The sequence below is a fragment of the Dactylosporangium sp. NPDC049525 genome (genome assembly GCF_040676755.1).
Taxonomy (GTDB): domain Bacteria; phylum Actinomycetota; class Actinomycetes; order Mycobacteriales; family Micromonosporaceae; genus Dactylosporangium.
This window is the reverse complement of record NZ_JBFAPO010000037.1, coordinates 1-115343: the sequence shown is the minus strand read 5'-3', so window position 1 is coordinate 115343 and position 115343 is coordinate 1. Positions and strand designations below refer to the sequence as shown.

Here is a 115343-nt window from a genome sequence, read left to right as displayed (position 1 = left end):
GCCGGCTGACACGTTGCCGGGGTTGTTCGCGGCGCAGGTGGCGCGGACACCGGATGCGCCGGCGGTGGTGGTCGAGGGTGCGACGCTCTCCTATGCGGAGCTGGACGGCCGGGCGAGCCGGCTGGCCCGGCACCTGGCGAACCTCGGCGTCGGAGCCGAGTCGGTAGTGGGCGTGAGCCTGCCGCGGAGCGCGGACCTGGTAGTGGCGTTGTTGGCAGTGGTGAAGGCCGGCGGCGCGTACCTGCCGATCGATCCGGACCTGCCGGCCGACCGGGTGGCGTTCATGCTGGCGGACGCAGGTGCGGCCTGTGTCGTGTCCGACGGGACGTTGGCCGGGTTGGGTGTGCCGGTCGTGGCCGTCGACGCTCCCGGGTCGTCGGATTCGGATCCGGGTGTGCTGGTGGTGCCAGCGCAGGCGGCGTATGTGATCTACACGTCCGGGTCGACGGGTGTCCCGAAGGGCGTGGTGGTGTCCCACGCCGGGATTGTGAACCGTCTGGTGTGGATGCAGGCCCGGTTCGGGTTGCAGCCAGGAGACCGGGTGTTGCACAAGACGCCGTTCGGTTTCGACGTTTCGGTGTGGGAGTTGTTCTGGCCGTTGATCCAGGGCGCGGTGATGGTCATTGCCCGTCCGGGCGGCCACCGCGACCCGAGCTACGTCGCCGAGCTGATCCGCGATGAACACGTCGACACCGTGCATTTCGTGCCGTCGATGTTGGAGGCGTTCCTGGCCGCCCCGCAGGCAGCCGAATGCGGTGTGCTCCGACGGGTGGTGTGCTCGGGTGAAGCGTTGGGTGCGGCTGCCCGGGACCGGTTCTTCGAGGTCCTGCCGGGTGTTGGCCTGTTCAACCTGTACGGCCCGACGGAGGCGTCGGTCGACGTGACGGAGTTCGAGGCGCGGGCCGATGGGTCACCGGTGGTGCCGATCGGTCGGCCGGTGTTCAACACCCGCGTCTACGTCCTGGACGACCAGTTGGCGCCCGTCCCGGCTGGGGTCGCGGGCGAGTTGTACCTCGCCGGGGTCCAACTGGCCCGGGGCTACGTCAGCCGTCCAGGCCTGACGGGGGAGCGGTTCGTCGCGGACCCGTTCGACAGTGGGGCGCGGTTGTACCGGACCGGTGACATGGTGCGCTGGTCGGCGGACGGGGACCTGGTGTATCTGGGTCGGGCGGATGAGCAGGTGAAGATCCGCGGGTTCCGGATCGAGCCCGGCGAGGTCGAAGCGGTCATCGCCACCCACCCGCGGGTCGCGCACGCTGCGGTGATCGCCCGTGAGGACGTTGCTGGGGACAAGCGCCTTGTGGCGTATGTGGTTCCGGCGGATGGTGACGGCGACGGGCTGGCCGCCGAGTTGCGTGGGTTCGCCGGCGACCGGTTGCCGGAGTACATGGTGCCGGCGGCTGTGGTGGTGCTGGCCGCGTTGCCGTTGACGGTGAACGGGAAGTTGGACCGCAAGGCCCTGCCTGCGCCGGACTTCGCGTCGGCGGCCGGGACCGGGCGCGGGCCGGCGAACGTCCGCGAGGAACTGCTCTGCCAGGCCTTCGCCGAAGTCCTCGGAGTCGACACTGTCGGCGTCGATGACGACTTCTTCGCACTCGGCGGTCACTCGCTGCTGGTGGTACGGCTGGTCGAATGGCTGCGGGTGCGGGGCGTGTCGGTGTCGGTGCGCACATTGTTCGACGCTCCGACGCCGGCAGGGCTGGCGGCGGCCGCGGGCGCGGTAGCGGTGGAGGTCCCGCCGAACCTGATTCCCGCCGACGCACAGGTCATCACCCCGGACATGCTCCCCCTGGTGGAGCTGACGGAGGCCGAGATCCAGGCTGTCGTCGGCACCGTCGCGGGTGGCGCGGCCAACGTCGCGGACATCTACCCCCTCGCGCCGCTGCAGGAGGGCATGCTGTTCCACCACCTGCTGGCCCGTGGTGGCGACGACGTGTACGCGGTGTCGCGTGCGTTCGAACTGCCCGACCGCGCCGGACTCGACGACTTCGTCGCCGCGCTGCAGCAGGTGATCGACCGGCACGACGTGTTCCGCACCTCGGTGGTGTGGTCGGGGTTGCGGGAGCCGGTGCAGGTGGTGTGGCGGTCGGCGGCCCTGCCGGTCACTGAGATCCACCTCGCCGCCGACGCCCAGGACCCGGCGGCCGCGCTGATGTCGGTGGTGGGCCTGTCGATGGACCTGGGCCGCGCCCCGCTGGTCGACGTGCACGTGGCCGAGCTCCGGGACGGCCAATGGCTTGCCCTGGTGCGGATCCACCACCTGGCCGAGGACCACACCGCGGTCAAGGTCGTGTACCACGAGGTGCGGACGATCCTGGCCGGGCGAGCCGCCGAGCTCGCCGCGCCGTCGCCGTTCCGCAACTTCGTCGCCCAGGCCCGGGCCAGCCTGGTCAACGGCGACCACGAGGCACACTTCCGGGATCTGCTCGCGGACGTCGACGAACCGACCGCGGCATTCGGTGTGATGGATGTGCGCGGCGACGGCGCAGGCGTGGCCAGCGCAACCGGGCGCGTCGGCACCGACCTGGGCGGGCGGTTGCGCGAGGTGTCCCGGAAGCTGGGGGCGAGCCCGGCGACGGTGATGCATGTGGCGTGGTCACGGGTCCTCGCCGTGGTCGCGGCCCGCGAAGATGTGGTGTTCGGGACGCTGCTGTTCGGGCGGATGAGCGCCGGCGTCGGTGCGGACCGGGTCGGTCTGTTCGTCAACACGCTCCCGGTTCGGATGCGGACCGGCGACCTCGACGTCGTGGCCGCGGTCATCGCGATGCGCGGGCAGCTGGCCGGGCTGTTGGAGCACGAACACGCCCCCCTCGCCGTTGCCCAGCGGGCGAGCGGCCTGCCGGCGAACTCGGCGCTGTTCAACTCGTTGTTCAACTTCCGGCACACCGCGCTCGAACAGCCACAGGACGACGATGACGCCGACGAGGTCGGCGACGACACCGCGGCCAGGGTGGGACAGGTGTACCTGCGGGAGCGGACGAACTATCCGCTGTCGGTGTCGGTCGACGACGACGGCGACGGGTTCGACCTGATCGTGGACGTGGTGGCACCGCTCGACCCGAGCGCGGTGGTCGGCATGATGTCCACCGCGGTCTCGGGCCTGGTGGCGGCATTGGAGGCGGGTCTCGAGGGCTGGCCGCGGGCGTCGCTGTCGAGCGTGCCGGTGCTGGATGCGGCCGACCTCGACCGCGTGCTGGTGGAGTGGAACGACACGGCGGTTGAGGTGCCTGCCGAGACGCTGCCGGAGTTGTTCGCGGCGCAGGCGGCGCGGACTCCCGACGCGGCGGCGGTGGTCGGTGACGGGATCGAGGTGTCGTTCGCGGAGTTGGAGGCTCGGGCGAACCAGCTGGCCCGGTACCTGACGAACCTCGGGGTAGGCGCCGAGTCGGTGGTGGGTGTGAGCCTGCCCCGAGGCGTTGACCTGATCGTGGCGCTGCTGGCGGTGGTGAAGGCGGGCGGTGCCTATCTGCCGATCGACCCCGGGCTTCCGGTGGAGCGGGTCGGGTTCATGCTCGCGGATGCGCGGGTGGGGATGCTGCTCGGCATCGAGGACATCCTTGACGAGTTGCCTGCGGGTCGGGTGCGCTCCGTAGCGTTGGACGATCCGCGGGTAGCCGCCGCGGTGGCGGCCCAGCAGGGTGAGCCGCTGGGTGTGGTGGTGTTGCCGCAGCAGCCGGCGTATGTGATCTACACGTCGGGTTCGACGGGGACGCCGAAGGGTGTCGTGGTTACGCATGCCGGGCTGGGCAGTCTGGTGGCGGCACAGGCGGAGCGGTTCAACCTGAGCGGCGACAGTCGGGTGTTGCAGTTCGCGTCGGTCGGCTTCGATGCGGCGACCGCTGAGATGTTCGTGTCGTTGTGCTCGGGTGCCTGCCTGGTCGTGGCCGCGGCGGATGAACTGCTGCCGGGTGCTGGCCTGACGAGGGTGCTGACTCAGTTCGGGGTGACGCATGCGACGTTGCCACCGGCGGTGTTGGCAGTTCTCGCCCAGGAGGACCTGGCATCGGTCACCACGCTCGTGTCTGCGGGTGAGGCGTTGAGCGCGGAACTGGTCGACAGGTGGGCGCCGGGTCGCAGGTTCGTCAACGCGTACGGGCCGACGGAGACGACGGTGTGTGCGTCGATGTCACGCGAGCTGGCGGTCGGTGAGGCGCCGACGATCGGTGCTCCGATCATCAACACGCGGGTGTATGTGCTGGATGAGCGGCTGGTGCCGGTCCCGCAAGGTGTCGCCGGCGAGTTGTACGTGGCTGGTGCTGGTTTGGCGCGTGGGTATGCGGGCCGGACCGGTTTGACGGCGGGTCGGTTCGTTGCGGATCCGTTTGGTGCGGGTGGCCGGTTGTACCGGACCGGGGATGTGGCGCGGTGGGCCGCCGGCGGCGATCTGGTGTATCTGGGCCGCGCTGATGAGCAGGTCAAGGTTCGCGGGTTCCGGATCGAACCGGGCGAGATCGAGGCCGTGCTCGCCGCGCACCCGCAGGTTGGGCAGGCCGTTGTCATAGCCCGCGAGGATGTCCCGGGCGACAAGCGCCTCGTTGCCTACGTTGTCGCGGAGGATGACGAAGACGATCCGGATGTGTCGGGGTTGTCGGGTGTGTTGCGGCAGTTCGTCGGGTCGCGGTTGCCGGAGTACATGGTCCCGGCGGCGGTCGTGGTGCTTGACGTGTTGCCGTTGACGGCCAACGGCAAGCTGGACCGTCGGGCGCTGCCGACACCGGAGCTCGCCGCGGCCGCGGGCACGGGACGCGCCCCGGCCAACGCCCGCGAAGAAGCACTCTGCCAAGCCTTCGCCGAAGTCCTCGGGATCGACCACGTCGGTGTCGACGACGACTTCTTCGCGTTGGGCGGGCACTCGCTGCTGGCGGTACGCCTCGTCAGCCGAATCCGGGCAGCCCTGAGCGTCGAGGTCGATGTGCGGTCCCTGTTCGAGGCTCCGACGGTGGCCGAGCTTGCAATCCGCATGGGAAATCAGAAGTCGAACAGGCCGGCGTTCCGGTCGATGCGCAACAAAGAGGAGTCCTGATGCTTCCGTTGTCCTTCGCGCAGCGCCGCCTGTGGTTCATCGGGCAGTTGGAAGGCCGCAGCCCGCTCTACAACATCCCTATGGTGCTCGGGCTGTCCGGTGAAGTCGACGCGGCGGCCTTGGGCGCGGCGATGCGGGACGTGATCGGCCGGCACGAGGTACTGCGCACGGTGTTCCCGACGGCGGACGGCGAGCCGTACCAACGGATCCTCGAGATCGACGAGCTTGAGTGGGAGCTCGAGGTCGTGGACGTGACCGACGATGCGCTGAGCTCCGCGGTGGAGACGGCCATGGGTTGTGTCTTCGACCTCGAGACAGAGGTGCCGATCCGGGCGTGGCTGTTCAGGTCCGGCCCGGACAGGCAGGTCCTGGTGGTACTGCTGCACCACATCGCCAGCGACGGCTGGTCGCTGGTCCCGCTGGCCAGGGACCTGTCAACGGCCTACGCCGCGCGCCGCGAAGGCCGGGCGCCCGGGTGGACGCCGCTGCCGGGCCAGTACGCGGACTATGCGCTGTGGCAGCGTGAACTGCTCGGCGACCGCAACGACCCGCAGAGCCTGATGTCCCAGCAGGTCAACTACTGGCGGCAGGCGCTGGCCGGTGCGCCGGAGGAAGTGACGCTGCCCGTTGATCGGCCACGGCCGGCCGCATCCGGCTACCAGGGGCATGCCGTCTCGTTCCAGGTTGCCGCCGAGACGCACGCGCGGTTGGCGGAGCTGGCTCGGGCGAACGGCGCGACGCTGTTCATGGTGTTCCAGGCCGCGTTCGGTGTGGTGTTGTCGAAGCTCGGTGCGGGCACGGACATCCCGATCGGGACCGTGGTCGCCGGGCGCACCGATGAAGGGTTGGACGACCTCGTCGGGTTCTTCGTCAACACCCTCGTCATGCGGACCGACCTGTCGGGTGACCCGACGTTCGTCGAACTGCTGCGGCGGGTGCGGGAGACAGGACTGTCCGCGCTCGGAAACCAGGACGTGCCGTTCGAGCTTCTGGTCGAGGAGTTGTCGCCGGCCCGTTCGCTGTCGCGGCATCCGCTGTTCCAGGTGATGCTGATGGTGGAGAACAACGCCGGAGCGGTGTTGGATCTGCCCGGGGCACACATCGCCGGATCGACGGAACCGGCGGAGGACGCGGCGCCGCCGTTGGTGACGGCGAAGTTCGACCTGGACCTCACCATGGGCGAGGCGTTCGACGCGAACGGCACCCCCGCGGGGTTGCAGGGTCTGCTGATCGGGTCTGTGGACCTGTTCGATGCGGAGACCGTCACGGTGATCGCGGCCCGCGTGGTGCGGGCGCTGGAGGCAGTGCTGGCAGACCCGTCGGCGCCGGTGTCCAAGGTGGACGTCCTCGCTTCCGATGAGCGGCGTCGTCTGTTGGTTGAGTGGAACGACACGGTGGTGGAGGGTGTTGCTGGGACGTTGCCGGGGTTGTTCGCGGCGCAGGTGGCGCGGGATCCGGGTGCGGTTGCGGTGGTGTTCGAGGGTGTGTCGGTGACGTTCGGGGAGGTGGATGCGCGTTCGGGTCGGGTGGCGGCGTATCTGCGGGGCTTGGGTGTTGGTCCGGAGTCGGTGGTGGGGGTGCGGTTGCCGCGGGGTGTTGATCTGGTGGTTGCGGTGTTGGGTGTGGTACGGGCGGGTGCGGCGTTCCTGCCGGTTGATTTGGATCTGCCGGCGGAGCGGGTGGCGTTCATGCTTGCGGATGCGGGTGTGACGTGTGTGTTGTCCGATGTGGATGTTCCGGATGTTGTGGGTGAGCCGGTGGAGGTGTTGCCGGACGGTGCGGCGTATGTGATTTACACGTCAGGGTCGACGGGCACGCCGAAGGGTGTTGTGGTGTCGCACGCGGCGGTGGTGAACACGCTGCGGTGGCTGGCAGACGAATACGGCCTGGACCGGTCGGACCGGATCTTGTTCAAGACACCGGTCGGGTTCGACGTGTCAGTGTGGGAACTCTTCCTCCCCCTGGCCTTCGGCGCCACGATGGTGATCGCGCGTCCCGGTGGCCACCGCGAACCGGAGTACCTCGCGGACCTGATCAGGGAGCAGCGGGTGACGGCGGCGGAGTTCGTGCCGTCACTCTTGCAGGCTCTCCTCGCGGAACCGTTGACGGCGGAGTCCCGATCGCTGCGGCAGGTCCTCAGCGGCGGCGAGGAACTGTCCGCCGCGGTGCGCGACCGGTTCTTCGACGTGTTGCCCAACGCCCGGCTGCACAACACCTACGGCCCCACCGAGGCGGCCATCACGGTCACGTCGGGTGAGTGCGTCGCCGGAGACACCGCGACGCTGGTGCCGATCGGCAGGCCGATGGCGAACGTCCGGGCGTACGTCCTCGACGACCGCCTCACGCTGGTGCCCGCCGGCGTGGCGGGTGAGCTGTACCTGGCCGGCACCCAGCTGGCACGTGGCTACGTCGGGCGGTCCGCGTTGACGGCTGAACGGTTCGTCGCCGACCCGTTCGACTCCGGCACTCGGTTGTATCGCACCGGTGACCTGGTCCGCTGGACCTCTGGCGGCGACCTGGTCTTCCAGGGCCGCGCCGACGAACAGGTCAAGCTCCGCGGGTTCCGCATCGAGCTGGGTGAGATCGAGGCCGTTCTGCTGGAGCATCCACAGGTCTCCCAGGTGGCTGTCATGTTGCGGGACGAGCGTCTCGTCGCGTACACCGTCGGCACCGCTGACGGCGTGGCCCTGCTGAACTTCGCGGCGTCGCGGCTGCCGGAGTACATGCTGCCCGGGGCGTTCATCACACTCGACGCGCTACCACTGACCGTGAACGGCAAGCTGGACCGCAAAGCCCTGCCGGCCCCGGACTTCGCCGCAACCGCAGGAACGGGCCGAAGCCCGGCCAGCGTCCAGGAGGAGTTGTTGTGTCTGGCGTTCGCTGAGGTACTGGGACTCGACACGGTCGGAGTCGACGACGACTTCTTCGCGTTGGGCGGGCACTCGCTGCTGGCGGTGCGCCTCGTGAGCCGCATCCGGGCCGTGTTCAAGGCGGAGCTGCCACTGCGGGCGATGTTCGAGGCCACGACCCCGGCGCGGCTGGCCGGCCGGCTGCCGGGCGCGGGAGCGGCGCGGTCGGCGCTGGTGCCGTGGGCGCGGCCGGAGCGACTGCCGCTGTCGTATGCGCAGCAGCGCCTGTGGTTCCTCTGGCAACTCGAGGGTGCGAGCGCGACCCACAACATCCCGGAGATGTTGGATCTGTCCGGCGACATCGACACGACAGCGCTGAATGCGGCACTGCGGGACGTGATCGGCCGGCACGAGGTGCTGCGGACGGTGTTCCCGGCCGTCGACGGTCAGCCGTTCCAGCAGGTGATCCCGCTGGACGACCTGGACTGGGAGCTGCAGCTGGTCGACGTGGCATCGGCGGACCTCGGTGCGGCGGTGGCGGCAGCGACGCAACACACATTCGACCTGGCGGTGGAGGTACCGATCCGGGCGTGGCTGTTCAGCGACGGCTCGGACGAGCGGGTGCTCGTCGTGGTGGTGCATCACATCGCGGGCGATGGCTGGTCGACGGGTCCGCTGGCGGCTGACGTGTCGACCGCGTACACAGCGCGGGTGGAGGGTCGGGCTCCGGTGTGGGAGCCGCTGCCGGTGCAGTACGCCGACTACACCCTGTGGCAGCGGGAACTGCTCGGCGACGAGTCCGACCCGGACAGTGTGATCTCGCGGCAGGTGTCGTACTGGCGGCACGCGTTGGCTGGTGCACCCGAAGAGCTGGTGCTGCCGACCGATCACCCGCGCCCGGCGGTGGCGAGCCGCCGTGGGCACGTGGTGCCGGTGGACGTGCCGGCGGCGCTGCATGCGCGGTTGCTGGAGGTCGCGCGGGCGCAGGGCGTGACGGCGTTCATGGTGCTGCAGGCCGGCCTCGGAGTCTTGTTGTCGAAGCTCGGCGCCGGCACGGACATCCCGATCGGTGCGGCGATCGCCGGCCGTACCGACCAGGCGTTGGATGATCTTGTCGGGTATTTCGTCAACACGCTGGTGATCCGTACCGACCTGTCGGGTGACCCTTCCTTCACGGAGCTGCTGTCTCGGGTGCGTGAGGTGTCGCTGGCCGGGTTCGAGCACCAGGATGTGCCGTTCGAACGCCTCGTCGAGGAGCTGTCGCCGGTCCGGTCGTTGGCGCGGCATCCGCTGTTCCAGGTGATGTTGACGGTGCAGAACAACGCGGACGCGGTGGTGGATCTGCCGGGTGTCCGGGCGGGCGGGTCGGCGGCCGCGGCGGCTGCCGAGATGGCGGTGGCGAAGTTCGACCTGGACTGGATCGTCGGTGAGACGTTCGACGCCGACGGTGCGGCGGCAGGGATGCGGTGTCTGGTGACCGGATCCGTGGACCTGTTCGACGCCGGGACGGTTGCCTCGATCGGCCGGTGGTGGCTGCGGGTGTTGGAGGTGGTCCTAGCCGATCCGTCGGTCGCGGTGTCCGGGGTTGACGTGTTGGACGCCGTTGAGCGGGAGCGGGTGTTGTTCGGGTGGAACGACTTGGGGGTTCGGGTTCCGGAGGTCTCCCTGGGGGAGTTGTTCGCGGGGCAGGTGGCTCGGACGCCGGATGCGGTGGCGGTGGTGGGTGGTGGTGTGTCGCTGTCGTATGCGGAGCTGGATGCGCGGTCGAACCGCCTCACCCGGTATCTGATCAGCGCCGGGGTTGGGTCCGAGTCGGTGGTAGGGGTGTGTCTGCCGCGGGGCGTGGACATGGTGGTGGCGTTGTTGGCGGTGGTGAAGGCGGGTGGTGCGTATCTGCCGGTCGATCCTGAACTCCCGGTTGAGCGGATCAGGTTCATGCTCGCTGATGCGCGTGCGGGGGTGTTGCTGGGCTTTGAGGATGTGTTGGACGAGTTGCCGGCGGGTCGGGTCAGGTCGGTGGCGTTGGATGATCGGCGGGTCGCGGGTTCGGTGTCGCGTCTGTCTGATGGGCCGGTCGCTGTGTCGGTGGATGGTGGGCAGGCGGCGTATGTGATGTATACGTCGGGGTCGACGGGGGTGGCGAAGGGTGTGGTGGTGCCGCATCGGGCGGTGGTGCGTTTGGTGTGGCAGGCGAGTTTCTTCGAGGTCCGCGCTGGAGATGTGATCGGTCATCTGGCGTCGGCGTCGTTTGATGCGGCGACGTTCGAGATCTGGGGTGCCCTGTTGAACGGGGCCGTGTTGGCGGTGGCGCGGCCGGGTGTGATGTCGACGGCCGAGTTGGGTGCCTTCCTGGCCGAGTATCGGGTGGACACGTTGTGGTTGACCGCTGGTTTGTTTGATCAGGTGGTGGGTGCGGATGTGGCGGTGTTGGCGCCGGTGCGGCAGTTGTTGGCTGGTGGTGATGTGTTGTCGGTGGCGTCGTGTCGGACGGTGTTGGAGCGGGTGCCGGGTCTGCGGCTGCTGAACGGGTATGGGCCGACGGAGAACACGACGTTCACGGCGGTGCACGCCGTCCAGCAGGAGGATGTGGTTGACCGTGTGAGTGTGCCGATCGGCGCGCCGATTTCCGGCACGCAGGTGTATGTGCTGGATGGTCGGCTCAGTCCTGTGCCGGTGGGTGTGGCCGGGGAACTCTATGTCGCTGGTGCGGGTCTGGCGCGCGGGTATGTGGGTCGCGGTGGCCTGACTGGTGAGCGGTTCGTCGCCGATCCATTTGACCCGGCTGGTGGTGGCCGGATGTATCGGACCGGGGATGTGGTGTCGTGGTCTGGTTCGGGTGAGTTGATGTTTGTCGGCCGGGCTGATGAGCAGGTGAAGATTCGTGGGTTCCGGGTCGAGCCTGGCGAGATCGAGGCGGTGCTGACCGGGCATCCCCAGGTGGCGCAGGTCGCGGTGGTCGCCCGGGAGGACACGGCGGGGGACAAGCGGCTGGTCGCGTATGTGGTGCCGGCCGCCGGTGACGGTGACGGCCTGCCCGCGGTGTTGCGCGCGTTCGCCAGTGATCGGTTGCCGGAGTACATGGTGCCGTCCGCCGTGGTGGTGTTGGCCGCGTTGCCGTTGACCGTGAACGGCAAGCTGGACCGCAGAGCGCTGCCCGCGCCGGATTTCGCGGCTGGCGCTGGGGTCGGTCGTGGCCCGGTGAGTGTGTATGAAGAGCTGTTGTGTCTGGCGTTCGCTGAGGTCCTCGGTGTGGATCACATCGGCGTCGATGACGACTTCTTCGCGTTGGGTGGGCATTCGCTGCTGGCGGTGCGGTTGATGAGCCGGTTGCGGGCGGTGTTCGGGGTTGAGCTGTCGTTGCGGGCGTTGTTCGAAGCGGCGACACCGGCTGGTTTGGCCAGCCGCCTGCCGGGTGCGGGGGTGGCGCGGTCGGCGCTGGTGCCGTGGGCGCGACCGGAGCGGGTGCCGTTGTCGTTCGCACAGCAACGGCTGTGGTTCATCGGCCAGCTGGAGGGCCCGAGCGCGCTCTACAACATTCCGATGGTCCTGGGCCTGTCGGGTGTCGTGGACGTGCAGGCCCTCGAGGCGGCGTTGCGGGACGTGATCGGCCGGCACGAGGTGCTGCGGACGGTGTTCCCGACTGTTGACGGTGAGCCGTTCCAGCAGGTGATTCCGCTGGAGGCGCTGGACTGGCGGCTGCAGGTGGTGGAGGTTGCTGCGGCGGAGCTCGGCGAGGCGGTGGACTCGGCGGCGCAGTATGCGTTCGACTTGGCCACCGAGGTGCCGATCCGGGCGTGGTTGTTTGGTGATGGTTCGGATCAGCGGGTGTTGGTGGTGGTGGTACATCACATTGCCAGTGACGGCTGGTCGATGGGGCCGCTTGCCGGTGATGTGTCGACGGCATATGCGGCGCGGTTGGCTGGTCGGGCGCCGGCGTGGGCGCCGCTACCGGTGCAGTACGCCGATTACGCGCTGTGGCAGCGGGAACTGCTCGGCGACGAGTCCGACCCGGACAGTGTGATCTCACGGCAGGTCAGCTACTGGCGGCGGGCCCTGGCCGGGGCCCCGGAGGAGCTGACGTTGCCGGTGGACCGGCCGCGGCCGGCGGTCGCCAGTCACCGTGGGCACACCGTGCCGGTGGACGTGCCGGCCGGGTTGCATGCGCGGTTGCTGGAGGTTGCCCGGGCCGAGGGCGTGACCGTGTTCATGCTGCTGCAGGCCGGACTCGGTGTGCTGCTGTCAAAGCTCGGCGCCGGCACGGACATCCCGATCGGCGCGGCAATCGCCGGCCGCACGGACCAGGCGCTCGATGATCTTGTCGGATTCTTCGTCAACACGCTCGTGATCCGCACCGACCTGTCCGGCGACCCGTCCTTCACCGAGCTGCTGGCTCGGGTGCGGGAGACGAGCCTGGCTGGGTTCGAGCACCAGGACGTGCCGTTCGAGCTGCTGGTCGAGGAGCTCGCCCCGGCTCGGTCATTGGCCCGGAACCCGCTGGTCCAGGTGATGCTGACCCTGCAGAACACCGCAGACGCGATCCTGGAACTGCCCGGGGTACAAGCCGGCGGGCCCGCGGAGGCGACAGAAGCGACGTCGGCGGAAGAGACATCGTCGGCGAAGTTCGACCTCAACGTTGTGGTGTCGGAGACGTTCGACGCCGATGGTGTCGCGGCAGGGCTGCGGGGTGTGCTGACCGGGTCGATGGACTTGTTCGATGCGGCGACGGTTGCTGATATCGCTCGGCGTTGGGTTCGGGTGTTGGAGGCGGCTCTGGCGGATCCGTCGGCGCCGGTGTCCACGGTCGATGTGCTCGACGCCGTTGAGCGGGAGCGGGTGTTGTTCGGGTGGAACGACACGGGGGTCCAGGTTCCGGAGGTGTCCCTGGCGGAGCTGTTCGCGGGGCAGGTGGCTCGGACGCCGGGTGCGGTGGCGGTGCGTGGTGACGGGGTCGAGCTGTCGTATGCGGAGCTGGATGCGGGGTCGAACCGCCTCGCCCGGTATTTGATCAGCGTCGGGGTTGGTGCTGAGTCAGTCGTGGGGGTGTGCCTGCCGCGGGGCGTGGACATGGTGGTGGCGTTGTTGGCGGTGGTGAAGGCGGGTGGTGCGTATCTGCCGATCGATCCTGAACTCCCGGTCGAGCGGATCAGGTTCATGCTCGCCGATGCGCGTGCGGGGGTGTTGCTGGGCTTTGAGGATGTGTTGGACGAGTTGCCGGCGGGTCGGGTCAGGTCGGTGGCGTTGGATGATCGGCGGGTTGCCGGTTCGGTGTCGCGTCTGTCTGATGGGCCGGTCGCTGTGTCGGTGGATGGTGGGCAGGCGGCGTATGTGATGTATACGTCGGGGTCGACGGGGGTGGCGAAGGGTGTGGTGGTGCCGCATCGGGCGGTGGTGCGTCTGGTGTGGCAGGCGAGTTTCTTCGAGGTCGGTGTCGAGGACGTCATCGGTCATCTGGCGTCGGCGTCGTTCGATGCGGCGACGTTCGAGATCTGGGGCGCCCTGCTGAACGGCGCCGTGTTGGCGGTGGCCCGACCGGGTGCGATGTCGACGGCCGAGTTGGGTGCGTTCTTGGCCGAGTATCGGGTGGACACGTTGTGGCTGACGGCGGGCTGGTTCCACCAGGTGGTCGGTGACGACGTCGAGGTGTTCGCGCCGGTGCGGCAGTTGCTGTCTGGTGGTGACGTGTTGTCGGTGACCGCCTGCCGCACAGTGCTGGAGCGGGTGCCGGGCCTGCGACTGCTCAACGGGTACGGTCCGACGGAAAACACGACGTTCACGACGGTGCACGCGGTGCGGCCGCAGGATGTGGCCGGCGGTGGGAGTGTGCCGATCGGCGCGCCGATCTCTGGCACGCAGGTGTATGTGCTGGACAATCGGTTGGCGCCGGTGCCGGTCGGGGTGGCCGGGGAACTGTATGTCGCCGGTGCGGGTCTGGCGCGCGGGTACGTGGGTCGCGGTGGCCTGACTGGTGAGCGGTTCGTCGCCGACCCATTCGACCCGACTGGTGGCGCGCGGATGTATCGGACCGGGGATGTGGTGTCCTGGTCCGGTTCGGGTGACCTGACGTTCGTCGGCCGCGCCGACGAGCAGGTGAAGATCCGCGGGTTCCGGGTCGAGCCTGGTGAGATCGAGGTGGTGCTGACCGCGCACCCCCACGTGGCGCAGGCCGCGGTGATCGCCCGGGAGGACGCCACAGCGGAGAAGCGGCTGGTCGCCTACGTGGTGCTGGCGGATGGCGACAGCGACGGGTTGCCGGCGATCCTGCGTGGGTTCGTTGGTGACCGGCTGCCGGAATACATGGTGCCCGCCGCGGTGGTGGTGCTGGACGCGTTGCCGCTGACCGTGAACGGGAAGCTGGACCGCAGGGCCCTGCCCGCCCCGGACTTCGCGTCGACCGCCGGGACCGGTCGAGGCCCGGCCAACCCGCGCGAGGAGTTGTTGTGTCAGGCCTTCGCTGAAGTGCTGGACCTCGACCACGTCGGGGTCGATGACGACTTCTTCGCGTTGGGTGGGCATTCGCTGCTGGCGGTGCGGTTGATGAGCCGGTTGCGGGCGGTGTTCGGGGTTGAGCTGTCGTTGCGGGCGTTGTTCGAAGCGGCAACACCGGCTGGGCTGGCCGGCCGCCTGCCAGGTGCGGGGGTGGCGCGGTCCGCGCTGGTGCCGTGGGCGCGACCCGAGCGGGTGCCACTTTCCTATGCACAGCAACGGCTGTGGTTCATCGGGCAGCTCGAAGGCCACAGCTCGCTGTACAACATCCCAGAGGTGCTGGGCCTGTCCGGCGAGGTCGACACGACTGCGCTCGAGGCGGCGTTGCGGGACGTGATCGGCCGGCACGAGGTGCTGCGGACGGTGTTCCCGACTGTTGACGGTGAGCCGTTCCAGCAGGTGATTCGGCTGGATGACCTGGACTGGCGGCTGCAGGTGGTGGAGGTCGCGGCGGCGGAGCTCGGCGAGGCCGTCGAGTCAGCGGCGCAGTACGCGTTCGATCTGGCCACCGAGGTGCCGATCCGGGCGTGGTTGTTCGGTGATGGTTCGGATCAGCGGGTGTTGGTGGTAGTGGTGCATCACATTGCCAGTGACGGCTGGTCGATGGGGCCGCTTGCCGGTGATGTGTCGACGGCATATGCGGCGCGGCTGGCTGGTCGGGCGCCGGCGTGGGCGCCGCTACCGGTGCAGTACGCCGATTACGCGCTGTGGCAGCGTGATCTGCTTGGCGACGAGTCCGACCCGGACAGTGTGATCGCACGGCAGGTGTCGTATTGGCGGCGGGCCCTGGCGGGTGCGCCGGAGGAGCTGGCGTTGCCAGCGGACCGGCCGCGGCCCGCGGCGGCAAGCCACCGTGGGCACACCGTGCCGTTGCAGGTCGGCGCTGACCTGCACGCTCGCCTGTCGGAGGTTGCCCGTGCCGAGGGTGTGACCGTGTTCATGCTGCTGCAGGCCGGACTTGGTGTGCTGCTGTCGAAGCTCGGCGCCGGTACCGACATCCCGATCGGCGCGGCGATCGCCGGCCGTACGGACCAGGCACTTGATGATCTTGTCGGGTTCTTCGTCAACACGCTGGTGATTCGCACCGACCTGTCCGGTGACCCGTCGTTCGTCGAGCTGTTGGCTCGGGTGCGGGAGACGAGCCTGGCTGGGTTCGAGCATCAGGATGTGCCGTTCGAGCGGCTTGTTGAGGAGTTGTCGCCGGTTCGGTCGTTGGCGCGGCATCCGTTGTTCCAGGTGATGTTGGCGGTGCAGAACAACGCCGACGCGGTCCTGGACCTGCCGGGTGTGGAAGCCGGCGGACCTACCGTCCTAGCGGAGGGGACGTCCTCGTCGGCGAAGTTTGACCTGGAAATCACGGTATCGGAGGTATTCGGCACCGACGGCGCCGCGGCTGGCCTGCGCGGCACGCTGACCGGCGCGACTGACCTGTTCGACGCCGGCACCGTCGCCGACATCGCCCGCCGCTGGGTCCGGGTCCTGGAGGCCGTGCTGGAGAACCCCTCAACCCCGATCTTCAGCGTGGACGTTCTCACCGTGGGTGAGCGGCGTCGGATGTTGGTGGAGTGGAACGACACAGCGGTTGCGGTCCCGGCGGGGACGGTTCCGGAGTTGTTGGCGGCGCAGGTGGTGCGGTCGCCGGACGCGCCTGCGGTGCGTGGTGACGGGGTCGAGTTGTCGTATGCGGAGTTGGATGCTCGGGCGGGTCGGTTGGCTCGGTTGTTGGTTGATCGTGGGGTGGGTCCGGAGTCGGTGGTCGCGGTGTGTTTGGACCGTGGTGCGGATCTGGTGGTGGCGTTGCTGGCGGTGTGGAAGGCCGGTGGTGCGTATCTGCCGGTGGATCCGGAGCTGCCGGTGGAGCGGGTTGCGTTCATGTTCGGTGATGCCGGAGCGCAGTGTGTCCTGACGTCCTCGGCCCGCGCCGCGGGTGTGCCGGGGACGTTGCCGACGGTGGTGGTCGACGATCCTGGGGTTGCGGCGTACGACGGTGATGCGGTGGTGCCGGCGACGCTGCTGCCGGCGCACCCGGCGTATGTGATCTACACGTCGGGTTCGACCGGCACGCCGAAGGGTGTCGTGGTCACGCATGCCGGGCTGGGCAGTCTGGTGGCGGCGCAGGCGGAGCGGTTCAGCCTGAGCGGCGACAGTCGGGTGTTGCAGTTCGCGTCGGTGGGGTTTGATGCGGCGACCGCTGAGATGTTCGTGTCGTTGTGTTCGGGTGCGTGCCTGGTCGTGGCCGCGGCGGATGAGCTGCTGCCGGGTGCTGGCCTGACGGGAGTGCTGACCCGGTTCGGGGTGACGCATGCGACGTTGCCGCCCGCGGTGCTGGCAGTCCTCGCCCGGGAAGACCTGGCGTCGGTCACCACCCTGGTGTCCGCTGGTGAGGCGTTGAGCGCAGAACTGGTTGACAGATGGGCGCCGGGACGCCGGTTGGTGAACGCGTACGGGCCGACGGAGACGACGGTGTGTGCGTCGATGTCGCAGCCTTTGACGGTCGGTGACGTGCCGACGATCGGTGGCCCGATCGTCAACACCAGGGTGTACGTGCTCGATGACCGGCTCGTGCCGGTCCCGCAGGGCGTCGCCGGTGAGTTGTATGTCGCCGGTGCCGGGTTGGCGCGTGGGTATGCGGGCCGGACCGGTTTGACGGCGGGTCGGTTCGTCGCGAACCCGTTCGGTGTGGGTGGTCGGTTGTATCGGACCGGAGATGTGGCGCGGTGGACCGCCGGCGGGGACCTGGTGTATCTGGGTCGCGCGGATGAGCAGGTGAAGGTTCGCGGGTTCCGGATCGAACCCGGCGAGATCGAGGCGGCGTTGACCGCCCACCCGCAGGTGATGCAGGCGACGGTCATCGTGCGCGAGGACACGGTCGGGGACAAGCAACTGGTCGCCTACGTAGTGGCAGGGCAGGAAGCCGTGGCGGACCTGCCGGCGGTGCTGCGCCGGTCGGTGGCGGAGCGGCTCCCGGCGTACATGGTCCCGGCGGCGGTTGTGGTCCTGTCCGCGTTGCCGTTGACGGTGAACGGGAAGCTGGACCGCAAGGCGTTGCCGGCGCCGGACTTCGCCGCGACCGGAAGCGTCGGTCGGGGTCCGGCGAATGCGCGGGAGGAGGTGTTGTGTCAGGCGTTCGCCGAGGTGCTCGGTGTTGCCGACGTCGGTGTCGACGACGACTTCTTCGCGTTGGGTGGGCATTCGCTGCTGGCGGTGCGGCTGGTGGAGTGGTTGCGGGTGCGGGGTGTGTCGGTGTCGGTGCGGGCGCTGTTCCTGTCTCCGACCCCGGCCGGGCTGGCAGCGTCAGCCGGTGGTGTGAGCGTGGAGGTCCCGGCGAACCTGATCCCGGCCGGTGCACAGGTGATCACGCCGGACATGCTGCCGCTGGTCGAGTTGACCGAGGCTGAGGTCCAGGCCGTGGTCGGCACGGTCGAGGGCGGCGCCGCGAATGTCGCCGACATCTACCCCCTCGCGCCGCTGCAGGAAGGCATCCTGTTCCACCACCTGCTCGCTGACGGCGGTCAGGACGTGTACGTCACCCCCACGGTGATCGAATTCGACGACCGCGGCCGCCTCGACCGGCTCGTCGCGGCGCTGCGGCACGTCATCGACCGGCACGACGTGCTGCGAACCTCGGTGGTGTGGGCCGGGTTGCGGGAGCCGGTGCAGGTGGTGTGGCAGTCGGCGACCCTGCTGGTGACCGAGGTCAGCCTGCCGGCCGGAACCACAGACCCGGTGGCGGCGCTGATGTCGGCGGTCGGGTCGTCGATGGACCTGGGCCGCGCACCGCTGCTGGACCTGCACGTCGCGGAGATCGCCGACGGCCGGCTGCTGGGGCTGCTGCGAATGCATCACCTGACGCAGGACCACACGACGCTGGACGTGGTGATGGCCGAGATGGAGGCGGTGCTGTCGGGTCGCGTCGACACGCTGCCGGAGCCGCTGCCGTTCCGGGACTTCGTGGCGCAGGCCCGCGCCGGGCTCCTCAGCGGGGAGCACGAGGAGTACTTCCGGGAGTTGCTGGCCGGGGTGGATGAGCCGACGGCGGCGTTCGGGGTCAGCGATGTTCGCGGCGACGGGTCCGGCCTGGTACAGGCAGGGCAGGCCCTGGACCCCGCCCTGGCGGCGCGGTTGCGTGACACGGCCCGGCGGCTCGGGGTGAGCCCGGCGACGGTGATGCATGTGGCGTGGTCGCGGGTACTTGCGGTCGTCTCCGGTCGTGAGGATGTCGTGTTCGGCACCGTACTGTTCGGCCGGATGAACGCCGGCGCAGGCGCGGACCGGGTGCCGGGGCTGTTCATCAACACACTGCCGGTGCGGATGCGCTCCGGCGAACTGGATGTGCTGGCAGCGGTCGACGCGATGCGCGGGCAACTGGCCCGCCTGCTGGAGCACGAGCATGCGTCGCTGGCGTTGGCGCAGCAGGTCAGCGCGGTGCCCGGTGACCTGCCGCTGTTCACCACGCTGTTCAACTACCGGCACGACAGCGCCGGCCAGCAAGACAGTGGCGATGGCCCGGACGGGTTCGAGGGTGTCCGCACCGTGTACTCCCGGGAGGGCACCAACTACCCGGTGACGGTGTCGGTCGATGACAACGGGACCGGCTTCGGGCTGACCGTGGACGCGGTCGGGCCGATCGACCCGCAGGCAGTCGCAGGGATGCTGCACACCGTGGTCGCGGGTCTCGTCCCGGCGTTGGAAGCCGGTCTCGACGGTGGCACCCGGACGCTGCTGTCCGAGGTCGGCGTGTTGGGTGCGGCCGAGCTGGATCGCGTGCTGCGTGCGTGGAACGACACCGCGGCCGAGGTGCCGGCCGACACGCTGCCTGGATTGTTCGCGGCGCAGGTGGCGCGCACTCCGAACGCACCGGCCCTCGTGTTCGAGGGCGCGACGCTGTCCTACGCCGAGTTGGACGGTCGCGCGAATCGTCTGGCTCGGTTGTTGATGATCCAGGGTCCGGATTCGGTGGTGGGGGTGTGTCTGCCGCGCGGTGTGGACATGGTGGTGGCGTTGCTGGCCGTGGTGAAGGCCGGCGCTGCGTACCTGCCGATCGATCCGGACCTGCCGGCCGACCGGATCGCATTTATGCTGGCGGATGCGGGCGCGGCGTGTGTCGTGTCCGACGGGACGTTGGCCGGGTTGGGTGTGCCGGTCGTGCACATCGACGACCAGGGCGGTTCGGACGCGAACCCGGGTGTGCGGGTGGTGCCGGAGCAGGCGGCGTATGTGATTTACACGTCTGGATCGACCGGCGTCCCGAAGGGCGTAGTGGTGTCCCACGCTGGCATCGTGAACCGTCTGGTGTGGATGCAAGCTCGGTTCGGGCTGCAGCCGGGAGACAGGGTCCTGCACAAGACGCCATTTGGTTTTGACGTGTCGGTGTGGGAGTTGTTCTGGCCGTTGATCCAGGGCGCGGTCATGGTCGTCGCCCGTCCGGGCGGCCACCGCGACCCGGGCTACGTGGCGGAGCTGATCCGCGACCAGCACGTCGACACCGTGCACTTCGTGCCGTCGATGCTGGAGGCGTTCCTGGCGACCCCGCAGGCGGCCGAGTGTGGCGTGCTCAGGCGGGTGGTGTGTTCTGGTGAGGCGTTGGGTGCGGCGGTCCGGGACCGGTTCTTCGAGGTCCTGCCGGACGTCGGGTTGTTCAACCTCTACGGCCCGACCGAAGCATCGGTCGACGTGACCGAGTGCGCGGTCCCAACTGAGGGGCCCGTCCCGATCGGTCGTCCGGTGTTCAACACCCGTGTCTACGTCCTGGACGACCGGTTGGCGCCCGTCCCGGCTGGGGTCGCCGGCGAGTTGTATCTTGCCGGGGTCCAACTGGCCCGCGGCTATGTCAGCCGTCCCGGCCTGACGGGGGAGCGGTTCGTCGCGGACCCATTCGACGCTGGTGGCCGGTTGTACCGCACCGGTGACGTGGTCCGCTGGTCGGCGGATGGGGACCTGGTGTATCTGGGTCGCGCGGATGAGCAGGTGAAGATCCGCGGGTTCCGGATCGAGCCAGGCGAGATCGAGGCGGTCATCGCCACCCACCCGCAGGTCGCGCAAGCCGCTGTCATTACTCGTGAGGACACTGCCGGGGACAAGCGCCTCGTCGCGTATGTGGTTCCGGCCGATGGTGACGGCGACGACCTGCCGCTGGTGCTGCGTAGGTTCGCGGCCGATCGGCTGCCGGAGTACATGGTGCCGTCCGGAATCGTGGTGCTGGCCGCGCTGCCACTGACCGTGAACGGGAAGCTGGACCGCAAGGCCCTGCCCGCGCCGGACTTCGCGGCCACCGCCGGGACCGGACGCGGCCCGGCGAACGTGCACGAAGAACTGTTGTGTCTGGCGTTCGCGGAGGTACTGGGTCTCGACGCCATCGGAGTCGACGACGACTTCTTCACACTCGGCGGGCACTCGCTGCTGGCCGTGCGCCTGGTGAGCCGGCTCCGGGCCGTCTTCCGGGTGGAGCTGCCGCTGCGGGTGCTGTTTGAGGCCGCGACCCCGGCCAAGCTCGCCAGCCGGCTGTCCGGAGCGGAGCGGGCCCGGTCGGCGCTGGTGCCGTGGGCGCGGCCGGAGCGGCTGCCGCTGTCGTACGGGCAGCAACGGTTGTGGTTCATCGGCCAGCTGGAAGGCCCGACCGCCACGTACAACGAGCCGGTGACGCTGCGACTGTCCGGCGACATCGACGCTGCGGCGCTCGAGGCGGCGTTGCGGGACGTGATCGGCCGGCACGAGGCGCTGCGCACCGTGATCCGGACAACCGCGGACGGCCGGCCGTACCAGCACATCATCGCCGTCGAGGACCTCGATTGGCGGCCGCAGCGGCTCGAGGTGACCCCGTCGGACCTTCCTGCCGCGGTGACGGCGGCGGCCGGGTACACCTTCGACCTGGCGGTGGAGGTGCCCATCCGGGTGTCGCTGATCAGCGATGGGTCGGGTGATCAGGTGCTGGTGATGGTGGTGCATCACATCGCCAGCGACGGCTGGTCGATGGTGCCGCTGGCCGCCGACGTGTCAACCGCCTACACCGCGCGGCTGGCCGGTCGGGACCCGGTGTGGGAGCCGCTGCCGGTCCAGTACGCCGACTATGCGCTGTGGCAGCGGGAACTGCTCGGCGACGAGGACGACCCGGACAGCCTGATCTCACGGCAGGTGTCGTATTGGCGGCAGGCCCTCGCCGGGGCGCCGGAAGAGCTGGCGTTGCCGGCGGACCGGCAGCGGCCGGCGGTCGCCAGCCACCGCGGATACACGGTGCCGGTGCGGATCGGCGCCGAGCTGCACGCGCGGTTGCTGCGGGTGGCCCGGGCCCAGGGCGTGACCGTGTTCATGCTGCTGCAGGCCGGGCTGGGGGTGCTGTTGTCGAAACTCGGCGCCGGCACCGACATCCCGATCGGTACGCCGGTCGCGGGACGCGGTGATGAGGCCCTGGACGATCTGGTCGGGTTCTTCGTCAACACCCTCGTCATGCGGACCGATCTGTCGGGTGATCCGACGTTCACGGAGTTGTTGGGTCGGGTGCGGGAGACGAGCCTCGCCGGCTTCGAGCACCAGGACGTGCCGTTCGAACGCCTCGTTGAGGAGCTGTCCCCGACGCGGTCGTTGGCCCGGCATGCGCTGTTCCAGGTGATGCTGACGGTGCAGAACGTCGCCGACGCGGTGCTGAACCTGCCTGGGGTGTACGCCGGCGGACAGGAGACCGCGGCAGACACGGAGGCGGAGACGCCCGCGGTGGAGGAGACGTCGGCGGCGAGGTTCGACCTGAACACCATCGTCGGGGAGACCTTCGACGCCGACGGTGCCCCCGCCGGGATGCAGGGGGTGCTGACCGGGGCGGCCGACCTGTTCGACGCCGCCACGGTGGCATCGATCGCCGAGCGCTGGGTGCGGGTGCTGGAATCGGCGCTGGCCGACCCGGACCTGCCGATCTCCAGGGTGGACGCGCTGGACGCGGGCGAGCGCCGCCGGCTGCTGGTCGAGTGGAACGACACAGCCGACCCGATCGGCGCAGCGACCCTGCCGGAGTTGTTCGCGGCGCAGGTCGCGCGGGACCCGGACGCGGCAGCGGTGGTGTGCGACGGGGTTGCGGTGTCGTACGCGGAGTTGGATGTCCGGTCGGATCGGGTCGCGTGGCACCTGGTCGGGTTGGGTGTCGGCCCGGAGCGACTGGTGGGGGTGTGCCTGGAACGTGGCGTCGAGTTGATGGTGGCGTTGCTCGGCGTGCTGAAGGCAGGCGGCGCGTACCTGCCGATCGACCCGGAGTATCCGGTGGAGCGGATCGCGTTCATGCTGGCCGATGCCGGGCCGATCGTCGTGCTGGCGTCTTCGGCGACCGCGGATGTTGTGACGCGGGCCGGGGCGCCGGTGACGGTGTTGGATGAGACGCAGTTGCCGCCGGTCGCGGCCGGTGACGTGGTGCCGGCGTCGCTGGTCGCGGCGCACCCGGCGTATGTGATCTACACGTCCGGGTCGACGGGGACGCCGAAGGGTGTGCTCGTCTCGCACGCCGGGTTCGCGAGCTTCGCGGCCGGTCACGCCCGCCTGCTGGGAGTGGGCGCAGGAGATCGGGTGGGGCAGTTCGCGTCGGCGAGCTTCGACACGTTCGGCTGGGAATGGTCCATGGCGCTGCTGCAGGGGGCGGCGCTGGTGGTCATTCCGTCCGCGCAGCGGTTCGGGGCGGCGTTGACGGGGCTGCTGGCGGCCGAGGCGGTGTCGTTTGTGACGCTGCCGCCGGCGGTGCTGGCGTTGCTGGACCCGGCGTCGATCGGGCCGGACGTGACGGTCGTGGTGGCCGGGGAGGCGTGCACGCCGGAGCTGATGGCGCGGTGGGCGCGGGGGCACCGGATGTACAACTCGTACGGTCCGACCGAGACGACAGTGGACGCGACACTGTGGCAGTGCGATCCGAGTGCCGAGCAGGTGGCGATCGGCCGGCCGGTGGTCAACACCCGCGTGTACGTGCTGGATGCGTGGTTGTCGCCGGTGCCGGTGGGCGTGGCCGGTGAGTTGTATGTGGCCGGTGCCGGTCTGGCGCGCGGGTACGTGGCGCGGGCCGGGCTGACGGCCGGGCGGTTCGTGGCGGATCCGTTCGACGCTGCCGGCGGGCGGCTGTATCGCACGGGGGACGTGGTGCGCTGGACCGCTGCGGGTGAGCTGGTGTTCGTGGGACGGTCCGACGATCAGGTGAAGATCCGCGGGTTCCGGATCGAGCCCGGTGAGGTCGAGGCGACACTGACCGCGCACGAGCGGGTGCTGCAGGCCACGGTGATCGCCCGGGAAGACGAGCCCGGCGACAAGCGACTGGTCGCCTATGTGGTTCCGGCCGGTGACGGTGTCGGGTTGCCGGCGGCGCTGCGGGAGTTCGCCGCGTTGCGGCTGCCGGAGTACCTGGTGCCCTCCGCCGTGGTCGTCCTCGATGCCCTGCCGCTGACCGCCAACGGGAAACTCGACCGCAAAGCCCTGCCCGCGCCGGACTTCAACCCCGCGGCGGGCGTCGGGCGCGGCCCGGCGAACGTGCGCGAGGAACTGCTGTGCCAGGCGTTCGCCGAGGTCCTCGGACTGGAATCCGTTGGGGTCGATGACGACTTCTTCGCCCTGGGCGGGCACTCGCTGCTGGCCGTGCAACTGGTCGAATGGCTCCGGGTGCGGGGTGTGCCCGTGTCGGCGCGAGCGTTGTTCGAGGCGCCGACACCGGCCGGGCTGGCCGCGGTGGCGGGTCCCGCCACGATCGAGGTTCCCGCGAACCGGATCCCCGCGGGCGCACAGACGATCACACCGGACATGCTGCCGCTGGTGGAGCTGACCGAAGCCGAGATCGAAGCGGTGGTCAGGCGGGTCGACGGCGGCGCGGGCAACGTCGCCGACATCTACCCTCTCGCGCCGTTGCAGGAAGGGATCCTGTTCCACCACCTGCTCGCCGACGGCGGCAAAGGCGCCTACGTCACCTCATACGTGCTGCAGTTCGACGACCGCGCCCGGCTGGACCGGTTCGCTGGAGCGTTCCAACAGGTCATCAACCGGCATGACGTGTACCGGACGTCGGTGGCGTGGGAGGAGCTCCGCGAGCCGGTGCAGGTGGTGTGGCGGTCGGCGACCCTGCCGGTGACCGAGGTGACCCTGCCGGACGATGCCGAGGACCTGGTAGCGGAGCTGCTGTCGGCTGTCGGTTCGTCGATGGACCTGGGCCGCGCGCCGCTGCTCGACATGCACGTGGCCGAGGTCGCCGACGGCCGGTGGCTGGCGTTGCTGCGGATGCACCACCTGGTCCAGGACCACACAGCGGTGGAGGTGGTACTGGGAGAGATCGAGGCGGTGCTCCTGGGCCGAGCCGACACGCTGCCCGAGCCTTTGCCGTTCCGGGATTTCGTGGCGCAGGCCCGAGCCGGCCTGGCCGGTGGCGGGCATGAGGCGTTCTTCCGGGAGCTGCTGGCGGGGGTGGACGAGCCGACGGCGGCATTCGGAATCAACGACGTTCGTGGTGACGGGTCGGCGGTGGTACGGGCCGGCGTCGGGCTGGACGCTCGCCTGGGTCGGCGGCTGCGGGAGGTGGGCCGCCGGTTGGGCGTGAGCCCGGCGACGGTGATGCATGTGGCGTGGTCGCGGGTCCTCGCGGTGGTGTCCGGTCGTGAGGATGTTGTGTTCGGGACGGTGCTGTTCGGCCGGATGAACGCCGGTGCCGGCGCTGACCGGGTGCCGGGCTTGTTCATGAACACGCTGCCGGTGCGGGTGCCGACCGGCGGTCTGGATGTGTTGGCCGCGGTCGACGCGATGCGGGGTCAGCTCGCTCGTCTGTTGGAGCATGAGCATGCGCCGTTGGCGTTGGCGCAGCGGGTTAGTGCGGTGCCGGGCGACCTGCCGCTGTTCACGACCCTGTTCAACTACCGGCACAACAGCGGCGGTGAAGCTGAGGGCGGCGATGCCGCCAGCGGGTTCGAGGGCGTCCGAGCGATGTACTCCCGGGAGAGCACCAACTACCCGGTGACGGTGTCGATCGAAGACGACGGGACCAGTTTCGGGCTGACCGTCGACGCGGTCGCGCCGATCGACCCGCGGGCGGTCGCGGAGATGCTGCACACCGTGGTCACCGGTCTCGTCCCGGCATTGGAAGCCGGTCTCGACGGCGGCGCGCGGACGCCGCTGTCCGAGCTCGGTGTGCTGGGTGCGGCCGAGCTCGATCGGGTGCTGCGTGCGTGGAACGACACCGCGGTCGAGGTGCCGGCCGAGACGTTGCCGGGGTTGTTTGCGGCGCAGGTGGCGCGGACTCCGGACGCGCCGGCGGTGGTGTTTGAGGGCGCGACGCTGTCCTACGTCGAGTTGGACAGTCGGGCGAACCGTCTGGCCCGGTTGTTGATGAGCCGTGGTGTCCGTGCGGACTCCGTGGTGGGTGTGCGCCTGCCGCGGGGTGCGGACCTGGTGGTTGCGTTGCTGGCCGTGGTGAAGGCGGGTGGTGCCTACTTGCCGATTGATCCGGATCTGCCGGCTGAGCGGGTGGCGTTCATGGTGGCGGATGCGGGCGCGGTGTGTGTGGTGTCCGAGGTTGAGCTGGCGGAGTCGGAGGGTCTGCCGGATGCGGGCCCGGGTGTGCGGGTCGTTCCGGCGCAGGCGGCGTATGTGATCTACACGTCTGGGTCGACGGGCGTCCCGAAGGGTGTGGTGGTGTCCCACGCTGGGATCGTGAACCGCCTGGTGTGGATGCAGGCGCGGTTCGGTCTGGCGCCTGGAGACCGGGTGTTGCACAAGACGCCGTTTGGTTTTGACGTGTCGGTGTGGGAGTTGTTCTGGCCGTTGATCCAGGGCGCGGTGATGGTGGTGGCCCGTCCGGGTGGCCACCGCGACCCGGGGTACGTGGCGGAGCTGATCCGTGATGAGCACGTGGACACCGTGCATTTCGTGCCGTCGATGTTGGAGGCATTCCTGGCCGCACCGCAGGCAGCCGAATGCGGTGGTCTCAGGCGAGTGGTGTGTTCCGGTGAGGCGTTGGGAGCGGCAGTCCGGGACCGGTTCTTCGAGGTCCTGCCGGACGTTGGGTTGTTCAACCTCTACGGCCCGACCGAAGCGTCGGTCGACGTGACCGAATGCGCGGTCCCGGCAGCAGGACCGGTGCCAATCGGTCGTCCGGTGTTCAACACCCGTGTCTACGTCCTCGACGACCGGTTGGCGCCGGTCCCGGCTGGGGTTGCCGGCGAGTTGTATCTGGCCGGGGTGCAACTGGCCCGCGGCTACGTCAGCCGTCCCGGTCTGACGGGAGAGCGGTTCGTCGCGGACCCGTTCGACAACGGGGCACGGCTGTACCGGACCGGTGATGTGGTGCGGTGGTCCAACGACGGCGATCTGGTGTATCTGGGTCGGGCGGACGAGCAGGTGAAGATCCGCGGGTTCCGGATCGAGCCGGGCGAGATCGAGGCGGTCATCGCCACCCACCCGCAGGTCGCCCAGGCCGCGGTGATCGCCCGCGAGGACACCGCCGGGGACAAGCGCCTCGTCGCGTATGTGGTTCCGGCCGATGGTGACGGCGACGGACTGCCCGGGACGTTGCGCGGGTTCGCAGAAGGCCGGTTGCCGGAGTACATGGTGCCGACCGTGATGGTGCTGGCCGCGTTGCCACTCACCGTGAACGGGAAGCTGGACCGCAAGGCCCTGCCCGCACCGGATTTCGCCGCGGCCGCAGGAGCAGGGCGCGGGCCGGCGAACGTCCGCGAAGAACTGTTGTGTCTGGCGTTCGCGGAGGTACTGGGACTCGACGCCATCGGAGTCGACGACGACTTCTTCGCACTCGGCGGGCACTCACTGCTGGCCGTGCGCCTGGTGAGCCGGGTCCGGGCAATGTTCGGCGTGGAGCTGCCGCTGCGGGCGTTGTTCGAGGCGCCGACACCGGCACGGTTGGCCGGCCGGTTGGCGGGTGCGGGGGTCGCACGGTCGGCGCTGGTGCCGTCGGAGCGGCCAGAGCATCTGCCGTTGTCCTACGCGCAGCGCCGGCTGTGGTTCATCGGGCAGCTGGAGGGTCCGAGCGCGATCTACAACATCCCGATGGTGCTGGGCCTGTCGGACCAGGTGGACGCGCAGGCCCTCGAGGCGGCGTTGCGGGACGTCATCGGCCGGCACGAGGTGCTGCGCACGGTCTTCCCGACTGTTGACGGGCAGCCGTTCCAGCAGGTGATCCCGGCCGAAGACCTGGAATGGCAGCTGCACCTGGTGGACGCGGCAGCGGCGGAGCTGGCCGAGGCGGTGGATGCGGCGACGCAGTACACGTTCGATCTGGCCACCGAGGTGCCGATCCGGGCCTGGCTGTTCAGTGACACCGGTGAGCGGGTGCTGGTGGTGGTCGTGCACCACATCGCCGGCGACGGCTGGTCGATGGGGCCGCTGGCCGCGGACGTCACGACCGCCTACGCGGCCAGGGCGGCTGGGCAGGCTCCGGCGTGGGACCCGCTGCCGGTGCAGTACGCCGACTACACGCTGTGGCAGCGGCACCTGCTTGGCGACGAGTCCGACCCGGACAGCGTGATCGCACGGCAGGTGTCGTATTGGCGGCAGGCCCTGGCCGGTGCGCCCGAGGAGCTGGCGTTGCCGACGGACCGGCCGCGGCCCGCGGCGGCAAGCCACCGTGGGCACACCGTGCCGTTGCAGGTCGGCGCGGACCTGCACGCCCGTCTGTCGCAGCTCGCCCGGGCCGAGGGCGTGACCGTGTTCATGCTGCTGCAGGCCGGACTGGGTGTGCTGCTGTCGAAGCTCGGCGCCGGCACCGACATCCCGATCGGCGCGGCGATCGCCGGTCGCACGGACCAGGCACTCGATGACCTTGTCGGGTTCTTCGTCAACACGCTCGTGATCCGCACCGACCTGTCCGGTGACCCGACGTTCGTCGAGTTGCTGGCTCGGGTGCGGGAGACCACGCTGGCCGGGTTCGAGCACCAGGATGTGCCGTTCGAGCGCCTCGTTGAGGAGCTGTCGCCGGTCCGGTCGTTGGCACGGCATCCGTTGTTCCAGGTGATGTTGGCGGTGCAGAACAACGCCGACGCGGTCCTGGACCTGCCGGGTGTGGATGCCGGCGAACCTGCCGCCCCGGCGCCGGCGCCGGGGATGTCGTCGTCGGCGAAGTTCGACCTGGAAATCGTCGTGTCGGAGGCATTCGGTGCCGACGGCACCCCCGCCGGCATGCAGGGGGTGCTGACCGGCGCGGCCGACCTGTTCGATGCCGGCACCGTCATCGACATCGGCCAGCGCTGGGTTCGGCTGCTGGAAACCGTACTGACCAACTCGACCACCCCGATCTCCAGCGTGGACGTTCTCACCGTGGGTGAGCGGCGTCAGATGTTGGTGGAGTGGAACGACACGGCGGTTGCGGTGGCTGCTGGGACGGTTCCGGAGTTGTTGGCGGCGCAGGTGGTGCGGTCGCCGGACGCGCCTGCAGTTCGCGGCGACGGAGTCGAACTGTCGTATGCGGAGTTGGATGCTCGGGCGGGTCGGTTGGCTCGGTTGTTGGTTGATCGTGGGGTGGGTCCGGAGTCGGTGGTTGCGGTGTGTTTGGACCGTGGTGCGGATCTGGTGGTGGCGTTGCTGGCGGTGTGGAAGGCCGGTGGTGCGTATCTGCCGGTGGATCCGGAGCTGCCGGTGGAGCGGGTTGCGTTCATGTTCGGTGATGCCGGAGCGCAGTGTGTCCTGACGTCCTCGGCCCGCGCCGCGGGTGTGCCGGGGACGTTGCCGACGGTGGTGGTCGACGATCCTGGGGTTGCGGCATACGACGGCGACGCCGTGGTGCCGGCGACGCTGCTGCCGGCGCACCCGGCGTATGTGATCTACACGTCGGGTTCGACCGGCACGCCGAAGGGTGTCGTCATCACACACGGCGGCGCGGTGAACCTGGTCGCGACGCGGACGCAGCAGTTCGAGCTCGGCGTGGGCAGCCGGGCACTGCAGTTCGCCTCCGTCGGCTTCGACGCGGCGACCTGGGAACTTCTGCTGGCACTGAGCTCCGGTGCGTGCCTGGTGGTGGCCCCCGCGTGGGAACTGCTACCGGGTGCCGGCCTGGCCGAAGTGGTGGCCCGGCACGACGTGACGTTCGCGTGGCTGCCGCCGGCCGTGCTGGCTGTCCTGGCACCGGAGGACCTGGCCTCGGTCACGTCCCTGGTGACCGGCGGCGAGGCACTGAGCGGAGAGCTCCTGGACCGGTGGGCGCCCGGCCGGCGGTTCATCAACCCGTACGGTCCGACCGAGGCGACGGTATCCGCGACCATGTCGGGTCCGTTGGTCCCCGGACAGGACCCCCACATCGGCGGGCCGAACGCGAACACACAGGTGTACGTGCTGGACGACCGGCTCTGCCCGGTGCCGGTCGGTGTGGCCGGGGAGCTCTACATCGCGGGCGCGGGTCTGGCCCGTGGGTACGCCGGGCGTGGCGGTCTCACCGGCCAGCGGTTCGTCGCGTGTCCGTTCGGCACGTCCGGGGAGCGGATGTACCGGACCGGGGACGTGGTGCGTTGGAGCGCCGACGGGACGCTGACGTATCTGGCCCGAGTCGACGAGCAGGTGAAGATCCGTGGGTTCCGGATCGAACCCGGTGAGGTCGAGGCGGTGGTGTCCGCGCATCCGCGGGTGGCCCAGGCCGCGGTGATCGCCCGTGAGGACACGACCGGGGACAAGCGGCTCGTCGCCTACGTGGTCCCGGCCGGCGGCGACGGCGACGGGTTGCCGGCGCTGCTGCGCGGCTTCGTGGGTGAGCGGTTGCCGGAGTACATGGTGCCGGCGGCGGTGGTGGTCCTGGCTGCGTTGCCGTTGACGGTGAACGGGAAGCTGGACCGCAAGGCGTTGCCGGCGCCGGACTTCGCCGCGACTGGAAGTGTCGGTCGGGGTCCGGCGAATGCGCGGGAGGAGGTGTTGTGTCAGGCGTTCGCGGAGGTGCTCGGTGTTGCCGACGTCGGTGTCGACGACGACTTCTTCGCGTTGGGTGGGCATTCGCTGCTAGCGGTGCGCCTGGTGGAGTGGTTGCGGGTGCGGGGTGTGTCGGTGTCGGTGCGGGCGCTGTTCCTGTCTCCGACCCCCGCCGGGCTGGCAGCGTCGGCCGGTGGTGTGAGCGTGGAGGTCCCGGCGAACCTGATCCCGGCCGGTGCGCAGGTGATCACGCCGGAGATGCTGCCGCTGGTCGACCTGTCCGAGGCTGAGGTCCAGGCCGTGGTCGGCACGGTCGAGGGCGGCGCGGCGAATGTCGCGGACATCTACCCTCTCGCACCGCTGCAGCAGGGCATCCTGTTCCATCACCTGCTGGCCGACGGCGGTGACGACGTCTACCTGACCTCGTTCGTGCTCGAGTTCGACGGCCGTGACCGGCTGGACCGGTTCGCTGGGGCGTTGCAGCAGGTCGTCGACCGGCACGACGTGTTCCGGACGTCGGTGGTGTGGACAGGGATACAGGAGCCGGTGCAGGTGGTGTGGCGGTCGGCGACCCTGCCGGTGACCGAGGTCGGCCTGCCGGACGACGCCGAGGACGCGGTGGCGGCGCTGATGTCGGCGGTCGGGTCGTCGATGGACCTGGGCCGCGCACCGCTGCTGGACCTGCACGTCGCCGAGGTGACCGACGGCCGCTGGCTGGGACTGCTCCGGGTGCATCACCTGGTCCAGGACCACACGGCGTTGGATGTGGTGACGGGCGAGATCGACGCGGTGCTGGCCGGCCGGGCCGACCTCCTGCCCGAGCCACTCCCGTTCCGCGACTTCGTGGCGCAGGCCCGGGCGGGCGTGGCCGGCGGGGAGCACGAGGAGTACTTCCGGGAGCTGCTGGCCGGGGTGGACGAGCCGACGGCGGCGTTCGGAGTCAGCGATGTCCGCGGCGACGGGTCCGGCCTGGTGCGGGCCGGGCAGACCCTGGAGCCGGGCCTGGCGGCGCGGTTGCGTGACACGGCCCGGCGGCAGGGCGTGAGCCCGGCGACGGTGATGCATCTGGCGTGGTCGCGGGTTCTCGCGGTGGTGTCCGGTCGTGAGGATGTCGTGTTCGGCACGGTGTTGTTCGGCCGGATGAACGCCGGTGCCGGTGCTGACCGGGTGCCGGGGCTGTTCATGAACACGCTGCCGGTGCGGGTGCCGACCGGCAGCGTGGATGCGCTCGCTGCGGTCGACGCGATGCGCGGGCAGCTGGCCCGCCTGCTGGAGCATGAGCATGCGCCGTTGGCGTTGGCGCAGCAGGTCAGCGCGGTGCCGGGCGACCTACCGCTGTTCACCACGCTGTTCAACTACCGGCACAACAGCGCCGGCCAGTCGAGCAGCGGCGACGGACCGGACGGGTTCGAGGGTGTCCGCACCGTGTACTCCCGGGAGAGCACCAACTACCCGGTGACGGTCTCGATCGAAGACGACGGGACCGGCTTCGGGCTGACCGTCGACGCGGTCGGGCCGATCGACCCGCGGGCGGTCGCCGGGATGCTGCACACCGCCGTCGGGCACCTGGTGTCGGCGCTGGAGGACAGCGGGACGCGGCCGATGTTGTCGGCGATGCCGGTCTCCGACGAGGTCGAGCTCGATCGGGTGCTGCGTGCGTGGAACGACACCGCGGTCGAGGTGCCGGCCGAGACGTTGCCGGGGTTGTTTGCGGCGCAGGTGGCGCGGACTCCGGACGCGCCGGCGGTGGTGTTCGAGGGTAATGCGTTGTCCTACGCCGAGTTGGACAGTCGAGCGAACCGTCTGGCCCGGTTGTTGATGAGCCGTGGTGTCCGTGCGGACTCCGTGGTGGGTGTGCGCCTGCCGCGCGGCGCGGACCTGGTGGTTGCGTTGCTGGCCGTGGTGAAGGCGGGTGGCGCCTACTTGCCGATTGATCCGGATCTGCCGGCTGAGCGGGTGGCGTTCATGGTGGCGGATGCGGGCGCGGTGTGTGTGGTGTCCGAGGTTGAGCTGGCGGAGTCGGAGGGTCTGCCGGATGGGGGCCCGGGTGTTCGGGTCGTTCCGGCGCAGGCGGCGTATGTGATCTACACGTCTGGGTCGACGGGCGTCCCGAAGGGTGTGGTGGTGTCCCACGCTGGGATCGTGAACCGTCTGGTGTGGATGCAGGTCCGATATGGTCTGGCACCGGGGGACCGGGTGTTGCACAAGACGCCGTTCGGTTTTGACGTGTCGGTGTGGGAGTTGTTCTGGCCGTTGATCCAGGGCGCGGTCATGGTCGTCGCCCGTCCGGGTGGCCACCGCGACCCCAGCTACGTCGCCGAGCTGATCCGCGACCAGCACGTCGACATGGTGCATTTTGTGCCGTCGATGTTGGAGGCGTTCCTGGCGGTTCCGCAGGCGGCTGAGTGTGGTGGTCTCAGGCGGGTGGTGTGTTCTGGTGAGGCGTTGGGTGCGGCGGTCCGGGATCGGTTCTTCGAGGTCCTGCCGGGCGTGGGGTTGTTCAACCTGTACGGCCCGACCGAAGCGTCGGTCGACGTGACCGAGTGCGCGGTCCCAACTGAGGGGCCGGTGCCGATCGGTCGTCCGGTGTTCAACACCCGCGTCTACGTCCTGGACGACCGGTTGGCGCCCGTCCCCGTCGGGGTCGCCGGCGAGTTGTATCTGGCCGGGGTGCAACTTGCGCGGGGCTACGTCAGCCGTCCCGGCCTGACGGGGGAGCGGTTCGTCGCGGACCCGTTCGACAACGGGGCACGGTTGTACCGGACCGGTGACGTGGTCCGCTGGTCCGGCGACGGCGATCTGGTGTATCTGGGTCGGGCGGATGAGCAGGTGAAGATCCGTGGATTCCGGATCGAGCCCGGCGAGATCGAGGCGGTCATCGCTACCCACCCGCAGGTTGCCCAGGCCGCCGTCATTGCTCGTGAGGACACCGCCGGCGACAAGCGCCTCGTCGCCTATGTGGTTCCGGCTGATGGCGACGGCAACGACCTGCCCGCGGTGCTGCGTGGGTTCGCCGCAGACCGGTTGCCGGAGTACATGGTGCCCGCCGCAACCGTGGTGCTCACTGCGCTGCCACTGACCGTGAACGGGAAGCTGGACCGCAAAGCGTTGCCGGCGCCGGACTTCGCGGCGAATGCTGGGACCGGTCGTGGCCCGGCGAACGTCCGCGAGGAGTTGCTCTGCCAGGCCTTCGCCGAGCTCCTCGGCCTCGACGCCGTCGGTGTCGATGACGACTTCTTCGCGCTCGGCGGGCACTCGTTGCTGGCCGTGCGGCTGGTGGAGTGGCTGCGGGTACGTGGGATGTCGGTGTCGGTGCGCAGGCTCTTCGACGCTCCCACACCCGCCGGGCTCGCCGCCGCTGCAGGAGCGGTCACCGTCGACGTCCCGGCGAACCTGATCCCCGCCAACGCACAAGCCATCACCCCGGACATGCTGCCCCTGGTGGACCTCACCGAGGCCGAGATCCAGGCAGTGGTCAGCCAGATCCAGGGCGGTGCGGCCAACGTCGCGGACATCTACCCCCTCGCGCCGCTGCAGGAGGGCATGCTGTTCCACCACCTGCTCGCCGACGGCGGCGACGACGTGTACGCCGTACCGCGCGCGTTCGAACTGCCCGACCGCGACGGACTCGACCAGTTCGTCGCCGCGCTGCAGCAGGTGATCGACCGCCACGACATCTTCCGCACCTCCGTGGTGTGGTCGGGACTGCGGGAACCGGTGCAGGTGGTGTGGCGGTCGGCGATCCTGCCGGTCACCGAGGTCCGCCTCGCCGCCGACGCCCCAGACCCGGCGGCCGCGCTGATGTCGGCGGTGGGCCTGTCGATGGACCTGGGCCGCGCCCCGCTGATCGACGTCCACGCGGCGGAGCTGCCCGGCGGTCGATGGCTGGCCCTGGTGCGGATCCACCACCTGGTGCAGGACCACACCGCGGTGGAGGTCGTGTACAACGAGGTGCGGGCGGTCCTGGCCGGGCGCACCGACGAGCTGACCGCGCCGCTGCCGTTCCGAAACTTCGTCGCCCAGGCCAGATCCAGGGTCAGCGCCGAAGGGAACGAGCAGTTCTTCCGCGAGCTGCTGGCCGGCGTCGACGAGCCGACCGCGGCGTACGGAGTCACCACGGTCCGCGGCGACGGCTCGGGGGTGACCACCGCATCCGGGCACATGGGCGCCGACCTGGGCACACGGCTGCGGGAGGTGTCCCGGCGGCTGGGGGTCAGCCCGGCGACGGTGATGCACGTGGTGTGGTCGCGGGTCCTCGCCGTCGTCGCGGCCCGCGAGGACGTCGTGTTCGGGACGCTGCTGTTCGGGCGGATGAACGCCGGCGCCGGCGCCGACCGGGTACCCGGGCTGTTCATCAACACACTCCCGGTGCGGATGCGCACCGGCGACCTCGACGTCATGGCCGCCGTCACCGCGATGCGGAGCCAACTGGCCGGGCTGCTCGAGCACGAACACACCCCCCTCGCCCTCGCCCAGCGCGCGAACGGCCTACCGGCGAACGCGGCGCTGTTCAACTCGCTGTTCAACTACCGGCACAACACCCTCGACCGGCCACAGGACAGCGACACCGCCGCCGACGAGACAACGACCAGCGTGCAGCAGGTGTTCGTACGGGAGCGAACGAACTATCCGCTGACCGTGTCGGTCGACGACGACGGCGCCGGATTCGGCGTGCTCGTCGACGCGGTGACGCCGATCGACCCCGGCGCGGTGGTCGGCATGATCTTCACGGTGGTCGAGGGACTGGTGACCGGGCTCGAAGAAGGACTCGAGGGCGGGCCGCGGGCGCCGCTGTCGAGCGTGCCGGTGCTGGACGCGGCCGACCTCGACCGCGTGCTGGTGGAGTGGAACGACACGGCGGTTGAGGTGCCTGCCGAGACGCTGCCAGGGTTGTTCGCGGCGCAGGCGGCGCGGACACCCGACGCGGCGGCGGTGGTCGGTGACGGGATCGAGGTGTCGTTCGCGGAGCTGGAGGCGCGGGCGAACCAGCTGGCCCGGTACCTGACGAACCTTGGAGTGGGCGCCGAGTCGGTGGTGGGCGTCAGCCTGCCCCGAGGCGTCGATCTGATCGTGGCGCTGCTGGCGGTGGTGAAGGCGGGCGGTGCCTACCTGCCGATCGATCCCGGGCTTCCGGTCGAGCGCGCCGGGTTCATGCTCGCGGACGCGCGCGCCGCTGTGGTACTGGGACTGGAAGACGTCCTTGACGAGCTTCCCGCCGGTCGGGTGCGCTCCGTAGCGTTGGACGATCGGCGGGTGGCCGCGGCGGTCGCGGCTCAACAGGGTGAGCCGCTGGACGTCGTGGTGTTGCCGCAGCAGCCGGCGTATGTGATCTACACGTCGGGTTCGACGGGGACGCCGAAGGGTGTCGTGGTCACGCATGCCGGGCTGGGCAGTCTGGTGGCGGCACAGGCGGAGCGGTTCAACCTGAGCGGCGACAGTCGGGTGTTGCAGTTCGCGTCGGTCGGCTTCGATGCGGCGACCGCTGAGATGTTCGTGTCGTTGTGCTCGGGTGCCTGCCTGGTCGTGGCCGCGGCGGATGAACTGCTGCCGGGTGCTGGCCTGACGAGGGTACTGACTCAGTTCGGGGTGACACACGCGACGTTGCCGCCCGCGGTGCTGGCGGTCCTCGCCCAGGAGGACCTGGCATCGGTCACAACCCTGGTGTCCGCTGGTGAGGCGTTGAGCGCGGAACTGGTCGACAGGTGGGCGCCGGGACGCCGGTTCGTCAACGCGTACGGGCCGACAGAGACAACGGTCTGTGCGTCAATGTCGCAGCCTTTGACGGTCGGTGACACGCCGACCATCGGCGGCCCGATCGTGAACACCAGGCTGTACGTGCTGGATGACCGGCTCGTGCCGGTCCCGCAAGGTGTCGCCGGCGAGTTGTATGTCGCCGGGGCCGGGTTGGCGCGCGGGTACGCGGGCCGGACCGGGCTGACCGCGGGCCGGTTCGTCGCGGACCCGTTCGGTGCGGGTGGCCGGTTGTACCGGACCGGGGATGTGGCACGGTGGACTGCCGACGGGGACCTGGTCTACCTGGGCCGCGCAGATGAGCAGGTCAAGGTTCGCGGGTTCCGGATCGAACCCGGCGAGATCGAGGCCGTCCTCGCCGCTCACCCACAGGTCGGGCAAGCCGTCGTCATAGCCCGCGAGGATGTCCCGGGCGACAAGCGCCTCGTCGCCTACGTCGTCGCGGAGGATGACGAAGACGATCCGGATGTGTCGGGGTTGTCGGGTGTGTTGCGGCAGTTCGTCGGGTCGCGGTTGCCGGACTACATGGTCCCGGCAGCGGTCGTGGTCCTCGAAGCGTTGCCGTTGACGGCCAACGGCAAGCTGGACCGCCGGGCGCTGCCCACACCGGAGCTCGCCGCGGCCGCGGGCACGGGACGCGCCCCGGCCAACGCCCGCGAAGAAGCACTCTGCCAAGCCTTCGCCGAGATCCTCGGGATCGACCACATCGGGGTCGACGACGACTTCTTCGAACTCGGCGGCAACTCACTGCTCGCGGTACGGCTGACCAGCCGCATCCGGTCCCTGCTGGAAGTGGAGGTGCCGCTGCGACTGCTCCTGAACGAACCGACCGTCGCCCGGCTCGCCGCGAAGATCGAGGACAAGAAGCCAGCCCGGCCGGCGCTGCGGCCGATGCGAAACACGGAGGAGTCCTGATGTACCCCCTGTCCTACGCGCAGCGCCGCCTGTGGTTCATCGGCCAGCTGGAAGGCCCGAGCACGACCTACAACATCCCGACGGTGATGCCGCTGCCCGGTCAGGTCGACGCCATCGCGCTGGGCGCGGCGCTGCGCGACGTGATCGGCCGGCACGAGATTCTGCGCACCGTCTACCCGGTCGTCGGCGGCGAACCGTTCCAGAACGTCCTCGACCTGGACGGCCTGAACTGGGAGCTTCAGGTGCGCGCGGTCACCGCTGCGGAACTGCCCGCCGCGATCGACGAGGCGTTGGGGCACGTGTTCGACCTCGCGGCAGAGGCGCCGATCCGGGCGTGGCTGTTCGAGGCCGGGCCGGGCGAACAGATCCTGGTGCTGATCGTGCACCACATCGCCAGCGACGGCTGGTCGAGCGAGCCGCTGATCAGGGACGTCACCACGGCGTACGAGGCCCGGCTCGCCGGTCACGCCCCCCGATGGGCGCCGTTGCCGGTCCAGTACGCGGACTACGCGCTGTGGCAACAGGAACTGCTGGGCAGCGAGGACGACCCGGCCAGCGTGATCTCCAAGCAGGTCGCGTACTGGCGGGATGCGCTCGCGGGCGCACCGGACGAGCTCGCGCTCCCCTTCGACCGGCCCAGGCCCGTCGTCGCCGACCACGTCGGGCACAGCGCCGCCGTGCGCGTCCCAGCCGACGTGCACGCGCGCCTGACCGAGGTAGCACGCGAACACGACGTCACCGTGTTCATGCTGCTGCAGACCGCGATGGCGGTGCTGTTGTCGAAACTCGGCGCCGGCACCGACATCCCGATCGGCGTCGCGGTCGCCGGGCGTACCGACGACGCGCTGAACGACCTCGTCGGCTTCTTCGTGAACACACTGGTGATCCGGACCGACCTGTCCGGCGACCCGACCTTCGCGCAGGCGCTCGCCCAGATCCGGGAAACGGGATGGCGTGCCCTCGAGAACCAGGACGTGCCGTTCGAACGGCTGGTGGAGAAGCTCGCCCCGACCCGTTCACTGTCGCGGCAACCGCTGTTCCAGGTGATGCTCACCGTCGAGAACGCCGGCCCGGCCGTTGCCCCGCCAGACCCGCAAGCGGATGACGCGGCGGAAGTGCGTGCGTCGGTGGCGAAGTTCGACATCGACGTGACCCTCAACGAGACGTTCCGCGCCGATGGCGCCCCGGCGGGACTGCTCGGCGTGGTCACCGGCGCAGCCGCGCTGTTCGATGCGGAAACCGTCGAAATGATCGCCGAGCGGCTCGCGAGAGTCCTCACAGGACTCGTCACGGACCCGGGTCTGCGGCTGTCCGAGGTGAGTGCCCTCGACGACGACGAACGGGCCCGGGTCCTGGTGGAGTGGAACGACACCGGGTTCGTGGCGCCGGCCGCTACGGTGCCGGAGTTGTTCGCGGCGCAGGTAAGGCGTACGCCGGATGCGCCCGCGGTGGTGTGCGGTGGCGTGGTGGTGTCGTATGCGGAGTTGGATGCGCGGTCGTCTCGGTTGGCTGGATGCCTGTCCGGGTTGGGGGTTGGGCCGGAGTCGGTGGTGGGGTTGTGTTTGCCGCGGGGTGTGGATCTGGTGGTGGCGGTGTTGGGGGTGTGGAAGGCGGGTGGTGCGTATTTGCCGGTGGATCCGGCGTATCCGGTGGAGCGGGTTGGGTTCATGTTGGCTGATGCGGCGCCGGTGTGTGTGGTGACGGTGTCGGGGTTGCTGGGTGGGGACACGGTTGGTGGGGTTCCGGTGGTGGAGTTGGACGATCCGGGGTTGGGAGGCGATGCCGGTGCGGCGCTGGCCGTGGTGGGGCCGGGGTGCGCGGCGTATGTGATGTACACGTCGGGGTCGACCGGCATCCCGAAGGGTGTGGTGGTCGAGCAGCGGTCGGTGGCGGCGCTGGTCCAGTGGGCCGGTGAACGGTTCGGCGGTGGGCTGTTCGATCGGGTGCTGGGTGCGACGTCGTTGAGTTTCGACGTGTCGGTGTTCGAGCTGTTCGGTCCGTTGTGCTGTGGTGGGTCGGTCCGGATCGTGGAGGATCTGCTGGCGCTGGCGGACGGCGTGGTGGATGACGTGTCGCTGGTCAGTGCGGTGCCGTCGGCGTTGGTGCCGGTGCTGGGTTCGGCGTCCGCGGACATGGTGGTGCTGGCGGGCGAGGGCCTGTCGGCGCCGGTGCTGAGCACGATCCGCGACGGCGTGCCCGGCGCGGCCGTGGCGAACATCTACGGCCCGACCGAGGCGACGGTGTACGCCACCGCATGGTTCGACGACGGCGTCGACCGTCCCGTGCCGCCGATCGGCCGTCCCATCGGCGGGGCCCGGGTGTACGTGCTGGACGACCGGCTGCGGGTGGTGCCGCCGGGGGTGGCGGGGGAGTTGTACCTGGCGGGTTCCGGCATCGCCCGCGGCTACCGCAACCGGCCGGGTCTGAGCGCGGAACGGTTCGTGGCGGACCCGTTCGGTGACGGTGGACGGCTGTACCGGACCGGGGACGTGGTGCGGTGGACCACCGGCGGGGACCTGGTGTACCTGGGCCGCGCCGACGAGCAGGTGAAGATCCGCGGGTTCCGGATCGAGCCGGGCGAGATCGAGGCCGTGCTGACCGCGCATCCGCAGGTCGCGCAGGCCGCCGTCATCGCACGCGAGGACACTTTCGCGGAGAAGCGCCTCGTGGGGTACGTCGTGCCGGCCGGTGGGACCGGCGCCGACGACGGGCTGCCTGCCACGCTGCGCCGGCTGGTGGCCGAACGGCTCCCCGAATACATGGTGCCCGCGGCTGTCGTCGTCCTCGAGGCGCTGCCGCTGTCGGTGAACGGCAAGCTGGACCGCAGGGCGCTACCGGCGCCGGACTTCGCGGCCGCCGCGGGAACCGGGCGCGGCCCGGCGAACGTGCGCGAGGAACTGCTGTGCCAAGGATTCGGCGAGGTGCTCCGGCTGGAGTCCGTCGGGGTCGACGACGACTTCTTCGCCCTCGGCGGCCACTCCCTGCTGGCGGTACGCCTCGTCGAATGGCTGCGGGTGCGGGGCGTGCCGGTGTCCGTGCGGGCGCTGTTCCTGTCGCCGACGCCGGCCGGGCTGGCCGCCGCGGCCGGTGCCGTGACCGTGCAGGTGCCGGCGAACCGCATCCCCGCCGGCGCGCAGGCGATCACACCCGACATGCTGCCGCTGGTCGACCTGACCGAAGCCGAGCTCCAGACCGTGGTGGCCGGGGTACCGGGCGGCGCCGCCAACGTCGCGGACGTCTATCCCCTGGCGCCGTTGCAGGAAGGCATCCTCTTCCACCACCTGCTGGCCGACGGTGGCGAGGACGCGTACGTGACGCCGTTCGTGCTGGAGTTCGACGACCGGACCCGACTCGACGGGTTCGTCGCGGCGCTGCAGCAGGTGATCGACCGGCACGACGTGTTCCGGACGTCGGTGGCGTGGGCCGGGCTGCGGGAACCGGTGCAGGTGGTGTGGCGGTCCGCGACCCTGTCGGTGACCGGGGTGCGGGTCGCCGCCGACGCCGCGGACCCGGCGGAGGAACTGGCGTCGGCGGTGGGGCTGTCGATGGACCTCGGGCGGGCGCCACTGCTCGACGTGCACGTGGCCGAGGCGGCCGACGGCCGCTGGCTGGGGCTGATCCGGGCCCACCACCTGGTCCAGGACCACACCGCGCTCGAGGTCGTGCTGGCCGAGATCGAAGCGGTCCTCGCCGGCCGGGTGGACAGCCTGCCGGAGCCGCTGCCGTTCCGGGACTTCGTGGCGCAGGCGCGGGCCGGGCTGGAAAGCGGCGCGCACGAGGAGTTCTTCCAGGGACTGCTGGCCGGGGTGACGGAGCCGACCGCCGCGTTCGGGGTGACCGACGTGCGCGGGGACGGCTCCGGGGCGGTGCGGATCGGCGTGCCCGTGGACCCGCAACTGGCGGTGCGGTTGCGGGCGGTGGCCCGCGATCTGGGCACGAGCCCGGCGACGGTGCTGCACGTGGCGTGGTCACGGGTCCTGGCGGTCGTGTCGGGCCGCGACGACGTGGTGTTCGGGACCGTGCTGTTCGGGCGGATGAACGCCGGCGCCGGCGCCGACCGGGTGCCGGGGCTGTACATGAACACCCTGCCGGTGCGGGTCCGCACCGCCGACCTCGCCGTGCTGGACGCGGTCAGGTCGATGCGGAACCAACTGGCCGAACTCCTGGAGCACGAGCACGCACCCCTCGCCCTGGCACAACGAGCCAGCGCCGTGCCGGCCGACACGCCACTGTTCACCACCCTGTTCAACTACCGGCACAACGCCACACCCGGCCCGGAAAACCCCGCCGAGCGCAACGCCGCGAGCGGCCCGGAAAGCCCCGCCGCGGGCAACGCCGAGCGCGACGCCGACGGGTTCACCGGGGTCCGGCCCGTGTACTCCCGGGAACGGACCAACTATCCGCTGTCGGTGTCGGTCGACGACAACGGCGACAGCCTCGGGCTGACCGTGGCCGCCGTCGCCCCGATCGACCCGCGGGCCGTCGCCGGGATGCTGCACACCGCGGTCGGCGACCTCGTCGCGGCCCTGGAGCAGACCCTGGAGGACGACACGCAGACGCCGCTGTCCCGCGTCGGCGTGCTGGACGCCGCGGAGCTCGACCGGGTGCTGACGCAGTGGAACGACACGACGGCCGACGTGCCGGCCGGGACGCTGCCGGGGCTGTTCACGGCGCAGGCGGCGCGGACGCCGGACGCGACGGCGGTCGAGTCCGAGGACGAGACGGTGTCCTACCGGGACCTCGACACCCGGTCCAACCGGCTGGCCCGCTACCTGACAGGACACGGCGTCGGGCCCGAGTCGGTGGTGGCCGTCTGCCTGGAACGCGGCGTCGACATGGTGGTCGCGCTGCTCGGCGTGATGAAGGCCGGCGCCGCGTACCTGCCGGTCGACCCGGACCTGCCCGCCGAACGGATCTCGTTCATGCTGGCCGACGCCGCGGCGGTGTGCGTGCTCACCGACACCCGGTCCGGCGGGGTGCTGCCTGCGTCCGGAGTGCTCGCCGTGGACGTCGCCGAAGCATCCGCCGCCGAGGGACTGTCCGATGAGGACCCGGCGGTGCCGGTGCTGCCCGGACACCCGGCGTACGTGATGTACACGTCTGGGTCGACCGGCGTGCCGAAGGGCGTGGTGGTGCCGCACGCCGGGATCGTGAACCGGCTGGCGTGGATGCGGACCCGGTTCGCGCTGACGCCCGGGGACCGCGTGCTGCACAAGACGCCGTTCGGGTTCGACGTGTCGGTGTGGGAGCTGTTCCTGCCGCTGATCCAGGGCGCCGTGACGGTGCTGGCCCGGCCCGGCGGCCACCGCGATCCCGGCTATGTGGCCGAGCTGATCCGCGATCGGCGCATCGACACCGTCCACTTCGTGCCGTCGATGCTGGCGGCGTTCCTGGCGGTCCCGGAGGCCGCCGGGTGTGTCGGGTTGCGGCGGATGGTGTGTTCCGGTGAGGCGCTCGGCCCGGCGGTGCGGGACCGGTGCTTCGACGTGCTGCCCGGCGTCGCGTTGTACAACCTCTACGGCCCGGCCGAAGCGCCGACCGAGACCGCGGGTGAGGTGCCGGCCGACGGCGCCGGGGTCGTCCCGATCGGCCGGTCCGTGTCCAACACCCGGGCGTTCGTGCTGGATGAGCGGCTCGCACCGGTGCCGGTCGGGGTCGCCGGAGAACTGTACGTGGCCGGCGCCCAGCTGGCCCGCGGCTACGTGCGGCGGGCCGGGCTGACCGCGGAACGGTTCGTAGCAGACCCGTTCGACACCGCCGGTGGTGGGCGGCTGTACCGGACCGGGGACGTGGTGCGCCGCGACGTCGGCGGCGACCTGGTGTATCTGGGCCGGGCCGACGAGCAGGTGAAGCTCCGCGGGATCCGGATCGAGCCCGGCGAGGTCGAGGCGGTGCTCGCCGCGCATCCGCAGGTCGCCCGGGCCGCGGTGATCGCGCGCGAGGACACGGCCGGGGACAAGCGCCTCGTCGCGTACGTGGTCGGGACCGCCGACGGTGCGGCGCTGCGGGAGTTCGCCGGGACACGGCTGCCGGAGTACATGGTGCCGTCGGCCGTCGTGGTCCTCGATGAGCTGCCACTGTCGGTGAACGGGAAACTGGACCGCAGAGCACTGCCGGCGCCGGACTTCGCGTCCCTCGCCGGGTCCGGGCGCGCACCCGCGAACGCCCGCGAGGAGCTGCTGTGCCTGGCGTTCGCCGAGGTCCTCGGGCTCGGCACCGTCGGGGTCGACGACGACTTCTTCACCCTCGGCGGGCATTCGCTGCTGGCGGTCCGGCTGGTCAGCCGGGTCCGGACCACGCTCGGCGTCGAGGTGTCGCTGCGGAGCCTGTTCGAGGCGCCGACCCCGGCCGGGCTGGCGCGGCGGATCGCGGGCGCCGGCGCGGCACGGGCCCCGCTGGTGCCGTCGGTGCGCCCGGCGCGGCTGCCGTTGTCGTTCACGCAGCAGCGGCTGTGGTTCATCGGCCAGTTGGAAGGGCCCAGCGCGACCTACAACCGGCCGGTGGTCCTGAGGCTCTCCGGCGACGTCGACCACGCCGCGCTCGGCGCGGCCTGGCGGGACGTGATCGGCCGGCACGAGGTGCTGCGCACGGTCTTCGCCACCGACGACGGGCAACCGTTCCAGCGGATCCTCGACGTCGACGACCTGGACTGGCAGCTGCAGACGGCCGAGGTGACCCCGGCGGAGCTGCGCACGCGGGTCGCGGCGGCCGCCGAGTACGCGTTCGACCTGGCGGCCGAGGTCCCGATCCGGTCGTGGCTGTTCACGGTGACCGGCGAGGACGAGCGGGTCCTGGTCGTGGTGGTGCATCACATCGCCAGCGACGGCTGGTCGACCAAGCCGCTCGCCGAGGACCTCTCCACGGCGTACGCGGCCCGCCTCCAGGGCCGGGCGCCGGTGTGGCAGCCGCTGCCGGTGCAGTACGCGGACTACACGTTGTGGCAGCGCGACCTGCTCGGCGACGACCGGGACCCGGACAGCCTGATCTCCCGGCAGGTCGCCTACTGGCGGCAGGCACTCGCCGGTGCGCCGGAGGAACTGGCGCTGCCGGTGGACCGGCCCCGCCCCGCGGTGGCCCGCCATCTCGGGCACACCATGCCGGTGCAGGTCCCGGCCGACGTCCACGCCCGGGTCCGCGACGTCGCCCGCGAGCAGGGCGTGACGGTCTTCATGCTGCTGCAGGCCGCGCTGGCGGTGATGGTCTCGAAACTCGGTGCCGGCACGGACATCCCGATCGGCTCGGCGATCGCCGGGCGCACCGACGAGGCACTCGACGACCTCGTCGGATCGTTCGTCAACACCCTGGTCATCCGCACCGACGTGTCGGGTGATCCGACGTTCGCGGCGTTGCTGGCGCGGGTACGGGAGACGAGCCTGACCGGGTTCGAGCATCAGGACGTGCCGTTCGAGCGCCTGGTCGAGGAACTGGCACCGTCCCGCTCGCTGGCCCGGCACCCGCTGTTCCAGGTGCTCCTCACCATGCAGAACAACGCGGCCGCGGTCCTGGACCTGCCGGGGGTGGGCGCCGGCGAGGTGTCCGTGCCGTCGGCGACGGCGGAGACGGCGGCACCGGCCGCGGCGCCGGTGCTGTCGGCGGTCAAGTTCGACATCGACGTGATCGTCAGTGAGGTCTTCGACGCGGAGGGCACCCCGGCCGGGATCCTGGGCGGGCTGAGCGGGTCGGTGGACCTGTTCGACCCCGAGACTGTCGCGGTGATCGCCGAGCGGTGGACGCGGGTCCTGGCGGCGGTCACCGCCGACCCGGACCTGCCGGTGTCCGCGGTCGACGCGCTCAGCGCCGAGGAACGGCACCGGGTCCTGGTGGAGTGGAACGACACGCACACGCCGCTGCCGGACCTGGCGGTACCCGCGATGATCGCCGGGCAGGCGGCGCGGACCCCCGACGCGGTCGCGCTGGTGTGCGACGGAACCGACGTCACCTACCGGGACCTCGAAGCCCGGGCGAACCGCCTCGCCCGGTTCCTGACCGGGCTGGGGGTGGGCACCGAATCGGTGGTGGGCCTGTGCCTGCCGCGGGGCCAGGACATGATTGTCGCGCTCCTCGCCGTGTGGAAGGCCGGCGGCGCGTACCTGCCGCTGGACCCCGCCCACCCGGCCGAACGGATCTCGTTCATGCTCACCGACGCGCGCGCCGCCGTGCTCGTCGGCACCGAGGACCTCCTGGACGAGCTGCCGGCGGGCCGGGTGCGCACGGTCGCGCTGGACGACCCGCGGGTCCTCGCCCGGCTGTCGACGACATCCGGCGACCCCGTGGACACGCAAGCGCTGCCGGGGCAGCTGGCATACGTCATCTACACGTCCGGCTCGACCGGGACACCGAAGGGCGCGGGCGTGACGCACGGCGCCCTCGCCAACTACGTCGCCGCGGTGCCGCCGCGGGTCGGGCTGGCCGGGCCGGGACGCTTCGGGGTGCTGCAGGGTCAGGTCACCGACCTCGGCAACACGGTGGTGTTCGGGGCCCTCGCAACGGGCGGAACCCTGGTGGTGGCGCCAGAAGCGGTGGTCACCGACCCCGTGGGCATGGCCGCGTTCCTTGCCGCGCACCGCGTCGACGCGATGAAGGTGGTGCCCTCGCACCTGGCCGCACTGGGCGCCGGCCCGGCCGGCCTCCCCGGCGTGCTGCCCGGCCGCGCCGTGGTGCTCGGCGGCGAGGCGGCCCCGGCGGAACTGGTGCGGGAGCTGCTAACCGATGAGGACCGGGACGTCTTCAACCACTACGGGCCGACCGAAACCACGATCGGGGTGCTCACGGCCCGGCTGGACGCGCAGGCCGTGCGGCACGCGACGGTGCCGATCGGCCGGCCCGTGGCCAACACCCGGGTCTACGTGCTCGACGACAGCCTCGCACCGGTACCGGCCGGCGTCGCCGGCGAGCTGTACGTCGCGGGTGCACAACTGGCCCGTGGCTATGTCGGGCGGGCCGGGCTGACGGCGGGCCGGTTCGTGGCCGATCCCTTCGGCGGCGGCGAACGGCTCTACCGCACCGGGGACGTCGTGCGCTGGAACCCCGACGGGCACCTGGTGTACCTGGGCCGCGCCGACGAACAGGTGAAGATCCGCGGGTACCGGATCGAACCGGGCGAGATCGAGGCGGTGCTGACCACGCACCCGCAGGTGGCCCGGGCCGCCGTCATCGCCCGCGAGGACACGGCCGGCGAACGGCGCCTGGTCGCGTACGTCGTGCCGGGCGACGAGGACGACCGGCAGGACCCGGCGCTGCCCGCCACCCTGCGGCAGTTCGCCGCCGGCCGGCTGCCCGACCACCTCGTCCCGGCGGCCGTGGTGATGCTCGACCGGCTGCCGCTGACCGGCAACGGGAAGCTGGACCGCCGGGCCCTGCCCGCACCCGAGTTCTCCAGCACCGCCGGCTCCGGGCGCGGCCCGGCCAACGTCCGCGAGGAGCTCCTGTGCCAGGCGTTCGCACAGGTCCTCGGCCTGGAATCGGTCGGCGTCGATGACGACTTCTTCGACCTCGGCGGGCACTCGCTCCTCGCGGTCCGCCTGGTCAGCCGGATCCGGACGCTGCTCGGGACCGAGGTCGACATCCGCACCCTGTTCGAGGCGCCGACGCCGGCCGGGCTGGCGGGGCGGCTGTCGGCGGCCGGTGCGGCGCGGGCCCCGCTGACGCCGCAGGAGCGTCCCGAACGGATCCCGCTGTCCTACGGGCAGCGCCGGCTGTGGATCATCGACCAGCTGGAAGGGCCGAGCCCGACCTACAACATCCCGGTCGCGGTGGGTATGCCGGGACCCGTGGACCGGGCCGCGCTCGCGGCGGCGCTGCGCGACGTGCTCAACCGGCACGAGGTGCTGCGCACCGTTTTCCCACCCGCCGACGGTGAGCCGTACCAGCGAATCCTCGAAATCGACGAGCTGGACTGGCAACTGCAGGTGGTCGAGGTCTCCGAGGACGACCTGCCCGCCGCCGTGGCGCAGGCCCGGCAGCACGTGTTCGACCTGGCGACGGAGGCCCCCATCCGGGCGTGGCTGTTCACCGCCGGCCCCGACGCCAACGTGCTCGTCGTCGTGGCGCATCACATCGCCAGCGACGGCTGGTCGTGGGCGCCGCTCGGCGACGACGTCACCACGGCCTACGAGGCCCGGCGGGCGGGCCACGCGCCGGTGTGGCAGCCGCTGCCCGTGCAGTACGCGGACTACGCGCTGTGGCAACGGCAGCTGCTCGGCGACGACCAGGACCCCGACAGCCTCATCTCCCAGCAGGTCGCCCACTGGCGGCAGGCCCTCGCCGGGCTGCCGGAGGAGCTGAGCCTGCCGTTCGACCGGCCGCGGCCGGCGGTGATCGGCCACAGCGGAACCCGCACGGGCATCGACGTCCCCGCGTCCGTGCACGCGCGGCTGCTGGCGGTGGCCCGCGAGCAGGGGGTCACCGTGTTCATGGTGCTGCAGGCCGCGCTGGCGGCGCTGCTGTCGAAACTCGGTGCGGGCACGGACATCCCGATCGGTTCGGCGGTCGCGGGGCGCACCGACGAAGCCCTCGACGACCTCGTCGGCTACTTCGTCAACACCTTCGTGATGCGCACCGACCTGTCCGGCGACCCGACCTTCGCCGAACTGCTGGCGCGGGTCCGGGAAACGGCGCTGTCGGCGTTCGAGCACCCCGACGTGCCGTTCGAACGGCTCGTGGAGGAGCTGGCGCCGGCCCGCTCGCTCGCGCGGCATCCGCTGTTCCAGGTGATGCTGCTGCTCCAGGACCCCGCCACGGCCGCCGACGACCCGCCGGGCACCGAAGCGGGCCCGGCCCCGGACGCCGCGGCGACGGCGAAGTTCGACCTGGACTTCAGCATCGGCGAGCTGTACGACGCCGAGGGCAAACCGGCCGGCCTGTCCGGCGGCCTGGTCGCCGCGACCGACCTGTTCGAACCGGCGTCGGCGCGGCGCATCGCCGAGCGCTGGGTGCGGGTCCTGGAGGCGGTGAGCGCCGATCCGCAGCTCCGCCTCAGCGAGGTGGAGGTGCTCGGCGACGGCGAGCGGGCGACGATCCTCGGCACGTGGAACGACACCGCCGCAGGGGTGCCCGACGCGACCGTCGTCGACCTGTTCGAGGCCCAGGTCGCCCGCACCCCGGAGGCGGTCGCCATCATCGCCGGCGACGTCGAGGTCACCTTCGCGCAGCTCGACGAGCGCGCCAACCGCCTCGCCCGGCTGCTGACCGGCCGCGGCGTGCGGCCGGAGTCCGTGGTCGCGGTGGTGCTGGAGCGCAACGTCGAGCTCGTGGTGGCGTTGCTGGCGGTGCTCAAGGCGGGTGCCGCGTACCTGCCGATCGACCCGGCCTACCCGGCCGGCCGGACCGCGTTCGTGCTCGCCGACTCCGGCGCGGTGTGCCTGATCAGCGACGGGAGCCTGCTGGACCGGCTGGCGGAGTTCGAGGTCCGCGTCGGCGGCCACGACATCGTGCCCGTCGTCCTGCTCGACGACCCGGCCGTCGCCGGGGAACTGGCCGGGCTCCCGGGCGGCGGCCTCGAGCGCGGCGCCGCGCTGCTGCCCGAGCACCCGATCTGGGTCATCTACACCTCCGGCTCCACCGGGCGGCCCAAGGGCGTGCTCGTCGGGCACCGCGCCGTCGTCAACTTCCTGCTGTCGATGCGGGAGCGGTTCGCGTTCCGCACCGGCGACCGCCTGCTGGCCGTCAGCACCGTCGGATGCGACATGGCGGGTCTGGAGTTCTATCTGCCGCTCGTGTGCGGCGTGCCGATGATCCTCGCCTCCCAGGAGCAGGTGCTCGACCCGTGGGCGCTGCGGGACCTGATCAGGACCCGCGCCGCGACGGTCGTGCACGCCACCCCGAGCCTGTGGCGCGGCCTCGTGGCGGACGCCGACGACCACGTCGACTGGTCGCGGGTGCGGGTGTACGTCGGCGCCGAGGCACTGCCCGAGGACCTGGCGCGTACCCTGCTGGACCGGACCCCGTCGGTGACCAACCTGTACGGGCCAACCGAGACCACGGTCTGGTCCACCGCGAAACGCATCGACGCGACCACCGCCGACCTGACGTCCATCGGCGGCCCGGTCGCCAACACCCAGCTGTACGTCCTCGACGACGCGCTCGTCCCCGTGGCGCCCGGCGTGCACGGCGAGCTGTACATCGCCGGGGACGGCCTCGCCCGCGGCTACCTGGGCCGTCCCGGGCTGTCCGCGGAGCGGTTCGTGGCGTGCCCGTTCGGCGACGGCGGGCAGCGGATGTACCGCACCGGCGACGTGGTGCGCTGGAGCGCCGACGGCGACCTCGCGTTCCTGGGCCGCGCCGACGACCAGGTGAAGATCCGCGGGTTCCGGGTCGAGCTCGGCGAGGTGGAGGCGGTCGTCGCCACGCACCCCCGGGTCGCGCAGGCCACCGTGATCGCCCGTGAGGACAGCCCGGGAGACCGGCGGCTGGTCGCCTACGTCGTCCCGTCCGGGGGCGGCGACACCCTCGAGGACGACGACCTGACCGCTCAGGTGCGGGGGTTCGTCGCACTGCGCCTGCCCGCGTACATGGTGCCTTCGGCGGTGGTCGCGCTGGACGCGTTGCCGTTGATGCCGAACGGGAAGCTGGACCGCAAGGCACTGCCCGCACCCGACCCGGCGGCCGCCGCGACGGAGGACGACATCCAGGTCACCGCGCTCGAACAGCACATCCGTGAGGTGTTCGCCGAGGTACTCGGTCTGGAGACGGTCGGCGACGAGGACGACTTCTTCGCGCTCGGCGGGCACTCGCTGCTGGCGGTCCGGGCGGTGGCGCGGCTGAAGGAACGGGGCATGTCGTTTGCGGTGCGGGACATCTTCGCCGCGCCGACCGTGAAGGGTCTCATCGGCCGCGCGGACCTGTCGTCGTTGCGGGACGTGCTCGGTGTGCTCATGCCGATCCGGGAGGAGGGTTCCCAGCAACCCATCTTCTGCGTGCACCCGGCGGGCGGCATCGGCTGGTGCTACCTGCCGATGGCCCGGTTCGTGCCGAGCGACATCCCGCTGTACGCATTGCAGGCACGCGGGCTGGACGGCACGAGCCCGTTCGCGGCCTCGGTGGCGGAGATGGCGGAGGACTACATCGAACAGCTGCGCACCGTCCAGCCTGCCGGGCCCTACCGGCTGCTGGGCTGGTCCTCCGGTGGGCGGGTGGCGCACGAGATCGCGGTGCGGCTCCAGAACGCCGGCGAAGAGGTGTCGGCGCTGATCCTGCTCGACATCTACCCGCCGCGGCCCGATGCCGACTACGGGCCGGTCGGCGGGGAGGACGCCCCCGCCGACCTCGAGGAGCTGCCCCCGCCGGACCCGGACGCCGAACTGTTCGCGTTGCGGGACTGGGTCCGCGGGATGACCGGTCCGCTCGGTGGACTGTCGGATGAGGACTGCATCAACTTCGCGCGTCTCTTCCTGAACAATCAGAGAATCTCCGCCGAACACAGCTATGGACGGTTCGACGGTGACGTGATGGTGCTCGTCGCCGGGGTGGACCGGACGGAGCGCGCCGGATCCCCCGGGGACTGGGCGCCGTATGTGACCGGAACGGTCCGGGAGGCCCAGATCGCGTGCCGGCACAGCCAGATGGTCGAGCCGGAGTGGCTGGGCGACGTCTGGTCGGCGATCGAGGGTCTGCTGGGGGACAGCACACCGTCGCCGCGAGCCGACACCGGCCGCGACGCTGCGTGATGCCCGGCGCCGCATTACACCGTATTCATCTCCTACGCACCATCTGCCCGAAACGAGCACTTGATGCTTTGAAGTTCCTGAGGGTCATTGACAATGTGTTGGATTGTCGCGATCGTTGCCCGGTCGATGGCCTTCTATACGGGGTGGGTCATCCTCACGGGGAGGCGACGAATGCACGAGCGTGAACTTCGAGCTTTCACCTCAATCGCCCAGATAGGCCGCATGGACCTGGCGGCCAAAGCGCTCGGATACTCACAGCCGGCACTCAGCTATCAGCTCAAACGCCTGGAGACCACGCTCGGAGCCACACTGTTCACCCGTGACTCCACCGGCACGAAGTTGACCGTCACCGGACAGGTGATCCTTCCGACGGCCCAGGCCACACTCGCACTGATCGAGAGCATGAAGCAGGCCGCGGGTGCGGTCGACCGTCATGCCGGGCGACTGGCCGACACCGGCTGGTAGCGCCGCTCGTCCATGTGGGGCGAGCCTTTCAGATAGTCCATGCTGGATTTGCCCGCAGCGCCCGACCAGCAGGCGGACGGCGGTGTCCGGTCGGGCTCGCCCCCGGCCGGACGCCGCAGGCCTGCTGCCTTCCGTGCGCTGTGGCGGATCGGCACCCGGCCGGCGGATGCGACACCGCCGGCGTGCGGGATGCAGCATCCCGGTCCAGGGCCGGGCCGCCGCGTGGTGTTCAACCGCGTCGGCGGAACAGTTGAACAGTTCACCGCGGGCCGCGAAGGCAACGCCGCCGACGCGATGTGGAACCGCCGTAACCGTCCGTGGCGAGCTGCGTGTGTCGGGTTGGCTAGCAGACCGGTCTGCCTGATGCAACTCAATATCAGCTTTGTCGATGTAGCCATGCAACACCATGGATGTGGTGGATACGGTGCTAGATGCATGGCCAGTTTGGCAGGGCGTGCACGGGGGAGAGTGTGTTGGAACAGTCGAATGCGCAAATGTCCAGACCTGAGCGACCGATGCTGCGGGGCACCGAGTCGGGTGGTGGCAAACACCTCGATCTGTTGGTCGGTGGTGCGTCACCGACACAGTTCGTCCCGATCGGGTCGTTGCTTCCGGCGGACTCACCACGGCTCAATGGTGAAGACGTCGAGCATGTACAGATGCTGGCCAATGTAGAAACGAAGTTGCCGCCGATTCTGGTGCACCAGCAAAGCATGCGCGTGATCGACGGCATGCACCGGTTACGCGCCGCGCAGTTACGCAATGACGAGCATATCGAGGTGCAGTTCTTTGACGGCTCCGAGCAGGAGGCGTTCGTCCTCGGCGTGAAAGCCAACATCACACACGGCCGGCCGTTGTCGTTGTCGGATCGCACCAGTGCCGCCGAACGCATCATGATGATGCATCCGGGGTGGTCGGACCGTGCGATTGCGACCGCCGCGGGGCTGGGTGCGCGTTCGGTGGCGAACGTTCGGCTCCGGCTGCGCGACGAGGTCGACGAGCTGGAGGGCGTGCAGGCCCGTACGGGACTTGACGGGCGGGTGCGCCCGCTGGACAGCGCCGACGGCCGGCTGCGGGCGGCGGAGTTCATCAAGAAGCATCCCGAGGCGTCGTTGCGGGTGATCGCCCGGGGTGTCGGGTTGTCCGCGGCGACGGTGCGGGACGTCCGGCAGCGGATCGAGCGTGGCGACAGCCCGGTGCCGTCGAGCCGGGTCCGCCGGCAGGGGCAGGGTGGCGCGGTCCGGGAGGGTGCGCCGGGCGACGCGGTGGATCTGATCGGCATCGACGCGCTGGTGCACGGGCTGAAGGCGGATCCGTCGCTGCGGCTGACTGACTCGGGGCGTCGCCTGTTGCGTTGGGTGTTGACGAAGGTGCTGGTGCCGGAGGAGTGGCAGGAGGTCAGTGACGGGTTGCCACCGCACGCGGCGTATGTGCTGAGCAACGTGGCCCGCCGCTGCGCGACCGAATGGCAGCGGGTCGCCGACGATCTGGAGCAACGCACCCGCAATATGGCCTGAACCCCCGCCGCCGCGGGACCGGGAGAACGCGGCGCACCGAGCACCTGCCGGGCGTGCCCCGGGTGGGATTCGAACCCACACTGTCGGAGGTTTGAGCTCCGTTCCTCTGCCGGTTGGGATACCGGGACGGCCCCGCGCCCCGATGGTACCCACAGGTCGATCGTGGCGGTTATGGGCCGGTGTCTCCCGAACGGGGGATCGGGAGACACCGGCGTGGAGGAAGGTCGGTGCGCAGCCCGCCGCGTCGCCGATCGCAAACCGGCGCTGCCCTGCGGCACCGGACGGCGTCGACCTGCGGCGTGCCGGTGGTCGCGGGCAGCATACCGCCGATGATGCTCATCGGTGTCGATGTGCTCACGCCGCCGCCGCTCGCCGCACATCCACTGTGGACGGTCCAGATCCCCTGCCGCGCAACGACAGTGCCCCCGGAGCCGGAGCTCCGGGGGCACCGCTGTCGTGCGGGACGGGTCAGGCGATCATCGCGTTGCGCTGCTGGGGTGCGAACTGGGTCCGGTACAGGTCCGCGTAAAGGCCGCCCGCGGCGATGAGCTCGTCGTGGGTGCCGCGCTCGCGGATCCGCCCGCCGTCGATGACCAGGATCTGGTCGGCGTTGCGGACCGTGGACAGGCGGTGGGCGATGACCAGCGACGTGCGGCCGGCGAGCGTCGTCTCCAGTGCCTGCTGGATGGCCGCCTCGGACTCGGAGTCCAGGTGCGCCGTCGCCTCGTCGAGCACGACGATTGGCGGGGACTTCAGCAGCAGCCGCGCGAGGGCGACCCGCTGCTTCTCGCCGCCGGACATCCGGTACCCGTGGTCGCCGACGACCGTGTCGAGCCCGTTGGGCAGCGCGGAGATCATGTCCCAGATCTGCGCGGCCCGGCACGCCTCCACGATCTGCTGCTCCGACGCCTTCGGCGCAGCGAAGAGCAGGTTGGCCCGCACGGTGTCGTGGAACATGTGCGCGTCCTGCGCGACGACACCGACCTGCTCGCTCACCGACTCCAGCGTCACGTCCCGCAGGTCGTGCCCGCCGATGCGGACCGTCCCGGACACCGGGTCGTACAGCCGGGGAACCAGCTGGGTGATGGTGCTCTTGCCGGCGCCGGACGGGCCGACGAGCGCGGTCATCTTCCCCGCCGGGGCGCGGAAGCTCACGCCGTGCAGGACGGTCGCGTTGTCCGCGCGCTCCGGCGTCTTCACCGAGAAGGTCTCCAGCGACGGCAGCGAGACCTCCGCCGCCGTCGGGTACCGGAACTCGACGTCGACGAACTCGATGTCCGGCGCGATACCGTCGGCGGCGCCGGGCAGCGGCTGGGCGCCGGGCCGGTCCTCGATGAGCGGCCGCAGGTCCAGGACCTCGAAGATCCGGTCGAAACTCACCAGCGTCATCAGGACGTTCAGCTGGATCGAGTTGAGCTGGATGATCGGGGCGTAGAGGCGGGTCATGAGCGCGAACAGCGCCACCACGGTGCCGATCTGCAGCACGCCGTCGATGACCAGGGAACCGCCGACACCGTAGACGACCGCGCTGGTGATCGCGGTGAGCGTGGCGAGGATGATGCCGAGCAGGCTCTCGTAGGCGTTGCCGAGGATGGCGATGTCGCGCATCCGGGCCGCCTTCTTCGCGAACGACTGCGACTCCCGCCGGGGCCGGCCGTACAGCTTGCTCAGCATCGCCCCGGCGACGTTGAAGCGCTCGTTCATCAGCGAGCCGATCTCGGCGTCCTGCTGCATGCCCTCGCGGGCCAGCCGCTGCAACCGGCCACCCACGACCCGGCCGGGCCACAGGAAGACCGGGATCAGCAGCAGCGCCGCGATCGTGACCTGCCACGACAGGTAGAACATCGAGGCGAGCACGAACACCAGCGTCAGGACGATGGACAGCGACTGCGACAGCAGCGTGGTCACCGCCCGCTCGGTGCCGATCACGTCGGCGTTGAGCCGGCTGACCAGCGCACCGGTCTGGGCGCGGGTGAAGAACACCAGCGGCTGGCGCTGCACGTGGTTGAAGACCTGCACGCGCAGGTCGTAGACGAGGCCGTGACCGACCCGGCCGGCGAACCAGGCCTCCAGGAACGAGATGACGGCGCCGAAGAGGGCCAGCCCCGCGATCGCCGCGGCGACCGCGATGACGGTGCCGGTGCTGCGGCGCAGGATGCCGTCGTCGATGAGGGTCTTGATCAGCAGCGGCCCGGCCGCGACGACCGCCGCCTGCAGCGCCGTCGTGGTCAGCAGGGCGGCCAGCCCCCACTTGCGCTCCATGAGGTAAGGAATGACCCGCTTCCACGTGCCGGGGCGGATCCGCTGCCGGGTGATCTCGTCGTCCATGTGCATCAGGTGCGCGACACTCCCGGCGCCCGCGGGGTGCTCCTCCACGTCCTCCGGAGCGTCGTCGGGATGCGTCTCGGCGCCCGGCGGCGGGCCGACCGTTGTTGCCATTGAGAACCATCCTGCCTTGTGAGAGCCCGGTACGGGCCGCGGAGCTGCGCGCCGGTGAACCGCGACGCGGGTTCGGTGGAACAGGCCCCAACCCCGCGTTCAACTGGCGATGTGGCGTCAGTTGAACGGTGGGCCGGGAAGCGAACAAAGAGGCCGGCACCCGGGAAGGTGCCGGCCTCGGTCAAGCCGCGGTTACGACCAGCGCCACTCGCGCTTGTTGAACAGGTGCTCGGCGGTGATGCCCTGGTTGGCGCACCAGCCGAGGAACTCCTCGATCTGCTTCATCTGGTAGGTGTCCTCGTTGTACGACGTGGCCATGACGTGGCCCTGCCAGCTCTCCTCACCCATGGCGTAGATGTAGGCCTCGTCCGAGCCGAGCTCCGTCATGATCGCGGCGGCCTGCTCGGCGTTGGAGCCCGACAGCTTGCGGGACTTGCTCATCTTCTTCGACACCGTGACCGTCAGGATCGCCTGGTAGAGCCAGGTCAGCGGGGCGCCGTCGCACTCCATGCCGAGGAACGCCATGTCGGCCTTGCCCAGGTGGTTGCGGATGTGGCGGTAGAGCACCGGGTCGATGCCGGAGGAGTCCGCGCCGACGAAGATCTTCTTGCCGGCCAGTTCCACCCAGTACGTCGACTTGGAGCGGATGTCGAGGTCGGAGTGCTCACCGAGGAACGGCGTCGCGGTCACCTTCCCGCCGGGGAACGGCACCTCGTCGAACTCGTCGACCTCGATGACCGGCAGGTTCATGCTGCGCAGGTACGCGCCCAGCGACGGGTCGACGATGCTGCCCTTCGAGGAGCGGGGCACGACGACCGCGCCGAGCCGCCCACGCAGCTGCAGCAGGGTCTCCAGCACGACGTGGTCCTGGTGGCCGTGGGTGATGAGGACCAGGTCGATGAAGTCGGGCAGGTCGTCCAGGGTGTACCGGTCGCCCTTGGTGTTGTCGGCGCTGATGAACGCGTCGGTGACGACCGCGGCCTGCGGGGTCTGCATGACCAGGCAGGCGTGGCCGAAGTAGCGGACCCGGCCACCGGCCTCGATGTGCCGGTCCGGGCTGAGGCTCGGCCTGGTGTCCAGCAGCCGGTCCAGCCACAGCGCCTGCGTGTCGTCGAGCTCGAGGGCCTCGCGCAGCCGGCCGGCGGTGGTCGCGTGCACCCGCGCCTTCACCAGCTCCTCCAGGCCCGGGTGGCGGAACGGCAGGTCCAGGTCCAGCACCTTCGGCCCGGGCAGGCGTGGCGTGGCGAGGATGAACGGCCGCTCGACACCGTCCTCCAGCGACAGCTGCACCGACTGGCGCTTCTCGTCGAACAGCGCACTCTTGTAGACCACCGGCTCGAGGAAGTGCAGCGACGCCTGGTTTCCCGCGTCGTAGGCCAGCTCGACCAGGCCGTTGAGGATGGTCGGCAGCTTCGGGTACAGCGGGGTGAGGTCGAACCCGTTGGCTGACTCCCGCACCAGGTCCGCGCCGTCGGTGATGGCCTTGGCGAACGCGAGCATGTCGGCCCGGTCGCGCTTGATCGCCGCGAGCAGATCGGCGACCTCGTCCTTGCGGGCCTCCTCGATGCCGACGAAGTATCCGCCGCGCAGCTCCGGGTTGTTCACCGCGGCGATGTGCACCTGCGGGTTCTCCAGGTACGACTCGAGCAGTGGCACCTGCAGGGAGGCAAGGTTCATGGAGCCCTGCACCGGCGCGACGGTGTGCAGCCAAGCGTAGAAACGGTCGACCAGCGGCTCCAGGATCGCGTTGGATCGCAGGAAACGCGGCTCGCCAGCGTCACTCATCAGTGTCCTCCACATGGTCGTCAGTGCTGCGGATTCCTTGTGGGGGACGGCTGTCACTACGGCATGTCGGCCACGTCTCCACCACCACGCGCACCTGGCACGGCGAGACCTTACTGACGGGACCGTGCGATGACCAGGACGTGCGGAAATCCTTTGCGGGCAACGCTGAACGGCACGACCCGGGGTGTTCAACTGCGGCTGCGCCGCCGGTTGAACACCGTGTCAGCGGGGCCGTCCGGACACCGTTGATCGGATCGCCGGTGCGGGTCATAGTAGGTCCGCCTCCGGTGCCACCGGGGGCGCGCGGCTCGCCGACCTGCGGTGAGCGCCGACTCTCCTGAGGCCGCACGGAACCCTTCGGCCGAGCGCCCGCGTTCCGGCGTGTCCCGACCCCAGTCACCTTTGAGAAAGGGCGGCGTGATGAACCCGTTCGACGACCCCGAAGGCACCTTCCTCGTCCTGGTCAACGACGAGGGACAGCACTCACTGTGGCCGGTCTTCGCCAACGTCCCCGCGGGCTGGAAGACGGTCTTCGGCGAGGCCGGCCGCGAGGAGTGCCTCGAGTACATCGAGAAGAGCTGGACCGACATGCGTCCGAAGAGCCTCATCGAGGCCATGGAGCGGATGGAGAACGAGAAGCTCGAGACGCAGCAGAGCTGAGGCCCGGTACCTACCAGCGGGGAGTATGTTCATGAGTGTCGATCTTCGCCGCACCGTGGGCGCCGCGTTCATGGACCGGGCCGCAGCACACCCCGACGAGATCGCGCTCACCATCTACCGCGGCTCCGCCGAGACGGAGCACCCCGGCCTGAGCTACGGCGAGCTCGCCCGCAGAGCCGGCCTGCGCGCCGAGCACCTGGCGTCCAGGCTGGCGCCGGGGGAACGGGTCATCATCTCGCTGCCGACCGGCACCGAGTTCGTCGAGCTCTACCTGGCGTGCATGCTCGCCGGGCTCGTCGCCGTCCCGGCACCCCCGCTCGGCGGCTCGTCCGTCGCCGCCGAGCGGGTCGCCGTGATCGTCGGCGACTGCACCCCGGGGCTGGTCTTCGCCACGGCCCGGGACCGGGAGGCGATCGGGGAGCGGCTCGGCGCCCACGGCCTCGCGCACGTCCCCGTCGAGGAGCCCGGCGACGCGGGGACCGGCGACCTGCCGGACGCGTCCGGGCTCCGGCTGGGCCTGCGGTCCGATGCGCTCGCGGTCCTGCAGTACAGCTCGGGGTCGACGGGATCGCCCAAGGGCGTGCTGCTCGACCACGGCAACGTCCTGGCCAACGTCCTCTCCCTGCACGTCAACGGCGGGATCGGGCGGCCCGGCGACTCGTTCGGCACGTGGATGCCGCTGCACCACGACTTCGGGCTGTTCGCGCAGCTGACCGTGGCGCTGCTGTACGGCTCCCACACCGTGCTCATGTCGCCCAGCGAGTTCGTCAAGCGGCCGGTCGAGTGGTTCCGGCTGATGACCCGCTTCCGCACCAGCGTGACGGCCGCGCCGAACTTCGCGTTCGACCTGTGCCTGCGGCTCGTCCAGGACCACCACCTCGACGGCCTCGACCTGTCGAACCTGCAGCGGCTCATCAACGGCTCGGAGCCGATCCACGTGCCGACGGCCGCCGCGTTCGCCAAGCGGTTCGCCGTGACCGGGCTGCGGCCAGAGGTCTTCACGCCCGGCTACGGCATGGCCGAGTCCGTGGTGTACGTGTCGTCCAACCCGCGCGGCGAGGCCGCGACCGTGGTCGTCGTCGACCCGCGCGACGTCGAGTCCGCGGAGCGGCCGCGGCTCACTCGCACCACCGGCGGGGAGGGCAAGGAGATCGTGGGTGTCGGCACGCCCGGCGCGCACGAGGTCCGCATCGTCGACCCCGCGACCCGCCGGGCCCTTCCGGACGGCGAGATCGGTGAGCTGTGGCTGCGCGGCGACAGCATCGGCCGCGGCTACTGGAACCAGCCGGCGCTCAGCGAGGAGATCTTCCGCGCCCGCCTCGACGGTGAGCCCGCCGAAGCGCCCGGCTGGCTGCGCACCGGCGACCTGGCCGCCCTCTGCGGCGGCGAGCTGTTCATCACCGGCCGGCTCAAGGAAATGGTGAAGGTCCGCGGCCGCAACCTGTTCCCGCACGACCTGGAGCAGCAGGCGCGGCAGGCGCACCCGGCCCTCGCCGCGTTCGTCGGGGCCGCCTTCGGCGTCGCGGCGCCGGACGAGCGGGTCGTGCTCATCCACGAGGTCGATCCGCGCACGCCGGAGCAGGACCTGCCGGCCGTGGCGGCGGACGTCGTGAGGCACCTCACGACCGTCTTCGGCGTCCCGGTCCGCAACGTGCTGCTGGTCCGCCGCGGCACCGTCCGCCGCACCACCAGCGGGAAGATCCAGCGGCAGGCGATCCGCGAGCAGTTCCTCGCTGGGCGGGTCCCGCTGCTGCACAGCCGGCTCGACCCTGACGTGCGGCGCCTTCTGCCGGTCGATGCGCAGTGATGACCGCACCACCGGCGGGGGGCCGGTCGGCGGGCACCGTCCTGGAGGACGCGCTCGGTGACCCGGACGAGGCGGGCCGCACCGCCGCCGCGGCCGACGCCGGCGAGCTGTTCCCGGCCGAGGCCTGCGGCCGGCTCGACGAGGCCGGTCTCGCCGCCCACTACGTGCCCGCCGGGCACGGCGGACGGCTGGAGAACCATGAGGAGCTCCTGCGGCTGGTCCGCGTCGTCGCGCGCCGCGACCTGACCGCCGCGGTGGCGCACGCCAAGACCTACCTCGGCGCCGCACCCGTGTGGGTCGCCGCCGACCCGGAGCAGGCCCGCGCGGTCGCCGCCGCCGTCCTGGCCGCGGCCCCGGTCGGCTGGGCGCTGTCCGAGCCGGACCACGGGGCGGACCTGCTCAACGGCTCCTGCGTCGCGGTGCCGCACCCCGGCGGCTACCGCCTGGACGGCGTGAAATGGCCGGTCAACAACGCCACCCGGGCGGACCTGCTGACCGTCCTGGCCCGCACCGGCGAGCGCGGCGCCCGCGGCCACAGCCTGTTCGTGTTCGACAAGTCCACCGCCCGGCCCGGATCGTGGCGGGCGCTGCCGAAGGTGCTGACGCACGGCATCCGCGGCGCCGACATCTCCGGCATCGAGTTCACCGGCGCCGACGTCCCGGCGTCCGCGCGGGTCGGCGCGGAAGGCACGGGCGTCGAGACCGTCCTGCGGGCGCTCCAGCTCACCCGGACCATGTGCGCGTCGCTGTCGCTCGGCGCCGGCGAGCACGCGCTGCGGGTCACCGCCCGGTTCGTCGCGGGCCGGGTGATCCAGCGCCACCCGCTCATCGAGCGGCCCTACCACGCGTCGGTCCTCGGCCGTGCCGCGGCGCACCTCGCCGCCGTGGAGGCGGCCACGATCGCCGCCTGCCGCGGCATCCACGGCCTCACCCCGGAGATGAGTGTGGTCTCCGCGGTGGCGAAGGCCCTCGCCCCGACCCTGGTCGACGCGCTGCTGGCGGAGCTGGCCGAGCTGCTCGGCGCGCGGTCGTTCCTGACCGGCGTCCACGAGCACGGCGCGTTCCAGAAGCTGCGCCGCGACCACCAGGTCGTCGCGGTCTTCGACGGCAGCACGCCGGTGAACCGGGCCGCCCTGATCCAGCAGTTCCCGCGGCTGGTCCGCGGCTGGTCCGAGCGCGCCACGGACACCGACGGCCTGCGCGAGACGGTGCGGCCGGGCGGGCCCGTGCGTCCCCTGGACCCCGCGGCGCTCACGCTGCTGTCCCGCCGCGGGTGCTCCGTAGTGCAGTCGCTGCCGGACCTCGCCGCGTCGATCAGCGCGTCCGTCACCGCGTCGGCCGGTGTACCGGCGGGCCTGGCTGAGCACGCGCGGGCCCTGTGCGACGAGCTCGGCGAGGTGCACACCCGGATGGCCCGGGTCCGTCCCGCGGCGCGACCGGCGATGGTGTCGTACGAACTCGCCGCCGCCTACGAGCTCGGCTTCGCCGGGGCGGCCTGCCTGCACCTGTGGGCCGCCGGCGAGGAACAGCACCGGGGCGAGCCGCTGTGGGAGGACGGTCTGTGGGTCCGGGCGGCGCTGCGCGCCCTGCGGTCCCGGACGGCCACGATCCTGCGCCTGCCGCGGCCCGAGCCGGTGCAGGGCGACGAGTACGCCGACGAACAGCTCGCCCGGGTCGTCGCCGACGCCGCGCGGACCGGCGCACCGGTGACGCCGTTCGGCGATCCCATGCCGGTGCCGGCCGGGCAGGGCGGAGACCCCGGTGGGCGTTGAGGACCTCGACGCGCTGCTCGGCGATGCGTGGGACCCGGCGAACCCGGCCGGGCATGCCGCGGCGCTCGCCGCCGACGAGCGCGCCGAGACGTTCGCCGAGGGGGAGCGGCTGCTGGACCGCTACGGCCTGAACGCCGAGTTCGTCCCGGCGGCGTACGGGGGCCGCCTCACCCGCGCCGACCGCCTCGCCGACGTCCAGCGCACCCTCTGGCGGCTCGACCCGTGCCTGGCCGCCGGGTACGGCTTCAGCTCCTTCATCGGCTGGGTCAACGTGTGGGTGGCCGGCACCGGCGAGCAGCGCCGTACCGCCGCCGACCTGCTGCTGGCCAACGGCCGGATCGCCGCCGCGTTCCACGAGCTCGACCACGGCAACGACCTCGCCGGCGCCGGGTTCGCCGCCCGCCGCGGAACCGGGCGGTGGCTGCTGACCGGGCGCAAGGAGGTCGTCGGGAACCTGCGCCGCGCCGAGGCGTTCGTGCTGTTCGCGCGGACCGCCGACGCCGCCGGCAGCCGCAGCCACAGCCAGTTCCTGGTCTCCCGGGCCGCGCTGCCCGCCTCCGCCGTGTGCGATCTGCCGCGCTCCGGCAGCTCCGGGCTGCGCGGGCTGCAACTGGGCGGCATGGAGTTCCGCGACTGCCCGGTGCCGGACGACACCCTCCTCGGCGGTGAGGGCGCGGGCCTGGAGTCGGCCATGCGGGCGTTCCAGATCACCCGGGCGATCATCCCGTCGTTCATGGTGGGGCCGCTGGACACCGCGCTGCGGGCCGCGATCGGCTTCGCGGCCGGGCGCAGGCTCTACGGCGCCACCGCCGCCGATCTGCCGTACGTCCGTGCGGTCATCGCCCGCGCCTACGCCGACCTGCTGGCCGTCGACGCGGTCTCGGCGGTCGTGCTGCGGGCGCTGCACCTGTCCCCGGCGGTCTCCCTGTACGCGCCGGCCGCCAAGTACCTGACGTCACGGATGACGCTCGACGCGTTCGAGGACCTGCGGTCGGTCCTGGGCGCGCAGGGGTACCTGCGGCAGGGCCCGTACGCGATCTTCCAGAAGATGGCCCGGGACGCCGCGTCCGCCACCTTCATCCACATCTCGCGGTCCGCCTGCCTGGCGGCGATGCTCCCGTCCCTGCCGAGGCTCGCGCGCCGGTCCTGGTTGCGGGACCCGCCCGGCGCGCCGGAGCTGTTCGAGCCCGGGGGCGCGCTGCCGCCGCTGGACCCGGACCGGCTCAGCGTGGGCGCCCCGACCGGCGATCCTGTCATGGGCACGCTCGCCGCGATCGGCGACCGGGCCGGCGGCGGTCCGGTGGGCCGGTTCGCCGCACGGTTCCTCGCCGAGCTGGGCGCGCTGCGCGACGCCTGCGTTGCCCTGCCGCCGCGGGACATCACCATCGGCGCGTCACCGGCCGCGTACGCGCTCGCCGACCGGTACTCGGTCCTCCTCGCGGCGGCGTCGGCGCTGGCCGTGTGGGACCGGGGCGGCACCCGGCTCGGCGAGACCGAGCTGGTCGGGGTCCTGGACCGGCTCGCCGGGCGGCTCGGCGGCGCCTCCGTGCTCACCGACGCCGAGCGCGAGGACGTCGAGGAACGGCTCTTCACCGCCGCGGCGGAGCGTCACCGAGACCGCGGACTCTTCGATCTGACCGCCCGGCACCGACCGGGACAGGGAGGGCACCCATGACCGAGCAGCACGTCGTCGCCGTCGAACTGACCCCGGACAGCATCCGCGCCTGGCTCGTCGGCCGCGTCGCGCACTACCTGGACGAGACGCCCGACGCCGTCGACCCGCATGCGCCGCTGGCCGACTACGGGCTGGACTCGGTCTACGCGTTCGCGCTGGCCGGCGAGATCGAGGACACCCTGCGCGTGGCCGTCGAACCCACACTGATCTGGGACGTGTCCAGCCTCGCCGACCTCACCGACCGGATCGTCGCGCTGACCGGCGGATCCGCCACGAAATGACCGGCGGCCGGTCCCCTGGGTCCAGCACCTGGTCCGTCGTCGTTCCTCTCCAAACGATCGAGGTTGGCAGTCATGGGTGGGTCTGAGCACGAACTGCGGCAGCTGATGTCCGGCCAGCTCGGTGTCTGGTACGCCCAGCAGCTCGCCCCGGCCAGCCCGACCTTCAACATCGGCGACTACCTGGAGCTGCGCGGGGACCTCGACGTCGACACGTTCGTGGCCGCGCTGCACCGCACGCTCGCCGAGGCCGACGGGTACCGGCTGCGGCTCACCACCGAGGCCGGCGTGCCGCAGCAGTACGTCGACGACACCACGCCGTTCCCGGTCACCGTGCTCGACCTGCGCGGCGAACCCGACCCGCGGGCCGCCGCCGAGGCCTGGATGCGCGCGGACGTCGACACCCCGGTCGAGCTGACCGCCGGGTGGCTGACCGCGCAGGCGGTGCTGCGGCTGGGGGAGCGGCACACCATCTGGTATCAGCGGGCGCACCACATCGCGGTCGACGGCGAGGGCCTGTCGGTGTTCGCCCGGCGGCTCGCCCAGGTCTACGCCGGGCTCACCGGCGGCGCCGCCGAGGGCGACCCGCTCGCGTCGGTGACCGTCCTGACCGGCTCCGACGACGCCTACCGGGAGTCGGCGGACCGCGACCGGGACCGCGACTTCTGGCGTGGCGTGCTCAGCGGCGCGCCCGAGCCGGGTGGCTGGCGGGGCCACCACACGGGGCGGCTGGCGAACCGGCCGGCCCAGTACCGCGAGCAGGACGGTCCCGACGGTCTCGCCGCGCTGCGGGCCGCGGCCCGCCGCCTGCGGACCAGCTTCGCCGGTGCGGTCATCGCCGCCGCGGCGATCTACCGGCACCGGGTCACCGGCACGGAGGACCTCGTCCTGGGCGTCGCCGTCAACGGCCGCACCCGGATGCGCGAGTTCGGGATCCCGGGCATGACCGCGAACACCGTGCCCGTGCGGCTCAGCCTGACCCCTGGGACGACGGTCGCGGACCTGGTGCGGCAGGTCTCGGCGGCGACCCGGCAGGGCCTGGTGCACCAGCGGTACCCGTACACGGACATGATGGCCGACCTCGGCATGGTCGGCGGCCCGTTGTACGACACCGTCGTCAACGTCATCCCGGCCGACCAGCCGGTGCGCTTCGGCGACTGCACCGTGCAGTGGACCGGCCTGTACACCGGCCCCGTCGACGACCTGCGGATCGACCTCTACCACGGCCGGGCGGTCGGCGGCGTCTTCACCGCGGTCGAGCTCAACCGGGACCTGCACGCCGACGACGAGTCCGCGGACGTGTCGCGGCGCTTCCACCGGGTGCTGCGGTGGATCGCCGGCGCGGACCCCGCCGACCTGGTCGGCGACGTCGACCTGCTCGACGAGGACGAACGGGACCTGCTGCTGCGCCGGTGGAACGACACCGCCGTGGCGCTGCCCGGCGGCCTGGTCCCGGCGCAGTTCGAGGTGCGGGTCGCGCGGACACCGGACGCGGTCGCGGTGGTGTGCGACGGGACCGAGGTGTCCTATGTGGACCTCGACGCCCGCGCGAACCGGCTGGCGCGGCACCTGTCGGAGCTCGGCGTCGGCACCGAGTCGGTGGTGGGGCTGTGCCTGCCGCGCGGGATCGACATGGTGGTCGCGCTCCTGGCCGTGTGGAAGGCCGGCGGCGCGTACCTGCCGATCGACCCCGACTACCCGGCAGCGCGGGTCGCGTTCATGCTCACCGACTCGCGGGCCGCGGTGCTGCTCGGCCTGGAGGACGTCCTCGACGAGCTCCCGGCGGGCCGGGTCCGGACCGTCGCGCTCGACGACCCCCGGGTGGCCGCGTCCGTGGCCGCCCGGCCCGCGGACCCGGTCGAGGCGCGCACGGCCCCCGGCCAGCTCGCCTACGTCATCTACACGTCGGGCTCGACCGGCACGCCGAAAGGTGTCGCGGTCACCCACGGCGGCCTGGCCAACTACGTGTCCTGGTCGATCGGCGCCTACGAGCCGGCCGGCCGCGGCGCCGTGCTGCACTCGTCGCTGGCCTTCGACCTCACCGTCACCAGCGTGCTGGTGCCCCTCGCGGCCGGTTCCCCGGTCGTGGCGAGCCCCGACGGGGGCGCCGAGGGCCTGGCCGGGCTGATGAACACCACCCGCGGGTACGACGTGCTCAAGGTCGTGCCGGGGCACCTGCCGCTGCTGGCGCGCCTGATCGACGACGCCGCCGCACCGCACGCCGCCCGGGTCCTCGTGGTCGGTGGCGAGGCCCTCACCGCCGGCCCGGTCCGGCAGTGGCTCGACCGGACACCCGCGTCGGTCGTGGTCAACGAGTACGGGCCGACCGAGACCGTCGTCGGGTGCTGCGTGCACCGCGTGACGGCGGACCGGCCACCGGCCGGCGAGCTGGTGCCGATCGGGCGGCCGATCGCCAACACCCGCCTGTACGTCCTGGACCGGCGGCTGCGGCCGGTGCCGGTCGGCGTGCCCGGCGAGCTGTACATCGCCGGGGCGCAACTGGCCCGCGGGTACGTCGGGCGCCCCGGCCTCACCGCCGCCCGGTTCGTCGCCGACCCCCTCGGCAGCGGCGAACGGCTCTACCGCACCGGCGACGTGGTGCGGTGGAACACCGACGGGGACCTCGTCTACCTCGGCCGCGCCGACGAACAGGTCAAGATCCGCGGCTACCGCATCGAACCCGGCGAGGTCGAGGCCGTCCTCGCCGCCCACCCGCTCGTCGCGCAGGCCGCCGTCGTCGCGCGCGAGGACGTGCCCGGCGACCGGCGGCTGGTCGCCTACGTCGTCGCGGAGGACGGCGGCCACGCCGAGGACGGCACGCTGCCGGCCGCGCTGCGGCAGTTCGCCGCGGCCCGGCTGCCCGAGCACATGGTGCCCGCCGCGGTCGTGGTCCTCGGCGTCCTGCCGCTGACCCACAACGGGAAACTGGACCGCGCGGCCCTCCCGGCCCCCGACGCCGCGCCCGCCGGAACCGGCCGCGGCCCGGCGAACGCCCGCGAGGAGCTGCTCTGCCAAGGGTTCGCGGAGGTCCTCGAGCTCGGCACGGTCGGCGCCGACGACGACTTCTTCGCCCTCGGCGGGCAGTCCCTGCTGGCCGTGCGGCTCGTCGAGTGGCTGCGGGTGCGGGGCGTGCCGGTGTCGGTGCGGGCGCTCTTCGACACCCCAACCCCGGCCGGGCTCGCCGCCGCGGTGGTCGCCGCGCCGTCCATGACCCCCGTGCCGGCCAACCGGATCCCGGCCGGTGCCGCCGCTCTCACCCCGGACATGCTGCCCCTGGTCGAGCTGACCCAGGCCGAGCTCGACGCGGTCGTCGCCACCGTGCCGGGCGGCGCCGCGAACGTCGGCGACGTCTACCCGCTCGCCCCGCTGCAGGAAGGCCTGCTGTTCCACCACCTTCTCGCGGCCGGCGGCGAGGACGTCTACGTCACCCCGTTCGTGCTGGAGTTCGAGGACCGGGCCCGGCTCGACGCGTTCGCCGCGGCGCTGCAACAGGTGGCCGACCGCCACGACGTGTTCCGCACCGCCGTCGTGTGGGAGGGGCTGCGCGAGCCGGTCCAGGTGGTCGCCCGCTCGGTGACGTTCCCGGTCACCGAGGTCACCCTCGACGCCGGGGCGGACCTGGTGACGGCGGTCGGCCTCACCATGGACCTGCGCCGCGCGCCGCTGCTGGACCTGCACGTCGCGGCGGCCGCCGGCGGCCGGTGGCTGGGCGTGGTGCGCATCCACCACATCATCCAGGACCACACCACGATGGAGGTGCTGCTGGAGGAGGCCCAGGCGGTCCTGGACGGCCGGGGCGGCGACCTGCCCGAGCCGCTGCCGTTCCGGGAGTTCGTCGCCCGGGCCCGCGCGGGCCGCGCCACCGGCCGGCACGAGACCTACTTCCGGCAGCTGCTCGCCGGCGTCGAGGAGCCGACCGCCGCGTACGGCGTGACCGACGCGCACGGCGACGGCACCGGGGTCGTCCAGGCCGCCCTGGCGTTCGACGCGGACCTGTCCGCCCGGCTCCGGGAGACGGCCCGCCGGGCCGGCGCCAGCCCCGCGACGGTCGTGCACGTCGCCTGGTCCCGCGTCCTCGCGGTGCTCAGCGGCCGTGACGACGTCGTGTTCGGCACCGTCCTGTTCGGACGGATGAACGCCGGCGCCGGCGCCGACCGGGTCGCCGGGCTGTTCATGAACACCCTGCCGGTCCGCGTCCGCACCGCCGGGACCGGCGTCCTGCCCGCCGTCACCGCGATGCGCGGGCAGCTGGCGGCGCTCCTCGAACACGAGCACGCGCCCCTCGCCGTGGCGCAACAGGCCAGCGCCGTCCCGGCGGAGCTGCCGCTGTTCACCACGATGCTCAACTACCGGCACAACGTGGAGGACAACGCGCACCGGGACCGCCACCTGCCCGGCATCCGCCAGGTGTCCTTCCGGGAACGGACCAACTACCCCCTCGCGGTCGTCGTCGACGACAACGGCGACGGCTTCGGCCTCGTCGTCGACGCCGTGGCACCGATCGACCCGCGGGCCGTCGCCGCGATGCTACGCGCGGCGGTCGCCGGTGTCGTGTCCGCCCTGGAACACGACACCGCGGCGCCGCTGGACGCGCTGGACGTCCTCGACCCGGCCGAGCGCGTCCGCGTCCTGACGACCTGGAACGCCACCGCCGGCGACGTGCCGCCGGTGACCCTGCCGGAGCTGCTGCACGCGCAGGCGGCCCGCACGCCGCACGCCGCCGCCGTCGAGTTCGACGGTGTGTCGCTCAGCTATGCGCAGCTGCACGCCCGCTCGAACCGGGTCGCGAACCGCCTGCGCGGCCTGGGCGTCGGGGCGGAGTCGGTCGTCGGGGTGCGGATGCACCGCGGGATCGACCTGGTGGTGGCGATCCACGGGGTGGTGAAGGCCGGCGCCGCGTACCTGCCGATCGACCCGGACCTGCCGGCGGACCGGGTCGAGTTCATGCTGCGCGACGCGGGCGCCGCGCATGTGCTGTCCGATGTGGACGGTGACGACGACGCCGACCTCGCGGTCACGGTGCTGCCGGACCACCCGGCGTACGTCATCTACACCTCGGGCTCGACCGGCCGCCCGAAGGGCGTCGTGGTCTCCCACGCCGGGATCGTGAACCGCCTGGCGTGGATGCAGTCCCGGTTCGGTCTCGCGGAGGGCGACCGGGTCCTGCACAAGACGCCGTTCGGGTTCGACGTGTCCGTCTGGGAGCTGTTCTGGCCGGTGGTCCAGGGCGCCACGATGGTGGTCGCGAGGCCGGGCGGGCACCGCGACCCGTCCTACGTCGCCGCGCTCATCCGGGATGCCCGGGTGGACACGGTCCACTTCGTGCCGTCCATGCTGGAGGCGTTCCTGCCGCAGGCGGCGTCCTGCGACAGCCTGCGCCGGGTGATCTGCTCCGGTGAGGCACTCGGAACCGGGGTCCGGGACCGGTTCTTCGCCACCCTGCCGGGTGCCGGGCTGTTCAACCTGTACGGCCCGACCGAGGCGTCCGTCGACGTGACCGAGTGCGCGGTCCCGGCGGCCGGCGTCGTGCCGATCGGCCGTCCGGTGCTCAACACGCGGGTCTACGTCCTGGACGACCGGCTCGAACCGGTGCCGGTCGGGGTGCCGGGCCAGCTGTACCTGGCCGGCGTGCAGCTGGCGCGCGGCTACGCCGGCCGGGCGGGGCTGACGGCCGAACGGTTCGTGGCCGACCCGTTCGGCGCCGGTGCGCGGCTGTACCGCACCGGCGACACGGTCCGCTGGGCGCCCGACGGGCAACTGGTCTACCTGGGTCGCGCGGACGACCAGGTGAAGGTGCGCGGGTTCCGGATCGAGCCCGGTGAGATCGAGGCGGTCCTGCTGGAACATCCGCAGGTCGCCCAGGCCGCGGTGCTGCTGCGGGACGGGCGCCTGGTCGCCTACGTGGTCGGTCCGGCCGACGCTCCCGCGCTGCGGGACCTCGCGGCCGCGCGGCTGCCGGAGTACATGGTCCCGGCCGCGTTCGTCACGCTGGAGGCGTTGCCGCTGACGGTGAACGGCAAGCTCGACCGGCGGGCGCTGCCGGCGCCGCGGTTCGAGGCCGGCGCCGGTCGCGGCCCGCGCGACGTGCGCGAAGAGGTCCTCTGCGCCGGGTTCGCCGAGATCCTCGACCTGGACTCTGTTGCTGTCGAGGACAACTTCTTCGCCCTCGGCGGGCACTCGCTGCTCGCGGTCCGCCTCGTCGAATGGCTGCGGGTCCGGGGTGTTTCCGTGTCGGTGCGGGCGCTGCTCGACACGCCGACCCCCGCCGGTCTCGCCGCCGCGGCGGGCCCGGCCGCCGTGCCGGTCCCGGCGAACCTGATCCCGGCGGGCGCGCAGACGATCACGCCGGAGATGCTGCCCCTGGCCGACCTCACCGAGGACGAGCTCGACCGGGTCCTCGCCACGGTGCCGGGTGGCGCGGCGAACGTCGCCGACATCTACCCGCTCGCACCGCTGCAGCAGGGCCTGCTGTTCCACCACACGCTCGCCGACGGCGGCGACGACGTCTACGTCCTGCCCGGCGTGTTCGAGTTCGACGGCCGGGACCGGCTCGACGCGTTCACGGGCGCGCTGCAGCGGGTGATCGACCGGCACGACATCTTCCGTACCTCCGTGGTGTGGGCGGGCCTGCGCGAGCCGGTCCAGGTGGTGTGGCGCACCGCGACCCTGCCTGTCACCGAGGTCGCCGCCGCCGGACCGGACGCGCTCGCCGCCGCCGTCGGCCTGTCGATGGACCTCGGCCGCGCCCCGCTGCTGGACGTCCACACCTGCCCGGCCGGCGACGGCCGGTGGCTCGCCCTGGTCCGCGTCCACCACCTGATCCAGGACCACACCGCCCTCGACGTCGTCCTCGGCGAGATCGACGCCGTCCTCGCCGGGCGTGCCGCCGAACTGCCGCCGCCGCTGCCGTTCCGGGACTTCGTCGTCCAGGCCCGCAGCGGCCTGGGCACCGGCACGCACGAGGCGTTCTTCGCCGACCTCCTCGGCAGCGTCGACGAGCCGACGGTCGCGTTCGGCGTCAGCGACGTGCACGGCGACGGGTCGGCCGTGCTCCGGTCCGGCCTGGCCCTCGACGCGGACCTCGCCGTCCGGCTCCGCGGGACGGCCCGCCGGTCGGGCGCCAGCCCGGCCACGATCATGCACGTGGCGTGGTCGCGGGTCCTGGCCGCCGTCTCCGGCCGCAGCGACGTCGTCTTCGGCACCCTGCTGTTCGGCCGCATGAACGCCGGCGCCGGCTCGGACCGGGTCCCGGGAACGTTCATCAACACGCTGCCGGTGCGGGCCCGCACCGCGGACACCGACGTCATGACCGCGGTCGCCGAGATGCGCGGGCAGCTGGCCCGGCTCCTCGAACACGAGCACGCGCCCCTCGCGCTGGCGCAGCGGGCCAGCGCCGTACCGGCGGACCTGCCGCTGTTCACGACCCTGTTCAACTACCGGCACGACACGGCCACCGCGCCCGGCGGCGACGGTGGGTTCGACGGCATCCGGCAGCTGTCCTTCCGGGAACGGACGAACTACCCGGTCGCGGTCGCGGTCGACGACGACGGCACCGGCTTCGTCCTCGACGTCCACGCGGTCGCGCCGATCGACCCGGACGCCCTCGCCGCGATGCTGCACACCGCCACCGCCGAACTGGTCACGGCGCTGGAGCACTCCCTCGGCGGCGGCGCGTCAAGGTCGCTGTCGTCGCTGCCGGTGCTCGGCGCGGCCGAGCTCGAGCGGGTCCTGGTCGCTTGGAACGACACCGCCGTCGCGTCGCCGGACGCCACCCTGCCGGACCTGTTCGCGGCGCAGGTCGCCCGGACCCCGGACGCGACCGCCGTCGTGTTCGAGGGCACCCCGATGAGCTTCGCGGACCTCGACGTGCGGTCCGACCGGGTGGCGGCGCATCTGCGGGGCCTGGGCGCAGGGCCGGAGTCGGTGGTCGGGGTGCGGCTGCCGCGGGGCGCCGACCTGGTGGTCGCGGTCCTCGGCGTGGTGAAGGCCGGCGCGGCCTTCCTGCCGGTCGACCCGGACCTGCCGGCGGAGCGCGTCGAGTTCATGCTCGCCGACGCCGGCGCCGGCATCGTGCTGTCCGACGTGGACGGCTCGCCGGCGCACCCCGCCGCCGGGCCCGGGCTGCCGGTGCGGCCGGACAACCCGGCCTACGTCATCTACACCTCCGGGTCGACGGGGACGCCGAAGGGTGTCGTCACGTCGCACGCGGGTGTGGTCAACACGCTGCGGTGGCTGACCGACACCTACGACATCGGCCCCTCCGACCGGATCCTGTACAAGACGCCGGTCGGGTTCGACGTGTCGGTGTGGGAGCTGTTCCTGCCGCTGGTGTCCGGCGCGACCGTCGTCGTGGCGCGCCCGGGAGGGCACCGGGACCCGGCGTACCTGGCCGGGCTGATCGGCGAGCAGCGGGTGACGGTGGCGAAGTTCGTGCCGTCGATGCTCCAGGTGCTGCTGACCGAGCCGTCCCTGGCCGGCTGCGGGTCGCTGCGGCACGTGTTCGGCGGCGGTGAGGAACTGCCCGCGGCCGTGCGGGACCGGTTCTTCCAGGTGCTGCCGGGCGTGCGGCTGCACAACACGTACGGCCCGACCGAGGCGGCCATCACGGTCACGTCGTGGGAGTGCGACCCGCGGCGCACCGGGCCGGTCGTGCCGATCGGCGGCCCGATGGCGAACGTCCGGGCGTACGTCCTCGACGACCGCCTCCAACCGGCCCCGGTCGGCGTGGCGGGCGAGCTGTACCTGGCCGGTACCCAGCTGGCCCGCGGCTACGTGGGCCGCGCCGGGATGACCGGTGAACGGTTCGTCGCGGATCCGTTCGGCGTCGGCGGGCGGCTGTACCGCACCGGCGACGTGGTGCGGTGGACCCCCGCCGGCGAACTGGTGTTCCTGGGCCGCGCCGACGACCAGGTGAAGATCCGCGGGTTCCGGATCGAGCCGGGTGAGATCCAGGCGGTGATCGCCGGACACCCGGACGTTTCGCAGGCGGCGGTGATCGCGACCGCGGACCAGCGGCTCGTCGCCTACGTCGTCGGCACCGCCGACCCCGCCGACCTGCGCGGGTTCGCCGCGGCGCGGCTGCCGCAGTACATGGTGCCGGCCGTCGTCGTCCTCGACGCGCTGCCGGTGACCGTGAACGGCAAGCTGGACCGGCGGGCGCTGCCCGCACCGGACTTCGCCGCCGCCGCGGGTGCGGGCCGCGGACCCGCGAACGTCCGCGAGGAGCTGCTGTGCCTCGGGTTCGCCGACGTGCTCGGCCTGGACTCGGTCGGCGTCGACGACAACTTCTTCAACCTCGGCGGGCACTCGCTGCTCGCCGTGCGCCTCGTCGAGTGGCTGCGGGTGCGTGGCGTGGCGGTGTCGGTGCGGGCGCTGCTGGAGGCCCCGACGCCCGCCGGTGTCGCCGCCGCGGCCGGCCCGGTGGTGGTGCCGGTGCCAGCGAACCTGATCCCGGCCGGCGCGCGGACGATCACGCCGCAGATGCTGCCGCTGACCGACCTGACCGGCCCTGAGCTCGAGGCGGTGCTCGCCACGGTGCCGGGCGGCGCGGCCAACGTCGCCGACGTCTACCCCCTCGCGCCGCTGCAGGAAGGCATCCTGTTCCATCACCTCCTCGCCGGCGGCGGCCAGGACACCTACGTCGCGCCGCTGGTGCTGGAGTTCGCCGACCGTCCGCGCCTCGACCGGTTCGTCGCGACGCTGCAGCGGGTCGTCGACCGGCATGACGTGTTCCGCACCTCGGTGGTGTGGTCGGGCCTGCGGGAGCCGGTACAGGTGGTCTGGCGGTCCGCGCCGCTGCGGGTGAACGAGGTGCCCGTCGCCGCCGGCGCGGACGACCCGGCGGAGGCGCTGATCTCGGCCGTCGGGCTGTCGATGGACCTGGGCCGGGCGCCGCTGGTGGACCTGCACGTCACCGGCGTCGACGGCGGCCGGTGGCTGGGGCTGGTGCGGATGCACCACCTGGTCCAGGACCACACCGCCATGGAGGTGGTCCTGGACGAGATCCGGGCGCTCCTGGAGGGCCGGGCCGGCGACCTGCCGGAGCCGCTGCCGTTCCGCGACTTCGTCGCCCAGGCACGGGCCGGCCTGCGTGACGGCGGGCACGAGGCGTTCTTCCACGACCTGCTCGCCGACGTCGCCGAGCCGAGCGTCGCGTTCGGGATCAGCGACGTGCATGGCGACGGGTCGGCCGCGGTGCAGACGCTCGCCGGCCTGGACACCACGGTGGCCGCCCGGCTGCGCGACGTGGCCCGCCGCCTCGGCGCCAGCCCGGCGACGGTGCTGCACGTGGCGTGGTCCCGGGTGCTCGCGGTCGTGTCGGCCCGCGACGACGTGGTGTTCGGCACGGTCCTGTTCGGCCGGATGAACGCCGGTGCCGGCGCCGACCGGGTGCCGGGCCTGTTCATGAACACGCTGCCGGTGCGGGTCCGCACGACCGGCGTCGACGTGACGGCGGCGGTGGCGGCGATGCGGGCGCAGCTGGCCGGGCTGCTCGAACACGAGCACGCGCCGCTGGCGCTGGCGCAGCGGGCCAGCGCCGTGCCGGCGGACGAGCCGCTGTTCACGACCCTGTTCAACTACCGGCACAACGCCGCCGCCGGTCCCGTCGAGTTCGACGGCGTCCGGCAGGTGTCCTTCCGGGAACGGACGAACTACCCGCTGTCGGTGTCGATCGACGACGACGGCACCGGTTTCGGCCTGGACGTGGACGCCGTCGCGCCGGTCGACCCGTACGCCGTCACCGGCATGCTGCAGACCGCGGTCGAGGATCTCGTGTCCGCGCTGGAACGCGCCCTGGACGGCGGCGCACACACCGCACTGTCCGATGTGGAGGTGCTGGGCGCCGACGAGCGGACCCAGGTCGTGGCGGGGTGGAACGACACGGCGGCCGACGCGCCACCGGCGTCGCTGCCGGCGTTGTTCGCGGCGCAGGTGGCGCGGACGCCGGACGCGGTCGCGGTGGTGTTCGAGGGCGAGCCGGTGTCGTTCGCCGAGCTGGACGTGCGGTCGAACCGGGTGGCCCGCCATCTCGCCGAACTCGGCGTGGGCCCGGAGTCGGTGGTGGGGGTGCGGCTGCCGCGCGGCGCCGACCTCGTCGTGGCGCTGCTGGGCGTGGTGAAGGCGGGCGCCGCGTTCCTTCCGGTTGATCTTGACCTGCCGGCCGAGCGGGTCGCGTTCATGCTCGCCGACGCCGGCGCCGGCGTCGTGCTGTCCGACCTGGACGGTGCGCGGGCGTGCTCCGGCGCGGGCCTGGCCACGCCGGTACTGCCGGATCAGGCCGCGTACGTCATCTACACCTCCGGCTCGTCGGGGACGCCGAAGGGCGTGGTGGTCTCGCACGCGGCGGTGGTGAACACGCTGCGGTGGCTGGCGGACGAGTACGGTCTCGGCCCGTCGGACCGGGTGCTGTTCAAGACCCCGGTCGGATTTGACGTGTCGGTGTGGGAGCTGTTCCTGCCGCTGGTGTCCGGGGCCGCGATGGTGGTGGCGCGGCCCGGCGGGCATCGCGAGCCGGAGTACCTTGCCGGGCTGATGCGGCGGGAGAGGGTGACGGCGGCGGAGTTCGTGCCGTCGATGCTGCAGCTGCTGCTGGCCGAGCCGTCGGTGGCGGAGTGCGGGTCGCTGCGGCACGTCCTCAGCGGCGGCGAGGAACTCCCCCCGGCGGTGCGGGACGCATTCTTCGCGGCGTTGCCGGGCGCGCGGCTGTACAACACGTACGGGCCGACGGAGGCCGCGATCACGGCCACGTCATGGGAGTGCGACCCGGGCGCTGCGGGGCCGGTCGTCCCGATCGGCCGGCCGATGGCGAACGTGCGGGCATACGTCCTCGACGACCGACTCCGGCCGGTTCCGGTGGGGGTGGCCGGTGAGCTGTACCTGGCTGGTGCGCAGCTGGCCCGCGGCTACGCCGGCCGCGCCGGGCTGACCGGTGAGCGGTTCGTCGCGGATCCGTTCGGCGCCGGCGGCCGGCTGTACCGCACCGGCGACGTCGTGCGCTGGACCCCCGCCGGTGACCTGGTCTTCCTGGGCCGCGCGGACGAGCAGGTGAAGCTCCGCGGGTTCCGGATCGAGCTCGGTGAGATCCAGGCGGTGCTCGCCCGGCATCCCGACGTGCGGCAGGTGGCGGTCGTCGCGACCGCGGACCAGCGGCTCGTCGCGTACGTCGTCGGCGCCGCCGACCCGGCGCCGTTGCGGGACTTCGCCGCGGCGCGGCTGCCGGAGTACATGGTGCCGGCGGCGTTCGTCGCCCTCGACGCGCTGCCGGTGACCGTGAACGGCAAGCTGGACCGGCGAGCGCTGCCCGCACCGGACTTCGCCGCCGTCGCCGGGACCGGCGGCGGCCCGGCGAACCTGCGTGAGGCGCTGCTGTGCCAGGCGTTCGCCGACGTCCTCGGCCTGACCTCCGTCGGCGTCGACGACGACTTCTTCGCCCTCGGGGGCCACTCGCTGCTGGTGGTGCGCCTCGTCAGCCGGGTGCGGACGGCGCTCGGGATCGAGGTGCCGGCCCGCGCGGTGTTCGAGGCCCCGACGGTCGCGCGTCTCGCCGCCCGCATGTCGGGCTCCGGCGCGGCCCGCACCGTGCTGGTGCCGTGGTCCCGCCCGCCACGGCTGCCGCTGTCCTACGCGCAGCAACGCCTGTGGTTCATCGACCAGCTCGAAGGCCCCAGCCCGCTCTACAACATCCCGATGGAGCTGCGCCTGACCGGCGACGTCGACGCGGGCGCGCTCGACGCGGCGCTGCGCGACGTGATCGAGCGGCACGAGGTGCTGCGCACCGTGTTCCCGACCGCCGACGGGCAGCCGTACCAGCACGTCATCGGGGTCGAGGACCTCGGCTGGCAGCTGCAGGCGGTCGACGTCGCCCCGTCAGAACTCCAGGCCGAGGTCGCGGCCGCCGCCGGGTATGCCTTCGACCTCGCCGCCGAGGTCCCGGTCCGGGCCTGGCTGTTCGCCGACGGTTCCGACACCCGCGTCCTGCTCGTGGTCGTGCACCACATCGCGACCGACGGCTGGTCCAGCGGGCTCCTCGCGCACGACGTCTCGACCGCGTACGCGGCCCGGCTCGAGGGCCGCGCGCCAGCGTGGGAGCCGCCGGCGGTCCAGTACGCCGACTACACGCTGTGGCAGCGGGAACTGCTCGGCGGTGAGGACGACCCCGGCAGTGTCATCACCCGGCAGGTCGCCTACTGGCGGCAGGCCCTGGCCGGCGCGCCCGAGGAACTGGCGCTCCCCGTCGACCGGCAGCGCCCGGCGGCGGCGACGTACCGCGGGCGCACCGTCGCGCTGGAGGTGCCGGCCGATGTGCACGCCCGCCTGCTGCGGGTGGCGCGCGAGCAGGGCGTGACGGTGTTCATGGTGCTGCAGGCCACGCTCGCCGTCCTGCTGCACCGGCTCGGTGCGGGCCCGGACGTGCCGATCGGAGCGCCGGTCGCCGGGCGTACCGACGAAGCCCTCAACGACCTCGTCGGCTACTTCATCAACACCATGGTCATCCGCACGGACCTGACCGGCGACCCGACGTTCGACCAGGTGCTGTCCCGGGTCCGCGCGGCGAGCGTCGCCGCCTACGACCACCAGGACGTGCCGTTCGAGCGGCTGGTCGAGGAGCTGGCCCCGGCGCGGTCACTGTCGCGGCACCCGCTGTTCCAGGTGATGCTCACCCTGCAGAACGCCCCCGACCAGGTGCTGGACCTGCCGGGAGTGCAGGTCCGGGAGGCGCCGCGCGACGAACCGCCGTCGAAGTTCGACCTGAACGCCATCGTCGCCGAGGAGTTCGGCGCCGACGGCGCACCGGCCGGGATCCGCGGCGGGCTGACCGGCTCGGTCGACCTGTTCGACCCCGCGACCGTGACGGCGATCGCCGCCCGGTGGATCCGCGTCATCGGGACGCTCGTCGCCGATCCCGGCGCGCGGGTGTCCGATGTGGACGTGCTCGACCCGGCCGAGCGGCATCGGATGCTCGTCGACTGGAACGACACCGCCTCCGGCGTCGCGCCGGCGACCCTGCCGGAGCTGTTCGCGGCGCAGGTCGCGCGGACCCCGGACGCGACCGCGGTCGTCTGCGACGACACCGAGGTGACCTACGCCGACCTCGACACCCGCGCGGACCGGCTGGCCCGGCATCTCACCGCGCTCGGCGTCGGCCCGGAACGCCTCGTCGGGGTGTGCCTCGAGCGCGGCGCGGACCTGATGGTGGCGCTGCTGGCGGTCCTCAAGGCGGGCGGCGCGTACCTGCCGATCGACCCCGGGTACCCGGCGGAGCGGATCGCGTTCATGCTCGCCGACGCGGCACCCGTCGCGGTCCTCGCCTCGTCGGGCACCGCGCCGGCGCTGCCGCCGGGCGGTGCCGTGCCGGTCGTGGTCCTCGACGACCTGCCGTCGCTGCCGGGTGCCGCGGCACCGGTGGCACCGGTGGCGCTGTTGCCGCAGCACCCGGCGTACGTCATCTACACGTCCGGTTCGACGGGGACGCCGAAGGGCGTCATGGTGTCGCACGCCGGGTTCGCCGCGTTCGCGGCCGGCCACGCGCGGCTGCTGGGCGTCGGCCCGGCGGACCGGGTGGCGCAGTTCGCGTCGGCGAGCTTCGACACGTTCGGCTGGGAATGGAGCATGGCGCTGCTACAGGGCGCCGCGCTCGTCGTCGTGCCGTCCGACCGGCGCCTCGGGCCGGACCTCACCGCAGTGCTGCGGACCCAGCGGGTGTCCTACGTGACGCTGCCGCCGGCCGTGCTGGCGCTGCTGGACCCGGCGGCGATCGGCGCCGACGTGACGGTGATGGTCGCCGGGGAGGCGTGCGCGCCGGAGGTGATGGCCCGCTGGGCGGCCGGCCACCGGATGTTCAACTCCTACGGGCCGACCGAGACCACCGTCGACGCCACCCTGTGGCGGTGCGACGCCACGGCCGAACAGGTCGCGATCGGCCGTCCCGTCCTCGACACCCGTGTGTACGTCCTCGACGACCGGCTGGCGCCGGTCCCGGCCGGGGTCGCCGGCGAACTGTACGTCGCCGGCGCCGGCCTCGCCCGCGGATACGTGCGCCGCGCCGCCCTGACCGCGACGCGGTTCGTCGCCGACCCGTTCGGCACCGGTGGGCGGCTGTACCGCACCGGCGACGTCGTGCGGTGGACGGCCGGTGGGGACCTCGTGTTCGTGGGCCGGGCCGACGACCAGGTCAAGATCCGTGGCTTCCGGATCGAGCCCGGCGAGGTCGAGGCGGTCCTCACCAGCCACCCGGAGGTGACCCAGGCCGCGGTCGTCGCCCGCGAGGACACACCGGGCGACCGGCGCCTCGTCGCCTACGTCGTCGGCACCGCCGACCGGGCGCAGCTGCGGGACCTCGTCGCGTCGCGGCTGCCGGAGTACCTGGTGCCGTCGGCCGTCGTGACCCTCGACGAGCTGCCGCTCACCGTCAACGGGAAGCTGGACCGCAAGGCCCTGCCCGCCCCGGACGTCACGACCGCCGCGCCCGGGCGGCGCGGCCCTGCCGACGCCCGCGAGGCGGCGCTGTGCGCGGCGTTCGCGGAGCTCCTCGGCCTCGACTCGGTCGGCGTCGACGACGACTTCTTCGCCCTCGGCGGGCACTCGCTCCTCGCGGTCCAGCTGATCAGCCGGGTCCGGGCGGCGCTGCAGGTCGAGGTCGACATCCGCACCCTGTTCGAGGCCCCGACGGTCGCCGGGCTCGCGGCGCGGCTGCCGGGCGCCGGACAGGCCCGGTCGGCGCTGGTGCCGTGGACCCGCCCGCAGCGGCTGCCGCTGTCGTTCGCGCAGCAACGACTGTGGTTCATCGGCCAGGTCGAAGGCCCGAGCGCGACCTACAACATCCCCATGGTCCTCGGCCTGTCCGGCGACGTCGACACCGCCGCCCTCGAAGCGGCCCTGCGCGACGTCATCGGCCGGCACGAGGTGCTGCGCACCGTGTTCCCGACCGCCGACGGCGAACCGTTCCAGCAGATCGTCGACGGCACCGACCTGGACTGGCGGCTGCACCGGGTCCAGGTGCGCACCGGAGACCTGCCGGACGCGGTCACCCGGGCGACGCAGGAACCCTTCGACCTCGCGACGCAACTCCCGGTCCGGGCCTCGCTGTTCACCGACGAGACCGGCGAGCAGGTCCTCGTCGTGGTCGTGCACCACATCGCCAGCGACGGCTGGTCGACCGGACCCCTCATCCGGGACGTGTCGGCGGCCTACACCGCCCGGCGCGCCGGACAGGCCCCGCAGTGGCAGCCGCTCTCGGTGCAGTACGCCGACTACGCCCTGTGGCAACGCGAACTGCTCGGCACCGAGGACGACCCGGACAGCGTCATCTCCCGCCAGGTCGGCTACTGGCGGCAGGCACTCGCCGGCGCCCCGGAGGAACTCACGCTGCCGGTCGACCGGCAGCGCCCCGCGGTCGCCGGTCACCGCGGGCACACCGTCGCAGTGGAGGTGCCCGCCGACGTCCACGCCCGCGTGCAGGACCTGGCGCGGACCCGCGGCGTGACCGTGTTCATGGTCCTGCAGGCCGCGCTCGGCGTGCTGCTGTCCAAGCTCGGCGCCGGCACCGACATCCCGATCGGCGTCGCGGTCGCCGGGCGCACCGACGAAGCCCTCAACGACCTGGTCGGGTTCTTCGTCAACACCCTCGTCATGCGCACCGACCTCGCCGGCGACCCAGCCTTCGACGACCTCCTGGCCCGCGTCCGCGAGACGGGCCTGGCCGGCCTCGAACACCAGGACGTGCCGTTCGAACGCCTCGTCGAGGAGCTCGCACCCACCCGCTCCCTGGCCCGGCACCCGCTGTACCAGGTGATCCTGACCGTGCAGAACACCGCCGCGGTCGCCCTCGACCTGCCCGGCATGCGGATCACCGAACTGGTGCCGGCGTCGCAGTCGGCCGCCGCGGCAACGTTCGACCTCGACCTCAACGTCGGGGAGACCCTCACCGCCGGCGGTGTCCCGGCCGGGATCCACGGCCGGCTGACCGGATCGGCGGACCTGTTCGACGACGCGACCGTCGCCGCGATCGCACAGCGGTGGGTGCGGGTCCTCGACGCGGTCACCACCGACCCCGGCGCCCCGCTGTCCGCGGTCGACGTCATGGCCGCCGACGAACGCCGGCGCGTCCTGATCGACTGGAACGACACCGCGACGCCGATGCCCGGCACCCTCGCGCCCGCGATGTTCGCCGGCTGGGTCGCGCGGACGCCGGACGCGGCCGCGGTGGTGTGCGACGGGGTCGAGGTGTCCTATGTGGACCTCGACGCCCGCGCCAACCGCCTGGCCCGCTACCTGGCCGCTTCGGGTGTCGGCGCGGAGTCGGTGGTGGGTCTGTGCCTGCCCCGCGGGATCGACATGGTCGTCGCGCTCCTGGCGGTGTGGAAGGCCGGCGGCGCGTACCTGCCGATCGATCCGGGGTATCCGGTGGAACGGATCGGGTTCATGCTCGCCGACTCGCGCGCCGCGGTGCTGCTCGGCGTGGAGGACATCCTCGACGAGCTTCCTGCGGGGCGGGTCCGTTCCGTGGCCCTCGATGACCGCCGGGTGGCTGCTGCGGTGGCGGCGCAGTCGGGCGCGCCGCTGGACGTGCCGGTGCTGCCGGATCAGCTGGCGTATGTCATCTATACGTCGGGTTCGACGGGGATGCCGAAGGGTGTCGCGGTCACGCATGGTGGGTTGGCGAATTATGCGGTGTGGGCGGTGGGTGCGTACGGTCCGGCGGGCCGGGGCGCGGTGCTGCACTCGTCGCTGGCGTTCGACCTGACTGTCACGAGCGTGGTGATACCCCTCGTCGCGGGGTCGCGGGTGGTCGCGAGTGTGGAGGGTGGCGCGGAGGGCCTGGCCGAGTTGCTGAATGCGTCGGACGGGTTCGACGTGGTGAAGGTCGTGCCGGCGCATCTGCCGTTGCTGGCGGAGTTGATCATCGGTCCTGCTGCGTCGTCGGCGGCGCGGGTGCTGGTGGTTGGTGGTGAGGCGTTGTCGGCGGGTCCGGTGCGGCGGTGGTTGGATCGGGCGCCGGGTTCGGTGGTGGTGAATGAGTATGGTCCGACGGAGACGGTTGTCGGGTGTTGTGTGTATCGGGTGTCGTCGGGGCAGGTGCTGGCGGGGGAGCAGGTGCCGATCGGGCGGCCGATCGCGAATACCCGGTTGTATGTGCTGGATGAGCGGTTGTCGCCGGTGCCGGTCGGGGTGGCCGGTGAGTTGTACATCGCCGGCGTCCAGCTCGCTCGTGGCTATGTGGGCCGGGCCGGGCTGACGGCGGAGCGGTTCGTCGCGGACCCGTTCGGCACCGGCGGACGGTTGTACCGCACCGGCGACGTGGTGCGCTGGAACGCCGACGGAGACCTCGTCTACCTCGGTCGTGCCGACGAGCAGGTGAAGATCCGCGGGTTCCGGATCGAACCCGGCGAGATCGAGGCGGTCCTCGCCGGGCACCGGCAGGTCGCCCAGGCGGCGGTCATCGCCCGCGAGGACGTCCCCGGCGACAAGCGGCTCGTCGCCTACGTGGTCCCCGCCGACGCCGCCGACGAACCGGACCCGTCGGCGCTGCGGCGGCTGACGGCCGACCGGCTCCCCGACTACCTGGTTCCCGCCGCGGTCGTGGTGCTCCCGGCGCTCCCGCTCACCGCCAACGGCAAGCTCGACCGGCGGGCACTGCCCGCACCGGACGCCACCGGCGCCGGCACCTCGAGCCGCGGCCCAGCCGACGCCCGCGAGACCGCGCTGTGCGAAGCGTTCGCGGACGTGCTCGGCCTCGAAACCGTCGGCGTCGACGACGACTTCTTCGCCCTCGGCGGCCACTCCCTGCTCGCCGTCCGGCTCGTCAGCCGGGTCCGGGCCGCGCTCGGCGTCGAGGTCGACATCCGCACCCTCTTCGACAGCCCGACCGTCGCCGGTCTCGCGGCACGCCTGCCGGCCGCCGGCACGGCCAGGACCGCGCTGACACCGCAACCCCGCCCGGAGCGGCTGCCGCTGTCGTACGCGCAGCAGCGGCTGTGGTTCATCGGGCAGCTCGAAGGGCCCAGCCCGACGTACAACATCCCGGTCGTGCTGGGACTGTCCGGCGACGTGGACGTCGCGGCCCTCGAGGCCGCGCTGCGGGACGTCATCGGGCGGCACGAGGTGCTCCGCACCGTGTTCCCGGTCGCGGACGGCGCGCCGTACCAACGGATCCTCGACGACGTCGACTGGCACCTCGAGGTGGCCGAGGGCACGCCGGACGCGGTCGCCCAGGCGACCAGGTACGCGTTCGACCTGGCGGCCGAGATCCCGATCCGCGCCTGGCTGTTCACCGCGGACGCCGTCCTGGTCGTGGTCGTCCACCACATCGCCAGCGACGGCTGGTCCACGGCCCCGCTCGCCCGCGACCTGTCCGCGGCGTACGCGGCCCGCGTCCAAGGGCACGCGCCACAGTGGACGGCGCCGCCGGTGCAGTACGCGGATTACGCGCTGTGGCAGCGGGACCTGCTCGGCTCGGAGGACGACCCGGACAGCGTGATCTCGCGGCAGGTCGGCTACTGGCGGCAGGCTCTCGCCGGCGCGCCGGAGGAGCTGGCGCTGCCCGCGGACCGGGCCCGCCCGGTGGCGGCGAGCCACGTCGGCCACACCGTGCCGGTACACGTCCCCGCCGGGGTGCACGCGCGGTTGCGGGAGGTGGCGCGGGAGCAGGGTTCGACGGTGTTCATGGTGGTGCAGGCCGTGCTCGGGGTGTTGTTGTCGAAGCTGGGCGCGGGTACGGACATTCCGATCGGTACGGCGGTGGCGGGTCGCACGGATGAGGCCCTGGACGATCTGGTCGGGTTCTTCGTCAACACCCTTGTGATGCGGACGGACCTGTCGGGGGATCCGTCGTTCGTGGAGGTGCTGTCGCGGGTGCGGGAGGTGGGTCTGGCGGCGTTCGAGCATCAGGACGTGCCGTTCGAGCGCCTGGTTGAGGACCTTGCTCCGGTGCGGTCGTTGTCGCGGCATCCGTTGTTCCAGGTGATGTTGACGGTGCAGAACGCGGCGGAGGCGGCACTCGACCTGCCCGGCGTGTCCGTGCAGGAGGCGGCGGGCGGGCCGGTGGCGGCGAAGTTCGACCTGGACGTCGCCGTGTCCGAGACGTACACCGCCGACGGCACCCCGGCTGGCATCGTCGGCGACCTCACCGGATCGGCCGACCTGTTCACCGCCGACACCGTCGCCGGCCTCGCCGACCGCCTGCTGCGGGTGTTCGCGACCGTGGCGGCGGACCCGGCCACCCGACTGTCCGATGTGGACGTCCTGGACCCGGCCGAACGGCGACTGGTGCTGGCGGAGTGGAACGCCCCGGTCGACGTGGTCCCGGCGGGGACGCTCCCCGCGGTGTTCGCGGCGCAGGCGGCCCGGTCCCCGGGCGCGACGGCCCTGGTCGACGGTGACCTGCGGTGGTCGTATGCGGAGCTGGACGCCCGGTCGAACCGGGTGGCGCGGTTCCTCACCGGCCGCGGGGTGGGCCCCGAGGACCTGGTCGCGGTGCGGATGGAGCGGACCGCGGACCTGGTGGTGGCGCTGCTCGGCGTCCTGAAGGCCGGCGCCGGATACCTGCCGGTTGATCCGGCGTACCCGGCGGAACGGGTCGAGTTCATGCTCGCCGACGCCCGCCCGGCACTGGTTCTTACCGACCTGTCCGGCCTGCCCGCGGACGACGGTCCGGTGGCCGTGCCGGGTCTGCTGCTGGACCACCCGGCGTACGTCATCTACACCTCCGGGTCGACGGGCACGCCGAAGGGCGTCGTCGTGTCGCACCGCAACGTGATGTCGCTGTTCGCGGCGACGTTCGACCGGTTCCAGTTCGGGCCGGACGACGTGTGGACGTGGTTCCACTCGTTCGCGTTCGACTTCTCCGTGTGGGAGCTGTGGGGCGCCCTGCTGCACGGCGGCACGGTCGTCGTCGTCCCGTTCGACGTGTCCCGCTCACCGGCGGACTTCTGGGCGCTGCTGCAGCGGGAACGGGTGACGGTGCTGAGCCAGACACCGTCGGCGTTCTACCAGCTGACCGCGGCGCCGAGCGCCCTGCGGGTCGTGGTGTTTGGCGGCGAGGCCCTGGACGCGACACGGCTGGACGGGTGGTGGGACCACGGCCCGCAGCTGGTGAACATGTACGGCATCACCGAGACCACCGTGCACGTCACGTACCGGCTGCTGGACGGCCCGGAATCCGCGGGTGTGATCGGGCGCGGCATCCCCGGCCTGCGGGTGTACGTCCTCGACGAGCGGCTGCAGCCGGTCCCGGTCGGCGTCGCCGGCGAGATGTACGTGGCCGGTGCGCAACTCGCCCGCGGCTACGCCGGACGGGCCGGGCTGACCAGCGGCCGGTTCGTGGCATGCCCGTTCGGCACCGGCGAACGGATGTACCGCACCGGCGACCGGGCCCGGTGGACCGCGGCCGGAGACCTCACGTTCGCGGGCCGGTCCGACGACCAGGTGAAGGTTCGCGGGTTCCGGATCGAACCCGGCGAGATCGAAGCTGTCCTGCTCGCCCACCCGCAGGTCGCGCAGGCCGCCGTGCTGCTGCGCGAAGAACGCCTGGTCGCGTACGTCGTCGGCACCGCCGACAGTCCGGCGCTGCGGGACTTCGCCGCGGCCCGCCTGCCCGAGTACATGGTCCCGGCCGCGTTCGTGGCCCTGGACGCGCTGCCGCTGACCGTCAACGGCAAACTCGACCGGCGGGCGCTGCCGGCGCCGCGGTTCGAGACCGGCGCCGGCCGCGGCCCGCGCGACGTGCACGAGGAACTGCTGTGCGCCGCGTTCGGCGACGTCCTCGGCCTCGACACGGTCGGCGTGGACGACGACTTCTTCACCCTCGGCGGGCACTCACTGCTCGCCGTCCGCCTCGTCGAATGGCTCCGGGCGCGGGGCGTCGCCGTGTCGGTGCGGGCGCTGTTCGAAACCCCGACCCCGGCCGGACTCGCCGCCACCGCCGGACCGGTGCCGGTCACGGTGCCCGAACACCTCGTCGACCTGACCGACGACGAGCGGCGCGTGATCGTGGCGGCGGTCCCCGAGGACCGCATCGCCGACGTCTACCCGCTCGCCCCGCTGCAGGAGGGCATCCTCTTCCACCACCTCCTCGCCGACGGCGGCGAGGACGCCTACGTCCTGTCCACCGTCCTCACCTTCGACGACCGGGCCCGGCTCGACGGCTTCGTCGCCGCCCTGCAGCAGGTGATCGACCGGCATGACGTGTTCCGCACGTCCGTGGTGTGGGAAGGGCTGCGCGAGCCGGTCCAGGTGGTGTGGCGCACCGCGACCCTGCCGGTCGTCGAGGTCGCCGCCGTCGACGACGTCGGCCTGTCCATGGACCTCGGCCGGGCCCCGCTGCTGGACGTCCACACCTGCCCGGCCGGCGACGGCCGGTGGCTCGGCCTCGTCCGCGTCCACCACCTGGTCCAGGACCACACCGCGATCGACGTCGTCCTCGGCGAGATCCGCGCCATCCTCGACGGCCGCGCCGGCGACCTGCCGGCACCGGTGCCGTTCCGGAACTTCGTCGCGCAGGCCCGCGCCGCGGGCGGGCACGAGGAACACTTCCGGGAACTGCTCGCGGACGTGGCGGAGCCGACGGTCGCGTTCGGTGTGCGGGAGACGCACGGCGACGGCTCCGGCGTCCTCAGCGCGGACCAGCACCTCGACGCCGGGCTCGCGCTCCGGCTGCGGGACGCGGCCCGGCGGCTCGGCGCCAGCCCCGCCACCGTCATGCACGTCGCCTGGTCCCGGGTCCTCGCCGCGGTGTCCGGCCGCGACGACGTCGTCTTCGGCACCGTCCTGCTCGGCCGCATGAACGCCGGCGCCGGCTCGGAACGGGCGCCGGGCGTGTTCATCAACAGCCTGCCGGTGCGGGTCCGCACCGGGCACCTCGACGCGGTCGCGGCGGTCTCCGACCTGCGCCGGCAGCTCGCCGGTCTCCTCGAGCACGAGCACGCGCCGCTCGCCGTCGCCCAGCGGGTCAGCGGCGTCCCCGCCGACGAGCCGCTGTTCACCACCCTGTTCAACTACCGGCACGCCACCACCGGCGAACCCGCCGCCGCCGGCGGGTTCGGGGTCGTGTCGTCCCGGGAACGGACCAACTACCCGCTGACGGTGTCCGTCGACGACGACGGCAGCGGGTTCGTGCTCGTCGTCGACGCGGCCGGCCCGATCGACCCGGACGCGGTCGCCGCCATGCTGCACGCCGCCACCGCCGACCTGACCGCGGCGCTGCACACGGCCCTCGACGGCGGCGACGCCGCCCCGCTGTCCACGGTGGACGTCCTCGGGGCGGCGACCCGGCACCGGATCGTGGAGGCGTGGAACGACACCACCGTCGACCTGCCGGCGGCGACCGTGCCGGAGCTGTTCGCGGCGTGGGCCGCCCGCCGCCCGGACGCGACGGCGGTCGTGTGCGAGGACCGTTCGGTCACGTACGCGTACCTCGACGCCCGGTCGAACCGCCTGGCCCGGCACCTGGCCGGCCTGGGGGTCGGCGTGGAGTCGGTGGTGGCGCTGCGGCTGCCCCGCGGCATCGACATGGTCGTGGCGATCCTGGCGGTGTGGAAGGCCGGCGCCGCGTACGTGCCGATCGACCCCGACCTGCCCGCCGAGCGGGCGTCGTTCATGGCCGCGGACGCGGGTGCGGTGTGCGTGGTGTCCGAGGTCGAGACCGCCGCGGTGCTTGCCGAGCCCGACGTCGCCCCCGGCGTGCGGGTGCTGCCGGGCAGCCTCGCCTACGTGATCTACACGTCCGGTTCGACGGGCACGCCGAAGGGTGTCGGCGTCTCCCACGCCGCCCTCGCCAACGTCGTGGGCGCGTTCGGGCCGGTCTTCGGGGCGCGGCCGGGCGCCGGTGTGCTGCAGTTCGTCTCGTTCAGCTTCGACGCGTCGGTCCTGGACGTCGCGATCGCGTTGACGTCGGGGGCGAAGCTGGTCATCGCGTCGGCCGTGGAACGCACGGACGCCGGGCTGCTGCGGGAGCTGGTCGCCTCCGCCGGGGTCGAGGTGGCCAGCGTCGTGCCGAGCCTGCTGGAGCTGCTCGAGCCGGCGGATCTCGCGCCCGTGCGGCGGATGGTGGTCGGCTCCGAGGCGATCGCCCCTCGCCGGGCCGCCCTGTGGGCCGCGGACCGGGTGCTGTTCAACGCCTACGGTCCGACCGAGGCGGCCGTCATGATGGCCACCGGCGTCATCAACCCGGTGCCCGCCGCGGTCGTCCCGTTCGGCCGGCCCGCCGGCAACAGCCGCGTGTACGTGCTCGACGACCGCCTGGTCCCGGTGCCGCCGGGCGTGGCGGGGGAGCTGTACGTCGCCGGGGTCCAGCTCGCCCGCGGGTACCTGGGCCGGGCCGCGCTGACCGCGGAACGGTTCGTCGCCGACCCGTTTGGACCGGGACGGCTCTACCGCACGGGCGACGTGGTGCGGTGGACACCCGACGGCGACCTGGTCTACCTGGGCCGCGGCGACGAGCAGGTGAAGATCCGCGGGTTCCGGATCGAACCGGGCGAGATCCAGGCCGTGCTCACCGGCCACCCGGACGTGGCCCGGGCCGCCGTCATCGCCACCGCCGAGGGGCGCCTCGCCGCGTACGTCGTCGGTCCCGCCGACCACGGTGAGCTGCGGGCGCTGGTGGCGGCGAAACTGCCGGACTACATGGTGCCGTCGGCGTTCATGACCCTGGATGAGCTGCCGCTGAACGCGAACGGCAAGCTCGACCGGCGGGCGTTGCCCGCACCCGACTTCACGCTGCTGGCGGGCACCGGCCGCGGACCCGCGAACCTGCGGGAGGAGCTGCTCTGCCAGGCGTTCGCCGGCATCCTCGGCGTCGACGCGGTCGGCGTCGACGACGACTTCTTCGTCCTCGGCGGCCACTCGCTGCTCGCGGTGCGGCTGGTCAGCCGGGTCAGGGCGGTGCTGGGCGTCGAGGTGCCGCTGCGGGCGTTGTTCGACGCGCCGACCGTCGCCGGGCTCGCCGCCCGGCTCCCGGGCGCCGGTGCGGCACGGCCGGCGGTGACGACCCGGCCGAGGCCCGAACGGCTGCCGCTGTCGTACGCGCAGCGCCGCCTGTGGTTCCTTGGCCGCCTGGAAGGGCCGAGCGCGACATACAACATCCCGGTCGCATTGCGGCTGTCCGGTGACGTCGAGCTGGGGGCGCTCGAGGCGGCGTTCCGGGACGTGATCGGGCGGCACGAGGTGCTGCGGACCGTCTTCCCGACCGACGGCGGCGAACCGTACCAGCGGATCCTCGACGACGTCGACTGGCACCTGAGCGTCGAAGCAGGCTCGGACCTCTCTGCGGCGTCCGGGTATGCGTTCGACCTCGCCACCGAACCGCCGATCCGGGCGTGGTGGTTCACCGGCGCCTCCACGCTGGTCGTGGTGGTGCACCACATCGCGGGTGACGGCTGGTCGACGGTACCGCTCGCTGCGGACCTGTCCACGGCGTACTCGGCCCGCCTGGAGGGCCTGGCCCCGACGTGGGAGCCGCTGCCGGTGCAGTACGCGGATTACGCGCTGTGGCAGCGGGACCTGCTCGGCTCGGAGGACGACCCGGACAGTGTCGTGTCGCGGCAGGTCGCCCACTGGCGGCAGGCCCTCGCCGGCGCACCGGAGGAGCTGGCGCTGCCCGCGGACCGGCCCCGTCCGGCGGTGGCGGGTCATGCCGGGCACAGCGCCGACTTGCACGTCCCCGCCGAGGTGCACGCGCGGCTGCGGGAGGTGGCGCGGGAGCAGGGTTCGACGGTGTTCATGATCCTCCAGGCCGCGCTCGGGGTGCTGCTGTCCAAGCTGGGCGCGGGCACGGACATTCCGATCGGTACGGCGGTGGCGGGTCGCACGGATGAGGCCCTCGACGATCTGGTCGGGTTCTTCGTCAACACCCTTGTGATGCGGACGGACCTGTCGGGGGATCCGTCGTTCGTGGAGGTGCTGTCGCGGGTGCGGGAGGTGGGTCTGGCGGCGTTCGAGCATCAGGACGTGCCGTTCGAACGCCTCGTCGAGGACCTTGCCCCGGTGCGGTCGCTGTCGCGGCATCCGTTGTTCCAGGTGATGTTGACGGTGCAGAATGCGGCGGAGGCGGCACTCGACCTGCCCGGCGTGTCCGTGCAGGAGGCAGCCGGCGGGCCGGTGGCGGCGAAGTTCGACCTGGACGTCGCCGTGTCCGAGTCCTTCGGCACCGGCGGTGCCGCCGCCGGCCTGATCGGGACGGTGACCGGATCCGCGGACCTGTTCGACCCGTCCACGACGGCGTCGATCGCCGCCCGCCTGGTCAGCGTCCTGACCGCGGTCGTCACCCGGCTCGACCTCAGACTGTCCGACGTGGACGTCCTCGGCGCCGCCGAACGCCGGCGGATCCTGACGGACTGGAACACCACCGGGTTCACCGCCCCGGACACCACGCTGCCCGCGATGTTCACGGCACAGGCGGCGCGGACGCCGTCGGCGGTCGCGGTCGTCGCCGGCGACACGTCGGTGACGTACGCGCAGCTGCACGCCCGGTCCAACCGGGTGGCGAACCGCCTGCGGAACCAGGGCGTGCGGCCCGAGTCGGTGGTCGGCGTGCGGATGCACCGCGGGATCGACCTCGTGGTGGCCGTCCTGGGCATCCTGAAGGCCGGCGGCGCATACCTGCCGCTGGACCCGGACCTGCCGGACGAACGGGTGGCGTTCGTGCTCGCCGACGCCGGCGCCGCACTCGTCGTCACCGACGCGGCCGGCGACGACACCGCAGACCCCGGCACCGTCGTGCTGCCGTCGCACCCCGCCTACGTCATCTACACGTCCGGTTCGACCGGCACCCCCAAGGGTGTCGTGATCGAACACCGGTCCGCGGCGGCGCTGGTGGCGTGGGCCTGTGAACGGTTCGGCGGTGGGCTGTTCGACCGGGTACTGGGTGCGACGTCGCTGAGCTTCGACGTGTCGGTGTTCGAGCTGTTCGGTCCGTTGTGCTGTGGCGGGTCGGTCCGGATCGTCGAGGACCTGCTCGCGCTGGCCGACGCGGAGACCGTGGTGGATGACGTGTCGCTGGTGAGCGCGGTGCCGTCGGCGTTGGTGCCGGTGGTGGGTTCGGTGTCGGCCGGCATGGTGGTGCTGGCGGGTGAGGGCCTGTCGGCGCCGGTGCTGGGCACGATCCGCGCCGCGGTGCCGGACGCCGCGGTGGCGAACATCTACGGCCCGACCGAGGCGACGGTCTACGCCACCGCCTGGTTCGACGAAGACGAGGACGACGACGGTGCCGACCGTCCGGTCCCGCCGATCGGGCGCCCCATCGGCGGCACCCGGGTGTACGTCCTGGACGATCGGCTGCGGGTGGTGCCGCCGGGGGTGGCGGGGGAGCTGTACCTGGCGGGCTCCGGCATCGCCCGCGGCTACCTCAACCGGCCCGGTCTGACCGCGGAACGGTTCGTCGCCGACCCGTTCGGCCCCGGACGGCTGTACCGGACCGGTGACGTGGTCCGCTGGGCCGCCGACGGCAACCTCGTGTACCTGGGCCGGGCCGACCAGCAGGTGAAGGTCCGCGGGTTCCGGGTCGAGCCGGGCGAGATCGAGGCCGTCCTGGTCGGTCACGCCGACGTCACGCAGGCCGCGGTCATCGCCCGGGACGAGCGGCTCGTCGCCTACGCGGTCGGCACCGCGGACACCGCGACCCTGCGGAAACTGGTGGCGTCCCGGCTGCCCGACTACATGATCCCCGCCGCGATCGTCGTGCTCGACGCGCTGCCGTTGAACGCCAACGGCAAGCTCGACCGCCGGGCGCTGCCGGAGCCGCAGTTCGAGACCCGCGCCGGGCGGCGACCCGCGAACGTGCGTGAGGAACTGCTCTGCCTCGCGTACGCCGACGTGCTCGGCCTCGAATCCGTCGGCGTGGACGACGACTTCTTCGCCCTCGGCGGCCACTCGCTGCTCGCCGTCAGCCTCGTCGGGCGCGCCCGCCGCCTCCTCGGCGTCGAGGTGCCCCTGCGGACCCTGTTCGAGGCGCCGACCGTCGCCGGCCTCGCCGCCCGGCTGGCCGGCGCCGACGACGCCCGCGCCGCTGTCGTGCCGTGGACCCGCCCGGAGCGGCTGCCGCTGTCGTACGCCCAGCAGCGGCTGTGGTTCATCGGGCAGCTGGAAGGCCCGAGCGCCACCTACAACATCCCGGCCGTCCTCGACCTGTCCGGCGACGTCGACGCCGAGGCCCTCGAGGCCGCGCTGCGGGACGTCATCGCCCGGCACGAGGTGCTGCGCACGGTCTTCCCGGCCGCGGACGGCGTGCCGTACCAGCGGATCCTCGACGACGTCGACTGGCACCTGGACGTCGCCGACGGCTCCCCCGACGCGATCGCCGCGGCGACCCGGTATGCGTTCGACCTGGCGAACGAGATCCCGATCCGCGCGTGGCTGTTCGCCGGCGCGGACGGTGCGCACACGCTGGTCGTGGTGGTGCACCACATCGCGGGCGACGGCTGGTCGACCGGCCCGCTCGCCCGGGACCTCTCCACCGCCTACGCGGCCCGGCTGGCGGGCGCGGTTCCACAGTGGACGCCGCTGCCGGTGCAGTACGCCGACTATGCCCTGTGGCAGCGGGAGCTGCTCGGGTCCGAGGACGACCCGGACAGCCTGATCGCACGGCAGGTCGCCTACTGGCGGCAGGCCCTTGCCGGCGTCCCGGAAGAGCTCGCGCTCCCCGCCGACCGGCCCCGGCCCGCGGTGGCGAGCCCCGACGGCCACAGCGTCCCGCTGGACCTTCCCGCGGACCTGCACGCCCGGATCCGGGACGTGGCCCGCGAGCAGGGTGTCACGGTGTTCATGATCCTGCAGGCCGCGCTCGGTGTGCTGCTGTCCAGGCTCGGCGCCGGCACCGACATCCCGATCGGCGCGCCGGCGGCGGGCCGCACCGACGAAGCCCTCGAAAACCTGGTCGGCTTCTTCGTCAACACGCTCGTCATGCGCACCGACCTCGCCGGTGACCCGACGTTCGAGGACCTCCTCGTCCGCGTGCGGGAGACGGGCCTGGCCGGCCTCGAACATCAGGACGTGCCGTTCGAACGCCTCGTCGAGGAGCTCGCCCCGGTCCGGTCGCTGTCGCGGCACCCCCTGTTCCAGGTGATGCTCACCCTGGAGAACACCGCCGAGGTGACCGTCGACCTGCCCGGCTCCGACAGCCGGGCCGGGTCCGCGGGGCCGCGGGCCGCGAGGTTCGACCTCGACGTCGTCGTCGCCGAGACGTTCGGGCCCGAGGGAACCGCGGCCGGGCTGCGGGGCGTCCTGACCGGGTCCGCGGACCTGTTCGACGCGCCGACCGTCGCGTCGTTCGCGCAGCGGTGGGCACGGGTCCTCGGCGCGGTGCTCGCCGACCCGGCCCGGCCGGTGTCCGAAGTGGACATCCTCGACGCCGACGAACGCCGCCGCGTCCTCGTCGACTGGAACGACACCGCCGCCGCCGTGCCGGACGCGACGCTGCCGGCGCTGTTCGCGGCGCAGGCGGCCCGGACGCCGGACGCGACCGCGGTGGTGTCCGGCGGCGTCGCCGTCACCTACGCCGACCTCGACGCCCGCGCCAACCGGATCGCCCGGCACCTGCTGGCGTGCGGGGTGCGGCCCGAGTCGGTCGTCGGCGTGTGCCTGCAACGCGGCGCCGACCTGGTCGCGGCGCTGCTCGGCGTCCTCAAGGCCGGCGGCACCTACCTGCCCGTCGACCCCGAGTACCCGGCGGAGCGGGTGGCGTTCGTCCTCGCCGACGCGGGCGCCAGGTGCGTGCTCACCGATCCGGCGTCCGCCGGCACCGCTTCCGCCGCCGCGGCACGGATCGTCACCCTCGACGACCCGGCGATCGGGGTGCTGCCCGGCGACGCGCCCGCCGTCGACGTGACGGCCGGGCAGCTGGCGTACATCATCTACACGTCGGGTTCGACCGGCACCCCGAAGGGCGTCGCCGTCGAGCACGGCTCGCTGGTGAACTTCCTCGCCGCGATGCAGGACCGGTTCGGGCTCGGCGCCGGCGACCGGCTGCTGGCGGTGACCACGGTCGGCTTCGACATCGCCGCGCTGGAGCTGTACCTGCCGCTGCTGCACGGCGCGACCGTCGTGCTCGCCGGGCGGGACGAGGTCCGCGACCCGCGGCTGCTGCGGGACCTGGTCCGCGCCCACGACGCGACCGTCGTGCAGGGCACGCCGAGCCTGTGGCAGGCGCTGATGACCGGTACCGGCGAGGATGCCGGCGACTGGAGCGGCGTGCGGGTCCTCGTCGGTGGCGAGGCGCTCCCGGCCGACCTGGCGCGGACCCTCGCCGGGCGGGCCGCGTCGGTGACGAACCTGTACGGCCCGACCGAGACCACCGTCTGGTCCACGGCCGCGGGCGTCACCGCCGGCACGGGCACGGTCACCATCGGCCGGCCGATCGCCAACACCCGCGTCCTCGTCCTCGACGACCGGCTGCGCCCGGTGCCCGCCGGGGTCGCCGGGGAGCTGTACATCGCCGGTGCCGGGGTGGCGCGCGGCTACGCGGGACGCCCGGGGCTGACCGCCGAACGGTTCGCCGCCGACCCGACCGGCGCCGGCGGCCGCATGTACCGCACCGGCGACGTCGTGCGCTGGACGGCCGGCGGGGACCTGGTGTACCTGACGCGCGCCGACACCCAGGTGAAGCTGCGCGGCTTCCGCATCGAGCTCGGCGAGATCGAGGCGGTGCTGCTGGCGCACCCGCAGGTCACCCGGTCGGCGGTGGTGCTGCGCGACGATCGGCTGGTCGCCTACATCGTCGGCCCGGCCGGCGCCGCGGCGCTGCGGGAGCTCGTCGCGGCGCGGCTGCCGGAGTACATGGTGCCGTCGGCGTTCGTCACCCTCGACGCCCTGCCGCTGACCCCGAACGGGAAGCTCGACCGCAAGGCGCTGCCGGCGCCGGACCTCGGTGCGCTCGCCGGGTCCGGGCGCGGCCCGGCGTCCGCCCACGAGGAACTGCTGTGCCTGGCGTTCGCCGACGTCCTCGGCCTCGCGTCGGTCGGCGTCGACGACGACTTCTTCGCCCTCGGCGGCCACTCGCTCCTCGCGGTCCGGCTGGTCAGCCGGGTCCGGAACCTCCTCGGCGTCGAGGTGTCGCTGCGGGCGCTGTTCGAGGCGCCGACGGTCGCCGGGCTCGCCGCGCGGCTGCCGGGCGCCGGCGTGGCCCGGGCCGGCCTGGTACGGATGGCACGGCCCGAGCGGCTGCCGCTGTCGTACGCGCAGCAACGCCTGTGGTTCATCGGGCAGCTGGAAGGCCCCAGCCCCACGTACAACATCCCGCTCGCCGTGCGGCTGACCGGCGACGTCGACGCGGATGCCCTCGGCGCGGCGCTGCGCGACGTCATCGACCGGCACGAGGTGCTCCGCACCGTCTTCCCGGCCGTGGACGGCGAGCCGTACCAGCGGATCCTCGGCCTCGACGACCTCGACTGGCAGCTGCACACCGAGGCGGTGGCGGCCGACGAGCTGCCGGCCGCGGTCGCGCGGGCGGCCGGGCACGCCTTCGACCTGGCGTCGGACGCGCCGATCCGGGCCTGGCTGTTCACCTGCGGCGACGAGCACGTCCTGACGGTCGTCGTGCACCACATCGCCGGCGACGGCTGGTCGATGCAGCCCCTCGCCGACGACTTCTCGGCCGCGTACACGGCCCGCCGCGAGGGCCGCGCTCCACAGTGGACGCCGCTGCCGGTCCAGTACGCCGACTACGCGCTGTGGCAGCGGGAGCTGCTCGGGTCCGAGAACGACCCGGGCAGCGTCATCGCCGGGCAGATCGCCTACTGGAAGCAGGCCCTCGCCGGCGCGCCGGAGGAGCTGACGCTGCCCGCCGACCGGCCCCGCCCGGCGGCCGGCAGCCACCGCGGGCACACCGTGCCCGTCGAGGTCCCCGCGGCCGTGCACGAGCGGCTCCTCGCCGTCGCCCGCGCCGAGGGCGTCACCATGTTCATGCTCCTGCAGGCCGCGTACGCGGTGCTGATGGCGAAACTGGGCGCCGGCACGGACATCCCGGTCGGTTCGGCGGTCGCCGGCCGCACCGACGAGGCCCTCGACGATCTCGTCGGCTCGTTCGTCAACACGCTCGTCATCCGCAGCGACGTCTCCGGCGACCCGGCGTTCACCGACGTGCTCGCCCGGATGCGCCGGACCGGCCTGGCCGCGCTGGAGCACTCCGACGTGCCGTTCGAACGCCTCGTCGAGGAGCTCGCCCCGTCCCGGTCCCTGGCCCGCCACCCGCTGTTCCAGGTGCTGCTCACCGTGCAGAACAACGCCGACCCGGTGCTGGACATGCCCGGTGTCCAGGTCGGCGGGCACGCGGCGCCGTCGGCGCTGAGCGCGGCCAAGTTCGACCTCGCCGCGGTCGTCGGCGAGGCGTACGACGCCGCCGGTGCCCCGGCCGGGATCGTCGGCGGGCTGACCGGGTCCGCGGACCTGTTCGACCCGGGCACGGTGGCCGCGATCGCACAGCGGTGGCTGCGGGTCCTCGACGCGGTGTCCACCGACCCGGGACGGCGGCTGTCCACGGTGGACGTCCTCGAACCGCAGGAGCGGGACCAGGTCCTGCACCGGTGGAACGACACCGCCACGCGGCTGCCCGCCGCGTCGGTGCCGGAGCTGATCGCCGCGCAGGACCCCGCCGCGGTCGCGCTCGTCGCGGACGGGACCGAGCTGTCCTACGCCGACCTCGACGGGCGGTCGAACCGGCTCGCCCGGTACCTGACCGGGCAGGGCGTCGGTGCCGAGTCCGTCGTCGCGCTGTGCCTGCCGCGCGGCGCCGACATGATCGTGGCGCTCCTCGCGGTCTGGAAGGCCGGCGGCGCCTACCTGCCGCTCGACGCGACCCACCCGGCCGACCGGATCCGGTTCATGCTCGCCGACTCCCGGGCGGCGGTCCTGCTCGGGACGGAGGACATCCTGGACGAGCTGCCGTCCGGCCGGGTCCGCACCGACGCACTCGACGACGGCCGCGTCGCCGCCAGGGTCGCGGCGATGCCGGACGGGCCCCTCGGCACCCGGGTGGCACCGGGGCAGCTGGCCTACGTCATCTACACCTCGGGTTCGACCGGCACGCCGAAGGGCGTCGGCGTCACCCACGGCGGTCTCGCCAACTACGTTGTGTCGGTGCCGCCCCGCGTCGGGCTCAGCGGCGAGGGCCGGTACGCCGTCCTGCAAGGTCAGGTGACCGACCTCGGCAACACCGTGGTGTTCGGCGCCCTCGCCTCCGGCGGCACCCTGGTCGTCGCGCCGGAGCCGGTCGTCACCGACCCCGCCGCGATGGCCGCGTTCCTCGCCGGGCAACGCGTCGACGCGTTCAAGATCGTCCCGTCCCACCTGGCCGCGCTCGGCGCGATCGTGCCGTCCCGGGGCCTGGTCCTCGGCGGCGAGGCCGCGCCGGTCGCCTGGGTCCGGGATCTCGTCGCCGCGGCGGGCGAACGGCCGGTGTACAACCACTACGGCCCGACCGAGACGACGATCGGCGTGCTCACGACCCGGCTCGACGGTTCGGCGGCGGCGGTGCCGATCGGCCGCCCGGTGGCCAACACCCGCGTGTACGTGCTCGACCCGGCGCTGCGGCCGGTGCCGGTCGGCGTCGCCGGTGAGCTGTACGTCGGCGGGGCCCAGCTGGCCCGCGGGTACGTGGACCGTCCCGGACTCACCGCGTCCCGGTTCGTGGCGGACCCGTACGACGCCGGCGGCCGGCTCTACCGCACCGGCGACATCGTGCGCTGGACCCCCGGCGGTGACGTCGTCTATCTGGGCCGGGCCGACGAGCAGGTGAAGATCCGCGGGTTCCGGGTCGAACCCGGCGAGGTCCAGGCCGTGCTCGCCGCGCACCGGCAGGTCGAGCAGGCCGCCGTCGTCGCCCGCGAGGACCGCCTGGTCGCCTACGTCGTCGGCGACGCCGAGCCCGCGGCCCTGCGCGAGCACGTCGCGGCCCGCCTGCCGGAGCACATGGTCCCCGCCGCCGTCGTGATCCTCGACGCGCTCCCGCTGACCAGCAACGGCAAGCTCGACCGCAAGGCCCTGCCCGCCCCGGAGTACGCGACCACCGCCGGGACCGGCCGCGCCCCGGCGAACGCCCGCGAGGAGCTGCTGTGCCAGGCGTTCGCCGAGACGCTCGGCCTGGAGATGGTCGGCGTCGCCGACGACTTCTTCGACCTCGGCGGCCACTCGCTGCTCGCCGTGCGGCTGATCAGCCGGATCCGGGCGTCGCTCGGCGTCGAGGTCGATATCCGCATCCTGTTCGACACCCCGACCCCGGCCGGTCTGGCCGAACACGTCGGCGCCGACCCGACGACCCGTCCGACGTCCCGGCCGGCGCTGCGGCCCATGCTCGGCCCGGAGGAGTACCGATGAGCCCGCTGCCGTGCGCAGAGCGGCCGTGATCCACCGGGCCGGCGCAAGGCCCGGGCCCGCCCGATCAGAAACCCGAAAGGGAAGCAGGCCATGGAGATCCTCGACACCGACCACATCGAGATGTTCGTCGGCGACGCGCGCCAGGCGGCCCGCCAGCTGTGCGCGACGCTCGGCTTCCACGTCTACGGCCAGGGCGGCCCGGAGACCGGCCTCGCCGGTCAGCGCAGCGTGCTGCTCGGGCAGCGCGACATCCGGATCCTGCTCACCTCGGGCCTCAGCGGTGACCACCGGGCCAGCCGTTACGTGGCGCAGCACGGCGACGGCGTCGCCGTCGTCGGCTTCGGCTGCACCGACGTCGAGGCGGCGTTCGCCGAGGCGGTCGCGGCCGGCGCGGTGGTAGTCGAGGCGCCGCGCCGCTTCGAGCACGACGGTTCGACGGTCGTGACCGCGGAGGTGTCCGGCTTCGGCGACGTGACGCACCGCCTCGTGCAGCGCACCACCGGCGACGGGCAGTTCCTGCCCGGTGCGATCGACATGTCAGTGGCGCCCGAAGCGCCGACGGACGCGGACCTGCTGCACACCATCGACCACGCCGCGATCTGCCTGCAGGCCGGCGAGCTCGACCCGACGGTGCAGTACTACGAGCGGGTCTTCGGCTTCACCATGATCTTCCAGGAGTACATCGAGGTCGGCGAACAGGGCATGCAGTCCAAGGTGGTGCAGAGCCCCTCCGGCGGCGTGACATTCACGCTGATCCAGCCGGACCTGAGCCGCCGCGCCGGCCAGATCGACGACTTCCTCGCCTGGCACGAAGGCGCCGGCGTGCAACACATCGCCTACAGCACCCACGACATCGTGACCGCCGTGCGCACGTTCAGCGCGCGCGGCATGGAGTTCGCCGAGACCCCGACGAGCTATTACGACATGCTCGAAGCGCGACTGGGTCCGGTCGACGTGCCGGTGGCGCAGCTCAGTCCGCTCGGCATTCTCGTCGACCGGGACCACTGGGGCCAGATGTACCAGATCTTCGCCAAGTCGATGCACATCCGGCGCACATACTTTTCCGAGCTCATTGACCGGCACGGCGCGCGGACCTTCGGCACGAGCAACATCCCGGCGCTGTACGCCGCGAAGGAACGCGAACTCGCCGCGGTGCGCGACACCACCGACGGCCTGCGCGGTTGAGCCCTGCCTTCCGATCTGCCGCGGCGTGTTGCCGCATTGTTTCAGCATTCGGCGTGCAACTGAGGCAGGTGCTCAGTTGCACACCGATTGGATGAATGGCGATTGTCCGAAAAGCTGAGTGCGGGTGAATGCCGCATGTTTTCTCAGTATTGACGTGAACAAGTGCTACCCGGAAACTTCGATGCTTCCAACGCGTCATGGATGAATGGGGGCATCGATGCGGACGGCTGCGTTGCGCATGGACCGGAAACATCCGTTCTTCTTCGACCACCCGGTCGACCACCTGCCCGGGAACCTGCTCGTCGCCGGTCTGCTCGACCTCGCCGACGACGTCACCGGTGGGGCACTGCGGCAACCCGACCGCCGGATGCGGCTCGCGTTCACGTTCCCGGCGTTCGGCGAGCTCGACGCGCCCGTCGAGCTGCGCTGCGAGCCCGACGGCGAGACCCTCGGCCTCACCGCCGCCCAGCCGGGCGGGGCCGCCGGCCGAGACATCTGCCGCGGCACGCTCACCGTCACGGCCGGCACCCCGCTGCCTTCCGCGGCGCCGCCCGGGCACCGTCCCGCCGTGCCGGGCCGCGCGGCCACCGCGACGCTGGATGCCACCGCGACGCTGGAGGCCCCCGCAGAGCCGCGGCTCGTGCACCGGGCCGACGAGAGCACCGTCATGGCGGGCACGCTCACCGAGGAGGGCCCCGGCGAGTTCACGTCCGCCGTCCTGCGCTGCCCGAAGCTCGCCGAACCCGGCGAGCTGCGCGACCCGATCGAGGTCATCGAGGCCGCCCGGCAGCTCATTCTCATGCTCGGTCACGTCGCCAACGGCCACCCGTACGACTCCCATGTGGTCTGGATCGACCTCGAGGCCGACGTGCCGACCGCCCCGCCCGGCGACCTGCCGCTGCGGCTGCGCTGGCGGACCCCCAGCGGGAAGGCCCGGCCGCGGGTCGCGTTCGACATGTGCCTGCTGTACGGGTCGACCGAGCTCGGCACGGTCCGGCTGGTCACGCACACGATGTCGCCGGCCGCGTACCGGAAGCTGAGGTCCGCGTGAGATTCGACGAGCTGTGGCTGGCGAGCGTCGGCACATACATCCCCCCGGTGCTCAGCGTCGCCGACGCGGCCCGGCAGGGCTGGTGCGACGCCGAGCAGGACGGCTGGACCGGGGTCGCGGTCGCCGGTGACATGGCACCGGTCGACCTGGCGCTGCGGGCCGCCCGCAGCGCGATGGCCCGCTCCGGCGTCGACCCGGCCGACGTCGGGCTGCTGCTGCACGTGACGTCGGCGCCGCAGGGCCCGAACGGCTGGAACCCGCAGCACTACCTCGAACACCACGCCATCGGCCGCGGGGTGCCCGCGATCGAACTGCGGCAGGGCAGCGCCGGGATGCTCAACGCGTTCGACCTCGCCGCCGGGCACCTCACCCGCGGGCCGGGCGCGGTCCTGGTGACCAACGGCGACAACTTCGGCGTGGAGCCCGCAACCGGCTACGACCCGCAGGTCCGCTGGCGCTACGCGACGAACGCCGGGACGAACCGCGGCTCGATCCTCGGCGACGCGGGAACCGCCGCGGTCCTGAGCAACCGGGGCGGGTTCGCGCGGCTCCGCAGCATCGTCAACCGCTCGCTGTCCGATCTGGAGGAAATGTACCGCGGCGACGAGCGGATCTTCCCACCGCCGGTCGCCGCGGACGGCCCGGTGCGCCTCGGCAACCGGTTCGCCGCGTACGACGCGAAAGGCCCGGGCCGCCTCGCCACCGCGCTGCGCCGCCTGCGCGACGCCCGGACCGAGACCGCCGAGCAGGCCCTCGCCGAGGCCGGCATCACCGCCGCCGAGGTGGCCCGCGTGCTGCACGTGTTCGCCGGCGACGAGCGCTACGTCAAGCACGTGCTCAAGCCGCTGGGCATCGACCACACCCGCGGCATGCTGGAGTTCGGCCGCAACCTCGGGCACCTCGGCTCCGGCGACCAGGTCGCCGCCCTGGAACACCTGGTGCTCACCGGGCAGCTGGAGGCCGGCGACCGGGTCCTGGTCATGGCCAACGGCACCGGCATCGCGGTCGGCGCCGCCGTCCTGGAGATCGTGCACCGTCCGGAGTGGACCGCATGAGGACCGCACCCTGGATTATTTTCGTCACCGCGTTCGGGCTGCTCACCGGTGGCGTCTACGTGCACCGTGCCGATCCGGCTGTGCTGGTGGTGGTCGGTCTGTATGTGTTGTGGTTGTTGGTGGAGGCGCCGGTGGCGTTGCGGGCTACGAGTGCGCCGCAGGATGCGTGGACGATCGTGCCGTATGGCGCGTCCCGCCTGGCGGTGATTGGTTGTTGCCTGTTGGTGCCGGGGGAGCGTCCGGCGTGGTTCTGGGCGGCGGTTGCGCTGTTCGTTGGTGGTGTGGTGCTGCGGGAGACTGCGATCCGCACCCTGGGCCGGTTCTACTCGCATCATGTGGTGCGTCGCAGCGATCAGGTCGCGGTCACGCACGGGCCGTACCGTCTGGTCCGGCACCCCGCCTACGCCGGCATGATCGTGGCCCACCTAGGTCTCGTCGGGTGTTTCCCCGGTCCCGCCGCGGTCCTGGCGCTGTGTGCCCTGGTCGGGTCCATCGTGTGGCGGTTGCGGGTGGAGGAGCAGGTGCTGTGGGACATGCCGGGCTACCGCGACTATGCCGTGGGCCGCAAACGTCTGGTCCCGGGCGTGTGGTGATGCACGCGGAAGAGGTCCTCGCCACGACCCGGTCGGTGCGCCGCCGTCTGGACCTGACCCGTCCCGTCGACGTGGCCGATGTCCGTGCCTGCCTGGAGTTGGCTGTGCAGGCGCCGACCGGGGCGGGTCGTCAGCATTGGCGGTGGATTGTCGTCACCGACGGCGGGCTGCGGTCCGCGATCGGCAAGGTGTACCGGGCGGCGTTCGAGCAGCGGTATCCGCCGGATGTCACCGACCCGGTGGTCCCGCCGCGGGATATGGTCAGCGCTCGGTATCTCGCGGAGCATCTCGGGCAGGTGCCGGTTCTGGTGGTGCCGTGCCTTTCGCTGCCGAACGGTCTCAGCGCCGGTAATCAGGCCGGCACGTGGGGGTCGTTGCTGCCCGCTGCGTGGAGTTACATGCTGGCCGCTCGGGCTCGTGGTCTGGCCACGGCGTGGACGAGTGTGCACCTGGATCGGGAGGCTGAGGTCGCTGCGCTGCTGCGGCTGCCGGGCCATGTCCGGCAGGGTGCGTTGATCCCGACCGCGTATCCGATCGGCGGCGAGTTCCGTCCGGCGCGGCGTGGTCCGTTGGATGACGTCATTCACATCGACGGCTGGAACGAGACATGACGATCACGACCGTCCTGGACGTCACCGACCCGGCCCTTGTGGGGCACAAGTTCGCCCGCCTGCACCGGATGCGGGCCGCCGGGTTCCCGGTGCCCGACCTGATCGCGGTGCCCGCGACGGCGTTCGACGACGCCTTCGCAACCGTCGAGCTCGGTGACGGGCCTGACCGGTGGGAGCGCGCCGCCGCAGCGTTGCGGGCCGCGCCCGTGCCGCAGGAGATCCTGGACCAGGTCACCGACCGGTTCGGCCCGGATACGGTGTTCGCAGTCCGTGCCTGTGCTGTCGCGTCCACAGTGGATGGTTCAGACGGGGAGGACGGCACTGATCCGTTCGCGGGGATGAGCGACAGCTTCCTGTACGTGCCTGCGGATCGGGTCGCCGATCGGATCGCGGCCTGCTGGGCGTCGGCGTTCACTGCGCGGGCAGTTGCCTACCGGGAGTTCCGTGGTTTGGACCCGGCCCGGACTCGGATCGCGGTGGGTGTGCAGTTGATGGTGCCGGGCACCCGCTCGTTCGTGGTGTTCACTCGTGACCCGCGCGACGGCGCCCGGCGCACCGTGATCGCCGCCGCGCACGGCATCGGCGAGGGCGTCGTGCAGGAGAAGGCCGACGTCGACCACTTCCACGTCACCGGCACGACTGTGACCGCCGATCTGGTCCGCAAGGAACGCATGGTCGGTCCGCCCCCGGCCGGCAGCGATGAGCTTGCGCTGCTGCCGGTGCCAGCAGGCTTGGCCGCCGCGCCGGTGCTGGATGACCGCACGGCTCGTGCCGTCGCCGCGCTCGCGGCGCGGGTGGAGGTGTTCTTCGGCGGTCCCCAGGATGTTGAGGGCACGATCACCGCTGACGGTGTGCTGCATCTGGTGCAGGCGCGGCCGATGGTGCTGCCGGCTGGGCCGCCGTTGTATTGGGCGAATCACAACATCACCGAGAGCTATCCGGGTGTGTCGGGTGCGCTGACGTTTTCGCAGGCGCAGGAGTTCTACCGACGCGCGTTCGGGGACATGTATCACCGCATGGGTGTGCCGGCCCGCACCGTGGATGCCAACCGGCATCACTTGGAGCAGTTGGTCGCGCACCTGGACGGCCGGGTGTACTACCGCCTCGCGGCGTGGCATGCGCTGCACGGACAGATGCCAGTGTTCGACCTGGTCCGCGACGTGTGGCAGGACGGCATGGGTGTCACCGGCGAAGCCCGCCCACCCGTCACCCGCTCCCGCCGGCGGGCGTGGCTGGCGCTGCCCGGCACGGTCCTGCGCGCCACCCGCCACCCGAGGCGGGCCCGGGAGTTTCTGCGCTGGTGGGACGGTGTCATGACGGACGCCGGTGACCTGTCCGGGCGCACCCCGCATCAGCTCGTCGACGAATACCGCAGATTATGGGCGGCGGTCAGCGTCCGCTGGGGTGTCACGCTCACCAACTCCATTTATGGGTTGCTCGCGGTCAAAGCCCTGATGCGGCTGCTGGACCGGTGGGCCGGCGGTAAGGGGATGCTGACCGGTCTGTTGACCGGTGGGCCTGCGAACCGGTCACTGCAGGCGGTCCGTGCCAGCGTTGCCCTCGCCGAGCTTGTCGCCGCCGATCCGGACCTGCGTGCCGCTGTCGAGTCCGGCGAACGGCCCCGCGAGGTCTGGCGTGACATCAGCGCTGGGCGGCACGGCGCGGCCCTGGCCGAGGCGGCCGCCGACTATCTGCGCCGCTACGGTGACCGTGCCCTGCACGACCTCAAACTCGAACAACCGACGCCGCGGCAGCAGCCGTGGACTGTCCTGGAACTGTTGCGTCCGTACATTACCCAGGGCCGCACCGTCGAAGCCCTGCTGGAAACCGAGCAGCAGGCCGCCCGGCAGGCCGCGGAGGAACTCAGCACACGCTGCCCCGGCCGGTTGCGCCGCGCCGTCGTGCGCGGCCTCGCGCGATACGTCCGGTATATCGCGCGGGTCCGGGAAGACACACGCTTCTGCCGCACACAGTTGTATGGACTGTCCCGCGAGATCCTGTGGCGGCTCGGCAGCGACCTGCATACCACCGGGCACCTCGACGACCCGCTCGACATCCGCGACCTCACCGTCGCCGAAGTTCTCGGCGCCTACGACGGCACCCTGCCCTGCGCCGCGCTGCGCGACCTCGCCGCCGCCCGCCGCCGCGAACGCCTCCTCACCGAGACCCGTCCCAACCGCGCTGGGCTGCTACGCACCCCAGCCACTGGCCCGCTCGCCGACACGCTGCCCGACGCCGTCGAGGTGACCGCGGCCCCCGCCGTCGACGCCGCCGGGGTGCTCACCGGGCTGGGCTCCGCGCCCGGCGTCGTACGCGCACCGGCCCGCCTGGTCCTTGACCCGTCCGTGGCGCCGGAGACGTGTCGTGATGCGATCCTCGTCGCCCGCGAAACCGACCCCGGGTGGCTGTTTCTGATGATGGCGGCGAAAGGCCTCGTCGTGGAACGCGGCACCCTGCTGTCGCACACCGCAATCACCGGACGGCTCCTCGGCGTGCCGACCGTCGTCGCCGTCCACGGCGCCACCACCCGCATCCCCGACGGCGCACTGATCGAACTCGACGGCACCGCCGGCACGGTGCGCATCCTCCCGGAGCAGGCATGACCGAGTTTCCGTTCGACAGCCGGCCCGGCGTAGCCCTGGACCCCGGGCAGGCGGCGTTGTTCCGGTCGCAGGCCCTGGTGCCGGTCCGCATCCGCGGCAACCATCCGGCGCTGCTCGTCACCGGCCACGCCGACGTGAAGACCGTGCTGTCCGACCCACGGTTCAGCCGACAACAGTGGCATGGCGGCACCATGTTCGCCCGCAGCCCGGACACCCTCGCCCTGGCCACCACCGACCCACCACTGCACACCCGACGCCGCCGGACCGTGCAGGCCGCCTTCACCCATCGGGCCGCGGAGACCGATCGGCCGTGGATCGAGCAGATCGCCGACGACCTGCTCGACGCGGCCGGCGCGAAGCCGGGACCGGTCGACCTGGTTGCCGCGTATCTGCGGCCGCTGCCGTACCTCGTCGTCGCCCGGATCATCGGCGTCCCCGACGGCGACGTCGAGCTGCTGAGCGCGTGGACCGACGCCATGATGTCGGCCGGCCGCTTCCGGGCCGAGGAGGTCACCGCGGCGACGGCCGCCATGCACGGCTACTTCCGGGAACGGCTCGGCACCGGCGACGGCCTCCTCGCCGCCCTCCCGGCGGCTCCGGACCCGCTCAGTGAGCAGGAGATCGTGGTCATGGCCGCCGGTCTCGTCATGGCCGGCGGAGATGCCACTGCGAGCCATCTGAGCAGCTGCGCGTACCACCTCCTGCACGACGACGAACTGCGCCGCACCCTGACAACAAAACCCGACCTGATCCCCGCCGCCGTCGAAGAACTGCTGCGCTGGGTGTGGTTCGCCGGGACCGGCGGGCAACCACACGTCCTGCTCGCCGACGCGTCGCTGAGTGGCGTGCCGTTGCGGGCGGGGCAGGTCGTCATCCCGCTCACCGACGCCGCCAACCACGACCCGGCGGTCTATTCGGACCCGGACGAGTTCCGCCTCGACCGGCCCACCAACCCGCACCTCGGCTTCGGCCACGGCCGGCACATGTGCCTCGGCGCCCCGCACGCCCGGGTCGAACTGCGCACCGCGATCAGCGCCCTCCTGCGCCGCTTCCCCGACCTGCGCGCCGCACCCGACCCCGACGGCCCGGCGTGGCGGGACCGGATGTTCCTGCGCGGCCTGTGGCGTCTACCGGTGCACCTGCGATGAGGGCGTTCATCCGCGGCAGCTACCCGCTGGTGCCGTCGGTGCTGTTCGCGGTCTGCTGGGCGTACGGCGTCACCGGCCTGTTCGCCCTCACCGACCCGCACGGCGGCGCCTGGCGACCCGGCACTGGCACCGCCCTCGCCGCGCTCACCATCGCCCTCGACATGCTGCTCATGCGCATCGTCGACGACATCCGCGACCTGCCCTACGATCGCGTGCACAACCCAGACCGCCCCCTGGCGCGCGGCGACGTCAGCGCGTCCGTGCTGCTGCGCTGGTACGCCGTTGTCGCGATCGTGCTCGTCGCGGTCAACCTGCATGATCCGCGGGCCGCCGCCGTCATCGCGGTCCAGCTGGTCTATGCCCTGCTCCTGTTGCTACCCGGACCGGACCCGGGGCGCCTGGTGCTGACCCTGGCGCTGAGCTGCCCCGTGCAGCTGCTGTTGCACCTGTACCTGTACCTCGGTTACCTGCGCGCCACCGGCGGATCGTTCGACGCGGCGTTCTGGCCGGCGCTGGCCGTGGTGGTCCTCGCGTCGCTGCACCTGGAGGTGGCCAAGAAGATCACCCGGGCCCCACGTCCGGGCGAGCGCACCTACGTCACCACGTTCGGCCTGCGCGGCACCGTCGTCACCGCCCTGGTCGCCGCCGCCGGTGCCGCCGTGCTGCTGCTGGCGGCGGCCCGGCACCCTGGCCCCTGGACGCTGCTCGCGCTGGTGCCCGTGGCCCTGCCGGCCCTGGCCTGGTGGCATTTCCGCCGGGCGGAGCGCTGGGACGCGCGGCTCGCCGCCTATTTCCTGCTCGCCTCGTTCGCCACCTGGGCGGCGCTGGCCGTGGTCTGAGTCCGGGTGTTCTTCCCGGATCTTGTATTGCGCACCTTCTACCACATATTGATGTCGAAGGGGGGTCCCTGACGTAAGTTCCGAGCCAACTATGAGGATTGCGGAGATCGACGCTCTTGTGCAGTCCGCCAGGTGGCCTTACTTGTCGCAGGACTCGCTATTTGGAGAAAGATTCAGAATCGGAAAATGTACAGATCTGGACGGTGGTGAGGGTCACAAAGATTCCGATCGCGCTTACGCAACCGGTGCGCATCTTCATGGCGGGACGCTGCCATGGAGGGTCCCGCCACCCCGCGCCGGCAAGGCGGGTATGACCGGCGCGCCGATGCGCGCAGGTGCTGGTCGGGGCCGGTATTGGCACACGGCCGGATCTGCCCCGTGGCCTCAGCGTACGCCCCTGACGTGGCCGGGGCGGCCCGCCATGCCCTGTTGACCTTGGACATGGATTGGAATCGTTGCTACTGTGGGCCGAAGAACGCGCATTGACGGGGATGCCTTCTTGTGACCATGGGGGAAACATGATCGCACACGCGACGAAGTGTGCCCGCAGCCGCTCTGGCTGCGAAGACAGTCGCCATTTGTTCTTGGCCGCTCTGCCCATCGTTCGGCGCGGTTACAAGGTTGTTTCGCGCTAGTCAACTCTTTGTAACCTGCGCACGCGCGTGCTCTCGCTGTGGCCTACCGGCGCCGGAGTCTGTGCGCCGCAAATCGGTCGACGCGGCATTTCGATAGAGCGACATCGGTTGCACCACCGATGCCGTCGGCACCTGTCTGCCTATTGGCCGCCTTCGAACACTTCGGGCTGTGCGCTCGTTTCCTCCGGAAGGACTGCCAAGATCCATGAGTGATGTGCTGGGTCGGTTGCTGTGGCATCACCTGCGGGCCGTCGGATGGCTGGAGGCGCACGACCCGACCGACGTCGTCTCGCTCAAGCGGCGCTTGCAGCTGCCCCACCACGTCGAGAGCTGGCTCGACGCAAGCCTGACCATGCTGGCGGACCTGGGGCTGGTCCGCTATGACACCGCGACCGGGACCTGCACACCGTTGGCGCCTACCAGGCAGCCCGCCCAGGACGTCGAGGCGACCTGGCAGGACTGGGAAGCGATCAGGGAGACCCTGTTCGCCGACGCCGGCGTGCGGCCCCGTCTCGTCATCGCCGAGAAGATGCTGCGGGCCATGCCGCAGCTGCTCAGCGGCGAGAAGTTGACCACGGACATCCTGTTCCCGGGTGGCTCCTCGGACCTCGTGCTGTCCGTCTACCGCGACAACCCGGTCGCCGAGTACTTCAACGGGTCGGCGGCGGACGTGATCGCCGCCTACGTAGAGGAGCGGCTGCAGGCCGACCCGGCCGCCCGGCTGCGCGTGCTGGAGATCGGCGCCGGCACCGGCTCCACGAGCGCGGTGGTCTTCCCGGTGCTGGAGCCGTATCGGGACGCGATCGACGAGTATGCGTTCACCGACCTGTCCAAGGCGTTCCTGCTCGCCGCCGAGGAGAAGTTCGGACCGGCCGTGCCGTATCTTGCGCCGCGGCTGCTCGACATCGAGCGGTCACCGGCCGAGCAGGGCTTCGCCGGCGGCTACGACATCGTGCTGGCCGCGAACGTCCTGCACGCCACCCGCCGCATCCGCCGGACCGTCGCCAACGTCAGGACCCTGATGCGCCCGCACGGGCTGCTCGTCCTGAACGAGATGAGCGGCATCGACCTGGTCACCCACGTGGCGTTCGGGCTCCTGGAAGGGTGGTGGCTGCACGAGGACCCGGAGCTGCGCGTGCCGGGCAGCCCGGCCCTGACACCCGACACCTGGACCGAGGTCCTCGAGGAGGCCGGGTTCGGCTCCGTGTTCTTCCCCGTCGAGGAGGCCCACTCGACCGGCGGTCAGATCATCGTCGCCGAGGCCACCGCGGCCGCGCAGCCGGCTCGCGACACCACCCCGGTGCCGCGGTCCACGCCGGTCCCGCGGTCCGCGCCCGAGCCGGCGCCGGCCGTCGACGACGATCTGCTGAACGAACGGGTCGGCGAGGTGCTGCGGGCCGAGCTCGCGGCGACGCTCAAGGTGCCCGCCGCCTCGCTGCAGGACGACGTGGCGCTGCGGGACTACGGCCTGGACTCGATCCTGGGGATCCAGTTCGTGCGCCGGGTCGGTGACCTGTTCGGTGTCGAGCTGCCGACGACGGTGTTGTTCGAGCACGGTTCCCTGGACCGGCTGGCGACGCACCTGGTGTCTTCTGGTGGCGCATTGCAGGTCGTCGCACCTGAGCCCGTTCCTGTGCCTGCCCCGGTCGTCGTTGCGGCACCGGCGCGGCGGCCGTCGGAGCCGGGGCGTGGTGAGCCGGTGGCTGTGGTGGGTGTGTCGGGTCGGTTTGCTGGTTCGCGGTCGGTGGATGAGTTCTGGTCGCGGTTGGTGGCGGGTGAGGACCTGGTGGGTCCGGTGGATCGTTGGGATCTGCCGGCGGGGGTGGAGTGCCGGCGGGGGAGTTTCGTGCCGGGGTTTGATGAGTTCGATGCGTTGTTCTTCAACGTGTCTGGGCTTGAGGCGGGTCTGATGGATCCGCAGCAGCGGTTGTTTCTGGAGGAGTGTTTTCTGGCCCTGGAGCAGGCCGGGCTGGTGGGTTCGGGGGTGGCGGGTGCGCGGGCCGGGGTGTTTGTCGGCTGCACCGGCGGTGACTACCACCAGCTGCAGGAAGACCGGGCTCTCGCGCCGCAGGGCATGGCCGGGCGCGCCGGATCGATCCTCGCGTCGCGGATCTCGTATCTGCTGGACCTGCGCGGGCCCGCCGTCGCCGTGGACACGGCATGCTCGTCGTCGCTGGTGGCCGTGCACCTGGGCGTGCAGGCGCTGCGGTCCGGTGAGGTCGACGTCGCGGTCGCCGGTGGCGTCTCCGTGCTCAGCACCCCTGAGTTCTACCTCTCGACCGGGTCCGCGGGCATGCTGTCCCCGTCGGGCCGGTGTGCGGCGTTCTCCGCAGGTGCGGACGGGTTCGTGCCGGGCGAGGGCGTCGGGGTCGTGGTGTTGAAGCGGCTGTCGGACGCGATCGCCGACGGCGACGTCGTGTACGGCGTGCTCCTCGGCTCCGGCATCAACCAGGACGGCGCATCCAACGGCATCACCGCGCCGAGCGTCGGCGCGCAGGAGGCGCTGCTGCGGTCCGTGTACGCCGAATCCGGAGTCCGCCCCAGCGACGTGGAGCTGGTGGAGGCGCACGGGACCGGCACCGCCCTTGGCGACCCGGTCGAGTTCGAAGCGCTGTCCCGAGTGTACGGCCCCGACTCGGACCAGGTCGGCTGGTGCGCGCTGGGCACGGTGAAGACGAACATCGGCCACACCGCGTCCGCGGCGGGCGTCGCCGGTCTGGTGAAGGCGCTGTGGAGCATGCGGCACGGGCAGATCCCGCCGGTGCTGCACTTCGCCGGCCCGAACCCGGGGATCGCACTGGACGGCAGCCCGTTCGCCGTGAACACCGAGGTCCGGCCGTGGCCGGTCGGCGCGGGTGGTCGCCGGGTGGCGGCGGTCAGCGCGTTCGGGTTCAGCGGCACCAACGCACACGTGGTTGTGACCGACGGCGTCGCCGCGCCGCCGCCACCGCCCCCCGTCGAGGGCGCCTGGCCGGTCATGGTGTCCGCACCGACCCGCGACCAGCTGGTGGCGCAGGTGCGGCGACTCGCCGACTGGTGCACGGGCCCGCAGGCGAGGGAGGTGCGGTTCGCCGACGTGAGCCACACCCTCGCCCTCGGCCGGCGGCACCACCGCGGGCACCGCCTCGCCTGCACCGCGCAGAACGCGACCGAACTCGCCGACCTGCTCAACCGCTGGCTCGACACCGGCCAGGCCCCCGGCGTGCACGTCTCGCCGGACACGACGGACGAGGACCGGCCGCCGTCGCTGCGCGGCCAGGCCGGCAAAGCCCTCCGGGAATGCGCCGCCGGGGCCCTCACCTCCGCCGAGCGCCTCGACCGGCTCGCCGTGATCGCCGGCGCCTATACGCAGGGCGCCGACCTCGACCTCGCACCGCTGTTCACCGCCGGCGGGTTCCGGCGGGTGCCGCTGCCCGCCTCGGTGCTCGCCCGCCGCCGGTACTGGATCGAGACCGGCGCCGGGGCCCAGCCCGCGGGCGGTCCGGCACTGCATCCGCTCGCGCAGCGCAACACCTCGGACCTGTTCGCCCAGCGGTACACCACCACGCTCACCGGCACCGAGTTCTTCCTCGCCGACCACCTCGTCGGCGGCGTCAGCGTCCTCCCCGGCGTCGTCTCCGTCGAGATGGCCCGCGCCGCCGTCGCCCTTGCCCTCCGCGCACCCGACGCGGCCGTCCGGCTGACCGACGTCGTCTGGCCGCGCCCCCTCGTGTGGGGCACCGACCCGGCCGACGTGCACGTCACCGTCGCCGCCCAGGGCGACGGCGTGACCTTCACCGTTCACGGCGGCGAGCAGCAGCTGGGCGACGCGTCGCCGGTGTACTGCCAGGGCGGCGCGACCCTGATCGACGAGCCCGCCCCGCCCACCGCCGACCTCGCCGCCCTGCGCGCCGCGAGCAGCGCAGACAGGTTCAGCGCCGCGGAATGCTACGCCGCGCTGCGTGACCGAGGCGTCGAACACCGCAGCCGGCTGCAGGCGCTGCGCGAGGTCACGGTCGGCGACCGGCAGGCCCTCGCCCGGCTCGAACGGCCCGCCGGCGCTCCCGACGACCCGCGGTTCGGCCTGCACCCCAGCATCCTGGACGCGGCCCTGCAGGCCATCGCGCCGCTCACCGTCAACCTCCGCGAACGCACCGGCGACGACGCCCGGGTCGCGGTGCCGTTCACGGTGCGGCAGATCGACGTCCTGCGACCGTGCCCGGCGACGTCTTGGGCGTCGGTCCGGGTGACCGGCGACCTGACGTTCGATGTGGACGTCACCGACGACGCGGGCCGGATCGTGGCGAGCCTGCACGGCCTGACCCTGCGTGCCACCGGCGGCGAGTCCGGAACCTTCGCCCCCGTCCCGTCCGGCGACGGCGTGTTCGTGGCGCCGGCGTGGGAGCTGGTGCCCGCCGCCGATCTCGCTGGTGGGTTCGACGTTCCCGGGCCTGTGGTGGTCGTCGGTGAGCCGGGTGCGTTGCGGGACCGGCTGATGGCGGCGTTCGGCGGGGTCGCGGCCGCGCCGGACGGTTCGGTGGGGCACGTGGTGTGGCTCGCGCCGCAGTCTGCCCAGGATGTGGTGGCGGCCCAGGACGCTGGAGTGATCGGTCTGTTCGGTGTGGTGAAGGACCTGTTGGGCGGTGGGGTCGGGGACCGGGTGGTGGGTTTGACGGTGGTGACCGTCGGGTCCATATCGGTGTCCGGCGAGCAGGTGTTGCCGGCGCATGCGGGTGTGCATGGTCTGGTGGGTTCGTTGGCGCAGGAGTTCCCGCATTGGCGGGTGCGGCTGCTGGATCTGCCCGCGGACGCGGCGTCGTGGCCCAGCGATGTGGCGCTGGCCGGGTTCGGCGCGGGTTGGCGGGGTTGGGCGTTTCGGGATGGTGGCTGGTATCGGTGCCGTTGGCTGCCCGCGGCGGTGCCGGCTGCGTCGACTGGTGGGTTCCGGCGTGGTGGCGTGTACGTGGTCGTCGGTGGTGCCGGTGGTGTCGGGGTGGCGTTCTCGGAGTATGTGGCTCGCGTGTATGGGGCGCGGTTGGTGTGGTTGGGTCGCCGCAACCTCGATGCGGAGATTGAGGGGTTGTTGGATCGGGTGGGTCGGGTTGGTCCGCGTCCGGTGTATGTGCGTGCGGATGTGACGGACCGTGCTGCTGTGGAGGCGGCGTACCGGCAGGTGATGGAAACGTTCGGCGTGGTGCATGGGGTGGTGCATTCGGCGTTGGAGTTGGCGGATCGTGGCCTGCTGGGCATGGATGCGCAGGAGTTCCGGCGGACGTATGACGCGAAGGCTGCCGGGACGGTGTGGCTGCTGGATGTGTTCGGGGCTGCGGCGTCTCTGGAACTGGTGTTGATGTTCTCGTCGTTGAATGCGTTCCTGCGGGCGCCGGGTCAGTCGAATTATGTGGCTGGGTGTGTGTTCCAGGATGCGTTCGCCCGGTCATGGGCGGTGGGTCGTGACTGTGTGGTGAAGGTGATGTATTGGGGTTGGTGGGGCAGCGTCGGTGCGGTCGCTGGGGAGGGGTTCCAGCAGCGGATGGGCCGGGTCGGTCTCGGCTCGATCGAGGGCGCCGATGGTATGGCGGCGCTGGAGGCATTGGTCGCGGCGCCGGTGGACCGGCTGGGGTATCTGCGGGTCCGGGACGTGGTCGAGCTCGCCGGTGAGACCGTCGTGCCACTACCCGAAATCGCCCTCGGCCCGGCCGAATCCCACACCGGATCGATCCTGCCGATCCTCGACGAACGGCACGGCACCGCGACCCCACCCGCCGAACTGGCCCTGCCCGCCGGACAGGACCCCGGCGACGGGCTCGACGGACTCCAGACCGACCTTCTGTGGACCCAGCTGCACGCCACCGGCTGGTTCGCGAACCCGACCGTCGACCGCGAACACCTCGGCGAGCACCTGCCGCCGCACCTCTCCACCTGGCTCGACGAGACCCTGCGCATCCTCACCCTGCGCGGCCACCTGCGCCGCGACGGCGACCGGTACACGGTGTTGCGGCCCCCGCCGGCCGACGCCTGGGCGCGCTGGGACCAGGCCCACCGCACGTGGGTGAACGACCCCGAGTTCCGCACCCAGGCCGTCCTCGTCGACACGGTGCTGCGGGCGTTGCCGGACGTGCTGTCAGGCCGTCGGCTGGCGACCGAGGTGATGTTCCCGAACTCGTCGATGGACCTGGTGCAGGGTCTGTATCAGGGCAACGCCCTCGCCGACTTCTTCAACAGTGTCCTGGCCGACTCGCTGGTCGAGTTCGTGCGGGCGCGTCCCGATGGTGGTCTGCGGATCCTGGAGGTGGGTGCCGGGACCGGCGGCACCAGCTCGATGATTTTCGACCGCCTGGTGCCGTGGCGGGACAGGGTGGCGGAGTACTGGTACACGGATGTGTCGCCGGCGTTCCTGTCGCATGCGGAGACGGTGTATTCGGGTCGGGCGCCGTATCTGCGGCTGGGGTTGTTGGATATTGAGCGGTCGCCGGTGGGGCAGGGTGTGCCGGTTGGTGGGTTCGATGTGGTGGTGGCGGCGAATGTGTTGCATGCGACGTCGCGGATGCATCGCACGATGCGGCATGTGAAGGCGTTGCTGCGCCCGGGTGGGTTGCTGCTGCTGAACGAGTTGACCCGTAACCAGTTGTGGGCGCACGTGACGTTCGGGCTGCTGCCCGGATGGTGGCTGTCGGAAGACCTGGCACTGCGCGAGACCGGCAGCCCGGCCCTCGACGCCGCCGCGTGGCGGCGCGTCCTCGAACAGACCGGCTTCGTCCGGCTCGGATTCCCGCTCGGCGAACACCGCCCCATCCAGCACCAGCTCGTCATCGCCGAAAGCGACGGCGTGATCGCCCTCGAGACCGACCCGAACACCCGGCCGACCAAGGCGGGCACCGAACCCGCGACAACCGCACGCACGGCGGCCGTCCCCGCGGCGGGCGTCGACCTCGTCAAGGTCGCCGTCGGCCACGTCCGCGACGTGTTCGCCCGGGTGTTGCGCCTGGAACCGGCCGACATCGACCCGCGGATGCCGTTCGAGACCTACGGCATCGACTCGATCGTCGTCGTCCAGCTCGCCGCCGCCCTGCGCGACACGTTCGACGACGTCACCGCCGCGCTGCTGTTCGAACACCGCAACCTGCACTCCCTCGCCGAACACTTCGCCGAACAGCACCCGGAGACCGTCCGGGCGATGCTCGGCACCACGGAAACCGCGCGGGCACCGATGCGCACGACCACCCCGGCGCCGCAGCCGGCGATCCAGGACACCCCTGGCCAGGCGGCCGGTGACATCGCGATCATCGGCGTGGCCGGCCGGTACCCGCAGGCCGGCGACCTGACCGAGTTCTGGCGCAACCTGCGCGACGGGCGCGACAGCGTCACCGAAGTACCGGCCGAACGCTGGGACCACCGCGCCTTCGGCGGCGACGCCGACGGCAACACCCCACGATGGGGCGGCTTCCTCGACGGCGTCGACGAGTTCGACCCGCTGTTCTTCAACATCTCCCCACGCGAAGCCGAATACCTCGACCCGCACGAGCGGCTGTTCCTGCAGTGCGCCTACCAGACCCTGGAGGACGCCGGCTACACCCGCGCCCGGGCCGCGGCGTCCGGGCCGGTCGGTGTGTTCGTCGGCGCGATGTACCAGGAATACCAGCTGCACGCGGCGCAGGAGCAGCTACGAGGCCGCGCCGTCGGCATCCCCGGCAACCCGGCGTCGATCGCGAACCGCGTGTCCTACGTGTGCGGCTTCGAAGGACCCAGCGTCGCGGTCGACACGATGTGCTCGTCGTCGCTGACCGCGATCCACCTCGCGTGCGAGAGCCTGCGCCGCGGCGAGGCCAGCATGGCCCTGGCCGGCGGCGTCAACGTCACCATCCACCCGAACAAGTACCTGATCATGCAGCAGAGCGGCCTGCTGCCGAGCGGCGGCCGCTGCGCGAGCTTCGGCGCCGGCGGCGACGGCTTCGTCCCCGCCGAGGGCGTCGGCGCCGTGCTGCTCAAGCCGCTCGCCGCGGCCCTTGCCGACGGGGACCAGATCTGGGCCGTCATCAAGGCGTCCGCCGTCGGGCACGGCGGGAAGACGAACGGTTACACGGTTCCGGACCCGGCGGCGCAGGCCAGCGTGATCGACCGGGCGTGGTCCGCGGCCGGGGTGGAACCGGCGTCGATCGGCTACCTGGAGGCGCACGGCACCGGCACGGCGCTCGGCGACCCGATCGAGATCGCCGGGCTGGCCCGGGTCTTCGGCGGGGCGGCGCCCGGGTCGGTGCCGATCGGGTCGGTGAAGTCGAACATCGGCCACGCCGAGAGCGCCGCCGGCATCGCCGGACTCACGAAGATCCTGCTGCAGCTGCGGCACAACCAGCTCGCGCCGTCGCTGCACGCCGACGAACTCAACCCGCACATCGACTTCACCAGGTCCGTGTTCCGCGTC

The 115343-nt window shown here is 72.0% G+C and carries 22 protein-coding genes and 1 tRNA gene (1 of these 23 running past the window's edge); 20 read left to right on the top strand and 3 right to left on the bottom strand.

All coding sequences use genetic code 11. The annotated features are described in order from the left end of the window. From AB0K00_RS37980 to AB0K00_RS37960, 5 genes are all read left to right on the top strand, one after another. Positions 1-5023, top strand: the 3' portion of a protein-coding gene (locus AB0K00_RS37980; protein WP_363531064.1) for an amino acid adenylation domain-containing protein. 416 nt of this gene lie to the left of the window's left edge; only the last 5023 of its 5439 coding nucleotides appear in the window; its start codon lies beyond the left edge, outside the window; it ends in the stop codon at positions 5021-5023. Continuing rightward, entirely contained in the window at positions 5023-36864 is a 31842-nt protein-coding gene (locus AB0K00_RS37975) for a non-ribosomal peptide synthase/polyketide synthase (protein WP_363531061.1), read from the top strand. Before AB0K00_RS37980 ends, AB0K00_RS37975 begins: the two co-directional genes overlap by 1 nt. Beyond that, positions 36864-50528: an amino acid adenylation domain-containing protein gene (locus tag AB0K00_RS37970; RefSeq protein ID WP_363531059.1), complete on the top strand. Its 13665-nt coding sequence runs from the start codon at positions 36864-36866 to the stop codon at positions 50526-50528. Before AB0K00_RS37975 ends, AB0K00_RS37970 begins: the two co-directional genes overlap by 1 nt. 171 nt (positions 50529-50699) lie before the next feature. Continuing rightward, positions 50700-50993, top strand: coding sequence for a LysR family transcriptional regulator (locus AB0K00_RS37965; RefSeq protein ID WP_363531056.1), 294 nt, complete (start codon positions 50700-50702; stop codon positions 50991-50993). Between the two features lie 494 nt (positions 50994-51487). After that, the gene (locus AB0K00_RS37960) at positions 51488-52510 is read left to right on the top strand and encodes a ParB N-terminal domain-containing protein (RefSeq protein ID WP_363531054.1); all 1023 of its coding nucleotides are present in this window, start codon (positions 51488-51490) and stop codon (positions 52508-52510) included. Positions 52511-52564: 54 nt separating this feature from the next. Here the strand turns inward: AB0K00_RS37960 and AB0K00_RS37955 are convergent. From AB0K00_RS37955 to AB0K00_RS37945, 3 genes are all read right to left on the bottom strand, one after another. After that, a tRNA-Leu gene (locus AB0K00_RS37955) sits at positions 52565-52638 on the bottom strand. 340 nt (positions 52639-52978) lie between these two features. After that, positions 52979-54949 (bottom strand): ABC transporter ATP-binding protein, encoded by a 1971-nt coding sequence (locus AB0K00_RS37950; RefSeq protein ID WP_363531051.1) that lies wholly within the window; start codon positions 54947-54949, stop codon positions 52979-52981. Positions 54950-55141: 192 nt separating this feature from the next. After that, positions 55142-56734 (bottom strand): MBL fold metallo-hydrolase, encoded by a 1593-nt coding sequence (locus AB0K00_RS37945; protein ID WP_363531048.1) that lies wholly within the window; start codon positions 56732-56734, stop codon positions 55142-55144. Between the two features lie 420 nt (positions 56735-57154). Here AB0K00_RS37945 and AB0K00_RS37940 point away from each other — a divergent pair, with 420 nt between their 5' ends. The 15 genes from AB0K00_RS37940 to AB0K00_RS37870 form a co-directional block, all read left to right on the top strand. Further along, on the top strand, positions 57155-57394 hold the full coding sequence (locus AB0K00_RS37940; protein ID WP_363531046.1) for an MbtH family protein: 240 nt from the start codon (positions 57155-57157) through the stop codon (positions 57392-57394). 31 nt (positions 57395-57425) lie between these two features. Further along, positions 57426-59201, top strand: a complete 1776-nt coding sequence (locus AB0K00_RS37935; RefSeq protein ID WP_363531043.1) for a fatty acyl-AMP ligase — start codon at positions 57426-57428, stop codon at positions 59199-59201. Further along, positions 59201-60973 (top strand): acyl-CoA dehydrogenase, encoded by a 1773-nt coding sequence (locus AB0K00_RS37930; RefSeq protein WP_363531040.1) that lies wholly within the window; start codon positions 59201-59203, stop codon positions 60971-60973. Before AB0K00_RS37935 ends, AB0K00_RS37930 begins: the two co-directional genes overlap by 1 nt. After that, entirely contained in the window at positions 60963-62648 is a 1686-nt protein-coding gene (locus tag AB0K00_RS37925; RefSeq protein WP_363531037.1) for an acyl-CoA dehydrogenase, read from the top strand. Before AB0K00_RS37930 ends, AB0K00_RS37925 begins: the two co-directional genes overlap by 11 nt. Further along, the gene (locus AB0K00_RS37920) at positions 62645-62929 is read left to right on the top strand and encodes an acyl carrier protein (RefSeq protein WP_363531034.1); all 285 of its coding nucleotides are present in this window, start codon (positions 62645-62647) and stop codon (positions 62927-62929) included. Before AB0K00_RS37925 ends, AB0K00_RS37920 begins: the two co-directional genes overlap by 4 nt. Before the next feature lie 72 nt (positions 62930-63001). Next, positions 63002-97222: a non-ribosomal peptide synthase/polyketide synthase gene (locus AB0K00_RS37915; RefSeq protein WP_363531031.1), complete on the top strand. Its 34221-nt coding sequence runs from the start codon at positions 63002-63004 to the stop codon at positions 97220-97222. Positions 97223-97312: 90 nt separating this feature from the next. Further along, positions 97313-98407: a 4-hydroxyphenylpyruvate dioxygenase gene (gene hppD, locus AB0K00_RS37910; RefSeq protein WP_363531028.1), complete on the top strand. Its 1095-nt coding sequence runs from the start codon at positions 97313-97315 to the stop codon at positions 98405-98407. 238 nt (positions 98408-98645) lie between these two features. Next, positions 98646-99458, top strand: coding sequence for an AfsA-related hotdog domain-containing protein (locus AB0K00_RS37905; RefSeq protein ID WP_363531025.1), 813 nt, complete (start codon positions 98646-98648; stop codon positions 99456-99458). Next, a complete protein-coding gene (locus tag AB0K00_RS37900; protein ID WP_363531022.1) occupies positions 99455-100513 on the top strand; it encodes a ketoacyl-ACP synthase III family protein in 1059 nt (352 codons plus the stop codon). The genes AB0K00_RS37905 and AB0K00_RS37900 overlap by 4 nt, the downstream gene beginning before the upstream one ends. Next, the gene (locus AB0K00_RS37895; RefSeq protein ID WP_363531019.1) at positions 100510-101106 is read left to right on the top strand and encodes an isoprenylcysteine carboxylmethyltransferase family protein; all 597 of its coding nucleotides are present in this window, start codon (positions 100510-100512) and stop codon (positions 101104-101106) included. Before AB0K00_RS37900 ends, AB0K00_RS37895 begins: the two co-directional genes overlap by 4 nt. Then, positions 101106-101717, top strand: a complete 612-nt coding sequence (locus AB0K00_RS37890; RefSeq protein ID WP_363531067.1) for a nitroreductase family protein — start codon at positions 101106-101108, stop codon at positions 101715-101717. The genes AB0K00_RS37895 and AB0K00_RS37890 overlap by 1 nt, the downstream gene beginning before the upstream one ends. After that, the gene (locus AB0K00_RS37885) at positions 101714-104320 is read left to right on the top strand and encodes a PEP/pyruvate-binding domain-containing protein (protein ID WP_363531017.1); all 2607 of its coding nucleotides are present in this window, start codon (positions 101714-101716) and stop codon (positions 104318-104320) included. Before AB0K00_RS37890 ends, AB0K00_RS37885 begins: the two co-directional genes overlap by 4 nt. Then, positions 104317-105468 (top strand): cytochrome P450, encoded by a 1152-nt coding sequence (locus tag AB0K00_RS37880; RefSeq protein WP_363531014.1) that lies wholly within the window; start codon positions 104317-104319, stop codon positions 105466-105468. Before AB0K00_RS37885 ends, AB0K00_RS37880 begins: the two co-directional genes overlap by 4 nt. Continuing rightward, positions 105465-106307, top strand: coding sequence for a hypothetical protein (locus AB0K00_RS37875; protein WP_363531011.1), 843 nt, complete (start codon positions 105465-105467; stop codon positions 106305-106307). The genes AB0K00_RS37880 and AB0K00_RS37875 overlap by 4 nt, the downstream gene beginning before the upstream one ends. 840 nt (positions 106308-107147) lie before the next feature. Beyond that, positions 107148-115343: SDR family NAD(P)-dependent oxidoreductase (locus AB0K00_RS37870; RefSeq protein WP_363531008.1), on the top strand; the 8196-nt coding region annotated here is incomplete at its 3' end.

What these genes read in the sequence shown, in the direction of transcription:
- AB0K00_RS37975 (WP_363531061.1), top strand. Translation starts at nt 5,023, where the DNA reads ATGCTTCCGTTGTCCTTCGCGCAGCGCCGCCTGTGGTTCATCGGGCAG.
- AB0K00_RS37970 (WP_363531059.1), top strand. Translation starts at nt 36,864, where the DNA reads ATGTACCCCCTGTCCTACGCGCAGCGCCGCCTGTGGTTCATCGGCCAG.
- AB0K00_RS37965 (WP_363531056.1), top strand. Translation starts at nt 50,700, where the DNA reads ATGCACGAGCGTGAACTTCGAGCTTTCACCTCAATCGCCCAGATAGGC.
- AB0K00_RS37960 (WP_363531054.1), top strand. Translation starts at nt 51,488, where the DNA reads ATGTCCAGACCTGAGCGACCGATGCTGCGGGGCACCGAGTCGGGTGGT.
- AB0K00_RS37950 (WP_363531051.1), bottom strand. Translation starts at nt 54,949, where the DNA reads ATGGCAACAACGGTCGGCCCGCCGCCGGGCGCCGAGACGCATCCCGAC.
- AB0K00_RS37945 (WP_363531048.1), bottom strand. Translation starts at nt 56,734, where the DNA reads ATGAGTGACGCTGGCGAGCCGCGTTTCCTGCGATCCAACGCGATCCTG.
- AB0K00_RS37940 (WP_363531046.1), top strand. Translation starts at nt 57,155, where the DNA reads ATGAACCCGTTCGACGACCCCGAAGGCACCTTCCTCGTCCTGGTCAAC.
- AB0K00_RS37935 (WP_363531043.1), top strand. Translation starts at nt 57,426, where the DNA reads ATGAGTGTCGATCTTCGCCGCACCGTGGGCGCCGCGTTCATGGACCGG.
- AB0K00_RS37930 (WP_363531040.1), top strand. Translation starts at nt 59,201, where the DNA reads ATGACCGCACCACCGGCGGGGGGCCGGTCGGCGGGCACCGTCCTGGAG.
- AB0K00_RS37920 (WP_363531034.1), top strand. Translation starts at nt 62,645, where the DNA reads ATGACCGAGCAGCACGTCGTCGCCGTCGAACTGACCCCGGACAGCATC.
- AB0K00_RS37915 (WP_363531031.1), top strand. Translation starts at nt 63,002, where the DNA reads ATGGGTGGGTCTGAGCACGAACTGCGGCAGCTGATGTCCGGCCAGCTC.
- hppD (WP_363531028.1), top strand. Translation starts at nt 97,313, where the DNA reads ATGGAGATCCTCGACACCGACCACATCGAGATGTTCGTCGGCGACGCG.
- AB0K00_RS37905 (WP_363531025.1), top strand. Translation starts at nt 98,646, where the DNA reads ATGGACCGGAAACATCCGTTCTTCTTCGACCACCCGGTCGACCACCTG.
- AB0K00_RS37895 (WP_363531019.1), top strand. Translation starts at nt 100,510, where the DNA reads ATGAGGACCGCACCCTGGATTATTTTCGTCACCGCGTTCGGGCTGCTC.
- AB0K00_RS37890 (WP_363531067.1), top strand. Translation starts at nt 101,106, where the DNA reads ATGCACGCGGAAGAGGTCCTCGCCACGACCCGGTCGGTGCGCCGCCGT.
- AB0K00_RS37885 (WP_363531017.1), top strand. Translation starts at nt 101,714, where the DNA reads ATGACGATCACGACCGTCCTGGACGTCACCGACCCGGCCCTTGTGGGG.
- AB0K00_RS37880 (WP_363531014.1), top strand. Translation starts at nt 104,317, where the DNA reads ATGACCGAGTTTCCGTTCGACAGCCGGCCCGGCGTAGCCCTGGACCCC.
- AB0K00_RS37875 (WP_363531011.1), top strand. Translation starts at nt 105,465, where the DNA reads ATGAGGGCGTTCATCCGCGGCAGCTACCCGCTGGTGCCGTCGGTGCTG.